General features: G+C 51.1%; 110 protein-coding genes, 1 other RNA gene, 1 pseudogene and 1 riboswitch (1 of these 113 running past the window's edge). Of the genes and pseudogenes, 75 read left to right on the top strand and 37 right to left on the bottom strand.

The window, feature by feature from the left end; all coding sequences use genetic code 11:
- Together HMPREF1250_RS12305 and HMPREF1250_RS07325 are read left to right on the top strand one after the other, a co-directional pair.
- Positions 1 to 206: the final stretch of an FAD-binding protein gene (locus HMPREF1250_RS12305; RefSeq protein WP_268802363.1), read on the top strand. The gene continues 460 nt to the left of window position 1, outside the view; the window shows 206 of its 666 coding nt (coding positions 461-666); its start codon lies off the left edge, out of view; its stop codon occupies positions 204 to 206.
- 14 nt (positions 207 to 220) lie between these two features.
- On the top strand, positions 221 to 1,444 hold the full coding sequence (locus HMPREF1250_RS07325) for an FprA family A-type flavoprotein (RefSeq protein WP_023054007.1): 1,224 nt from the start codon (positions 221 to 223) through the stop codon (positions 1,442 to 1,444).
- Between the two features lie 428 nt (positions 1,445 to 1,872).
- On the opposite strand, the gene HMPREF1250_RS07320 is transcribed toward HMPREF1250_RS07325, so the two are convergent.
- Complete coding sequence (locus tag HMPREF1250_RS07320) at positions 1,873 to 3,147, bottom strand: OFA family MFS transporter (RefSeq protein WP_036242940.1); 1,275 nt, start codon at positions 3,145 to 3,147, stop codon at positions 1,873 to 1,875.
- A 78-nt stretch (positions 3,148 to 3,225) separates the two neighbouring features.
- Positions 3,226 to 3,310, bottom strand: a riboswitch (ZMP/ZTP riboswitch).
- 97 nt (positions 3,311 to 3,407) lie between these two features.
- On the opposite strand from HMPREF1250_RS07320, the gene HMPREF1250_RS07315 reads away from it, so the two are divergent.
- Entirely contained in the window at positions 3,408 to 4,484 is a 1,077-nt protein-coding gene (locus HMPREF1250_RS07315; RefSeq protein ID WP_023053947.1) for an FAD-dependent oxidoreductase, read from the top strand.
- Between the two features lie 88 nt (positions 4,485 to 4,572).
- Here the strand turns inward: HMPREF1250_RS07315 and HMPREF1250_RS07310 are convergent, their stop codons facing one another.
- The 9 genes from HMPREF1250_RS07310 to rpmH form a co-directional block, all read right to left on the bottom strand.
- Entirely contained in the window at positions 4,573 to 5,556 is a 984-nt protein-coding gene (locus HMPREF1250_RS07310) for a D-alanyl-D-alanine carboxypeptidase family protein (protein WP_051356085.1), read from the bottom strand.
- 25 nt (positions 5,557 to 5,581) lie between these two features.
- Positions 5,582 to 6,295, bottom strand: coding sequence for a 16S rRNA (guanine(527)-N(7))-methyltransferase RsmG (gene rsmG / locus HMPREF1250_RS07305; RefSeq protein ID WP_023054051.1), 714 nt, complete (start codon positions 6,293 to 6,295; stop codon positions 5,582 to 5,584).
- Positions 6,282 to 8,171, bottom strand: a complete 1,890-nt coding sequence (gene mnmG / locus HMPREF1250_RS07300) for a tRNA uridine-5-carboxymethylaminomethyl(34) synthesis enzyme MnmG (protein ID WP_023053945.1) — start codon at positions 8,169 to 8,171, stop codon at positions 6,282 to 6,284. The genes rsmG and mnmG overlap by 14 nt, the downstream gene beginning before the upstream one ends.
- Before the next feature lie 12 nt (positions 8,172 to 8,183).
- Entirely contained in the window at positions 8,184 to 9,563 is a 1,380-nt protein-coding gene (gene mnmE / locus HMPREF1250_RS07295; RefSeq protein ID WP_023053940.1) for a tRNA uridine-5-carboxymethylaminomethyl(34) synthesis GTPase MnmE, read from the bottom strand.
- A gap of 54 nt (positions 9,564 to 9,617) precedes the next feature.
- Positions 9,618 to 10,349 carry an RNA-binding cell elongation regulator Jag/EloR gene (gene jag, locus HMPREF1250_RS07290; protein ID WP_023054014.1) on the bottom strand — a complete coding sequence of 244 codons (732 nt, stop codon included), beginning with the start codon at positions 10,347 to 10,349 and terminating at the stop codon, positions 9,618 to 9,620.
- Positions 10,346 to 10,987: a YidC/Oxa1 family membrane protein insertase gene (locus HMPREF1250_RS07285; RefSeq protein ID WP_051356091.1), complete on the bottom strand. Its 642-nt coding sequence runs from the start codon at positions 10,985 to 10,987 to the stop codon at positions 10,346 to 10,348. The genes jag and HMPREF1250_RS07285 overlap by 4 nt, the downstream gene beginning before the upstream one ends.
- A 110-nt stretch (positions 10,988 to 11,097) precedes the next feature.
- Positions 11,098 to 11,307, bottom strand: coding sequence for a membrane protein insertion efficiency factor YidD (gene yidD / locus HMPREF1250_RS07280; protein ID WP_023054011.1), 210 nt, complete (start codon positions 11,305 to 11,307; stop codon positions 11,098 to 11,100).
- The gene (gene rnpA, locus HMPREF1250_RS07275; RefSeq protein ID WP_023053950.1) at positions 11,304 to 11,666 is read right to left on the bottom strand and encodes a ribonuclease P protein component; all 363 of its coding nucleotides are present in this window, start codon (positions 11,664 to 11,666) and stop codon (positions 11,304 to 11,306) included. The genes yidD and rnpA overlap by 4 nt, the downstream gene beginning before the upstream one ends.
- 77 nt (positions 11,667 to 11,743) lie before the next feature.
- Positions 11,744 to 11,878, bottom strand: a complete 135-nt coding sequence (gene rpmH, locus HMPREF1250_RS07270; RefSeq protein WP_023053961.1) for a 50S ribosomal protein L34 — start codon at positions 11,876 to 11,878, stop codon at positions 11,744 to 11,746.
- Positions 11,879 to 12,294: 416 nt separating this feature from the next.
- Between rpmH and dnaA the strand changes: the two genes are divergently transcribed.
- The 10 genes from dnaA (at position 12,295) to HMPREF1250_RS07220 (ending at position 22,928) form a co-directional block, all read left to right on the top strand.
- The gene (dnaA, locus tag HMPREF1250_RS07265; protein ID WP_023054036.1) at positions 12,295 to 13,758 is read left to right on the top strand and encodes a chromosomal replication initiator protein DnaA; all 1,464 of its coding nucleotides are present in this window, start codon (positions 12,295 to 12,297) and stop codon (positions 13,756 to 13,758) included.
- A 214-nt stretch (positions 13,759 to 13,972) separates the two neighbouring features.
- A complete protein-coding gene (gene dnaN, locus HMPREF1250_RS07260) occupies positions 13,973 to 15,088 on the top strand; it encodes a DNA polymerase III subunit beta (protein ID WP_023053924.1) in 1,116 nt (371 codons plus the stop codon).
- A gap of 17 nt (positions 15,089 to 15,105) precedes the next feature.
- Positions 15,106 to 15,330: an RNA-binding S4 domain-containing protein gene (locus tag HMPREF1250_RS07255; protein ID WP_023054039.1), complete on the top strand. Its 225-nt coding sequence runs from the start codon at positions 15,106 to 15,108 to the stop codon at positions 15,328 to 15,330.
- A gap of 3 nt (positions 15,331 to 15,333) precedes the next feature.
- On the top strand, positions 15,334 to 16,443 hold the full coding sequence (gene recF / locus HMPREF1250_RS07250) for a DNA replication/repair protein RecF (RefSeq protein WP_023053925.1): 1,110 nt from the start codon (positions 15,334 to 15,336) through the stop codon (positions 16,441 to 16,443).
- Positions 16,436 to 17,344 (top strand): DUF721 domain-containing protein, encoded by a 909-nt coding sequence (locus HMPREF1250_RS07245; protein ID WP_023054024.1) that lies wholly within the window; start codon positions 16,436 to 16,438, stop codon positions 17,342 to 17,344. Before recF ends, HMPREF1250_RS07245 begins: the two co-directional genes overlap by 8 nt.
- A complete protein-coding gene (locus tag HMPREF1250_RS07240) occupies positions 17,310 to 17,579 on the top strand; it encodes a hypothetical protein (protein WP_023053957.1) in 270 nt (89 codons plus the stop codon). The genes HMPREF1250_RS07245 and HMPREF1250_RS07240 overlap by 35 nt, the downstream gene beginning before the upstream one ends.
- Positions 17,580 to 17,636: 57 nt before the next feature.
- Positions 17,637 to 19,550, top strand: a complete 1,914-nt coding sequence (gyrB, locus tag HMPREF1250_RS07235; RefSeq protein ID WP_023054041.1) for a DNA topoisomerase (ATP-hydrolyzing) subunit B — start codon at positions 17,637 to 17,639, stop codon at positions 19,548 to 19,550.
- Between the two features lie 17 nt (positions 19,551 to 19,567).
- Positions 19,568 to 20,731 carry a pyridoxal phosphate-dependent aminotransferase gene (locus HMPREF1250_RS07230; protein WP_023053956.1) on the top strand — a complete coding sequence of 388 codons (1,164 nt, stop codon included), beginning with the start codon at positions 19,568 to 19,570 and terminating at the stop codon, positions 20,729 to 20,731.
- 29 nt (positions 20,732 to 20,760) lie between these two features.
- Positions 20,761 to 21,549, top strand: a complete 789-nt coding sequence (locus HMPREF1250_RS07225) for a hypothetical protein (RefSeq protein WP_023053921.1) — start codon at positions 20,761 to 20,763, stop codon at positions 21,547 to 21,549.
- A 29-nt stretch (positions 21,550 to 21,578) separates the two neighbouring features.
- Positions 21,579 to 22,928: a hemolysin family protein gene (locus tag HMPREF1250_RS07220; RefSeq protein WP_023053974.1), complete on the top strand. Its 1,350-nt coding sequence runs from the start codon at positions 21,579 to 21,581 to the stop codon at positions 22,926 to 22,928.
- 82 nt (positions 22,929 to 23,010) lie between these two features.
- Here HMPREF1250_RS07220 and HMPREF1250_RS07215 read toward each other — a convergent pair whose 3' ends face one another.
- From HMPREF1250_RS07215 to HMPREF1250_RS10960, 3 genes are all read right to left on the bottom strand, one after another.
- Positions 23,011 to 24,423 carry an FAD-binding oxidoreductase gene (locus HMPREF1250_RS07215; RefSeq protein ID WP_023054029.1) on the bottom strand — a complete coding sequence of 471 codons (1,413 nt, stop codon included), beginning with the start codon at positions 24,421 to 24,423 and terminating at the stop codon, positions 23,011 to 23,013.
- A 39-nt stretch (positions 24,424 to 24,462) separates the two neighbouring features.
- Positions 24,463 to 25,419: a bile acid:sodium symporter family protein gene (locus HMPREF1250_RS07210; RefSeq protein ID WP_023053931.1), complete on the bottom strand. Its 957-nt coding sequence runs from the start codon at positions 25,417 to 25,419 to the stop codon at positions 24,463 to 24,465.
- A 240-nt stretch (positions 25,420 to 25,659) separates the two neighbouring features.
- Entirely contained in the window at positions 25,660 to 26,373 is a 714-nt protein-coding gene (locus HMPREF1250_RS10960) for a GntR family transcriptional regulator (RefSeq protein ID WP_023054038.1), read from the bottom strand.
- Positions 26,374 to 26,585: 212 nt separating this feature from the next.
- Between HMPREF1250_RS10960 and HMPREF1250_RS07200 the strand changes: the two genes are divergently transcribed.
- Positions 26,586 to 28,154 (top strand): nitrite/sulfite reductase, encoded by a 1,569-nt coding sequence (locus HMPREF1250_RS07200; RefSeq protein ID WP_023054006.1) that lies wholly within the window; start codon positions 26,586 to 26,588, stop codon positions 28,152 to 28,154.
- Between the two features lie 234 nt (positions 28,155 to 28,388).
- On the opposite strand, the gene HMPREF1250_RS07195 is transcribed toward HMPREF1250_RS07200, so the two are convergent.
- The 4 genes from HMPREF1250_RS07195 to HMPREF1250_RS07180 form a co-directional block, all read right to left on the bottom strand.
- A complete protein-coding gene (locus tag HMPREF1250_RS07195) occupies positions 28,389 to 29,933 on the bottom strand; it encodes a nitrite/sulfite reductase (RefSeq protein ID WP_023053912.1) in 1,545 nt (514 codons plus the stop codon).
- A gap of 36 nt (positions 29,934 to 29,969) precedes the next feature.
- Complete coding sequence (locus HMPREF1250_RS07190) at positions 29,970 to 30,929, bottom strand: NAD(P)H-dependent glycerol-3-phosphate dehydrogenase (protein ID WP_023053996.1); 960 nt, start codon at positions 30,927 to 30,929, stop codon at positions 29,970 to 29,972.
- Positions 30,930 to 31,063: 134 nt separating this feature from the next.
- On the bottom strand, positions 31,064 to 32,062 hold the full coding sequence (locus HMPREF1250_RS07185; RefSeq protein WP_023053986.1) for an isocitrate/isopropylmalate dehydrogenase family protein: 999 nt from the start codon (positions 32,060 to 32,062) through the stop codon (positions 31,064 to 31,066).
- A gap of 2 nt (positions 32,063 to 32,064) precedes the next feature.
- On the bottom strand, positions 32,065 to 33,405 hold the full coding sequence (locus HMPREF1250_RS07180; RefSeq protein WP_036242935.1) for a citrate synthase: 1,341 nt from the start codon (positions 33,403 to 33,405) through the stop codon (positions 32,065 to 32,067).
- 328 nt (positions 33,406 to 33,733) lie between these two features.
- Here HMPREF1250_RS07180 and HMPREF1250_RS07175 point away from each other — a divergent pair, with 328 nt between their 5' ends.
- Together HMPREF1250_RS07175 and HMPREF1250_RS11635 are read left to right on the top strand one after the other, a co-directional pair.
- A complete protein-coding gene (locus HMPREF1250_RS07175; RefSeq protein ID WP_023053934.1) occupies positions 33,734 to 36,007 on the top strand; it encodes a hydratase in 2,274 nt (757 codons plus the stop codon).
- A gap of 77 nt (positions 36,008 to 36,084) precedes the next feature.
- Positions 36,085 to 36,372, top strand: a complete 288-nt coding sequence (locus HMPREF1250_RS11635; RefSeq protein WP_023053916.1) for a hypothetical protein — start codon at positions 36,085 to 36,087, stop codon at positions 36,370 to 36,372.
- On the opposite strand, the gene HMPREF1250_RS07170 is transcribed toward HMPREF1250_RS11635, so the two are convergent.
- Complete coding sequence (locus tag HMPREF1250_RS07170) at positions 36,330 to 37,175, bottom strand: AraC family transcriptional regulator (protein ID WP_023054017.1); 846 nt, start codon at positions 37,173 to 37,175, stop codon at positions 36,330 to 36,332. The two genes, HMPREF1250_RS11635 and HMPREF1250_RS07170, sit on opposite strands and share 43 nt — an antisense overlap.
- A gap of 130 nt (positions 37,176 to 37,305) precedes the next feature.
- On the opposite strand from HMPREF1250_RS07170, the gene dapF reads away from it, so the two are divergent.
- The 23 genes and pseudogenes from dapF (at position 37,306) to HMPREF1250_RS12045 (ending at position 56,558) form a co-directional block, all read left to right on the top strand.
- Positions 37,306 to 38,142, top strand: coding sequence for a diaminopimelate epimerase (dapF, locus tag HMPREF1250_RS07165; protein ID WP_023054047.1), 837 nt, complete (start codon positions 37,306 to 37,308; stop codon positions 38,140 to 38,142).
- A gap of 119 nt (positions 38,143 to 38,261) precedes the next feature.
- The gene (locus HMPREF1250_RS11845) at positions 38,262 to 38,483 is read left to right on the top strand and encodes an ROK family protein (RefSeq protein ID WP_196806859.1); all 222 of its coding nucleotides are present in this window, start codon (positions 38,262 to 38,264) and stop codon (positions 38,481 to 38,483) included.
- Positions 38,390 to 39,106: an ROK family protein gene (locus tag HMPREF1250_RS07160; protein ID WP_051356084.1), complete on the top strand. Its 717-nt coding sequence runs from the start codon at positions 38,390 to 38,392 to the stop codon at positions 39,104 to 39,106. Before HMPREF1250_RS11845 ends, HMPREF1250_RS07160 begins: the two co-directional genes overlap by 94 nt.
- The gene (sfsA, locus tag HMPREF1250_RS07155; protein WP_023054035.1) at positions 39,093 to 40,238 is read left to right on the top strand and encodes a DNA/RNA nuclease SfsA; all 1,146 of its coding nucleotides are present in this window, start codon (positions 39,093 to 39,095) and stop codon (positions 40,236 to 40,238) included. Before HMPREF1250_RS07160 ends, sfsA begins: the two co-directional genes overlap by 14 nt.
- A 31-nt stretch (positions 40,239 to 40,269) precedes the next feature.
- Positions 40,270 to 40,857 carry a hypothetical protein gene (locus HMPREF1250_RS07150; protein WP_023053948.1) on the top strand — a complete coding sequence of 196 codons (588 nt, stop codon included), beginning with the start codon at positions 40,270 to 40,272 and terminating at the stop codon, positions 40,855 to 40,857.
- Positions 40,858 to 40,979: 122 nt separating this feature from the next.
- Positions 40,980 to 42,314, top strand: a complete 1,335-nt coding sequence (locus tag HMPREF1250_RS07145; RefSeq protein WP_036242933.1) for a replication-associated recombination protein A — start codon at positions 40,980 to 40,982, stop codon at positions 42,312 to 42,314.
- On the top strand, positions 42,311 to 42,760 hold the full coding sequence (locus HMPREF1250_RS07140; RefSeq protein WP_023053979.1) for a GtrA family protein: 450 nt from the start codon (positions 42,311 to 42,313) through the stop codon (positions 42,758 to 42,760). Before HMPREF1250_RS07145 ends, HMPREF1250_RS07140 begins: the two co-directional genes overlap by 4 nt.
- Before the next feature lie 133 nt (positions 42,761 to 42,893).
- On the top strand, positions 42,894 to 43,994 hold the full coding sequence (locus HMPREF1250_RS07135) for an OmpA family protein (protein ID WP_036242965.1): 1,101 nt from the start codon (positions 42,894 to 42,896) through the stop codon (positions 43,992 to 43,994).
- A 171-nt stretch (positions 43,995 to 44,165) separates the two neighbouring features.
- Positions 44,166 to 44,361, top strand: an RNA gene (gene ffs / locus HMPREF1250_RS11215) — signal recognition particle sRNA large type.
- A 41-nt stretch (positions 44,362 to 44,402) separates the two neighbouring features.
- Complete coding sequence (gene dnaX, locus HMPREF1250_RS07130) at positions 44,403 to 46,067, top strand: DNA polymerase III subunit gamma/tau (protein ID WP_023054031.1); 1,665 nt, start codon at positions 44,403 to 44,405, stop codon at positions 46,065 to 46,067.
- 17 nt (positions 46,068 to 46,084) lie between these two features.
- Positions 46,085 to 46,216: a hypothetical protein gene (locus tag HMPREF1250_RS12185; RefSeq protein ID WP_023053990.1), complete on the top strand. Its 132-nt coding sequence runs from the start codon at positions 46,085 to 46,087 to the stop codon at positions 46,214 to 46,216.
- 33 nt (positions 46,217 to 46,249) lie between these two features.
- Complete coding sequence (locus tag HMPREF1250_RS07125; RefSeq protein ID WP_023053942.1) at positions 46,250 to 46,570, top strand: YbaB/EbfC family nucleoid-associated protein; 321 nt, start codon at positions 46,250 to 46,252, stop codon at positions 46,568 to 46,570.
- Positions 46,570 to 47,160, top strand: a complete 591-nt coding sequence (gene recR / locus HMPREF1250_RS07120) for a recombination mediator RecR (protein WP_023053995.1) — start codon at positions 46,570 to 46,572, stop codon at positions 47,158 to 47,160. Before HMPREF1250_RS07125 ends, recR begins: the two co-directional genes overlap by 1 nt.
- A 7-nt stretch (positions 47,161 to 47,167) precedes the next feature.
- Positions 47,168 to 47,413, top strand: a complete 246-nt coding sequence (locus HMPREF1250_RS07115) for a pro-sigmaK processing inhibitor BofA family protein (RefSeq protein WP_023053982.1) — start codon at positions 47,168 to 47,170, stop codon at positions 47,411 to 47,413.
- A 21-nt stretch (positions 47,414 to 47,434) separates the two neighbouring features.
- On the top strand, positions 47,435 to 48,559 hold the full coding sequence (locus tag HMPREF1250_RS07110) for an efflux RND transporter periplasmic adaptor subunit (protein ID WP_023053984.1): 1,125 nt from the start codon (positions 47,435 to 47,437) through the stop codon (positions 48,557 to 48,559).
- A gap of 16 nt (positions 48,560 to 48,575) precedes the next feature.
- On the top strand, positions 48,576 to 49,337 hold the full coding sequence (locus HMPREF1250_RS07105) for an IclR family transcriptional regulator (protein ID WP_023054048.1): 762 nt from the start codon (positions 48,576 to 48,578) through the stop codon (positions 49,335 to 49,337).
- Entirely contained in the window at positions 49,334 to 49,939 is a 606-nt protein-coding gene (locus HMPREF1250_RS07100) for a DNA-3-methyladenine glycosylase (protein ID WP_023053970.1), read from the top strand. Before HMPREF1250_RS07105 ends, HMPREF1250_RS07100 begins: the two co-directional genes overlap by 4 nt.
- 43 nt (positions 49,940 to 49,982) lie before the next feature.
- Entirely contained in the window at positions 49,983 to 50,873 is an 891-nt protein-coding gene (locus HMPREF1250_RS07095; protein WP_051356083.1) for a DUF2156 domain-containing protein, read from the top strand.
- Between the two features lie 83 nt (positions 50,874 to 50,956).
- On the top strand, positions 50,957 to 52,123 hold the full coding sequence (locus HMPREF1250_RS07090) for a GNAT family N-acetyltransferase (protein WP_036242959.1): 1,167 nt from the start codon (positions 50,957 to 50,959) through the stop codon (positions 52,121 to 52,123).
- Positions 52,124 to 52,706: 583 nt separating this feature from the next.
- Entirely contained in the window at positions 52,707 to 53,522 is an 816-nt protein-coding gene (gene menB / locus HMPREF1250_RS07085; RefSeq protein ID WP_023053963.1) for a 1,4-dihydroxy-2-naphthoyl-CoA synthase, read from the top strand.
- Positions 53,523 to 53,533: 11 nt separating this feature from the next.
- Positions 53,534 to 55,024 carry an o-succinylbenzoate--CoA ligase gene (gene menE, locus HMPREF1250_RS07080; protein WP_023054049.1) on the top strand — a complete coding sequence of 497 codons (1,491 nt, stop codon included), beginning with the start codon at positions 53,534 to 53,536 and terminating at the stop codon, positions 55,022 to 55,024.
- A gap of 117 nt (positions 55,025 to 55,141) precedes the next feature.
- A pseudogene (locus tag HMPREF1250_RS12300) lies at positions 55,142 to 55,639 on the top strand (SLC13 family permease); the annotation flags it as partial.
- Positions 55,563 to 56,558, top strand: coding sequence for an anion permease (locus tag HMPREF1250_RS12045; RefSeq protein ID WP_269208553.1), 996 nt, complete (start codon positions 55,563 to 55,565; stop codon positions 56,556 to 56,558). The pseudogene HMPREF1250_RS12300 and the gene HMPREF1250_RS12045, both read left to right, overlap by 77 nt.
- Positions 56,559 to 56,826: 268 nt before the next feature.
- Here the strand turns inward: HMPREF1250_RS12045 and HMPREF1250_RS07070 are convergent, their stop codons facing one another.
- The 5 genes from HMPREF1250_RS07070 to HMPREF1250_RS07050 form a co-directional block, all read right to left on the bottom strand.
- Positions 56,827 to 57,552 carry a glycerophosphodiester phosphodiesterase gene (locus HMPREF1250_RS07070; protein ID WP_023054023.1) on the bottom strand — a complete coding sequence of 242 codons (726 nt, stop codon included), beginning with the start codon at positions 57,550 to 57,552 and terminating at the stop codon, positions 56,827 to 56,829.
- Positions 57,545 to 58,693, bottom strand: a complete 1,149-nt coding sequence (locus HMPREF1250_RS07065; RefSeq protein ID WP_023053968.1) for an ABC transporter ATP-binding protein — start codon at positions 58,691 to 58,693, stop codon at positions 57,545 to 57,547. The genes HMPREF1250_RS07070 and HMPREF1250_RS07065 overlap by 8 nt, the downstream gene beginning before the upstream one ends.
- Before the next feature lie 58 nt (positions 58,694 to 58,751).
- On the bottom strand, positions 58,752 to 59,573 hold the full coding sequence (locus tag HMPREF1250_RS07060; RefSeq protein WP_023054057.1) for a carbohydrate ABC transporter permease: 822 nt from the start codon (positions 59,571 to 59,573) through the stop codon (positions 58,752 to 58,754).
- Positions 59,560 to 60,444 carry a carbohydrate ABC transporter permease gene (locus HMPREF1250_RS07055; protein ID WP_023053917.1) on the bottom strand — a complete coding sequence of 295 codons (885 nt, stop codon included), beginning with the start codon at positions 60,442 to 60,444 and terminating at the stop codon, positions 59,560 to 59,562. Before HMPREF1250_RS07055 ends, HMPREF1250_RS07060 begins: the two co-directional genes overlap by 14 nt.
- Positions 60,445 to 60,562: 118 nt before the next feature.
- Positions 60,563 to 61,900: an ABC transporter substrate-binding protein gene (locus tag HMPREF1250_RS07050; RefSeq protein WP_023054016.1), complete on the bottom strand. Its 1,338-nt coding sequence runs from the start codon at positions 61,898 to 61,900 to the stop codon at positions 60,563 to 60,565.
- A 371-nt stretch (positions 61,901 to 62,271) separates the two neighbouring features.
- Here HMPREF1250_RS07050 and HMPREF1250_RS07045 point away from each other — a divergent pair, with 371 nt between their 5' ends.
- The 5 genes from HMPREF1250_RS07045 (at position 62,272) to ptsP (ending at position 67,557) form a co-directional block, all read left to right on the top strand.
- The gene (locus HMPREF1250_RS07045; RefSeq protein WP_023053946.1) at positions 62,272 to 63,033 is read left to right on the top strand and encodes a DeoR/GlpR family DNA-binding transcription regulator; all 762 of its coding nucleotides are present in this window, start codon (positions 62,272 to 62,274) and stop codon (positions 63,031 to 63,033) included.
- Complete coding sequence (pfkB, locus tag HMPREF1250_RS07040) at positions 63,030 to 63,953, top strand: 1-phosphofructokinase (protein WP_023054054.1); 924 nt, start codon at positions 63,030 to 63,032, stop codon at positions 63,951 to 63,953. Before HMPREF1250_RS07045 ends, pfkB begins: the two co-directional genes overlap by 4 nt.
- Before the next feature lie 3 nt (positions 63,954 to 63,956).
- A complete protein-coding gene (locus tag HMPREF1250_RS07035) occupies positions 63,957 to 65,561 on the top strand; it encodes a PTS fructose transporter subunit IIABC (protein ID WP_023054022.1) in 1,605 nt (534 codons plus the stop codon).
- An 82-nt stretch (positions 65,562 to 65,643) separates the two neighbouring features.
- Complete coding sequence (locus tag HMPREF1250_RS07030; protein WP_023053932.1) at positions 65,644 to 65,901, top strand: HPr family phosphocarrier protein; 258 nt, start codon at positions 65,644 to 65,646, stop codon at positions 65,899 to 65,901.
- A 15-nt stretch (positions 65,902 to 65,916) separates the two neighbouring features.
- Positions 65,917 to 67,557 carry a phosphoenolpyruvate--protein phosphotransferase gene (gene ptsP, locus HMPREF1250_RS07025; RefSeq protein ID WP_023054005.1) on the top strand — a complete coding sequence of 547 codons (1,641 nt, stop codon included), beginning with the start codon at positions 65,917 to 65,919 and terminating at the stop codon, positions 67,555 to 67,557.
- 165 nt (positions 67,558 to 67,722) lie between these two features.
- Here ptsP and HMPREF1250_RS07020 read toward each other — a convergent pair whose 3' ends face one another.
- Positions 67,723 to 69,138 carry a sodium:solute symporter family protein gene (locus HMPREF1250_RS07020; protein ID WP_023053964.1) on the bottom strand — a complete coding sequence of 472 codons (1,416 nt, stop codon included), beginning with the start codon at positions 69,136 to 69,138 and terminating at the stop codon, positions 67,723 to 67,725.
- Positions 69,139 to 69,401: 263 nt separating this feature from the next.
- Here HMPREF1250_RS07020 and HMPREF1250_RS07015 point away from each other — a divergent pair, with 263 nt between their 5' ends.
- From HMPREF1250_RS07015 to HMPREF1250_RS07005, 3 genes are all read left to right on the top strand, one after another.
- On the top strand, positions 69,402 to 70,118 hold the full coding sequence (locus HMPREF1250_RS07015) for a DUF6803 family protein (protein ID WP_023054030.1): 717 nt from the start codon (positions 69,402 to 69,404) through the stop codon (positions 70,116 to 70,118).
- A 112-nt stretch (positions 70,119 to 70,230) separates the two neighbouring features.
- Positions 70,231 to 70,932: a response regulator transcription factor gene (locus tag HMPREF1250_RS07010; RefSeq protein WP_023053971.1), complete on the top strand. Its 702-nt coding sequence runs from the start codon at positions 70,231 to 70,233 to the stop codon at positions 70,930 to 70,932.
- Complete coding sequence (locus HMPREF1250_RS07005) at positions 70,925 to 72,025, top strand: sensor histidine kinase (protein WP_023054027.1); 1,101 nt, start codon at positions 70,925 to 70,927, stop codon at positions 72,023 to 72,025. The genes HMPREF1250_RS07010 and HMPREF1250_RS07005 overlap by 8 nt, the downstream gene beginning before the upstream one ends.
- 193 nt (positions 72,026 to 72,218) lie before the next feature.
- Here HMPREF1250_RS07005 and HMPREF1250_RS07000 read toward each other — a convergent pair whose 3' ends face one another.
- The 6 genes from HMPREF1250_RS07000 to HMPREF1250_RS06975 form a co-directional block, all read right to left on the bottom strand.
- Positions 72,219 to 75,020 carry a heavy metal translocating P-type ATPase gene (locus HMPREF1250_RS07000; protein WP_023053933.1) on the bottom strand — a complete coding sequence of 934 codons (2,802 nt, stop codon included), beginning with the start codon at positions 75,018 to 75,020 and terminating at the stop codon, positions 72,219 to 72,221.
- Positions 75,021 to 75,029: 9 nt separating this feature from the next.
- Positions 75,030 to 75,308 (bottom strand): metal-sensing transcriptional repressor, encoded by a 279-nt coding sequence (locus tag HMPREF1250_RS06995; RefSeq protein WP_101912903.1) that lies wholly within the window; start codon positions 75,306 to 75,308, stop codon positions 75,030 to 75,032.
- 354 nt (positions 75,309 to 75,662) lie between these two features.
- Positions 75,663 to 76,091: an OmpH family outer membrane protein gene (locus tag HMPREF1250_RS06990; RefSeq protein WP_023053952.1), complete on the bottom strand. Its 429-nt coding sequence runs from the start codon at positions 76,089 to 76,091 to the stop codon at positions 75,663 to 75,665.
- Between the two features lie 119 nt (positions 76,092 to 76,210).
- On the bottom strand, positions 76,211 to 76,624 hold the full coding sequence (locus tag HMPREF1250_RS06985) for a GerW family sporulation protein (RefSeq protein WP_023054053.1): 414 nt from the start codon (positions 76,622 to 76,624) through the stop codon (positions 76,211 to 76,213).
- Entirely contained in the window at positions 76,617 to 77,321 is a 705-nt protein-coding gene (locus HMPREF1250_RS06980) for a hypothetical protein (protein WP_023054000.1), read from the bottom strand. Before HMPREF1250_RS06980 ends, HMPREF1250_RS06985 begins: the two co-directional genes overlap by 8 nt.
- 84 nt (positions 77,322 to 77,405) lie before the next feature.
- Positions 77,406 to 78,509, bottom strand: coding sequence for an NADH:flavin oxidoreductase (locus HMPREF1250_RS06975; protein ID WP_023053936.1), 1,104 nt, complete (start codon positions 78,507 to 78,509; stop codon positions 77,406 to 77,408).
- Between the two features lie 251 nt (positions 78,510 to 78,760).
- Between HMPREF1250_RS06975 and HMPREF1250_RS06970 the strand changes: the two genes are divergently transcribed.
- Positions 78,761 to 80,044, top strand: a complete 1,284-nt coding sequence (locus HMPREF1250_RS06970; RefSeq protein WP_023053981.1) for an adenylosuccinate synthase — start codon at positions 78,761 to 78,763, stop codon at positions 80,042 to 80,044.
- Positions 80,045 to 80,108: 64 nt separating this feature from the next.
- Here the strand turns inward: HMPREF1250_RS06970 and HMPREF1250_RS06965 are convergent, their stop codons facing one another.
- Positions 80,109 to 80,789 carry a vitamin B12-dependent methionine synthase activation domain protein gene (locus HMPREF1250_RS06965; protein WP_023054045.1) on the bottom strand — a complete coding sequence of 227 codons (681 nt, stop codon included), beginning with the start codon at positions 80,787 to 80,789 and terminating at the stop codon, positions 80,109 to 80,111.
- A gap of 236 nt (positions 80,790 to 81,025) precedes the next feature.
- Here HMPREF1250_RS06965 and HMPREF1250_RS06960 point away from each other — a divergent pair, with 236 nt between their 5' ends.
- From HMPREF1250_RS06960 to HMPREF1250_RS06930, 7 genes are all read left to right on the top strand, one after another.
- Positions 81,026 to 81,802, top strand: a complete 777-nt coding sequence (locus HMPREF1250_RS06960) for a ParA family protein (RefSeq protein WP_036242952.1) — start codon at positions 81,026 to 81,028, stop codon at positions 81,800 to 81,802.
- Positions 81,792 to 82,721: a ParB/RepB/Spo0J family partition protein gene (locus HMPREF1250_RS06955; RefSeq protein WP_023054021.1), complete on the top strand. Its 930-nt coding sequence runs from the start codon at positions 81,792 to 81,794 to the stop codon at positions 82,719 to 82,721. Before HMPREF1250_RS06960 ends, HMPREF1250_RS06955 begins: the two co-directional genes overlap by 11 nt.
- A gap of 69 nt (positions 82,722 to 82,790) precedes the next feature.
- On the top strand, positions 82,791 to 83,315 hold the full coding sequence (locus tag HMPREF1250_RS06950; protein WP_023054032.1) for a DUF4446 family protein: 525 nt from the start codon (positions 82,791 to 82,793) through the stop codon (positions 83,313 to 83,315).
- 12 nt (positions 83,316 to 83,327) lie between these two features.
- Entirely contained in the window at positions 83,328 to 84,290 is a 963-nt protein-coding gene (locus HMPREF1250_RS06945; RefSeq protein ID WP_023053976.1) for a M23 family metallopeptidase, read from the top strand.
- A gap of 128 nt (positions 84,291 to 84,418) precedes the next feature.
- A complete protein-coding gene (locus HMPREF1250_RS06940; RefSeq protein ID WP_023054004.1) occupies positions 84,419 to 84,892 on the top strand; it encodes a peptidylprolyl isomerase in 474 nt (157 codons plus the stop codon).
- Positions 84,892 to 85,155 (top strand): GIY-YIG nuclease family protein, encoded by a 264-nt coding sequence (locus HMPREF1250_RS06935; protein WP_023054040.1) that lies wholly within the window; start codon positions 84,892 to 84,894, stop codon positions 85,153 to 85,155. Before HMPREF1250_RS06940 ends, HMPREF1250_RS06935 begins: the two co-directional genes overlap by 1 nt.
- A 91-nt stretch (positions 85,156 to 85,246) precedes the next feature.
- Positions 85,247 to 86,635 (top strand): SGNH/GDSL hydrolase family protein, encoded by a 1,389-nt coding sequence (locus tag HMPREF1250_RS06930; protein ID WP_023054019.1) that lies wholly within the window; start codon positions 85,247 to 85,249, stop codon positions 86,633 to 86,635.
- A gap of 49 nt (positions 86,636 to 86,684) precedes the next feature.
- Here HMPREF1250_RS06930 and HMPREF1250_RS06925 read toward each other — a convergent pair whose 3' ends face one another.
- Positions 86,685 to 87,626, bottom strand: a complete 942-nt coding sequence (locus HMPREF1250_RS06925; protein WP_023053944.1) for a sugar-binding transcriptional regulator — start codon at positions 87,624 to 87,626, stop codon at positions 86,685 to 86,687.
- Between the two features lie 294 nt (positions 87,627 to 87,920).
- Here HMPREF1250_RS06925 and glpK point away from each other — a divergent pair, with 294 nt between their 5' ends.
- The 5 genes from glpK (at position 87,921) to HMPREF1250_RS06900 (ending at position 93,501) form a co-directional block, all read left to right on the top strand.
- Entirely contained in the window at positions 87,921 to 89,420 is a 1,500-nt protein-coding gene (glpK, locus tag HMPREF1250_RS06920; protein WP_036242949.1) for a glycerol kinase GlpK, read from the top strand.
- 35 nt (positions 89,421 to 89,455) lie between these two features.
- Positions 89,456 to 90,181: an MIP/aquaporin family protein gene (locus HMPREF1250_RS06915; RefSeq protein WP_023053985.1), complete on the top strand. Its 726-nt coding sequence runs from the start codon at positions 89,456 to 89,458 to the stop codon at positions 90,179 to 90,181.
- A gap of 214 nt (positions 90,182 to 90,395) precedes the next feature.
- The gene (locus HMPREF1250_RS06910; protein ID WP_023053967.1) at positions 90,396 to 91,862 is read left to right on the top strand and encodes an NAD(P)/FAD-dependent oxidoreductase; all 1,467 of its coding nucleotides are present in this window, start codon (positions 90,396 to 90,398) and stop codon (positions 91,860 to 91,862) included.
- On the top strand, positions 91,862 to 93,130 hold the full coding sequence (locus HMPREF1250_RS06905) for an NAD(P)/FAD-dependent oxidoreductase (protein ID WP_023053983.1): 1,269 nt from the start codon (positions 91,862 to 91,864) through the stop codon (positions 93,128 to 93,130). The genes HMPREF1250_RS06910 and HMPREF1250_RS06905 overlap by 1 nt, the downstream gene beginning before the upstream one ends.
- Entirely contained in the window at positions 93,127 to 93,501 is a 375-nt protein-coding gene (locus HMPREF1250_RS06900; RefSeq protein ID WP_023053922.1) for a DUF1667 domain-containing protein, read from the top strand. The genes HMPREF1250_RS06905 and HMPREF1250_RS06900 overlap by 4 nt, the downstream gene beginning before the upstream one ends.
- A 246-nt stretch (positions 93,502 to 93,747) precedes the next feature.
- On the opposite strand, the gene cysK is transcribed toward HMPREF1250_RS06900, so the two are convergent.
- Both cysK and cysE read right to left on the bottom strand, forming a co-directional pair.
- On the bottom strand, positions 93,748 to 94,686 hold the full coding sequence (gene cysK / locus HMPREF1250_RS06895) for a cysteine synthase A (protein ID WP_023053991.1): 939 nt from the start codon (positions 94,684 to 94,686) through the stop codon (positions 93,748 to 93,750).
- Positions 94,687 to 94,885: 199 nt separating this feature from the next.
- Positions 94,886 to 95,581, bottom strand: a complete 696-nt coding sequence (cysE, locus tag HMPREF1250_RS06890; protein WP_023053929.1) for a serine O-acetyltransferase — start codon at positions 95,579 to 95,581, stop codon at positions 94,886 to 94,888.
- A gap of 435 nt (positions 95,582 to 96,016) precedes the next feature.
- Here cysE and HMPREF1250_RS06885 point away from each other — a divergent pair, with 435 nt between their 5' ends.
- The 5 genes from HMPREF1250_RS06885 (at position 96,017) to HMPREF1250_RS06865 (ending at position 100,481) form a co-directional block, all read left to right on the top strand.
- Entirely contained in the window at positions 96,017 to 96,718 is a 702-nt protein-coding gene (locus tag HMPREF1250_RS06885; protein ID WP_023053980.1) for an AzlC family ABC transporter permease, read from the top strand.
- Positions 96,711 to 97,040: a branched-chain amino acid transporter permease gene (locus HMPREF1250_RS06880; RefSeq protein WP_023053926.1), complete on the top strand. Its 330-nt coding sequence runs from the start codon at positions 96,711 to 96,713 to the stop codon at positions 97,038 to 97,040. Before HMPREF1250_RS06885 ends, HMPREF1250_RS06880 begins: the two co-directional genes overlap by 8 nt.
- Positions 97,041 to 97,192: 152 nt before the next feature.
- The gene (locus HMPREF1250_RS06875; RefSeq protein WP_023054015.1) at positions 97,193 to 97,891 is read left to right on the top strand and encodes an MBL fold metallo-hydrolase; all 699 of its coding nucleotides are present in this window, start codon (positions 97,193 to 97,195) and stop codon (positions 97,889 to 97,891) included.
- 45 nt (positions 97,892 to 97,936) lie between these two features.
- The gene (locus HMPREF1250_RS06870; RefSeq protein ID WP_036242928.1) at positions 97,937 to 99,196 is read left to right on the top strand and encodes a DUF445 domain-containing protein; all 1,260 of its coding nucleotides are present in this window, start codon (positions 97,937 to 97,939) and stop codon (positions 99,194 to 99,196) included.
- A 1-nt stretch (position 99,197) separates the two neighbouring features.
- Positions 99,198 to 100,481 (top strand): DUF445 domain-containing protein, encoded by a 1,284-nt coding sequence (locus HMPREF1250_RS06865; RefSeq protein ID WP_023053913.1) that lies wholly within the window; start codon positions 99,198 to 99,200, stop codon positions 100,479 to 100,481.
- A 179-nt stretch (positions 100,482 to 100,660) separates the two neighbouring features.
- Here HMPREF1250_RS06865 and HMPREF1250_RS06860 read toward each other — a convergent pair whose 3' ends face one another.
- Positions 100,661 to 101,398, bottom strand: coding sequence for a gamma-glutamyl-gamma-aminobutyrate hydrolase family protein (locus tag HMPREF1250_RS06860; protein WP_036242945.1), 738 nt, complete (start codon positions 101,396 to 101,398; stop codon positions 100,661 to 100,663).
- Positions 101,399 to 101,529: 131 nt separating this feature from the next.
- Between HMPREF1250_RS06860 and HMPREF1250_RS06855 the strand changes: the two genes are divergently transcribed.
- Entirely contained in the window at positions 101,530 to 102,933 is a 1,404-nt protein-coding gene (locus HMPREF1250_RS06855) for an FAD-binding oxidoreductase (protein WP_023054025.1), read from the top strand.
- A gap of 61 nt (positions 102,934 to 102,994) precedes the next feature.
- Here the strand turns inward: HMPREF1250_RS06855 and HMPREF1250_RS06850 are convergent, their stop codons facing one another.
- Complete coding sequence (locus tag HMPREF1250_RS06850; RefSeq protein ID WP_036242927.1) at positions 102,995 to 103,921, bottom strand: 4Fe-4S cluster-binding domain-containing protein; 927 nt, start codon at positions 103,919 to 103,921, stop codon at positions 102,995 to 102,997.
- Between the two features lie 104 nt (positions 103,922 to 104,025).
- Entirely contained in the window at positions 104,026 to 105,903 is a 1,878-nt protein-coding gene (locus HMPREF1250_RS06845) for a carbon starvation protein A (protein ID WP_023053918.1), read from the bottom strand.
- Positions 105,904 to 106,554: 651 nt separating this feature from the next.
- On the opposite strand from HMPREF1250_RS06845, the gene HMPREF1250_RS06840 reads away from it, so the two are divergent.
- The 9 genes from HMPREF1250_RS06840 to HMPREF1250_RS06800 all read left to right on the top strand — a co-directional run bounded on the left by HMPREF1250_RS06840 (position 106,555) and on the right by HMPREF1250_RS06800 (position 115,044).
- Entirely contained in the window at positions 106,555 to 106,881 is a 327-nt protein-coding gene (locus HMPREF1250_RS06840) for a thioredoxin family protein (protein ID WP_023054034.1), read from the top strand.
- A gap of 86 nt (positions 106,882 to 106,967) precedes the next feature.
- Positions 106,968 to 107,954 (top strand): nicotinate-nucleotide--dimethylbenzimidazole phosphoribosyltransferase, encoded by a 987-nt coding sequence (locus HMPREF1250_RS06835; protein ID WP_023054033.1) that lies wholly within the window; start codon positions 106,968 to 106,970, stop codon positions 107,952 to 107,954.
- A gap of 20 nt (positions 107,955 to 107,974) precedes the next feature.
- Positions 107,975 to 108,796 carry a LarC family nickel insertion protein gene (locus HMPREF1250_RS06830; RefSeq protein WP_023054043.1) on the top strand — a complete coding sequence of 274 codons (822 nt, stop codon included), beginning with the start codon at positions 107,975 to 107,977 and terminating at the stop codon, positions 108,794 to 108,796.
- A gap of 100 nt (positions 108,797 to 108,896) precedes the next feature.
- Positions 108,897 to 109,883 (top strand): ATP-binding protein, encoded by a 987-nt coding sequence (locus HMPREF1250_RS06825; RefSeq protein ID WP_023054050.1) that lies wholly within the window; start codon positions 108,897 to 108,899, stop codon positions 109,881 to 109,883.
- Positions 109,884 to 110,726, top strand: a complete 843-nt coding sequence (locus HMPREF1250_RS06820) for a PSP1 domain-containing protein (protein ID WP_023054046.1) — start codon at positions 109,884 to 109,886, stop codon at positions 110,724 to 110,726.
- The gene (locus HMPREF1250_RS06815; RefSeq protein ID WP_023053955.1) at positions 110,716 to 111,450 is read left to right on the top strand and encodes a tRNA1(Val) (adenine(37)-N6)-methyltransferase; all 735 of its coding nucleotides are present in this window, start codon (positions 110,716 to 110,718) and stop codon (positions 111,448 to 111,450) included. The genes HMPREF1250_RS06820 and HMPREF1250_RS06815 overlap by 11 nt, the downstream gene beginning before the upstream one ends.
- A gap of 17 nt (positions 111,451 to 111,467) precedes the next feature.
- Complete coding sequence (gene rsmI, locus HMPREF1250_RS06810) at positions 111,468 to 112,304, top strand: 16S rRNA (cytidine(1402)-2'-O)-methyltransferase (protein WP_023053935.1); 837 nt, start codon at positions 111,468 to 111,470, stop codon at positions 112,302 to 112,304.
- A gap of 38 nt (positions 112,305 to 112,342) precedes the next feature.
- On the top strand, positions 112,343 to 114,277 hold the full coding sequence (gene metG, locus HMPREF1250_RS06805; RefSeq protein ID WP_023053958.1) for a methionine--tRNA ligase: 1,935 nt from the start codon (positions 112,343 to 112,345) through the stop codon (positions 114,275 to 114,277).
- Positions 114,277 to 115,044, top strand: coding sequence for a TatD family hydrolase (locus HMPREF1250_RS06800; RefSeq protein WP_023054020.1), 768 nt, complete (start codon positions 114,277 to 114,279; stop codon positions 115,042 to 115,044). The genes metG and HMPREF1250_RS06800 overlap by 1 nt, the downstream gene beginning before the upstream one ends.
- Positions 115,045 to 115,343 lie beyond the last annotated feature (299 nt).

The raw sequence follows: 115,343 nt of genomic DNA, 5'->3' as shown, positions 1-115,343 counted from the left end.
CTATGGTCAAGATGAAAAGACCGCTGCCGCCGAAACCGGAACCGATCGGCCCCCGTTATGTCTGCAGCGGCTGCGGTTATGAATATGTTCCTGAACTCGGCGACGAAGATGCCGATATTGCACCGGGCACGTTATTCGATAAACTTCCGGAAGATTGGGTTTGCCCGGAATGTGCTGAAGGAAAAGATCATTTCATTAAAGAATAGAAAGGAGTCTGCTCATGTATTGCGTACGAAACATCACAGATGATTTATATTGGGTCGGCGCCAATGACCATCGCACCCATTTATTTGAAAATATCCATCCCATCCCCTTAGGTGTATCTTACAATGCCTATCTGCTGATAGATAAAAGCACCGTTCTCTTCGATACCGTCGACTGGTCCGTATGCCGGCAGTTGTTGGAAAATATCGAACATGTTCTGAACGGCCGCAATTTAGATTATTTAGTCATCAATCATATGGAACCGGATCACGGCGCCTCCATTGAAGAAATCATTTTGCGTTACCCGAAGGTAAAAATCATCAGCACGGAAAAATCCTTCATGATCATGCGTCAATTCGGTTTCTCCATTGATAATCAGGAGTTGATCCAAGTTAAAGAAGGCGACGTCCAATCGTTCGGCAAACACCAGGTAACGTTTGTAGAAGCCCCGATGGTACACTGGCCTGAAGCCATGATCACGCTTGATCTCACCAACGGCGCATTGTTCTCGGCTGATGCATTCGGCTCCTTTATCGCCTTGGACGGCAAACTCTTTGCCGACGAAGTCAATTTCGACCGCGACTGGATTGACGAAGCGCGCCGTTATTATACGAATATTGTCGGCAAATACGGCCCCCACGTCCAGCATCTCCTGGGCAAAGCCGCTACGGTCCTGGATAAGATAAAAGTTATCTGCCCGCTCCACGGTCCCGTTTGGCGTCAGGATTTCGGTTATCTCCTCGATAAATATACGCATTGGAGCACCTATGAACCGGAAGAAAAAGGCGTCATGATCGTTTATGCTTCCATGTACGGCAACACGGAAGCCGCGGCACAGGCTTTGGCCTCGGAATTGTGTCAAAAAGGGATGTCCAACGTTCACGTCTATGACGTTTCCACGACACACGTCTCCACGTTGATTTCCGAAACCTTCAAGTATTCCCACATCGTACTGGCCTCCGTCACTTACAATTTGGGCATCTATCCGGTCATGCTCGATTATCTGGAACACATGAAAGCCCTTAATTTGCAAAAACGGACTGTCGCCATCTTGGAAAACGGCTCTTGGGCCGTCAAATCCGGTGATTTGATGCAGCAATTCATTGACGACAATCTGAAAAACATGACCGTTCTCAACGAACGCATCTCCATGGCCTCGACGTTAAAGGCGGACAAGAAAATCGAAGTCGTTAACACGGCCCAGGCTATTATCGATTCCATGCAGGAAGCCGCACAATAAAGGTCGAGCAAGACCCATTCATCCCCTAACAACGTGCAATTCCGGCAAAACGTGATAGCCTCCAGGTTAAATAAAGAGAGTCCCTGCCAATCGGCAGGGGCTCTCTTTGCATGGACAATCAGTTCAACCTGCGGCGCCGTACAAAAAGGCCCGCGAAAAGACGCCCGCTTTTCCATCGTCTGCAACGATGACAGCAGAACGCCGTCTCTGTTTTTCCTACTCTCTGCGGCCTGTGGAAATGCGATTAACGGCCTCAAAAAATATTGACGCCGTCAATCGGCGAATCTTTTTGTCGAAAAGTTCAGCCTTCACGCATTCTTTTAAAGCCGCGCCACGACCGTATGTAAAGACAGGCTGCAGTCTTCAAAAAGAGGTACCGCAGACCGACGGTCCACGATACCTCAACAACGCGCCTATTCCGTTTTTATTCAGGCATGCTTTACTTCCTGTTCCGTCCATGCCGTTTCCGTACCGATGATGCCGTGACGTGTCTTGTATTTAAGATAAGCCATGACTAAAAAAACGACGACAAGGCAGCCGGAAAAGAACTGCAAGGTTACGGCGTAGCTGTTGGTCGTTTCTCTGATCCAGGAAAGAAGCAGGGGCCCGGCAACTCCGGCAGCGCCCCAAGCCGTCAGGACCCGGCCGTGAATAGCGCTCAGTTCCAAGGTGCCGAAGAGATCGCTGAGATAGGCCGGCATACAGGAAAAGCCGCCGCCATAACAGGTTATGATCAGGAGTACGAGGATCTGAAAACTGAAGGAATTAGTAACGGTTGAAAGCTTATAAAAGGCTGCCACTTCCAAGGCAAAGAACAACAGATACGTATTGGCTCGCCCGATATAGTCGGAAACCGTCGCCCACGCAATGCGGCCGGCGCCGTTCATGAAGCCGATGATCCCGACCATGGACGCTGCCGCCAGCGGTGTCATATGGACGACTTCCTGCGCCATTGGCGACGCAACGGCAAGCAGGGCAATACCACAGGTAATGTTGGTGAAGAAGAGGAACCAAATCGTGTAAAGCTGCCATGTTTTCATCGCTTTTTTGACGGTGAACTGCGGTAGTGCCGCCGCATAGACAGGCCGTTTCCTGCCGCTTTCTTCCAGCACTTTATCCCGAGGTACGATATCACCGGCTGCAGGCGGCGCCAGATAAAGGGACGATGCCGTCATGACGATAAAATAAACGCCGCCGAGAATAACGAAGTTCGTCACCAGCCCGAAAGATTCAACAAGAAGTTGCATCACCGGTCCGGCAATCATGCTGGCAAACCCGAATCCCATAATAACCAGACCCGTGGCAAAACCGCGATTATGCGGAAACCATTTGACCAACGTCGACACCGGCGTTATATACCCCGTACCGAGGCCGATACCGCCGATAACGCCATAGGCCAGGTAAAGCAGCGGCAGACTGTGCAAATGTAATGCCAACGCCGTGCCGAACATACCGCCGCAAAAAAAGAATGCCGCCAAAAGTCCTGATTTGCGGGGCCCGATCTTCTGAACGAAAGCGCCCAGACAGCCGGCTGAAAGGCCCAAGAACAAAATAGCCAGAGAAAATGTCCACGTCGTTTCTTTCAACGTAAATCCCATGCTCTGCATGATCGGTTTGGTCAGCACACTCCACGCATATACACTGCCGATACAAATGTGAAGTCCCATAGCGGATAAAGCGATAAGCCACCGATTTCTCTTCATACAATACCCCTCTCTCGTACGAAAACGTAAAAAGAGATATAAAAAATACCGACCCTTTCCGGCCAAAGTATACATTCATATCTCTGCCCAGACGGTCGGCTCATACTTTATGCGATACGGTTCATGTGGTTAATTCCACTATCCGTCAGTTCCATATCGGTTTTGTTGTTCTTTTATTATAGGCAGTGACATATACTTTGTCAACTCTTATGATAAGATATAATAAATAATAATTATTTATTGATAAAAAGGAGCGAATCATGATGTATAATACACTTATCATCGGCTTCGGTAAAGCCGGCAAAACATTGGCAGGAAAGTTGGCAGCTAAAGGAGAAAAGGTTGCCCTCATTGAAAAAAGCTCACATATGTACGGCGGTACCTGCATCAATACGGGCGCCGGCCCCTTTATTCCCCCGATCAAAGGCATAAAAGATAACGCCTTCGTCTATGTCAGTGAAACCATCATGGATCTTGACGTCTTGCCTGAAAAGCTGACGATCATCGGCGGCGGTTATATCGGTCTCGAATTTGCTTCCATGTTTGCCGAATACGGCAGTGAAGTGACTATTCTGCAAGACGCCGACGTATTTCTCGGTCGTGAAGACAGTGATATGGCGCAAGCCATTCTCGCAGTCCTGACCGGACAGGGAATCCGTGTCGAAACCGGCGTTAACGTGACGGAAATAAACGACGGCACGACCCTATATGAAAAGGGCGGACAGATGCATACGCTGGCGGGAGACGCCGTTCTCGTCGCTACCGGCCGCCGCGTCGATACGACGGAACTGCAGCTGTCCAAAGCCGGGATCCGCACCGACGACGGCGGAATGATCGTTGTCGACGATCATCTGCGCACAACAGCGCCATCAGTTTGGGCGGCAGGTGACGTCTGCAACAAATTGCAATTTACGTACATGTCACTTGATGACAGCCGCATTATTTGGGACGATATATACGGCCAAAAAGTCCGAACTGTCGACAATCGCGGCGCGTTCGCCTACTCCGTCTTCATTAACCCCACATTCTCCCGCGTCGGCCTGAGTGAAGCCGAAGCCAAGCGTCAAGGACTTGCCTATACCGTCGTTTCCATGCCTGCAGCGGCTATTCCCAAAGCAAAGGTTTTGAGACAGGCCGACGGCTTGCTGAAAGCCTTAGTGGATCCGGAAACGGATCTGATTCTCGGTGCGCAGCTCTTCTGTGCCGATTCACATGAATTGATCAACATCATCCGCTTAGCGATGACACAAAATATCAAGTATACGGTTATTCGTGACTTTATTTTTACTCATCCGACACTGGCTGAAGGATTGAACGATCTTTTCGCCCTCGTTTGATCGCACTTGTTTGACGACAAACAGCCGCCATTACCGATGTAAAATCGGTAATGGCGGCTGTTTTATAACACTTGTTGTGTTTTTCATGCTATAACGCCGACTGTTGCGTATGCTGCGCCGCTGCAGCCTGTTCCGCCGCAAGTTGACTCAATGTCTGCCCTGCCGGCGCATCGCGGAGAACGTACGGATTTTCATCGCTCTTTCCCGCCGTCGCCGTAGCGAAATCGCTTCCAGATGCTCCTTTTTCTTTCAAAACGGCAAAGCCATAATCCAATAACGCCGCGGCATCGCCGAAACGATCAGAAGAATTCATTACAGCGGCGACGAGCGTCTTCCCTTCCCGCGTTGCCGAAGCAATCAGACAGGGACCACCATTATCGGTACTTCCTGTACGCACGCCGTTAGCACCCTCGTATTGGCCGGCAAGTAATTCGTTGAGCGACGTCAGCGTCTCCGTATCGCCGTCGGAATAGGTCATTTCATATGATGAACGGCTCACCAACGTACGAAAATCGCTGTTTTTCATTCCGTATGCGGCAATTTTCGCCAAATCGGCGGCAGTCGAATAATGACCGCTTTCCGGCAATCCGGAGGGATTGGTAAAATGCGTGTGCACGGCGCCGATAGCCAGCGCTTTATCATTCATTTTATCAACGAAATCACGCTGCGACGACGCCACGGTAGCGGCAATGTCCATGGCAGCATCACAGCCGCTGTACGTCATCATTCCGGCCAGCGCATTGCCGAGCGTAGCCGTTCTGTCGGCGCGAAGGCCCAGTACGGCTACGTCGCTGTCAAGTTGCGTCGATTCAGGGGCGATCGTTACGTTCCGGTCCATCTTTCCCTGTCCCAGTTCAAGGCCCAAAATGGCCGTCATCATCATGGTTGTACCGCCGGGGGATACTTGGGCATCGGCATTTTTGGCATAAAGGGCCGCACCTGTATCACAATCTGTGACATAAGCGGCAGCCGCACGGATTTCTGGCCTTTCCGGCATCGCCGCAACAGCCGTAAGAGAAGAGACAGTAAGGCAAATTACGGATAACGTGAACATTCTTTTTTTCAAAAACATTTTCTTCACATTCCTTCCTATATGATTACAACGGATTTTTGTTCGCCATTTTGGGCTTACGGGGATATTTTTTCGGACTTTCCTTTTCTTTGCGGATATAAAACACCGCCCGCTTGTCACTGATTCCGTAAAGAGAGACTGCCCTGACCACGGCGGCGGCGCCGCCGAGAACGGTCAGCGCCTTTGCCGCTTCCGCAAGTTCTTCTTCATAACGAGCTCCTTTCAGCGCAATGAAGGCGCCGCCGCACCGAACATACGGCAAGGCCCATTCGCTGAGGATGTTCAACCTGGCGACAGCTCGCGTCGTAACGATGTCGAAGGCCTCCCGGTATTCCGTACGGTGCGCTTCTTCTTCGGCTCTGCCGTGAAGAAAATGTACTCGTTCCAAACCCAACGCCGTCGTGACTTCTGCAACGAAGCGCAGTCGCTTTTGAAGGGAATCGAAAAAAGTGATCTCCAGATCAGGCCGCAAAATCGCCAAGGGAACGCCGGGAAACCCGGCGCCCGTCCCCAAATCGAGAAGCGACGCGTTTTCCGGAAACCAAACTGGTTCATAACAGGAAAGGCTGTCGGCCATATGTTTAACGGCAATCTCTTTCGGTTCCGTAATGGCCGTCAGATTCATTACTTTATTTTTTTCGACAAGCATGGCTGCAAAGGTATCAAATTGTTGCTGTTGTTTTTTTGTAAGCACAATGCCCAGCGGCGCCAATGCCGCCGTGAGTTCACATAGAAACATGTCCTTTTCCCTCCCGCTGCCGCTGTTCCAACCGAATCAGCAGCGCCGTAATGTCCGCCGGCGAAACGCCGGAAATACGGCTCGCCTGCCCGAGAGAACGAGGGCGGATTTCCGCCAGTTTTTGCCGCGCTTCGGCAGAGAGCGTCGCCAGTCCTTCATAGTCAAAATCGGGCGGCAACAGCTTTCGTTCAAAGCGGTTCATCTTTTCCACCTGTTCCAGTTGACGCGTTATATACCCTTCATACTTTATCAGAATTTCGATTTCTTCCCGAACGTCGTCAGCCAACTCGGCTAAAGGAAAATATTGCCGCAGCCGTTCATACGTCAGATCTTGACGGCGCAGCAGATCATATGCCGTCAAGCCCGTACGGATCGGCGCCGTACCTGCCGCCGCCAGTTTTTTCTGATTCTCCGCCGTCGGTGTGACGGCCAGTGATCGAAGTTCCTTCAGCGACGCCTCAACTGCCGCTTTTTTTCGACAAAAAAGATCATACCGTTCTGCCGATACCAGGCCGAGATCACGACCTTTTTGAGTCAACCGCAAGTCGGCATTGTCTTGCCGCAGAATCAGCCGATATTCGCTGCGGCTCGTCATCATGCGATAAGGCTCTTCCGTCCCTTTCGTCACCAGATCATCGATGAGAACGCCGATATAGGCTTCGGCGCGGGTCAGGATGAACGGCTCCTGTCCGGCAACCTTGCGGGCGGCATTGATACCCGCTATCAGTCCCTGTGCCGCCGCCTCTTCGTATCCGCTTGTCCCGTTCGACTGCCCGGCAGAAAACAGGCCGCTGATCTTTTTCGTTTCCAGCGACGGCGTCAATTGCAGCGGATCGAGACAATCGTATTCGATGGCGTACCCGGGACGCATGATCTTGACATCTTCCAGTCCCGGTATGGTCTGCAAAAACGCTTGCTGCACATCGACAGGCAGACTCGTACTCATTCCCTGTACGTACATTTCTTCCGTCATCAGTCCTTCCGGCTCAACGAAGAGCTGGTGTCTTCGCTTGTCGGCAAAACGGACGATCTTCGATTCGATGGACGGACAGTACCGCGGTCCTATCCCCTCTATGACACCGTTGCACATCGGCGCCCTGTCCAGATTGCGGCGAATGATCTCATGTGTCTCTTCATTCGTGAAAGTAAGCCAGCAACAGGCTTTATTCCGATTTTTCCGTTCCGAAAGAAACGAAAAGGCATGGCCTGCACTGTCTCCGTCTTGCCGGCTCATCTCGGCAGTCCGCAAGGTTCGTCTGTCGACGCGGGCCGGCGTCCCCGTCTTAAAGCGCATCAGTTTCAATCCGGCGGCGAGAAGAGACGCCGAAAGATCTTCGGCGGAACGCTGTCCCATAGGACCGCCGGAATAGACGCAGTCGCCGATGATGATCTTTCCTTTCAAATACGTCCCCGTCGCCAGTATCACGCACTTGGCGCGATATTCTTCTCCCAATTCCGTGCGCACGCCGCAAACACTGCCGCCGTCGATGACCAACTCCGTAATCATCAGTTGCCTGACATCCAGATTTTCCTGATTTTCCAACGTTTTCGTCATCACCTGCTGATACAGTTTTTTATCGGACTGCGCCCGCAAGGAATAAACGGCGGGCCCCTTTCCCGTATTCAGCATCCGCATCTGAATGCACGTTTCATCCGTATTGATTCCCATTTGTCCGCCGAGGGCGTCGATCTCTTTTACCAAGTGACTCTTGCCCGGGCCGCCGACGGCAGGATTGCACGGCATGAGAGCAATATTATCCAAGTTGAGCGTCGCCAACAACGTTGCGGCGCCCAGCCGGGCACTGGCTAAAGCCGCTTCACAGCCGGCATGGCCGGCACCGACGACGATAACATCATACGAACCTGCAATGAACATGCTTTATCCCCCTTATTTTCCCAAACAGAACCGACTGAAAATTTCCGCTGCAATATCATCGGCAACGGTATCCCCCGTAATCGACCCGAGCCGTTCCCAGGCTTCCCGAATGTCGACAATGGCGCAATCGACAGGCATGGATGAATCTATCGTCTGCCGCGCCCGCCGCAGCGCTTCTCTGCTCTGTCGAACCAGTTCAATGTGACGCGTATTGGTCAACAAGGCGCTGGTCCCTTCATGGAGCCCTTCTTCCCGGACAATACCGGTCAGATGCGCTGCCAACGCCTCCAATCCCGTGCCGTCTTTAGCGGAAACAGCAATAACGGGATACGGAAATGCCGCAAGATCCGCCGCCGTTACCTGCGCTGCCAGATCCGCTTTATTCAAGGCGATCACTGCCCGCTTTTTGCCGGCGGCAATCAGAATCTCCCGATCCGCCGCCGATAAAGGTCGCGCACTGTCAATAACGACAAGGTTGATATCGGCCTTGTCCAGATACTGCCGCGCCCTGTCGATGCCGATCCGTTCAACCTTATCGTCCGTTTCATGTATGCCTGCCGTATCGACGAGGCGGAGCGGAATACCGTTCAAGGTCGCCCATTCTTCCAAACTGTCCCGCGTCGTTCCCGGCACATCGGTGACGATCGCCCGTTCCTCGGCAAGAAGGCGATTGAGCAGACTCGACTTACCCGCATTCGGCACGCCGGCAATGGCGACAGTAATACCGTCGCGAATCATACGTCCACTTTCCGACTTTTGCAACATGACCTCTATCTTTTCTTCCATTTCCCGCAAGCCTGCTCCTATATCGGTTATGGCAACTTCTTCCAGATCTTCTTCAGGATAGTCGATCATGACCTCAATACGCGTCATAAAGTCGGCCAGTTCTTTTCGCAATTCGCCGATTAAGCCGGAAAGACGGCCTTCCAGCTGTGTCACGGCGCAATTCAAACCGGCAGCGCTCTTCGATTGAATGACGTCCATAACAGCTTCCGCCTGCGCCAAATCAATACGGCCGTTTATGAACGCGCGTTGTGTGAATTCACCTGGCGCCGCAAGCCGGACACCGCTGCGTAGCAAAAGCCCCATAATCGCCTGCAACGATTGCCCGCCGCCGTGGCATTGTATTTCAACGACATCTTCAGCCGTATATGAATGCGGCCCGTGCATCAATAACAATAACACTTCATCGATAACCGTCCCCGTTTCATCAACAATCGTGCCGTACTGAACGGAACGGTCACGCCTTTTTTCGAGCGGTATTGATGAAGCACTGTGAAACACGCCGTCAGTCAACGCAAACGAACGGCTACCGCTGACGCGGATTACACCGATACCGCTTTGTCCCGGCGGCGTCGCAATGGCTGCAATCGTATCATCCGGATCATACATAAAGGGGGCCTCCTTTCTGCAAAAAACCCGGTGCTTTGCACCGGGTTTATCTGCTCACTCTTGATAGTAAATAACGACATGACGATACGGGTCCTGTCCTTCACTTTCAGTACGAATATGCGCTTTATCTTGAAGCGCGATATGGATAATCTTTCGTTCATATCCGTTCATCGGCTCCAATACGACTTTATCGTTCTTCCGTCTTACCCGTCCTGAAAGGCGCAAAGCCAGCTGCTTCAACGTTTCTTCACGGCGACGGCGGTAATTCTCCACGTCGAGCATGACGAAATGGCGGCTGCCATGTCCCTGATTCGTTTTCAGATTCGTCAAATACTGCAGTGCATCCAGTGTCTGTCCATGTTTGCCGATAAGAACCCCCAGGTTTTCACCGTGCAGATGAAGGATAATTCGATCCTCTTTAACCATCTTTTCAATAATGACGGGAATCTTCATCTTATCCAGCACTTCCTGAAGAAAAGCTTTGGCTTCCAACGCCGCCTCTTCTGCAGGATAATCTTCCGTCGCCTCCACAGCTGTTTCCGCTGTATCTTCCGTTTCCTTTATTTCATTTTCTGCCCTATCCGTATCCGCCGCTGTTTCCGGAATTACTGCCTCTTCCTTCACCGTCAGATGAACTTTTCCCGGCTTACTGCCGAAACCCAAAAAGCCGCTGCTCGGCGCCGTTATGATTTCGACATCGACTTCGTCTTCCGTCTTACCGAGCTGAAGCAATCCGGAGCGAATGGCAGCTTCAATCGTTTTTCCTGTAGCTTCAATCGTTTTCATGCTTTTGCTCCTTTATTTTTGCCGCGAAACATAATTACCTGCTGTACCCACTGGAACACGTTGGAAATGATCCAGTAAATAATCAGACCGCTGGGAAAACTCAAACTGATCCAGCCGATAAAGCACGGCATAGCAATCTGCATAATTTTCTGCTGTTTGGCCTGCGCTTCCGACATCGCCGCCTGGCCGCCGGTCATCTGTTTTTGAATGGCAAACGTGGAAAGGGCCGATACGATAGGCAGCACATAGGTCGGATCCGACTCGCCCAGACTCGGCAACCACAGGAAACTTTGATACATCGGATCGTAAGGATATTCGCGCAATGCATAAAAAACAGCGATCAAAAACGGCATCTGAATCAATATCGGCAAACATCCGGACAAAGGATTGACACCCATCTGTCGGTAAAGCTTGCCCATTTCTTCCTGCAATTTCTTCTGATTTCCCTTATACTTCTGCTGCAATTCCTTAATTTTCGGTTGCAGCTGCTGCATACCTTCCATCGATTTGATTTGCTTCGCCGTCAACGGCGACAAAATCAATTTGATAATCAACGTCAGCATAATGATGGCAATACCGTAACTCGGATACCCCAGCGTATGCGTAAAGGCATAGCAATAATCGAGAAAGGTAGACATAATCCCGCTGAAAAAACCCAATACTCTCAACTCCTGTCCAATGAAGTAAAATTTTCGAAGTAAATCGACACAGCCTTTATTTCATCCGGCCGATTCTTGTATTGATTTCGTTACGGCACCGGATCGTAACCGCCCTTATGAAAAGGATGGCATTTCAGAATCCGTTTCACTGCTAAAAAACCGCCTTTCCATACGCCGTATTTCTGCAATGCTTCCACGGCGTAGGCGCTGCACGTCGGATAAAAACGACAGCAAGGCAGACCTAACGGGGAAATACAAAGTTGATAAAAGCGAATGAGAGCAATGCATAAGCGTTTCATTGTATCCGCTTCTTTCTCCAAACCTTGGCAAGACGCAATAAATGAAGTATATTTTTTTCCGCTTCGCCATACGATAAATGTTTTAACCTGCTGCGGCCAATCAATACCAGATCATATCCGTCGCCAATTTCAAACTGATGCAGGCGATAAACTTCTTTCATCAAACGCCGGCAGCGATTTCTTTCCACGGCACAGCCGATCTTTTTTCCCGTTACAAAACCGATGCGCGTTTTGTGCTTCGGCGAACGTGGCAGCACATAGAGAACGGCGTACCGGTTAACGACAGATTTTCCTCGCCTATATACGAGCTGATATTCTTTATTTTTACATATCTTTTTTTCTTTTTTCAACTCATACATAGACTTCTGATCCCGGCAAATAGTAGAAAAACAGAAAAATCCCTGGCGGAACTTTTCTGTTTATCGGCGAACAAAATTTACGCAGAAAGCTTCTTTCTGCCCTTCATGCGGCGTTTTTTCAAAACCATACGGCCACCTTTGGTCTTCATTCTTTCACGAAAACCGTGGGTTCTCTTTTTCCACAATGTATTCGGCTGATATGTCTGTTTCAAGTAAGACACCTCCTTCTGTCCGTAGTTATTACCATTACTTACACCATAACAGTGTAATTATACTCAATAGATAGGTTACTGTCAATTATTTCCCTTGCCGGTCCTTTACCGTCTTGCGCCATTGATTCATTAAAATTAAAAATTATGATAAAATATATTATTACTACTCATGTTCGTATACGGACTGCAAGTATTCTTCATTACAATCGTTTCCGGCCAATTCTATTCATTTATTGACAACTTTAGTGTAAAATGTGGATAGAACGAACCGGTTATCAACAACTTATCAACAAATTGTGGATAAGTTTCAACGATCACATTGCGCATATTTCAGTAACGGCCAACGCTTCTTACCAAAATTTTCCACCTTATCCACAAACACGGATTACAACATATCCCCAAGAAAGGATGCTTCCATGGAAACGACAGATCTGATAGAAATTTGGGAAGGAATATTAAGAGAATTACAAAAAAAGGTAGACCCGAAAATATATACGACGTGGTTCGAAACCTCTATTATTCCTTATATGTATCAAAACGATACGCTTATCTTGGATACGACAAATAAATTTATCTGCCTGTACATAACCAGAAAATACGGACAGTTGCTGAAAGAAACGGCAACACTCGTTATCGGCAGCGAAACGAACGTAGAGTTGATCAACAGTGAAGACAAGACGATCATTCCCGAAGAACCGGTAGCCGAAACGATTCATCACGTTAAACCGCAACAACAGCAGCCTGCCGATACGGAACCGACAGTGCAGGAAGAGCTGACACAAATCTCCTCCGTTCCATCTGCAACAACGGAACAAAGAAATACGGACACCATCAAACCGACAGGCTATACCGAATTGAACGATATGTATACTTTCGACAACTTCATTGTGGGCAACAGTAATCGTATCGCCTATTCAGCGGCTTTATCCATTGCCGAAGCGCCGGCTAAAAAGTATAATCCATTCTTTATTTACGGCGGCAGCGGACTTGGAAAAACGCACTTAATGCAGGCCATCGGTCACAGTCTGTTGGAAAAATTTCCGACATTACGACTTCATTGCATTACTAGCGAAGATTTCACCAATGACATGATCCACTCGCTACGTGATAAAAATCCTGAAAGTTTTCGTCAAAAGTATCGGAATATCGACGTCCTTTTAGTCGATGATATTCAATTTCTCGAAGACAAGGAACGGACACAGGAAGAATTTTTTCATACATTCAATACACTCTTCCGTGATCGTAAACAAATGGTTTTTACCAGCGACAGACCGCCGCAGGATATAAAAAAACTGGAAGACAGACTTCGTTCCCGTTTTCAAGGCGGTATGGTCGTCAATATCGATCCGCCAGACCTGGAAACGAGAATGGCCATTCTTTTGAGCCTGGCGCAAAAAGAACATATCGCCGTCGATAAAAAAGCTATTGACTATATCGCTTCATATATGAGTACTAACGTACGTGAACTGGAAGGAGCCTTTTTTAGAGCGCAAATGCAGGCGTCGGCGGAAAATTCACCGATTACCTTGGAAATTACACAAAAAGCGTTAAAAGAACTCGTTTCCGTCAATAATGACAAAAAATATATTACAATCGATGAAATTACTGCAACAGTCTGCCGTTTCTATAAAGTAAAATATGAAGACCTGATGAGTAAAAAAAAGACTAAAAACATTGCTTTGCCGCGACAGATCGCCATGTATCTATGCCGTGAACTGACGGAAAACACTTATCCTCATATCGGCACAGCCTTCAACGGCCGCGATCACACGACAGTCATGCACGCCTGCACTAAGATCATGAAAACGATGGAAACAGATGAACATTTCCGTGCCATGATTGAAGAACTGAAAAACAAGATAAAAAATGTGAATGCATAAGTGCATGCGTTGTCCATAGTTTGGGGACAAATATAAAAAAGTTGAAATGTGGAAAAAAGATTTTCAGTTATCCACTATTTATACACACTTGTGCATAGCCTGATAAAAGGAATAAGCAACCTTTTTCACAAATCCACAGTTCCTATTACTATTACTACTATTTTTTAACTTTCATCATTCAACTATCCATAACCGAAAAAGGGGAATCAAGAACATGAAATTACTGGTTAAAAAAGATGACTTCAATAAAGGACTCCAATCTGTACAGAAAGTAGCGCAAAACAAAAGCAACAATCTCACCTCTGAAAACGGCCTTCTCATTAAAGCGTTGAACGGCGTTATTGAAATTCAAGCCAATGACTATGACATGAGCATTAAAACGATCATTCCCGGTATAATTGAAGAAAAAGGAGAAGCTTTTTTGGCAGATCCGCATATTTTGGAACTGACACGACGTATTAACAGCGAAGAAATTACCGTATCCAAACAAGACGCCGATACGCAAATGATGATTCAAGGCGGCAACCTAAAATATCAATACCTGACAATGGATCCTGACGATTTTAATGAGGTGGAAGTCGTTGAACAGGGTTATTCGCAATTTATGACAGACAGTATTACTTTAAAAGATATGATCGAACATACCGCTTACGCTTGTGCAGCCGATTTGGCCAGGCCTATATTCACCGGCACTTTTCTGGATGTTGACGGCGCGACGATTTCCATGGTCGCCACCGATACGCATCGGTTGGCATTAAAAACAGCTGAACTTGACGCACCCGTCTCGGAAAGACTGCAGGCCGTGATTCCCAGCAGGCTTTTGAGCGAAATATCCCGACAGTTGCCGACCGATATGCCCGTACCCGTACAGATTACGGCAATCCGCAATTATCTGGCTGTCAAGTTCAGCAACGTATATATTAAGACGCGGTTGATTGAAGGCCAATTCCCCGATTACCAGCGCGTTATTCCGACTTCTTTTTCCTGCGCCGTAACCGTCAACAGAACCGAATTTACAGGCGCGGTGGAACGGGCCTCCATTGTCGCCAAAGACGCGCAGTACAATGTGATCAATTTCGTCATGGCCGACGGTCAGATCAAATTGACCAGCCAGGATCCGGATCACGGGACAGTCGAAGATTTTGTTCCTTGCAAAATGGAAGGAGAAGAATTGAGTATTTCCTTCAACGGAAAATATATCCTTGATATTTTAAAACATTGCCACGGCGATGAAATTTCGCTGCAATGTAAAGAAAACAGCCCCCTTTTGGTCAAAGATCTGGAAGAAGATCGTTGTGTCTTCGTCGTAACGCCTATGCGTACACGTTGAATGAGGAGAAGAGAGCTATGAAACAACAGGAAATAATCAGCATCAAAACGGAAACGATTCAGTTGGATCAGTTATTAAAATTGGCGAATGTTGTCGTCAGTGGCGGGCAAGTTCGTTTTCTTCTGGAAGAGCAAGCCGTTTTTGTCAATGATGAGGTTTGCACGGCCAAACGAAAACAGCTGCGTCATGGTGATATCGTTACGGTTAAAGGTGCCGGCACATATAAAATAGTCGGAGTATAGATAATGATCATTACGTCTTTGCGCCTTCATCAATTTCGAAATTACAGGGACGCCTGTTTTTCCTTTCCGCAATCTGTCGTCGTGCTGCACGGTTCTAACGGACAAGGCAAAACAAATTTGCTGGAAGCGCTGTATATGGGCAGTATCGGCAAATCATACAGGAACGGCAGCGACAATGATTGTCTTCACTGGGAAGCCGGCGAAGGCAGCATTATCATCGGTTTTCAACGGGGCGGCGTCGAAGAAGAAGTGAAAATCGTTCTTTCCAGGGAGGATAAAAAAGCAATTTTCGTTAATGGGACCAACGTCAAACATCGGGAATTGATCGGTACTTTGCAGGCAGTCATTTTTTCTCCCGATGACTTGCAGTTGATTAAGGGAAGCCCTTCGTTACGGCGCCGCTTTCTGGATATGGAAATATCTCAGGTCAGTCCGGCGTATTATAAAACGCTGCTGCAATATAATCGCTCTCTGGCACAGCGAAATTTTTTATTGAAACAGATGAAATATACCGGCAGACGGTCATTGACGGAATGGGACCGGCAGATTGCCCGGTTTGCGGCGCAGATTACGGCAAAAAGGCTGGATTCTTTGCATAAGATTGCGTTTTTGTCCGGCGTTATTCACCGTCGACTGACCGGGAGCAGTGAAAATTTATCGCTTTCTTATATGCAGCCGTATGTTGAAGACAGCAGACGGCATGAAGGACAGAGAAGAGATGAAGAATGGTATTTTTCCCTGCTTCAACATAACCTGGATGCCGATATTCAGCGCATGTCTACATCTGTCGGCCCGCATCGTGACGACCTGGTGTTTGCTGTCGACGGCGCCGAATTGAAACGATACGGCTCGCAGGGACAGCAGCGTACGGCTGTCTTGGCGTTGAAAATGTCGGAATTGGAATATATCAAGTCGGAAAGCGGTGAATATCCTGTACTGTTATTGGATGATGTCATGAGCGAGCTTGATCAGAAGCGGCGGCAAGGATTGTTGGATTTTGTGCGCAGTCGGATACAGACGTTTATTACAACGACGGAGCCGGGAATGTTTCAAACCGTAAAGGATTGCCGTTTTATCGGTATCGAACGGGGAAAGGCGGTGCAGCGTGACTGAAAAAAAGAATGTCTTGAAACCGGCAGGCCTTTCGATTCCTGCCGTTTTGTCCGCGCACCATCTGTTGTTGCCGTATCGTTTACAGCAGGCAAAGGCGAACTGGGCTGAAATCATGGGAGAACCAATCGCCAAATATTCCTACATATGCGGTTTTCAGGATACGACGGTTACCGTTGCCGTTTTAAATTCCGTTTGGATGAATCAGCTTTTCATGTTCAAAGAGAGTATCCTTATCAAATTGAATGAGTTTATCGGTGAAGCGTATTTACAAGACGTCAGTTTCAGAAAAAGCGGAAAAAAGCCGAAAAAAATCGTTTATGAATGGAAAGACGGTGAAGCAGAAGCGTATATTCCGAAGGGAACGCTCAAAAATATCGCTTTAGATGCAACGCTGTTTGACAAGATCGAAAAAGAAACTGCCGTTGCGGAAAGAGGAATCAGAGATAAAATCATTCGATTGCGCTGTTTGCAGGAAAGAAGAAAAATTCTTTATGGCAATGCCGGCTTCAAAAAGTGCCGTTCATGTGGTCGCTGGATCGAAAACGGTGAGGAAAGATGTCGTTTTTGTAAAGCTGAAGAGAAGAGAAAGCAGCAAGTCGCCATACGGTCTCTGTTGGAAGATATGCCTTGGCTCAAATGGGACGATATAAAAAAAGGCGATTTTTTTTCCCCGTGCAAAGTATTTGAAGAAAACTATAATACCGTACGCCGGAATATGATTTATCAGTTGATCGATAAGGTGTATCATGGTTATGACAGAGAAGATGAAGATCTGGTTCTGGCCTTATTGATCACACAAAAAGAGCCGGCAGCGTTATCGGTATCGTTTATTCAAAATTTAGTTGCCAAATACAGGAGAAAAGAAGATGTATCTTCATATCGGCGGCAATCAAATGATTAGTGTCGTGTCTATTATTGCCTTATTCAAAAATCACCCGACGAAGTCCATTAAATCCAATCCGCTTTTGCAACATGCGAGGCCTTTCGTATTGGCAGGTAATTGCCGGCGCGAAGATGTTCGTTCCTATGTGCTTACGGAATATTGCCTTTACGGTTCGCCCATTTCTTTGGAAACCCTTGTCAAACGCTATTGTCATATATTTGAGAAGCATGTTGATGCTAATGGACGGAATTAGTCATGACCGCATAAATAGAGTATAATAATATAATTAAGGTAGAGGAGGAATCCATTCATGTCGGAAGACAAAAAAATAGATTACGGTGCAGAACAGATACAAGTGTTGGAAGGGTTGGAAGCCGTTCGCAAGCGACCCGGTATGTATATCGGCAGTACCAGCCTGCGCGGTCTTCATCATCTGGTTTATGAAGTTGTCGATAACAGTATTGATGAAGCGCTGGCAGGATACTGTACCCATATTGAAGTGGTTATTGAAGAGGATAACAGCATTACCGTCGTGGATAACGGCCGTGGCATACCGGTGGCCATGCATAAAGTCGGCAGACCTGCCGTTGAAGTCGTTTTGACGGTGCTCCATGCAGGCGGTAAGTTCGGCGGCGACGGGTATCCTATTTCAGGCGGCCTGCACGGCGTCGGTATTTCCGTTGTCAATGCGCTCAGCATCTGGACTAAAGTGGAAGTGAAGCGTGACGGCTATTTATGGCAAATATCTTTTGCCCGCGGCCTTACGGACAGTGAGCTGAAAGCGGTACGCCCTCTGGAGAAAGGGGAAGAAACGGGAACGCGTGTATCTTTTAAACCGGATCATGCCATTTTCCCCGATATCGTCTACGATTTTGATACGCTGAAAATTCGTCTCCGCGAGTTGGCCTTTTTGAATAAAGGACTTCATATTACGCTTTCCGATAAACGCTCCGGCAAGACCGAAGTATATTGTTATGAAGGCGGTCTCGTTTCTTTCGTTCGTTTTCTAAATGAAAATAAAGAGGCCGTTAATCAGACGGTGGTCAGTCTGGAAGGAAATAAAAACGACGTTATTGTTGATTTGGCAATGCAATATAATGACGGTTACAGCGAAAATATATTGACCTTCGTCAATGATATTTTTACGGAAGAAGGCGGCACACATTTGAGCGGTTTCCGTTCCGGCTTAACGCGTACTGTCAACGATTACGGACGTTCTGCAGGCATTATTAAAGAAAATGAGGAAAATCTTTCCGGTGAAGACGTTCGGGAAGGGTTGACAGCTATTGTCAGCGTTAAAGTAAGGGAGCCCCAATTCGAAGGGCAGACGAAGACGAAACTCGGTAACAGCGAAGTTAAGGGAATCGTCGACACCGTTATTTCCGACGGATTGAAGGAATTTTTTGAAGAGCATCCGGGTGAAGCAAAAAACATTATTAACAAGACGATTTCTGCTGCCAGAGCCCGTCAGGCTGCTCGTCGCGCCAGGGAATTAACGCGCCGTAAAAATGCCTTGGAAATCAGCAGTCTTCCCGGAAAATTGGCCGATTGTTCCGAAAAAAATCCGGAACAGACGGAAATTTATCTCGTCGAAGGCGATTCTGCCGGCGGTTCTGCAAAACAGGGACGGGATCGGCGTTTTCAGGCTATTTTACCGCTTCGCGGTAAAATTATCAATGTCGAAAAAGCCCGTCTTGATAAAATTTTGGCCAATGAAGAAATCCGTTCCATGATTACGGCATTCGGCACCGGTATCGGGGAAGAATTCGATATAACGAAACGCCGTTATGATAAAATCATCATCATGACCGATGCCGACGTTGACGGCGCTCATATTCGCACGCTCCTTCTGACGTTTTTTTACCGCTTCATGAAACCGCTGATTACGGAAGGTCACGTATATATTGCACAGCCTCCGTTGTATCAGGTTCGTAAGGGCAAATCGTTCTGGTATCTTTATACGGATGAGGAACTGAAGGACAAATTACATGAAACTGGCAATGATAACGTAGTTGTACAGCGTTATAAAGGTCTCGGCGAAATGAACCCGGAACAGCTTTGGGAGACGACGATGGATCCGGCATATCGGACGATGCTCAAAGTGCACTTGGAAGACGCTATTGAAGCGGATCGTATTTTTTCCGTTTTAATGGGTGATAAAGTGGAGCCGCGCCGGCAGTTTATCCAGGAAAATGCAAAAAAAGTCCGCAATCTTGATTTATAGTATAAAGGAGACGCTGTATGCCGAATATATCTGAAAAAATAAGACTTTTTTCCCCTTCTGTCATTGCTCATATGTCTCATCTTTCGGAACAGTTCGACGCTGTTAATCTTTCCGAAGGATTTCCTGATTTTCCGCCGCCACAGGCTATTACGGACAAACTGGCAATGATTGCCGCCGCAGGTCCGCACCAATACAGTCCGGACAGCGGCGCTGCCAATTTCCGACAAGCGTTGGTTGCTTGTCGGAAGCAGTTTACGGGACAGGAAATTGACGCTGAAAAAGAGATCGTCGTTACCTGCGGCGGTACGGAAGCGATCATGACAGCGGTGATGACGGTAGCCGATAAGGGAGATAAGATTATTATCTTTTCCCCTTTTTACGAAGCTTACGGCACCGATATTCTCTTAGCAGGGGCAGAACCGCTCTATGTCCATTTGAAACGACCTGATTTTTCCTTTGATCCTGACGAATTGGAAAATGCTTTTAAGCAGCATCCGAAGGCGATCATTCTTTGTAATCCGTCCAATCCTTGCGGTAAAGTATTTACTGCAGAAGAATTGACGTTTATTGCCGATTTGACAAAAAAATATGATACCTTTGCCATTGTCGATGAAGTTTATTCCCATATCGTATATGAGCCTGCTGTTTATACGTATTTATCGGCGCTGCCGGGAATGTATGAACGGACGATTCAATGCAGTTCTCTTTCGAAAACGTATTCCATCACGGGTTGGCGCATCGGGTATATTATTGCGTCGCCTGACGTCATTGTAGCGGCTAAGCAGATTCACGTCTATTTGACGATCAGCGCGCCGAGTCCGCTTCAGGAAGCGGCTATTGCGGGGCTGCAGTTCGGTCAGGAGTATTATGACGAGCTGCTGTCTTTTTATACCAGAAAGCGGCAGATACTGATAGATGGTTTGGATCGTTTGCAAATTCCGCATAATATTCCGCAAGGCGCTTTTTATTTGCTTCTGGATATTCAAGATTACGGCTACGAAAGCGACGTGAAGTTCGCCGAAGACTTAGTTGAAAAAATAGGCGTCGGCGCCGTGCCGTGTTCTTCTTTTTTTGACGATCATGTGCAAGATTATGTACGGCTCCATTTCGCCGTAAAGGATGAAACGCTTTATGCGGCATTGAATCGTTTTGAAGACATGAAGAAAAAATTACACCTGTAAAGGAAAAGTGTAGGAAAGGAGCGTTCCCCGTGAAATTGAAAATACTCTCTGTTACCGTTGTTTTTTTCATCGCCTTCGGCACGGCTGCGGCTATGGCTATGGCTGATGATCAGGCCGCTTCGGAAAAGAATGGCGAAAATACCGTATCTGTCGTACAGACCGATCCGGCCATGTATTTGGATCAGCCGGAAAAGTATTATCTCATGAAGGGGAAAACCTTTGACACGATTACCTCTCTGTTGGACAAGTTGCCTGCAGCCGATACGGGGCTCATTCCCGGTCAGCAATATTATCGCATTAATAAAGATCTGATCGACGATTTTTTCTATGCCGTTCACGCCTATGATACGGTACGGCATCAGCAGACGGGCAGTTTTTTAGCGGCGAAAGACGGCAGCTGTGTTTGGCGCACCGGCAAGACATCTGCTGAAAGCAAACTGCTATGGGGAACGGCGGAAACGTTGATGCGAAAAGTCGATTTTTCCGTTTCTCCGAAAAAAATACCTCTCGGCTCCATCGGTACCGTCCATGTTTCTGTACCGGGAGCTCTTCCTTATGACGTTTCGCTGACAAGTTTGAACACGACTGTTGCCGAAGTTACGGAACAAAATCTGATTCGGCCGAAGTCTGCGGGGAAAACGACGATTGTTGCCGCCATTACCGTAGGCGGCCTGCAAAAGAACGTTGCCAAGGATATTCGCGTTGTCAATGACGTTGATGACAGCAATGGCGGCGCTTATTTCCCCAGTATCGGCATCGGCATTGGTATCGGCCACCATCATCACGGCGGTATCAGCATCGGTATCGGCGGTTGGTAATACGGATGTAAAAGGAGACGTGATTTGCAGTGGAGTTTTCACTGGGCAAACAATTTTTGGTTATCGTTTTGCTGACAGTCGGCAACGGCATTTTTTCCATGCTGGAAATGTCCATCGTCAGTTGTCATCAAAGCCGTCTGGAAGCTTTGTCGGAAGAGGGGAACAAATCGGCCGACATCGTTTTGAAGCTGCGGGAAAATCCGAATAAAATGTTTTCTACCGTTCAGTTCGGCATGACCTTGGTGAGTTTGCTTACCGGTGTTTACGGCGGTACGGAGATGGCCGGCCCTATGTCCGAATACGTAGCCATGGTACCTGCTTTTGAACCGTATGCCTACACGATCAGCTTGACGACGATCATCGTTATCATCACGTATCTGACCTTGATTCTCGGCGAGCTCGTACCGAAGCGGATCGCCATTGACAGTCCCGAGAGGATCGCCTGTTTTTTGGCGCGTATTATGCTGTATTTTTCTTATGTCTGCACGCCTCTGGTTTGGTTTCTTTCCGCTTCGACGGCTGCCGTGACAAAGCTCATCGGCGCTTCCGATCCGGAGATTTTGCCGGTAACGGAAGATGAGATCCGTCTCCTGCTGAAACAGGGAGCCGAACTTGGTGCTTTTGAAAAGGAAGAACCGAAGCTTGTGGAACGCGTTTTCCGGCTGACCGACATGAATGTCGGCGATATTATGACCAACCGCGCCCAAGTAGATTGGATCGACTTGGAAGATACGGAAGAAACGATTATGAAAGAACTCGGTTATTATCACCATTTGAACCTTCCCGTCGGCAAAGGGTCGCTCGATCATTTTCTCGGCATGGTGTCTCTTAATGATGTTTTCCATCAATACTACGTCTGTATCGCGAGAGGAAGGAAAACGCCGCTGACGACTATTTTAGAACGGAATATTCGCCGGCCCGTTTATGTTCCCGAGTCGATGGATATCATGAAGATCGTTCACATCTTTCAGGATAAAGGCGTACACGAAGCGGCAGTTCTTGACGAATACGGGAATTTCAGCGGTATCCTTACGGTTCATGATATTTTGGAAGAGCTTGTCGGTATCATGCCTGTCGGTGAAGAAGAAAAGGCGGAAGAAGCGAACCGCATCATTCGCCGTAAAGAGAATGAATGGCTTATGGACGGACTGCTGACGATTGAAGAATTTAAGGACCACTTTGAACTGGAAGAAGAAATGCCCGGTGAAGAGGAAGCGCTTTATAAGACCTTGGCAGGATTTGTTACTTACGGCATCGGTCGTATTCCGAAAGAGACGGATATATACGAATGGGAAAATTTCCGCTTTGAAGTCGTCGATATGGATAATCTCCGTGTCGACAAAGTATTGGTGACGAAGATCCCGATGAAAGAAGAATAGCGTGTATAACAACAAGAACCCCATTCCGAAAAGAATGAGGTTCTTGTTGTTTAGAAGTGATTGTAATGAACAAGGAGATGAGTTATTCATCATCCAAGTCGATGATTTTGGAAGGATTTAAAATATTGTTCGGATCGAGCGCGCGTTTGATGGCTTTAATCAGCTGTAATTCTCCCGGAGGCGTGCAGCGTTTGAAATCATGAAGCTTTTTATATCCTATGCCGTGTTCTCCCGACATTTTTCCGCCTAAGGCGTATACTTCGGCAAATAAGTCTTTATGGAAGTCCTGTAATTTGTGAAGCCAGTCTTCCGGTGAAATACCGTCTTTATTCAGCGGCAGGACATGAATGTTGCCATCGCCTATATGCGCCGAAGTTACGGCGAAAATGTTGTGCTTTTCTTCGAGAGCCGGTAATTTTCCTGTGATTTCCGGAATTTTTTCCAAAGGCACGACGAAGTCTTCGGCGGCGTACATGATATCGATATCGCGGGCCGCTTCGGCAAATTGACGGCGGCAGCCCCAGATGCGGTCATCTGCCTGAATGACGTCGACAGCGCCCATGGCGTCGCAAAGATCGCTGATTTTTTCCATCTTTTTATCCAATTCGTCGGGGTCGAAGGTTTCGACAGTGATGATGACATAACAGCAGCCTTCTTCAATGTGAGGCAGCGTGACTTTGCAGAATTTGCTGCACATGGTCAGTGCTTTGTTGTCCATATATTCGATACTCGTCGGTTCGATGCCGGCTTTCAGAATCTTATTCGGCAGAGCAAAGCCCTGGTCATCGTTCTTGAAAATAGCAACGAGGTCGAATTTATGGGGCGGCAGAGGACGCAGCTTCAACGTTGCTTCCGTTACGATGCCGAGGGTTCCTTCACTGCCGCAGATAAGCTGCTCCAAGCAATAACCTGTAGAACATTTCTGCAATCTTGCGCCGACGTCGACGATTTCTCCTGTCGGCGTGACGATCTTCATCCCGTAGATTTGATTGCGCGTAGTACCGTATTTAACGGCTTTATTGCCGCCGGCGTTAGTCGCAATATTACCGCCTATTTGGCAACTGTCGGCGCTGCACGGGTCACCGGCATAAAGCAGACCGTGCTGTTTGACTTCCTGCTGAATGACGCTGGTGCGGACGCCGGTCTGTACGACGGCATACATGTTGTCGGGATCGATTGTAATGATTTTGTCCATGCGATCCAGTTCCATGACGATGCCGTGATGAACGGGGATCGCACCGCAGGCGACGCCGGATCCGGCTGCGCGGGGCGTAATCGGAACGAGGTACTTATTGGCTAATTTGACAACTGCCGCCACTTCTTCCGTCGTCTTAGGAAAAACGACGACTTCCGGCGTCGTAAACCAATAGGGATTGCCTTCTTCGTCCGTTTTGTAAGTATCCAGTTTTTCCGGATCGGTCGTCACGCCTTTTTCCCCTACTATACGGCGTAATTCATCAAGTAATTCCTGTGATACTGCATTAAATTTTGTCATGATACGTCACTCCTTTGTGTACGATAAACGATGATGTTTTTATGATAGTTCCGGCGCCGGTTGGTCTTGATTCGGCGTTTTATTACCCCAAAGAGAAGCGATGAAAGAACAGAATACTGTTGTCCAAACGACGCCGATGGCGCCGGGAATTGCCGACATGGGATCAAAATAGGTGATGCCTAATGTGACGGCGAGTGCCGTGTTTTGTACGCCGACGTCGAAGGTCAGGGCTTTTCTTTTAGCGATGGGCATGCGCAGTAATTTTGATATGATAAAGCCGATCGACAGGCCTACGGCGGTATATAAAACGAGACTCAGCGCGGCGACGCCGGCGACGGTCTGCAATCGTTCGACGTTGAGGGAAACACAAATCATGATGATCGTCACGATGGCGGCGACAGTAACGAGAGGAACGCCTTTGGAAATGACGGGCATCTGCTTGGAAAATACCTTGTTAATCATGATCCCCAGAACGATGGGGACAATGACGATCTTGATGATACTCAAAAAAAGGCCGACAGCGTCGATGGACATGTATTTGCCGACGTAAAACAGAAGCAGCGACGGCATGATGACCGGCGCCAGCATGGTGCTCAGGCTGGTGATCGTAACGGACAGTGCTTTATCTCCTTTAGCCAGGAAAGTCATAACATTGGAAGAGGTTCCAGTCGGTGTGCAGCCGAGGAGCACCATGCCGACAGCCAGCATCGGTGACAGACCCAACAGTTTACTGATCGCCAGGCCGACCAGAGGCATGCAGACATACAGTGTAACGACACCGATAATGACGTCTTTCGGCCGCGTGAAGACGAGCTTGAAATCGTTCGGCGTCATGGAAAGGCCCATGCTCAACATGATGATGCCCAAGAGAAATGAAATCATGCCGCCGAACGGTTTGAACGGCGCCGGGTTGAGATACGCAAGCACAGCGGCAATAATAACCCAGAGCGTCACGTACTTCGTAATAAACTTGACGAATTTTTCGAATGAAGACATATCTTCTCCCTCCTTAGGATTTTGGAAAACCGTAGATGACGGTAAATTATAAGCATAATTTTTCCGAACACTTCGTATGCATAAATCGTAAGATAAAATAATGTTTGCGTCAAAAAAAGTGCAATTGTAAGAAATTGAAAAGAAACTAAGCGTTTAAGTGTATAAAATATAATGCAAAACACCGATACTATACGTATTTTTCAGTATAGTATCGGTGTTTATTAAAAAACACAGGAAATATTAGAATAAATTTTCTATTTTAAAAACTCGTTGGAATTTACTTTGTGAAATGGCGATGTGGCGGCGCATGACGGCTTCGGCAATAATCTTATCGCCTATTTTCAGGTTATTGCAGACGATCATATGCTCATTGCCGATAATATCGTAAAAATCGTGGGGCGGATCGTAGAGCAAATAACTGCGATAACGGAACAGTTTGTATTTAAGCGCTTCGTAAATTTGTTGCAGTAAAAGATTATTGGAATATTCGATTATCTTACTGTGAAAAGCATATTCCAGTCTCATAATATCGCTATAATAAGCGTGCGATACGCCGGATAATTTAGCTTTTTTGGCAACAGATTTTTCTTCGCTGGCAAGAGCGTAGAGGATATTCAACCGTTCTTCCGTCAAGTTGGATACGGCCTGTCCGGCTGCATAGGGTTCAATAAGATAAGAGATATCCATCGCATCGTCATATTCTTTGCGAGTAAAAGAAGCGACGTGATATCCTTTATTTTTTTCGATAAAATTGTTTTCCGCCAGTTTTTCCAACGCCGATTTAACAGGTGAACGACTGACGGCCAATTCCTGGGCGATAGTACTTTCCGTCAGCCGTGAACCGGGGCAGATGTGAAAGCTGAGTATTTCCTGGAGCAAGATATCGTATACGATATCGTTCAGCGATTTAAAGGGGTTTTGATTTCTCATGGTTTCGATTTCTTGTGGATTCATTAAGAGAACCTCCTTTCCGAGATGGTTGCTTGACAGCTATTGCCGGTCGGGAAAAACATTAATGATATAAAACAGCGGAGATTGGGGCTGCGAAAACAAGTTATGATATTCACAAGGAAAATAAAGCGTGGTATTCTGTAAACGGTACGGAAAACAATTGTTGTCGCAGGAAACATGCTTACATACATAAAATGAACAAAGGAGCGTTTATTATGGCAGGAATATCGGAAGCGTTGAAACGGGATCTGATCGCAGATTTGCCTGTTTTCAAAGAAAATACAAGAAAATTTTATGCAAAGGAAATCGCCGTTAATCAGTACAAAGGCCTGTCCGGTCCATTCGGTAGTTACGCTGAACGCGGCGCCGCTACGGGCATGTCGCGGTGGCGTTTTCCGGCCGGTATTATCAATCATGGGCAACTGTCTTTTCTGGCTGCAGCTATTCGGCGGTATCATTTAACGGATATTCATTTTACGACAGGTGAATCGATACAGTTCCATCACTTGGACGGAGATACGATTGTCCGTCTTTTTCAGGAATGTTATGACCACGGTATTTATAACCGCGGCGGCGGCGGAGACCATCCGCGAAATGTTGTCGCGCCTCCGTTGCGCGGCATTGATCCGACGGAAACCTGGGATATTTCTCCTTACGTAACGGCGGCTTCCGAATACAGTTTGACCTTAGTCAAAGGGATAAGGCTTCCCAGAAAATTAAAAAATGCTTTTTCCAGCGGCGCAGATAACCGGGCTCATGTGACCTATAAAGATATGGGCTTTAAAGGACTGGACGACGGTACGTTCGATATTTTTGCCGCCGGCGGCTTGGGACCGAATCCCAAAATGGGCGTTCAAGTTGGCAGTCACGTAGATCCGGAAGAAATTTTGTACTACATCAAGGCGATGGCCATGCTGTTTTCTACGTACGGAGATTACAACAAAAGAAGTCATGCCCGTACGCGGTATTTGCAGGAGATTCTCGGCGGCGCAGACGCATTCAGAGAAAAATTTTTGACATTCTTGCAAAAAACAAAAGAGACGGAGAAGTTGACGATTGATCCGGCGTTGTATTGCCATGCCGTCCATAAAACGGGCGTGCCTGACGATACGCTTAGCGGGTACCGGGTGGGAAGACAGAAACAGGAAGGACTGTATTATGTCCTGTACCATCCGACCGGCGGCAATCCGGCGCAGGCCGATTTCCTGTCTTTGTTGGATTACCTCAGCACGCTGGCGGAAACGGAAATACGATTGTCTCCCGATGAGGGCGCGTACATTGTCAATCTGACGGCCGATGAAGCTCGGCAGGTCCTCGCGCTGACAGAAGACGGTGCGAAAAATTCCTTTGAAGCATCCGTGTCCTGTATTGGCGCGGCCGTTTGCCAGGTGGGCCTGCAAGACTCGCAGGGCCTTTTGGGAAAGATAGTTGCGGCTGTTAAGGCTTCCGGCATCGACTCATCCGTCTTACCGCAACTGCGCATTTCCGGCTGCCCTTCGTCGTGCGGCGCACATCAGGCCGGCACGATCGGGTTTTACGGTTTCGTGAAGAAAACGGTTGACGGCATGGTGCCGGCCTTTGTCCTGACGACGGGCGGATCGGAACGATTCGGCAGCGAAAAATTTGGAGAAAAAGCGGCTGTCATTGCGGCAACAGAGATTCCCGCATTTATCGTCAACCTTGCCGGCCGATTGAAAAGAGACGGCGCTGTTGATTTTTCCTCCTGGCTGCAGGCGCACGAAGACGACTTTTTATTGCTGGCGAAAGAATTTGAAGCAAAGTAACGTTGACGTCTTCTGCCGATATTAAGTATACGATAGACAAAATTCAAAAATTTTTCAATATAAACTATCGATAAATTTGATAAGTATTATTCAACAATGGATCCGCTTTTTGACGGATCCATTGTTTTTATATGGAAACGATCGGGAGACAGCGTTGCATCGGAATATGAAAAACGCTGCTCCGTCGAACGATTGTCAGCGTGTCGGCGAGGAGCAGCGTACAAGGCGGTATCTCTACGCGAAAGTCATGACGAGATCAGCGAATGCGGTCTCGTGGTCAGCGTACCAAGCGGCAAAGGGTTTGTTTTCTTTATTCAGAAGACAGGCCAGCGCTTCCAAAAAAAGAGGCAGATTTTTTTCCGTCATAATGCCGATTTCTTGAGAAAACCGTTCTTCCCCTTGTTCATAAGAGCCGTTGACGAGGACGGCAAACGCCGGCTGCGGACTGTCGTCAATACGTTTTACGGCGCCGCGCAGGCCGATGGCGCCGATCTGTTGCGTGCCACAGGAAAAGTGGCAGCCCGACAAATGCATTTTCGGCAAAAATTTCGTGTCGATCTTTCTGTCACGAAGGGTGGTGATGAGCGTATGCAGCAGCGTTTGGGAATCGCGTATACCCATTTGACAGATAGCGGCTCCGATGCAGGAGACGGAGCTTTCAAAATCGTCGTTTGCGTTGTCCGCGGCTGTCAGCGCCGCGACGTGTTTCGCTTCCGCAGCGGTCAGATTGACGATATACAGGGATTGGTCCGAATTGATTCGGATTTCCGCGTCCTGTATTGCGGCGAGGTAATCGCAGAGGGAAAGCAACGTTTCCCGCTGCGGTTCGCCGCATAAGGGCTTGTAATTGATATAATAGAGCCCTTTTTGCTTTTGGGCTTTTATCCGCCTGTTTTTCGGCGCCTGTCCGTCAGCTCCTTCTTTAGCAAGGGGAACCGCTTTTTCGGCATGAGGAAAGGTCTTCTTTTGGGAAAGGGCCAGGAAGGTTTGGAAAAGAGCGATAAATTTGTCCTGACCGAGGCTGGCGGGGAGATAGCGACTTCTGGCTCTGGAATGGATCTTTCGCTCGCCGTAACGACTGTAAAGAGCGAGCATGGCATCCAGGTAGCGGAGGCAGTCGTCGCCGTCTATGTGCGTACCGACGCGGATGCCGCGTTGCGGATTGGGGCCGAGACCGCCGGCGGCATATACGTCGAAAGTGCCGTCACGATTGGCTGTAAATCCCAGATCCCGCAGGGTGGCGTGACTTTCATTGTCCGCGCCATTGGTGAAGGCGATCTTGAACTTGCGCGGCAAGTCCAGTTCAAAAAAGTGATCATATTGATATTGCTGCGCCAAATCGACGTAGGGGCTGATGTCCAGATATTCATTTTTGTCGACGCCGCGGAGCGGACTCGCCGTAATACTGCTGAAGTGATCGCCGCCGCTGCCGAGACAGTACACGCCGTGAGCCGGACTTTCCTGGAAAATCGACAAAATTGATTTTCCCGAAAGGTGATGGAACTGTATCGATTGTCCCGTCGTCAAATGAATTTTTTCGATGGCATATTTTCTGATAGCAGACGCCACATAGAGAATCTGTTCTTTCGCGAGTTTGCCTGACAAAAAGCGAAGCCGCACCATTGCCCGTTCTCCGCCGCGCTCGGCATAACTGCCGAAGGACCCGGAAATGCCTTTGTATTGGATCGGCGCCATTTCTTTATGGAAAAAAGCGTCACAATTTTCTTTAAAAAAGGGAAATGCTTTTTGACTGATTTCTGCAACATACGTATTTTTCATAAAAATACTCCTTATCGACCATCATGAAACCGGCGGTCATTCTTTTTTTATGGAACGCAGGAAGAGCTGATTCAGTTCGTCAAAGGGATTTTTTTTGTCGTGGACGATTTCATATACAGTACGGCTGATCGGCAGTTCTATGTCGTATTGACGCGACAGGTCCATAAGCGCTTCCGCCGTATAAACGCCTTCTGCCAACTTGCCGAAAGGCTTGCCGCTGATAAAGTCTTCGCCGAAACGGCGGTTATTGCTGTGCCTGGAAAAAAGAGTCGCTTCATAGTCGCCCAGATGACTGAGACCGTAAACGCTCATGGCGTTGCCGCCCATGGCCTTGATCAAACAGGCCAGTTCATGTGTTCCTCTGGCCATGAGCGCTCCTTTGAGACTGCTGTAACCGACACCGTCAAGCATGCCGGCAGCGATTCCCATGACATTTTTCGCAGCGGCGCCGATCTCGACGCCCAACAAGTCGGAGCCGTAATAAAAGCGGATGAGGGATCCTGAAAAGATGTTGACCAACATTTTCGTCAGCTCTTTATTTTTAGAGGCCATGAGCATGCAGTTCGGCATGCCGTTAATAAAATCTTCCACATGGCCGGGACCGACCCAGACGGAACAGGGAACCTGGGGTCCCAATTCCTCTTCAAATACCGTTGAAAGCCGTTTACCGCTGCCCGTTTCCAAACCTTTCATAGCCAGAATAAAGGGCATTCGCAGCGCGTTGCCGCTCCCTTTTAACTGACTTGTGAAGGCGCGCAGCTGCTGTGCGCTGATCGAAATGATGCAGATATCGGCGCCTTGCAATGCTGTCGCCAGGTCGGATGTCAGCCTGATATCGGGCGGCAGCTGTAAATAATCATTTTTTCGCGTTGCTATCAGCTCCTGCAGGCGAGCGGAACCGCAGCGTCCCCACAGGGTGACATGATGTCCGAGGGAATGGGCGTACCAAGCGTGAAAAGAACCCCAGCGGCCGCAGCCCAGGACGGTAATATTCATAGTCGGACCTCCTTTTCTTGTTTTATTTATTATAGCATAGTGAAAAAAACGACAACGATCAAAGTAATGAATATAAAAAATGACGTGACGGTCAAAAAAATCCCTCAGTTGAGGGATTTTTAATAGATATACGCTTACTGCAATACGTCGATAATGGATCGGCAATATTCTTCTGTCGTTGCTTTTCCGCCCAGATCCGGTGTCAGCGTCATACCGGCAGAGAGAACGGTATCGACGGCACGGCGTATTCTGGCCGCCGTTTCCGTATCGCCGATATGGTCGAGGAGCATACATGCCGACCAGAGCAGTGCTGTCGGGTTGGCAATATGTTTTCCCGCAATATCGGGGGCGCTGCCGTGAACGGCTTCAAACATGGCGTAGTCTTTGCCGAGGTTCATGGAAGGCAAGAGGCCGAGACCGCCGATGAGGCCGCTCGTCAAATCGGAGATGATGTCGCCGTATAGGTTCGGCGTCACGATGATGTCGAAGGTTTCCGGGCGCATGACAAGCTGCATGCAGACGTTGTCGACGATCTTGTCGTCACTTTCGACGGCAGGGAATTCTTTGGCGATATCATGGAAAACGGAAAGGAAGAGCCCGTCGCTCATTTTCAGTATATTGGCCTTATGGACGCAGGTCACCTTTTTACGGCCGTTTTTTACGGCGTAAGCGAAGGCGTCGCGGATGATCCGTTCGCTGGCTTTGCGGGTAATGATTTTCGTCGCGTGGATCGTATCGGCGTCAATCGCCTGTTCTACGCCGACGTAGAGATCTTCCGTGTTTTCACGGAAGGTGACGATGTCAACGTTTGGGAACGGCGTTTTGACGGCTGCGTTGGCCTTGGCAGGACGGATATTCGCATAAAGATCGTATTTGTTGCGCAAGGTGACATTAAGAGAACGGAATCCTTTACCGATAGGCGTCGTGATCGGCGATTTCAGGAGAAGGCGCGTTTTTTCAAAAGAGGCGAAAGCGGCGTCGGGGATCAAGGCGCCGTTTCGTTCGTATTCGGCAGCACCGACGTTAAAAAACTCGTAGTCCAAATCGGCATGGGCCTGCTGTAAGATCGCAATGACGGCGTCCGTAATTTCCGGTCCGATGCCGTCGCCTTTAAATACGGTGATGGTTTTCATTTTTATCTATCCTCCAAAGGGGTAAAAGCAACTATATCGCCGACATATTTCGTAGCCGGACGGATGATACGGCCGTCGTACAATTTATTTTCAATATTGTGCGCCAACCAGCCGACGAGACGGCTGACGACGAAGAGCGGCGTAAAGAGATCCTGCGGAATGCCGAGCATTTTATAGGCGAAGCCGCTGTAATAATCGACGTTGCTGCAAATATTCGTTCCCTTTAGTTCGCTCAGCGTCTTGATGGCGACGCTTTCGAAACGCCGATAGAATTCAAATTCCTGTTCCATTCCTTTTTCTTTTGCCAGTTTACCGCAGAAGTGGCGCATGATTTCGGCGCGAGGATCGGACAAGGTATAAACGGCGTGACCGAAGCCGTAGACCAGGCCGCTCTGGTTCTGGAATTGTTTGTTCAGAATTTTGTTGATGACGTCTCGCATCTGCGCTTCCGTGCCGTCCGGGCCGATGGCTTCCATGATACGGTGCATCATGATGGAAACTTTGATGTTGGCGCCGCCGTGCCGCGGTCCTTTCAGCGCGCCGATGGAACTGGCCATGGCGGAGTAAATGTCCGTATCCGTCGAAGCGACGACGACGTTGGTAAAGGTAGAGTTCGTACCGCCGCCGTGGTCGGCGTGAAGGAAGAGCAGGAGATCGAGAAGGTGAGCTTCCTGTTCCGTAAATTTTTCATCAGGGCGGAGAAGGGAAAGAATATTTTGTGCCGCCGAATAATTTTTGCGCGGATAATGGATGATCAAACTGCGTCGCTCATAATAATGGACTTTGGACATATAAGCATAACAGGCGATGGAAGGCATTTTGCCCATAATGTTGAGACCTTTGCGCAGCGTTTGGTAAATATCGGTATTATCCGGATCGGGATCGTAATTATATAATGTCAATAACGCGTGCTGCAATTTGTTCATCAAATTCTTGCCGGGCAGCCGCAGTAAGTTCATTTCTAAAAATTCGTCAGGCAGATCATAACTGTTCTGCAGGATATGGCAGAAGGAAGCGAGCTCTTTCCGGTTCGGCAGATAGCCGAAAAGCAGGAGAAAACAGGCTTCTTCGTAGAGATAGCCGTGATAAATTTCTTTTTTGACGAGATCACGGATATCGATGCCACGGTAATACAGAATACCGTCGCAATTGACTTTGTTGTTGTCACCGTCGCGTTTGTAGCCGACGACATCGGCAATTCGCGTCAGGCCGACGAGGACGCCGGTGTGATCTTCATTACGCAGGCCGCGCTTGACACCGTATTTGGAATACCACGTGCGGGGGATCTGCGTAAAATTCTGAGATTTTCCATAAAATTGAGCTAAATAAATATTTTGGTCCATACTGAAAGACGCTCCTTCCTGCGCTTTTACAGCAGAATTTTTATGTTTATAGATATTCGCTAATACACATAAAAATACATTAAGATACAGGGCCTTCAACAAGTAGTTGAGATATAAGTTATTATAGCATAAATAGTGGTAATGTAAAATAAAAAACAATGAAAAATAGGCTTGATAAAGCTGGTAATGGAGAAATAGATTATGATATAATATTTACGTAATATATAAAAATTTCTCATTGTGAAAATTAATTACGATAATTTTACAATTAGAAACTTCAATATCGACATAGGGGACTGATTTATGTATAGAAGGGAGATTTTTATCAATGATTCGATTATATAACGGCGGCGTTTATTTAGTGAACGGAAATGAAATCATTCCCGAAGGAGAAGCTGTTCGGGTGGAAGCCGTGACGGGAAAACCGGCTTGCCGTGAGGCGGCTCGCAAGGGAACGATTTCTTACGGCATTTTAAAGGAACATAATACGGCAGATACGATGGGTCATTTAAAAATAAGATTCGATGCCATGGCTTCGCATGATATTACCTTTGTCGGCATTATTCAAACGGCTAGAGCGTCGGGAATGGAGACGTTTCCGCTTCCTTACGTATTGACTAATTGCCATAATTCGCTTTGTGCCGTCGGCGGGACGATCAATGAAGACGATCACGTGTTCGGCTTGTCGGCAGCTCGAAAATATGGCGGTATTTATGTACCGCCTCATCTTGCCGTCATTCACCAGTATATGCGTGAAAAGATGGCGGGCTGCGGGAAAATGATTCTTGGCTCCGACAGTCACACGCGTTACGGCGCTCTCGGCACGATGGCTGTCGGCGAAGGTGGCGGCGAACTGGTTAAACAGCTGTTATGCGATACGTACGATGTGGCCTGTCCGGCTATCGTCGGCGTCTATCTTGACGGTACGCCGGCGCCGTCTGTCGGTCCTCATGACATTGCAACGGCTATTGTCGGCGCCGTTTTCAAAAACGGGTACGTGAAGAATAAGGTCATGGAATTCGTCGGTCCCGGCATTACGGCACTGTCGACAGATTACCGCAACAGTATTGACGTCATGACGACGGAAACGACCTGCCTTTCTTCCGTATGGCGGACGGATGACGATACGAAAGCCTATTTGACGCAGCATGGCCGCGGCGATGATTACAGAGAATTAAATCCTGCCGCCGTCGCCTACTATGATGGCATGATTTACGTCGATCTGTGTAAAATCAAACCGATGATCGCCATGCCGATGCACCCAAGCAATGCGTTTACGATTGATGAAGTAGTCGCCAATGCGGCGGATATTCTTCATGACGTTGAAACGGCCATCAAAGAGCGGATAACCAACGAGGCCGTTACGTTTACGTTAAGCGATAAAATTAAAGACGGCAAGTTTTATGTTCAGCAAGGCGTGATTGCCGGTTGTTCCGGCGGCAATTATACGAATGTTCTGGCAGCTGCGCATGTGTTGAAGAACAGATCTTGCGGCAACGGCGTTTTTACGCTTGACGTTTATCCGTCGTCGCAACCGGTCTATATGGATCTCCTGCGCAAAGGAGCCGTAACGGATTTGATGGCTGCCGGCGCCGTCGTGAAAACGGCTTTTTGCGGCCCCTGTTTCGGCGCCGGAGATACGCCGGCCAATAATGCCTTCAGTATTCGTCATACGACGCGTAACTTCCCAAACCGGGAAGGCAGCAAGCCCGGCAGCGGTCAATTCTCGGCCGTCGCCTTGATGGACGCCAGGTCTATTGCGGCAACGGCTGTCAACGGCGGCGTTTTAACGTCGGCAGACGGGTATTTTGACGACTATCGGGAAGCGCCGTATACGTATGACGATGCGGCATACGCCGCCAGGGTTTATCAGGGGTTCGGCCGGCCGGCAGCCGATACGCCTCTCGTTTACGGACCGAATATCAAGGATTGGCCGGAACAGGAGGCCCTGACGGATTCGATTCTCGTCAAGGTATGTTCGAAAATACTGGATCCCGTTACGACAACTGATGAACTCATTCCGTCAGGCGAGACGTCTTCTTATCGGTCGAACCCGCTCGGGTTGGCCGAATTCACCCTGTCCCGCCGTGATCCGGCGTACGTCGGTCGCTCCAAGGCGGTTCGCGCCTTGGAAGCGCAACGGCGCGGCGGTACCGTTCCGGCGGAAATACATGCCGTTTACGATGTCTTGGAAAAAACTGTCGGTAAAATCGAACGGGAAGCGGTCGGTATCGGCAGCGTGATTTACTGTATCAAACCGGGCGACGGTTCGGCCCGGGAACAAGCGGCCAGTTGTCAGCGCGTTCTCGGCGGTTTGGCCAATATTTGCCGTGAATATGCGACGAAGCGGTACCGTTCCAATGTCATCAATTGGGGCATGGTGCCTTTCCAAATGAAGGAGGAGCCGTCCTTTGCCGTCGGAGACTACATTTATGTTCCTCAGATCGCGGCGATTCTCCAAGGTGATATGAAAAATGTGAAGGCCTACGTTGTCAGCGGCGCGAATGTTCATGAAATTACGCTGTATATCGATGAGCTTACGGCGGAAGAACGGCAGATCATCCAAGCAGGCTGTCTCATTAATTACAACAGAAAACGGTAAGTTTTGCTATGAAATCCCCGGCGTCTTCTTTTTCTGCGCCGGGGATTTCGTGTTTGTGAACAGGAGCAGCCGTAAAAATGCCGCCGTCACCGATGGAAAACTTTCAGGCTATGCACAGTGTCGGAACGGGCCGGTCAGGAAAAGGGAGGTCAACGATGGCGGCGCAGTCCCGTTTTGCAGAAAGTATGATCAAGGTATACACAATATATCCACAACAGATACAGCTGATACTACTATATCTTTGGGTACGAGTGGAAATAAGGGACTTTGCAGCCGGCTCCGATATCATTGGAAAAGCCGGCTGTAAAGGGAGCGGTTTTCGTCAGTCGACGGGACCTTCTTTTTCCTGTGGCGGCAGCCCTTGACGCGGCGATTGGCGGAAGGTTTCCTTCCAGGCCCTGTAAAAGGTGGAATAGTTGCGGAAACCGCTGTCGTAGCAGACTGTTGTCAGCGGCAGTCCTTCCGCCATCAATCGTTTGGCCAGCAAAAGGCGTTTCAGCGTAATGTACTTATTCAGCGTATAGCCTGTCGTTTCTTTAAAGAGGTGCATCAAGTAGTCGTTGCTGATGTAAAAAGCGGCGGCAACGGCAGAAACGGAGAGCGTATCCGTCAAGTGCGAGTGAATGTAAGTGATGATTTCCCGGATCTTTTCATTTTCTTTTCCCGTCTTGATGAAGCCTATTTTTTTATCTTTCACGGCGCGTGCCAAATGAATGAGGAATTCGAGAAAAACCGTCTGCTGCAGCAAGGGGGAATATTCTCTGGTGTCCGTCCACGCTTGGCGCAGTCGACACGAAGCGCCGTACAGACTGCCGATTTCCGGTCCCTGCCGCAAGACGGGCGCCGCCGCTTCCGTAAACACTGCGTTCAGGTCGTAGCCGGCAGCGGTGTATCCGGTGAAAAAGTGGGGCGACATGTAGGCGATGACGCGTTCATACGGCGCTGCGCCGCTGACGAGGGGACGATGAAGCTGACCGGTTCTGACGAGGACGATATCAAAAGGCTGAAGCGCATATTGTTTGCCTTCGATTTCGTAGGCTGCTTCGCCTTGAAGAAAAAGCGTTATCTTGTCGAAGTCATGATAGTGGCAGGGGAAGTGCCGTTCCGCCTTGTCGCAAAGATGGAAGAGCCGCAGATCTTCCGTCAAATATCCCGTTTTTTTGTACATGCATGCCTCCTGAAACAGAATTTGCAATAAGTATAGCATTATTTTCATATATTTGCTATTTTCCGCTGTTATAATAAACGTATACGTACAGTTGCATAGAAACCTTTGGTCTGTAATAGAGGAGGAACGTATGAAATTTGTTAAAATGCATGGGTTAGGCAATGATTTTGTGTTTTTTGAAGATGCGGCAGGCGCGGCAAAAGATTTTACGGATCTCGCCGTTGCCGTGTGTGACCGCCATACCGGCATCGGCGCCGACGGGATCATCGTCATTGTTCCCAGCGATAAAGCCGACGTGCGCATGCGCATTATTAATGCCGACGGCAGCGAAGCGGAAATGTGCGGCAACGGTATTCGCTGTTTTGCCAAATATGTATATGATAACGGCATCATGAAGAAAGATACTTTTACGGTGGAAACGCTGGCCGGTATCATGACGCCGCAAGTCACTGTCGGCGCCGACGGTAAAGTGTCTTTGGTTACGATTAACATGGGCAAGCCTTTTACGGATCGCAGTCAGATTCCCATGGAAGGTCCGGCAGGCCCCGTCGTCAATGAAGACCTTGTCGTCGACGGTACGACGTATAAGATTACGAGCCTGCTCATGGGCGTGCCTCATACGATGACGTATGTGACCGATGTGGACGCCGTCGCGCTTCATCAGTTGGGCCCGAAATTCGAAACGCACAGCGCTTTCCCGCGCAAGACGAATATGAATTTCGTCCAAGTCGTCGATGATCATACGATTAAAGTTCATACTTGGGAACGCGGCGCCGGGGCCACGTTGGCTTGCGGCACCGGTTCCTGCGCCTGCGCCGTCGGTTCTTTCCTGAACGGATTTACCGGTCGCAGCGTTGATGTGCAGCTTTATCTGGGGACACTCCATGTTGAATACAGCGAAGCTGACGGCAACGTTTACATGACCGGACCGGCCGCCGTTTCGTTCAGCGGCGATTGGCCGGCTTGAGTACGGAGCGGTATGCGTTGAAGATACGTCGTCCTTGCAGGCGGCGTATCTTTTTTTTCGCTTCCGTGATACGATAGAAGCGATAATTGCGGAAAGCAGGATCATTCGGGAGGAGAGTCATGAAATACGTAGTCGTTGATATTGGCGGAACGGATATAAAATACGGTCTTGCCGAGCGGAGCGGCGTGCTTTTGCACAGCGGCAAGATGCCTTCTTGCCTGACGACGGGAGGAGCGGCGTCGCTGGCGTGGCGCTGGCGACGACAGGCGTCGTCAATACGGACAGCGGTGTTATTGCGTGGGCAGGAAGTCATCTGCCCGGTTATGCCGGGTTGCCTCTGACCGACGAAGTTTCTCGGAGATGCGGCGTGCCCTGCAGTGCGGAAAATGATGTTAATGCCGCCGCTTACGGTGAATATTGGCGTGGCGCCGCGCAAGGCGCCGCTTCGCTTTTTTGTATGGCTGTCGGTACCGGTATTGGCGGCGCCCTGTTGCAGTACGGGCAGCTTTGGCGCGGCGCCGCCGGCAGTGCCGGTGAGATCGGCCTGCTGCGGCACGGCAGCAGGGAAACCTTTGAGGAACGTGCCGCAGTACCGGCGCTGTTGCGCCGCGCGACGGCTGCCGGCTGTGCGGTGCGCGACGGTAAAGCGCTCTTTGCCGCCGCCGCTGCCGGTGATGAAAGAGCCGCTGCCGTTATCCGTGGCGGGATCGATTGTTGGGCTGAGGAGATCGCCAATATCTGCTGGCTTCTCAATCCGGCGGTCATCGTTCTCGGCGGCGCCGTCATGGCGCAGCGTGACTATCTTGAGCCGAGATTGGTGCGGCAGCTGCAGCGGCTGGTAGATCCCTATATCTTGGCGCGGACGTCGCTGCGATTTGCCGCATTGGGCAATACGGCGGCCATGATCGGAGCGCTGTATCATTTCTTACAGACGGAGGAAGGCGGTGCGAATGGAAAAACGTGATCTTATCAAGGCTTCGTTTATCGACAGGCCGAATCGATTTATCGTTCACGCCGCTGCAGATGCTGGCGTTGTCACGTGTCATCTGCCGAATCCGGGCCGTCTTTGGGAACTGCTTTTTCCGGGGGTTACGCTCTGGCTGCGCCGCGCGGCCGCGCAGGGTAAGGTCAGGCGCAAAACGGCTTATGACGTCGTCGGTATCGAACGTGACGGCGTCCCCGTTTTGATGGATACGCAGTATACGAATGACGTTGCCGCCAGTCTGATTGAGCGGCAGGCTGTGCCGGGCTGGGAAGGATGGCATGTCTTTCGCCGTGAAGTCACGATCGGCGAAAGCCGTTTTGACCTGCTGCTGAAAAAGGGCGAAGAACTGTTCTTTGTCGAAGTAAAGTCGTGTTCTCTTTTCGGCAGCGATGGCGGCGCCATGTTTCCCGATGCCGTAACGGAACGGGGACGGAAACATCTTCTTCATCTGGTTGCCTTGAAACGGCAAGGATTTCGTACAGGGCTGCTCTTTCTCGTTCAATGGCCGCGGGCGCGCTGGTTTTTGCCGGATTACCATACCGATCCCGCTTTTGCCGCCGCTTTTTATGAGGCGGCGCCGTATCTTGACTGGAAAGCGTTGGCCGTGGCCTGGGATGAGACTTTTACGCTGCCCGAGCCGCGCGGTCTCCTCGCCTATCCGGAAGATGTGTTGCGCAGAGAGAATCGTGATGGCGGCGACTACCTGATCGTCGTCGAAATGCCGGCGGACGCGACCGTTGCGATCGGTTCGCTGGGCCCCGTTTTTTTTGCCAAAGGGTTTTACGTTTACGTCGGTTCGGCGAAGCGAAATTTGTCTGCCCGGTTGGCCCGTCACGGCAGGCGGCGAAAAAAATTGCGTTGGCATTTTGATTATCTCCGCGCCGTTGCCGAGATAGTCGCGCCGATTCCGATTCGTACGGCCGATGATCTGGAATGCGAGCTTGCCCGCGCTGTCGGCGCCGTTGCCGATCGGACAGTGCCCCGTTTCGGCTGCAGTGATTGCTCGTGCGACTCTCATTTGTTCGCCTTCAATGAAAATCCGATGAATAATCGAACGTTCATGAGAATTATTGAAGATTTCCGCATTAACCGTTTGGGTAATATGCTATAATAGATATTATTTATTAAGGGGGATGTTGTCTATGGAACGTAGCGATGCACTGCAACTGTTGCGAAAATATAATCAGGAGCCTTTTCACATTTTGCACGGCTTGACCGTTGAAGGAGTAATGCGGTGGTATGCCGAAGAACTCGGTTATGGCGCGGAAAAGGACTATTGGGGATTAGTCGGCCTGCTGCACGATGTCGATTTTGAAAAGTACCCGGAACAGCATTGCCGGAAAGCGCCGGAGCTCCTCGCCGAAATCGGCGCCGATGACAAATTCATTTATTCCGTTTGTTGTCACGGTTACGGTATTTGCACCGATTGGGAGCCGAAGGAAAAAATGGAGAAAGTTCTTTTTGCTGCCGACGAATTAACGGGGCTGATCGGCGCCGCCGCAAAGATGCGTCCATCAAAGAGCACGCAGGATATGGAAGTAAAAAGCCTGAAAAAGAAGTTTAAAGATAAACGATTCGCCGCCGGCTGTTCCCGTGACGTTATCGAACAAGGCGCACAATTGCTGGGCTGGGATCTTTCTGAATTAATGGAAAAGACGATTCTTGCCATGCGCGCTTGTGAAGATTCCGTTCGCGCGGAATACAAGAAATTGACCGGTTTGGACGAATAACTTTTCGCTTACGGCCGAACGGCCGAATTGCCGTCTTGCTGCGAAAGGATATACTGACCGTTCGTACTCAGGCAGTGCTGCCGTTGCGGTGCACTGCCTTTTCTGCGAAGAAAGGCGCCGTTATGGAACAAACTACTCTTTTCGCCGGAACTGTGCCGCAGCCTCTGGCAGCTCGTTTACGGCCGCAGACATTGGCTGAATTTATCGGACAGGGGCATCTTTTGGGCTGCGGCAGGATATTGCGCCGCCTCATTGAAAACGACAGCATTACTTCCATGATTTTTTGGGGGCCGCCCGGCGTCGGCAAGACAACGCTGGCGCGGATTATTGCCAAACATACGCAAGCGGCTTTTATCGACTTTTCCGCTGTTACGAGCGGGATCAAAGAAATTCGAACCGTCATGCAGGAAGCTGACAGCAATACGCAATTCGGTGAAAAGACGATCGTTTTCGTCGATGAAATTCACCGGTTTAATAAGGCGCAGCAAGATGCTTTTCTGCCGTTCGTCGAAAAGGGCAGCATTATCCTGATCGGCGCGACAACGGAGAATCCGTCTTTTGAAATCAACGGCGCCTTATTGTCCCGTTGTAAGGTCTTTGTTCTACAGGCCTTGTCGGAAGATGAGCTCGTTCTCCTGTTGAAGCGGGCGTTGACGAATCCCGCCGGTTTCGGAACGCAGACTGTCGTCATTGACGATGAACTGCTTCGCTGGATCGCGGCTTTTGCCAACGGAGACGGGCGTACAGCGCTTTCGACGTTGGAAATGGCCGTTCTGAACGGAGAGCTGTCAGGCGATACCGTCACGGTCACGAAGGAACTGCTGGAACAATGTATTTCCAAAAAATCACTTCTGTACGACAAGCATGGAGAAGAGCATTATAATCTTATTTCCGCGCTTCATAAATCCATGCGTAATTCCGATCCCGACGCGGCAGTCTATTGGCTGGCGCGGATGCTGGAAGCCGGTGAAGATCCGCTTTACGTTGCCAGGCGCGTCACGCGATTTGCCAGTGAAGATGTGGGGCTTGCCGATCCCCGCGCCTTGGAACTGGCTGTGGCCGCTTATCAGGCCTGCCATTTTATCGGCATGCCGGAATGTTCCGTTCATTTGACGGAGGCTGTCGTCTATCTTTCGCTGGCGCCGAAATCAAATGCCATGGAAGCGGCGTATATGAAAGCTCGTAAAGACGCGTTGACGCAGCTCGCCGAGCCGGTCCCTCTCGTCATTCGCAATGCGCCGACAACGTTGATGAAGGATCTGTCTTACGGCAAGGGGTACCAATACGCGCACGATTATGCGGAGGGCCTGACGGCTATGCAATGTCTGCCCGATTCGCTCGCAGGGCGCGAATATTATGTGCCGACGGAAAGAGGGATGGAGGCCCGGCTGAAAGAACGGTTGCGGCAGATTAAGGATTGGAAGAAACAACAGCGCGAAAGGCAGCGAAAAACATGAGAGAAAAACGGATTTTCGGCCGTGATTATACGAATAATGAATATATGAAGGTTTTTCTCTATCTCGTTATCGGCGGTTCGGCAGCTATCTTGGAATGGATCCTTTTTTACGTTATCCTTCGCTGCATTGACGGTTTTTACGGCACGGTGTTTCCGACATACCATGTTTTGGCGGCGACGACGGCGGCTTTTACGCTGTCGACGTGTTATCATTATGTCATGGGGAATATCTTTGTCTTTGACAGCGGCAGCCGCTATCGGAAAAAAGCGGAAATATCTCTCGTCTTTCTCGTCAGTACAATCGGCTTGCTCTGGAACCTCCTTCTCATGTGGATTTTTACGGCGCCGGCCTTGTTGGGACTGCCGCCTGTGCCGTCCAAAATACTGGCCAGCGCAATCGTAACGGTCTGGAATTACTTGTCACGGAAGAAATGGGTATTTAAATAAAACTGTAGTTTACTGAATAGGGATTGTTGAAAAACTGTAACAATTAAGTCGTACTATAAATGGGGAAGTATCCAAATAAATAGGGAATTTGGGGATATGGAATTATTCTAATAATGAAAGTGTGGGGTTAATGATGAAAAAGAAATCTTTCGCATTGGCTGCCGTAGCCGCTGCATGTGCAACGTCATTCGCATTTGCTACGCCGCAGACACAATTTGAACAAGGCCAGTGGCAGCTCGATCTCGGCGCTTGGAATCCGAAGGCCGAAGCTGATGCCAGCAATTGGGTCGCCGGCGGCAGTAATGTCAGCACCGACGCCAAATGGAATTTCCAGGGCGGCCTGACGTACGGTCTCAGTGACAAATGGGGCTTGGAATACGCCTATCACGGCTTGAAGACGAAGGGGACCGCCGAAACGACTGGCGTCGGCACTAATGGCGATGAACACGAAGTCAATCTCGTATATTCGCTGAATAAAAACTTCGCTCTCTACGGCGGTTGGAATCGCATTAAAAACTCTTTTGAAAATACCAACTACAGCCAGGCGAACAATGTGGCCCAGTTGGGCTTGATTGCCAAAGCGCCGTTGTCGGAAAACTTCGACATTTACGGCAAGGCGGCAGTCGGCACACAGCGTACGACGCTTTGGGAAGCAGGTCTCGGCTACACGATGAGCAAGGATTTCGATCTCAGCGCCGGTTATCGCTATGTCAACACGAAGCTGGCCGATAAAGGCGAAGCCGGCCTTATCGACGATGCCAATATTTCGTACAAAGGGCCGTTTGTAACCTTGTCCTACCGCTTCGGCGGCGGCCATGAAGTTGCGCCGGAACCGGTTTATGTCGCACCGGAACCGACACCGGCACCGGTTGTAACGGAAACGCCGCATGTATACAATGACTACTATCTGGACAGCATCCACTTCGATTTCGACCAGGATCAGCCGATGGCGTCGGAACAGGCTAAACTCGATAACTTCGTAGCTGTAGCCAAGAGCCATCCGAACGATACGTTCAAACTCGTCGGCAATACGGACTCGAAAGGGACGGACGGCTATAATGACGATCTCTCGAAACGCCGCGTGACCAACGTCGCACAATATGCCGTAAACAACGGTGTAAACAGCGCGCAGTTGCAGCTTAATTACAAGGGCGAAAATGATCCCGTAAGCACGAACAATACGGATCAGGGTCGCGCCGACAACCGTCGTGTTGATATTTGGCAGCATAAATAAGCCGGAATGGTTTACAACAAGACTCTATGCAATCGTGTAGAGTCTTGTTTTTGTTTCGGCGCCGGCAAAAAGACGGCGTTTCTGGCAATGAGGTCCGAAAAAGGGATTGCTTCTATGCTTCATCGGCAAAGGCACAGCAGGGGTCTGAACGCATTTTTTCTTGCTATTTCCCTGTTTTTAAGCTATAATTATATAGCTAATTGAATAAAAGTGCTGGTGCGTGGTAGCCTGTCGGGGCTTGTGCAATGAAACCCTATGAACCTCGTCAGGTCCGAGAGGAAGCAGCGATAAGTAGACCGTTCCATGTGCCACGAGGTAACCTGTCAGGCTATCATACACGAGTACTTTTACGCAGATAGTAAAGCAGCGATTAGCTGCTTTTTTTGGTATATGGAGTAGTGATTCTAAATGGCGTATGTGGCTTTGTATCGTAAATGGCGTCCTAAGATATTTGAAGATGTCGTCGGGCAGCGGCATATTACGGAAACCTTGCAGAAAGCGATAGAGACGGATAAGGTGGCGCACGCCTATCTTTTTTCCGGACCGCGCGGCACGGGCAAGACGAGTACGGCGAAGATCTTCGCCAGAGCGATGAATTGCCGGCGCGGACCGACGGCGCATCCCTGTAATGAGTGTGACGTTTGTCGCCATATTGCGGCCGGAGAATCATTGGACGTCGTTGAGATCGACGCCGCTTCCAACCGCAGCGTCGACGATATTCGGACGTTGCGGGAAACGGTCAAGTTCATGCCGGCTGAGGGACAGAAAAAGGTTTATATCATTGATGAAGTGCATATGCTGACGACGGAAGCGTTCAACGCGCTATTAAAGACGTTGGAAGAGCCGCCGGGACACGTGATTTTTATCCTGGCTACGACCGAGCCGGAGCGGATTCCCGTTACGATTCTGTCGCGCTGTCAGCGGTATGAATTTCGCCGTATCACGAGCGGTGATATTGCCGAACGCCTGTTGTACATCGCGGCACAGGAACAGATCGACATCACGGCGGCGGCGGCCCGGATCATTGCTCTTCAGGCCGATGGCGGCATGCGGGACGCCTTGAGTCTGTTGGATCAATGCGCCGGCAATTCGGCATCAACGATTGATGAAGACGTCGTGCGCAGTCTGCTGGGACTCGTCGGCAGGGAGTGGCTTTTTCGCATCGGTGAGGCGCTGCGCCGCGGCGACGGGCGCACGCTGATCGAAGCCGTCGATACCGTTGTCGCCATGGGCAAGGAGCCGCGGACCGTTTTGACCGAAGTTATTGCTCATTTGCGTGCCGTCATGCTTTGCCAGGCCGCGCCGCAATCGGATTTGCTGGCAGCGTATGCCGATGCTTCGGACAGGCTCGCGGCGGCAGCGGCGGCCCTTGACGGCGACCGTGTTTTTGCCATGATCGAAGTGTTGCAGGACGCTTTGCTTCGGGCCAAGACGTCACCGTTGCCGCGCATTGCCGTGGAAATGGGGCTGCTGATGGCCAGCCGCGTTCGCGGGACGGAGCAAGGTGACTTGGGAGGCAGGGTGAAACGGCTGGAAGAGCGGAACGATACAGTGCCGCCGTCGGTTCTGGAACGCATCGGCCGGATTGAAGCCGCTCTTGCAGACGGCCGGCCGTTGCCGCACTCGGATCCTGCGGCAGCGGCGCCTGTCCGATCGCGGCCGGCTGACGTGGCTGCGGCGACGACTGTTGCCGCGAAGGAAATGCCGGAAGAGGAGCCTGCCGAAACACGGGCCGCTGCGTCTGCATCGCCGTTGCCGCAACCTGCAGCCGTCAGCAGTGAGCGGTATGACGCCATTTGGCAAGACGTCTGCCGGATTCTCGACAAGGAACGAAAGAAGGTTATTCTCGCCTGCGTCCGCGGCGGTCGTATCGTCCATATCGGTGATACGGACGTCATCGTCTCCTTGAAAGGCGATTTTATGGTCAAACGGGCGAACGGCAAGGATTACTATACGCATATTGATGCGGCGCTGGCGAAGCTGTTGGGCAAGGGGTATCATATGGTCTGTTATGAGGAAAAGGACCCGGCGCTGGCGGCGTACGAAAAAAAAACGCTGAAAACACAGTTGTAGGTGTAACACGGGCATCCGTGCCGCAGACGCCTTTAGGGCGGCAGCGCATTGGCGTTGCCGACATACCGGAGGCGGAACGAAAGATGCTCGATCCGCTGTTGAAAACGGTGGGAGAATGTACCATTTATCTGGAAGATGAAAACGTATGAAGATCTGGTTAGCCATAATAGGAGGTAGTTGCAATGTTTGGTGGAAATAATATGCAGGGTATGATGAAGAAAGTACAGAAGATGCAAAAAGACATGCAGAAGCTTCAAGATGAATTGAAGCAGCGCACCGTTGACGCCACTGTCGGCGGCGGTGTCCTGACTCTTACGATGAACGGCGAAAAAGTGGTCGAACGCGTTCATATCGATCCCAGTGTCGTTGATCCCGAAGATACGGAAATGCTTGAAGATCTGATCGTTGCCGCCGTCAATGAAGCAAATAAGAAAGTGGATGAAATGATGGCGCAGGAAATGAGCAAGATCACAGGCGGCATGAAGCTGCCGGGAATGTTCTGATGGATACGCCTCTCGATCGGTTGGCAGAAGAATTTCGCCGTTTGCCCGGCATCGGCATCAAGACGGCCCGTAAGCTGGCGTATTTTCTGGTGCAGGAGCCGGATGACAAGGTGCGGGCATTTATTGAGGCCGTTGCTACTGCGAAAAAAGAGATGCGTCTTTGCTCCGTCTGCTTCAATCTTTCCGCGCAGGACCCGTGCCCGATCTGCGACGACGACAGGCGGGATCGTTCCGTCATCTGCGTCGTCGAAACGCCGCAGGATGTCCTGGCCATTGAACGGAGCGGTGATTACCGCGGTCTCTATCACGTCCTGCACGGAGCTTTGTCGCCGTTAGACGGTATTGGCGCCGATGATTTGCGGATCAGAGAATTGCTGCAGCGCCTCGGCGACACGGAGGTGCAGGAAGTCATCATCGCTACCGATCCCGATGTCGAAGGCGAGGCGACGGCTCTTTACCTGGCCCGGCTGCTGAAGGCGACAGGCATTCGCGTGACCCGCATTGCCCGCGGTTTGCCGGCGGGCGGGGATATCGAGTTTGCCGACGAGGCGACGCTGGCCGGCGCCGTGGCGAACAGACAAGAAATGTGAGGTCACTATGGAATATACGAGTATTCTCATCGGTATCGTCGTCCTGTTCATCTTGAATCGCCTCTTGCTGGCGCCGCTGCGGCACCTGATTGTTAACGTCGTCAGCGGCCTGGTCGTATTTTGGCTGATCAATACTTTCGGCGCCGCCTTCGGGTTGCACACGGTACCGGTCACCTGGGTAACGGGGCTCCTGGTCGGCATCTTCGGCTTGCCTGGCGTTCTCGCGGTGACGGCATTTTACACCTTTTTTTAAGAAAGAACGGGAAGGGATAGCGTGAATTGGAAAAAATGGGCACTCCTTGCAGGGACTGCCGTTGTGACGGCGGCTCTTTTAGCGGGTTGCGGCAATACCGTTTCCACGAAAACGGAAACGGTTATGAAATCGGAGCATCCCGTTGCCTTGACACTGGATGCCAACATTACGGCGCTTCACATGACAAATATTATTCCTAAATTATCGGGAAAATTGGTATCCGCACCGCTTACGGTCGGACAGGAAGTAAAGGCCGGAGACGTTGTCGTTCAAGTCGATGCGGCGCCTTATCAGCAGAGCGTCGTCGCCGCCGAAGCGCAATTAGCGGCGGCGACAGCGACAGCTGCCGCTTATGTGCCGTCCCAACCGGAAGAAGCTTCCGGCGGCGATGGAAGTCAGCGTGCCAAGCTTGATGTCTGGTATCAAATGGGGGCCATTTCCAAGGTCGAATATAATCAAATGATGGCGCGCAGCGGCGCCTCGGCGCCGTCTGCGGCGGCGCAGCCGGCTGCGGACAGCGGACAGATCGCGCAGCTGCAGCAATCCGTTCAGGCTGCTCGCGATATGCTCGGCAATGCGACGATCTACTCGCCTATCGACGGTCGTGTTACGGCTGTCAATGATAATCCGTCCATTGCCGTAGCCGGCAACGTGTTGGCAACGATTCAGCAGATAACGCCTCTCGTCGCGACCTTTGCCGTACCGGAAGACTATATCCGGGCGTTGACGGATGCCAAGGGGAAAGGCTCAATCACTGTCACCGTGTTGGCTGCTTCCGGAGAAACGGAAATCGGTGAGCTGACCTATTTGGCAACGGAAAAAGACAATGCTACGGGAGCGTATATGGCGAAAGTTACGTTCAACAATACGAAGAATCTCTTTGTTCCCGGAGAGTTTTATCACGTTCGCCTTTCGACGCCGCAAGTCGTGGAACAGATCACCGTGCCGAAAACGGCTATCCGTACAAAAGACAGCGGCGATTTTGTGTATATTGTCAAAGATGACGGTCTCGTCGATGCCAAGGCCGTTCTTACAGGCGATGAGGAAAACGGCAGGGTTATTATCCTCGACGGTTTGCGTGAAGGCGACCGCATCGTTGCCGATCCGCCTGATTCATTGGAAATAGGCATGAAGATCAACGGGTAAAGAGAAGGTGAATGGAGTGAAAGAAGCAGATCAACACATGAACCGGCAGAACAGCTTGCTGAAATCCCTGGAAAAAAGCCTTGATGTATTGGATCTTTTCGTCGACAATAATACGGGCATGGCACTAAAGGAGATTGCCGAACGGACAGACTTGAACACGTCAACGGCATTTCGGATTGTCAATACGCTGGAGCGGCGTCAATACTTGACGCGCAGCGATTCGTCCAAGCAATATCGCCTCGGTCCCCGCGCCTTGGCGTTGGGGTATTCATCACATTGGACGGAAAATGTCATTACGCTGGCCAAGCCTTATTTACGGCAGCTTCAGCAGGAATTTAACGAGACCGTCAGCATTTATATTGCCGAAGGCGATCATCGTATCTGCCTGGATCATGTTGAGAGCAGCCATTCTTTGCGCCGCGTTATCCCTCTCGGAGAGGTTCTGCCCATCTATAAAGGCGCAGCCGGCAAGGTGCTGATCGCCTGGGCGTCTGCGGAAGAGCGGGAACGCATCATTGCGGCGTACGGGACGCTGACGGAAAGCGAATTGACGATGATCCGGCACAACGGATACGCCATTACGCAAGATGAAAGCGAACACGGTCTTTTTGCCCTGGCTGTGCCTGTTTTCAGTTTTGAAGAGCGTGTTGTCGCCTCCTTGACCATTGCCGGTCCGTCGATGCGTTTTTACGACTCCATTCGCCAGAAAATGCTCTTCATGATGAGTCAGTTCGCGTCGGAAATATCTTATTCTCTCGGCTGTCGTAAGCGGACATGATACAGTCCAGATGGCAGCGGGAAGAATTTGCCGAAGGCGCCGTCGTTCTGGCACGGGCGCTTTTGGGGTCCTATCTCGTGCGGCATACGGCGCAAGCGCATTTTGTCGGCCGTATTGTGGAAACGGAGGCCTACGGCGGCACTTACGACGGCAAGATAGATGACGGCTCCCACGCCAGCCGCGGCAGGACCAAGCGGACGGCGCCGATGTTTGAAGCAGGCGGCATTGCCTACGTTTACCTGATTTACGGCATGTACCACTGCTTTAATATCGTCACGGGCCCGCGGGATACGGCGGAAGCCGTTTTGATCCGCGCCGTTGAGCCCGTCGACGGAATTTCCGCCATGTTGACGAATCGCAAGGCGGAAAAATTTTCCGTCAATCTTACGAACGGGCCGGGCAAGCTGTGCCGGGCGATGGATATCACACTGGCACAAAACGGCGTCGGCCTGTGCGGCGACGGTCTGTATCTTCTGCACGATGACGGGAGCGAATCCGTCGATATCGCCGTGTCCCGGCGCCGTAATATCGAGTACGCCGCAGCGGGAAAACAATTTCCGTGGCGGTTTTATCTCAGAGACAATCCGTTTGTTTCCAAATAGTTGTAAGGGGGAGATTTTTATCATAAGTTTCAGAGAATTTCGATTGGAAGATAAACCGATCATTGATGATTACTTTCAACAAAAGCGATATGAACAGGCCGATACGTCATTTATGACGCTTTTTTCCTGGCAACGGCCTTATGAAATACAATGGGCTGAAGAGGACAACGTCCTATTTATTCGCTCCGGCCGCGGCAAGAAGCAGTTTTGGCTGCCGCCCTTTGCCCGTAAGGACGGCAGCTTTGTCAAAGGGCTCGAACATATGAAAGAATGGTTTGCCGCCCAAGGATACCCTTTTCTCATGAAGGGCGTCGTGCCCGAAGTTGTCGAACGCATTACGGCGCTTTGTCCGGACTGTTATACGATTACGCCGGATCGGGATAACTATGAATACGTGTACTTGACGCAGGATCTGATCAACTTGTCGGGCAAAAAATTCCGGCAGAAGAAAAATAATCTCAATCATTTTCGTAATCAGTATATGGGCTATGAATACGTGCCGATTACGCCGGATATTTTTACGGAATGTCTGGAAGCGGAAAAACGCTGGTTTGACGGACGGCTTGACCGCGATGAAGAAAATGACGAAGAACTGTATGGTGAACGGCAGGCCATTGAAACGGTCTTTGCCAATTGGGACGTTCTCGGTGCGACAGGCGGCGCTATCCGCATTTTCAATAAAATCGCGGCCTTTTCTATCGGGGAAATGCTGAACGACGATACGGCCATCATCCACTACGAAAAGAGCGATCCCGCCATTCGCGGCCTTTATCAGGCGATCAACCACGAATTTGTCGTTCATGCCTGGAGCCATACGACGTATATAAACAGAGAAGAAGATATGGGGATTCCCGGTCTGCGCCAATCGAAGGAGTCATACAATCCGCATCACTATGTTGAAAAATTTGATGTGACGTTAAGAGAACAAGTCTGACGCTCAGTCCTACAGGAGTGGTCAGACATGAGCAGTACGGCTGCTTTGCCGCGTTTTTTCCGACAGGAAAGGAAGGGGATACGATGGAATTCCGCATCGCCGAAAAGCAGGACAGAGGATTGATCGAAGCGTTATGGGCTTACTGTTTTGAGCCGAAGGAGGATCCTTTTTTTCAATGGTATTTCAGACACGTCTATCGCCCTGAAAACGTTTTGCTCGGGTTTAAAAACGAGGCGCTCGCCTGTCTTACCCATTTGAATCCGTATACGTTGAGGCTGCGCGGCCGTTTTGTCGAAACTTCTTATATCGTCGGCCTAGCGACGCATCCGGCGGCACGGCACGGCGGCGTCGGCGGCAAGCTTCTGTTGGCGGCGCTGGAAGAAATGAAAAGGCGTCACCATTTCGTCAATATCCTCATGCCGTCAAAGGCCGGATTTTATCAGCCTTACGGTTATGAGCTATATTGTCATCAATGGCAGGAAACGATGCCCCTTGAAGCGCTGCGGCCTTTCGTCGTCAAGGATGTCCGTTTCGCTTTTCTCAGCGATCCGGACCAATGGCATTATTTGGCGGATATTTATGCCCGGTATACGGCGGACCTGTCGGGCTATGCCGTGCGCAATGAAGAATCGTGGCGCAGCCATATCGCCGGTCAGCTTGCCGAAGGACAGATCGCCGTCGTGTTTGACGGAGAACAGCCTATTGCGTACATGTTCTATAAATTGGGCGAGCCGACGATTAACTGCGGTGAATTCGTCTACGCCACGGCCAAGGGAAAGGGCGGCCTTCTTTCTTATCTTTACAACCATCGTTCGCAGGGGACGGCAGTTCGCTGGAACGAAGGCCTGCACGATGAGTCGTACCGTTTTTATCCGGACGGTAAAGAAGGACATCAGACGATTCCCTTTATGGCAGGCCGCATTGTCGATGTCAAAGGAGCCTTGGAAAGCGTTGCCTACGCGCCGTCACTGGCGACTTCGCTGACCGTCGCCGTCGCCGACCCGCTGGCTTCATGGAACACGGGTACGTTCACGTTGACGGTGCAGGGAGGTGCGGCAACGGTTGAATATACGCCGCAGGCGGAACCGGCCGTTTCCCTGTCCGTGGGAGCTTTGGCCCTTCTTCTCTTTGGCGCTGTAGATGCCGCTGCGCTGGCCTTCAACGGAAGGCTTGACGGTACGCCGAAAGCGGTCGAGGCGCTGCAAAATATTTTTCCGAAGACGAAGTGCTATATCAACGAATGGTATTGATAAGAACGATCGGCAGCACGACCCTGTCGGATCTTTGTTGGCAAAACGAAAAGCAGATATTTCCTGTACAAACGGGGAATATCTGCTTTTTATGGTAAATGCGGCATTTGACCGTAGCCGCGCCGGATACGGTCGGCGCTGGTATTTATTGTAGATACGTACTGCAAAGCTGTAAAGCAGGCAGAGATAGTCGATTGCGGCGGGACATGCCGTCTTACCGCGTTGAAGACGGCAGAAAGAAATGAAGCGGCGCCAAGACGACGGCAGTTCCGTCTTCTTTCTTCTCATTTAAAACAATTATTGATATAATGGACACAATAGTTGCTTGCACGGCGACATCGGTTGAAGAAAATATATGGGCAGAATCTCAGGGTACGATAGATTCATCATCACAATATCGCAGATGGTTCTGCCCTTGATTTGCGTTTGCGCGTCCTTGCCGAAACCGGCGCGAAAGGCGGCGCTGTCCGCTGTATAGCAGGCTCGTTAACGGCCAAAAGGGATGGGTAAATGCAGGGACGAGATTCGCTTGACGGCAACAACGGAGAAAGCAGATAAACGTAATTGGAGAGGAGAAGGCAACATGACAGATTGGCAGTCGGTGAAGACATATGAGGAGATTTTATTTGAACGGAACGGGGCCATCGCTAAAATCACGATTAACCGTCCTCAGGTACACAACGCGTTTACGCCGTTAACGGTAAAGGAATTGATGGAGGCGTTTTCCCTTTGCCGTGACGACGCCCGCATTGGGATTATTATCTTAACCGGAGCCGGTGATAAGGCGTTCTGCTCCGGCGGCGATCAAGGTGTACGCGGCCATGGAGGTTATGTAGGACAAGACGGCATTCCGCGCTTGAATGTCCTTGATTTGCAACGGCTAATCCGCGTGATTCCCAAGCCGGTCATCGCCATGGTAAAGGGTTGGTCTATCGGCGGCGGGAACGTGCTTCAGCTGGTATGCGATTTGACGATTGCAGCAGATAACGCCCGTTTCGGACAAACCGGACCCAAGGTAGGTTCCTTTGACGCCGGATACGGTTCCGGATATTTGGCGAGAGTCATTGGACACAAGCGGGCTAAAGAGGTATGGTTCCTGTGCCGGCAATATACGGCGCAGGAAGCGTATGAAATGGGTTGGGTCAATACGGTGGTTCCTTTGGCGGACGTGGAAACGGTGACGCTGCAATGGTGCGAGAAGATTTTGGAAATGTCGCCGACGGCACTGCGGTTCATTAAGGCGGCGATGAATGCCGATACGGACGGTCTCGCCGGTTTGCAGCAATTTGCCGGCGATGCGACCCTTCTTTACTATACGACGGATGAAGCCAAAGAAGGAAAAAATGCGTTTTTGGAAAAACGGTCTCCCGATTTTGATTCTTATCCGAAATTTCCGTAAGGCTGTTTTCTATGACACTGGAAAACTGGATTTTTAAACGGGCGCGGCTTTCGCCGCACAAGTTGGCGTTCATCTTTGAAGAAGAGCAGTGGACGTTTGAGGAGCTGTACCGAACGGCACAGGAAATGAGCGATCTGTTCGCCACCGTGTTGGATGCCTGCGGCGGAATCAACCGTGTCGGCATTTTTTCGAATAATTCCGCAGAAATGTACGTCGCCATATTAGCCTGCATGAACGCCGGCATAGAAATGGTGCTTTTGAATACGCGACTGAGTGCGGAAGAATTGACTGTGCAGATTAACGATGCAAGCCTCTCTCTGATTTTTTGCGCAAATGAATGGTTGACGCGCCTTTCGGAAGTGAACGACGCGGCAACGGATGTTGCCATAACGTGCCTTTCGTTGGAATGGTGTTACGCCAACCGAAAAAAGGCGTCCCGGCGGCGCGTCATGCAGGAGTTGTTTCCGGACGATCAGGTCATGAGTGTTCTATATACTTCCGGAACGACGGGAAAGCCTAAGGGCGTAATGCAAAGTTACGGCAATCATTACGCATCGGCGATGGCCAGCGTTACGAACCTCGGTTTCCATGAAGCGGATATGTGGGTGGCGATTACGCCGTTATATCATGTCAGCGGCCTTTCCGTGCTTGTCAGGGGGCTGGTTTACGGCATGCCGGTTCATCTTTTCCGGCGCTTTGACGCCGCTTTGGTCAATCAGGCGCTGCTGCGGGGGAAGGGGAGCATCATTTCCGTAGTAAGCTATACGCTCTCGGCATTATTAAAAGATCTTGGCGATGCCGTGTATCCGGACTCGTTCCGCCTTATGCTTTTAGGAGGAGGCTTTGTTGACCGCTCATTATTGGCGGCCTGTCAGGAAAAGCGGATTGCCGTGGTACAGTCCTTCGGCATGACGGAAACTTGCTCGCAAATCGCCGCTCTGCCGCCTCGCGATATTTCAAGAAAAATGGGTTCGGCAGGATTGCCGCTTTTTTCGAACCGCCTGCGCATTGGCGGGACCGGAGCGGGCGAAGGCGGCGTAGGCGAGATCCAGATTCAGTCGCCGGCGTTATGTGTCGGGTATTTAGGCCAGAACGAGCGATATCAAAGGTCCTTCACCGCCGACGGATGGTATCAAACCGGCGATATGGGATATCTTGACGAAGAGGGGTACTTATATGTCAAGTGCCGACTGGCAGATTGTATCATTTCGGGGGGAGAAAATATTTATCCCGTTGAAATAGAGACTTGCTTAAAAAACAGCCGCCATGTCCGTGAAGCGGCTGTCGTCGGTAAAATCGATGCGACGTGGGGAATGGTTCCCTGGGCGTTTTTGGTTGCCGGCGGGACCGGCAAACCGACGGATGAAGAACTGAAATCCTTCTGTTTGCGTCATTTAGCGGCGTTTAAAGTACCGAAACGGTTTGTATGGGTAGACGAATTGCCTAAAACCGCCGTAGGAAAAATACAAAAATATAAGCTGTTGGCCGCGTTTGCGGAATAAGAAGGAGGCGACCGCGACGGGGCGAAAGGTGCGGCGCAGCAGCGCGCGTACTTTTCGGCCGCCAGGTGCGGCAATGCAAAAAAAACGTAACGCTATTTGTGTGGGAATAGAGGAGAAATGAAAGATATAAACGGTTTTATGCGGTTCTTGCCGGCCCTTGCCGTTGCCGGTGTTTTATACTTGACCGAGGCGCCAACCGGTATTTCTGTACCTGTATGGCATGCTTTTGCGCTTTTTTCCGGATTTATTCTGGCCTGCTTTTTTTCGGCGGCGTCGCTGGGAGTCCTGGTGCTCGTGTTGTTATGCAGTCTCCTGCTGACGAAGTCCGTGCCCTTGGAGGTATTGTTGGGCGGATACGGGAATCCTGCGGTTTGGCTGGTGTTATTCGCTTTTTTCACGTCCGTCGGATTTCGGAAAACCTGTTTCGGACAACGCGTCGCGTATCACTTCATTGCTGTCATGGGGCATCATCCGATCCTGCTCGTCTATGCGATCAGTTTTTGCGACTTTTTGATTGCCCCTTTTTTGCCGAATACGAATGCCAGGGGAGCGGGAATCATATTTCCGATCACGAAGGCTCTCGCCGAAGCGCTGGATTCCGGACCGGCGGCAAGCAGTCGGAAAAAAAATCGGCAGTTACCTGTTTATGGCAAGTTTTCAGCTCAATTTAATTATCGGCGCCGTGTTTTTAACGGCCATGTCGACGAATCCGCTGGCTGTTGCGATGCTGCAGGCATCGTTCGGCATAGAAATCTCGTGGCTGACCTGGTTTGTATATGCCAGTGTGCCGATGCTTCTCGTCTCAGTCGCCGTTCCCTGGGTTATTTATGGGTTGAACAAACCGACGATGACGGCGGAAGAGATGAAATTGGCGCCCCGTTTCGCGCGGGAACAGCTAAAAAAAATGGGCCCAATGGCAAAAAGAGAGAAGGTTTTGCTTGCTATTTTCTTGGGGATGATTACGCTTTGGACGTTGGGGCCTGCATTGCAGATCCATGCGGCTGTCGTTGCTTTAACCGGTGTAGTGTTGATGCTTTACACGAAGATTATAGCGTATGCCGATTTGTTGGAAGAAAAAATGGCTTGGGATATCTTGCTCTGGCTTGCTCCGTTGCTCGCCCTTACCGGATTTTTAGCCGGCCACGGCGTTATTCATTGGCTCGTAACTTGTATACAGGCTCCTTTTTTAGGATGCGCGTTCATATTCGTTTACGCGGCATTGGTATTGCTCTACTTTTATATTCACTATTTTTTGACCAGTCTCTTTATCCATCTGCAGGCTTTCTTTCTGCCCTTCGTTACGGTTTTGGCGGCATTGGGCGGAGATTTATACGTTATCGGGATGGTGTTTGCTTTATTGACCTGTGTGTCTCCGGGCACGACGCATTACGGCACGGGAACGGCGGCCATTTACTACGCTTCAGGATATGTGACACAAAAAGAATGGTGGCTGACGGGCGCGGCCGTGTCGGTGGTGGAGGTGTTCTTCATCGCCGGCGTCGGCTATCTTTGGATGAGTTTGCTGCGGGCATGATTTTATGAGCGGTACCGTACCGACATACGAATCGCTGTAAGCGGCACGCGAAGCCGCTTTGCGCCGGAGCGGAGATATCCGGGCGGACTGCGGCGGATAGCGCACAACGGTAAAATAATAGATCAAAACGGCGGGAAAACGCCCCCATGTCGAATGCAGCGGTCGGCATGGGGGCGTTTGGGTGTCAGGATGAAAGACGTTGCCGTTTCGTTTTATTGCATAATGGACAGGCGCGGTCCCGTTCCTGCCGGCGTCGGAAATGATCGGCTCAGCCGTATTGTTTTATTTTGCAGCTTAGCGCCAACGCCGGGTTGTTTGTAATGATGCCGTCCGTCTGCCAGGACAGGAAGCGTTGAATGTCTTCCGGCTTGTCTATCGTATACGGATTTACGGCGATGTTGCAGGCATGGCAGGCCTGAACCGTTTCATACGTGACGTGCAGATAGTTGGGATGATAGCATTCGACATGGCGCTGCCGACAATAGTCTTCCGGCTGCAGCAGGCGACAGTCGGTCAGAAAGCCGCAGGGGATTTCCGGCTGACGGCGCTTGATTTCCCGGATCGTTTCATGATTGAAGGAGGAATAGATGGTCCTGCTTTCCAGGCCGTGTCGGGAAATAATCTCGCTTACGCGGGGCACTAATCCGTCGTAAGTGAAGATATTCGTTTTTAATTCGATATTGGTTATTAACGCCGTCTCCTTTACCCAAGTCGCGTATTCTTCGAGTGTCGGGATTTTTTCCCAGATGCCTTTAAAGGTATGCGCGAAATTTAATCGGCACAGTTCCGCATACGTGTAATCTTTGAGATAACCGACGCCGTTGCTGGTTCTGGAGATGTCTTCGTCGTGACAGATGACAGGGACGCCGTCCTTCGTCATCTGTACATCCAGTTCGATGCCGTCGGCACCGCAGGCGAGAGCTTTTTGAAACGCCAACATCGTATTTTCAGGATATTTGGCGGCAAACCCTCTGTGAGCAATGATGCTAGTCATGGCCGGTCTCCTTTGCAGCGACGCCGGAAACAGGGGTTAATAAAGACTGTTCCGTTTCCCCGTCGAAGAGATAGACGTGGTCCATGTCGATGACAAATGAGATATCGGCGTCATAGGGGATGTTTTCATTGCCTGTCAGGCGGGCGACGAGTTGGTGACGGCTGCCGGGCATATGGAAGTAGACGAACGTATCATAGCCCATGTCTTCCACGTTTTGAACATGAACGCAGAGGGTGTTTTTTTCGTCTTTCCGGGCCAGCCGGATATGCTCCGGCCGAAAGCCGAGGTAGATTTTCGGATTAAGGGCAGTTTTTTTTAACCGGCCGACGACCGCATCGGGCAGTTTCAGGTCGGCTCCAGACGGCAGCCGGACATAAACGGCGCCTTCTTTATGGAACAGCGTCGCCGCCACCGTGTTCATTTGGGGGCTGCCGATAAATTCGGCGACAAACAGATTGGCCGGATTCCAGTACAATTCTTTCGGCGCTGCGAACTGTTCCAGCTTGCCTCTGTTCATGACGGCAATGCGGTCCGCCATGGTCAGGGCTTCCGTCTGATCGTGGGTGACATAAATGAAGGTCGTGCGCAGTTTGCGATGGAGCTCTACGATTTCGGCCCGCATCGTCACCCGCAGTTTGGCGTCGAGATTGGAAAGCGGTTCATCCAACAGGAAGACTTTGGGCTGCCGTACCATGGCCCGGCCGAGGGCGACGCGCTGTCGTTGGCCGCCGGAGAGAGCCGCCGGTTTGCGGTCGAGATATGGTTCCAATTGCAGGATGCCGGCGACTTCGCGTACTTTTTTGTCGATCTCCTTTTTGGACACGCGGTGCATTTTCAGGGCGAAACCCATATTGTCGCGCACGGTCATTGTCGGATAAAGCGCGTAATTTTGAAAAACCATGGCAATGTTTCGGTCTTTGGCGTCTTTTGTATTGACAAGTTCATCGTCAATGTAGAGTTTGCCTTCGCTGATCGTTTCAAGTCCGGCGATCATGCGCAAAGTGGTGGATTTACCACAGCCTGAAGGCCCGACGATGACGACGAATTCGCCGTCCCGTATGGTGAGGTTCAACTTGCTGACGGAGGTCTGTTTAGAATGGTCGTATAGTTTGCTGATGTTTTCCAAGGTGACGTTAGACATAAAAACTCCTTTATCGATATGATTGGCAATGCGTGCCGTCGTTTATGCGAAGACGGCACTATCCTTTTACGGCGCCGGCGGCCAGTCCTTTGATCATATTTTTTTGCGATACGATGAAGATGATCAGCGACGGGATCATGCAGCTTACGACGCCGGCGATGATCAGAACGATGGACTGCGAATCGACGGCATTCAACATGCTCAGCCCGATCTGAACGGTGCGGCTGTTGTCGGCACTGGTAGTCAACAGCGGCCACATGTACATGTTCCAGCCGCTTAAAAAGGAATTTACCGCTAAAGCTCCCAGCGTCGGCCGCATTAAGGGAATCAGAATATAAAAGACGAAGTAGATATTTGAGCAGCCGTCCATTCGGGCCGATTCGTAAATTTCATAGGGAAAATTTTCCAACGCCTGTTTGAATAAAAAAATGCCGATAGTGGAAATGGCGAAGGGAATGATTAATACATACAGCGTGTCGAGCCAACCCCAGTCCCGGACCATCAAATATTGCGCGATAATGATCGCTTCGCCGGGAACCATCATGGTGGCCATGACCAGGGCGAACAGCAAGTTTTTGCCTTTGAACTTCAGGAAACGGAAGGCGAAGGCGGCTAAACAGGAAGTGAGCGACTGTGCCAACGTAATGGAGACCGCCACGATGAAAGTATTTAAGAGATAGGTTCCCAATGGCGCCGTTTCAAAGGCGTCGATAATATTCTGAACGGTAGGATTTGTTGGAAAAAAGTTGGCTTCAAATACTTCGCTTGGCGGTTTGAAGGTGATGCAGACGGCGTAGATGATCGGGAACATGACAAATATGGCCATCAGTATGTTTAAAAGCAGTATACCCGCTGTTTTACAATCGTTAATTTTTTTCATGTTGTTGCCCACCTTTGGCGCGGAGTCTGAAGATAGCAAATGTCAGTATCATGACAATAATAAACAAGGTTACCGATTCGGCAGAGGCGTACCCGTAGCGGAAGGTGATGAAGGCGTTTTTGTAAATGTCGTACACCAGCACATTGGTAGCTTCTCCCGGTCCTCCCATAGTAAGGATTTTGATTTGTCCGAAGGCCTGAAAGGCCTGAATGATGTTGGTGACGATAACGAAGAAGGTTATGGGGCGGAGATTCGGCAAGGTAATGTATAGGAATTTTCTGATACTGTCGGCGCCGTCAATAGAGGCGCTTTCATATAAGCTGTTGTCAATGCTGGCCAGGCCGGCGCAGAAGTAAAGGAAATTGACGCCGCTGTTGAGCCAACCCGTAATAAAGCTGACGCACAGCAGTGCATAGGTCGGGGTAGTGAGCCAGCCGATATGGGCGCCTGACAGCATGTTGATAATCCCGTTTGTCTGATTCAGCATGATCTGGAAGATCAGCGCGATTCCGGAAGAGGCGATCGCCATTGGCATCGCGTAGGTGGCGGAGAATACGCGGATGCCGGGAAAGTCTTTCTGGCAAAGCAGCGCACTGGTCAAGCCGATGAAAACACCGACACAGACGGTGATCACGACAAATACGACGGTGATCATGATACTGTGATAAAATACGGGATTGGAAAACAGATCGATGTAGTTGCCAAGGCCTTTAAAATGTATCATCAGGCCCTTTACATTCGTTTGGTGAAGCGAGAGGATGATGGTCTGCACGAAGGGATAGATGATGAATATGACCATAATAAGTATGGCCGGTAATAGGTACAGATAGCCTTCCCAGGCCATTATTTTTGACAAAAGGTCTTTGTTCATGAGAGTACCTCGTCTGCCGTCTGGCTGTATTATTTTTGCAAAAAACACAGAAAAACGACAAGGAAAAAATTGTCGTTTTTCTGTCAGCAATGTCCGTTAATGAAATTGTTCCAGTTTGTTATTTTGTGCCGTTCGCGTCATTGTAAATCTTTATGGCTGCATTGGCCTGTTCGGCAATGGCGGCGGCTGCCTGCGCCGGTGTCTTGGCACCGTTCAGCATATTTTCGATTTCCTTTTCCGTAATCTGACGAATTTCGGCGAAGGACGCGCTTAATCCGCCTTGCGATTGAGGATTGGAAGCATGCAGCTGATCGATGGCCGTCTGGAACTGCGGGAACTTGGACATGTTATCCTTGAAGACCGATTCTTTTGCTGCATCTACCGTGATGGGGAAGTAGCCGGTCATGGAATTCCAATAAGCTTGTGATTCGGGGCTGATCATGAACTTGATGAATTCCCAGGTAGCGTCCATACGGGCTTTGTCTTCACTGTTGATCATCCAAAGGGAAGCGCCGCCAATGGACACGCCGCCTTTATCACCGGCTTTTACGCTGGGATAAAACGCCGTGCCGACTTCGAATTTACCGCCGACCTGGTTCAGCGTATCACGGAGATTGGCGCTTGAAGCGACCGTCATGGCCGCCTTACCGGAATTGAATTCATCAGGGCCGCCTTTCCGTCCGATATTGGGGGCGATGCCGGCTTTGGCCAATTCGTTCCAAACAGTCAATTGTTGTTCCAATTCTTTATTGTTATTGGCAATATAGTTGCCTGGCGCTTTTTCACGTCCGTTATTGTTATCGAAGATAGGAATGCCGGATTTGCAGAAGAACTGCTCGCTGTACCAGCCGTATATCGTCAGGGCCAACGGCATTTGCGCGCCGCCGTCTTGAACTAATTTGGGTCCCATCGCTTTCAGTTCTTCCAGCGATGTCGGCGGCTTTTCGATGCCGGCTTTTTTGAAGATGTCTTTGTTGTAATACAAAAGCGGCGTTGACGAATTGAACGGCATGGAGTACAGCTTGTTGTTTATCGTATAATACGCCGCAATATTTGGTTCTATCTTGGAGATATCGTACTTGTCCTTGTCCAGATAATCCTGGACCGGTACGGTCAGGCCCGAATCAATCATGTACCGCGTGCCGAGATCAAAAACCTGTACTACGTCGGCGCCCAGGTTTTTGCCGTTCCCGGCGTTGCGCAGTTTCGTGATCGTATCGTCATAGGAACCCTGGAATTCAGCCGTTACGTGGATATTGGGATGTGAGTCGTTAAACCGCTTGACGAGTTCATCAATTCCCTTGGCACCGCTGCCGCCCATGGCATGCCAGAATTTAAGCTCGATTTTTTTGTCCGAGTTGCCGGAAGATGCGGTGGTGCCGGTATTGCCGCAGCCGATCAGGCCGACAATACTGAATGCCGTCAAGGCACATAAAGCTAGCGTTTTTAATCTCATTTACTATTCTCCTTTTTCGATAAAATATCACTCTATCAGTTATGATACAGAAGGATATTCAGTAACGTGAAAAGAAACTGTATAAATTGTGTAAAATTACATTGTCCGAAACGAAGCGGCCGGTAGCCGCGAAAAAACGGCGGCCGTCCCGGCAGGGCGCTTAACATGGGCTGAGAAAGATGGCGGGATAGCAGGTTTTTGCACCGTAACCGGCCGGAGAGGGCACAATTGTTTGGTATCGGTATGTTTTTATCTTATAAGCGATCGATTTTGATTGCTTAATTTATATATTGATTGAATATGATTGATTTAGAATGAATGTGACGATATACTGAATACATAATCAACGACAAGAGCAAGGATGTGATCACATGTTGGCGGAAGAGCGGCAGCAGGAAATTTTAAAGTACATTCGCCGGCAAAAGGCCCTTACGGTACAGGAAATCGTTTCTCTGTTTTCCGTTTCCGAAGCGACGGCACGGCGTGATTTGCTGTCTCTGCAGGCGTCGGGTTTTGTAAATCGCGTTCACGGTGGAGCGACGTGGCGTGAGGGCTGCGGAGCTTACGATGCCGACTGGGAGGATTTACAGCAAAAATACGCGTACCACATGGAGGCGAAACGACGGATTGCCCGCTTTGCGGCGGCACAGATCGGCGATGCTGATTTTGTTTATTTAGATGCCGGTTCCACTGTTGAACAGATGGCCGACTTTTTGAGCGGTTCCAAGGCTTCTTTCGTGACCAACAGTTTGCCGCTGGCACAGAAATTGGCTCATTTCGGTCGAGACGTACTGATCCTGCCCGGCCGCATCAAGGAGAAAACGGCGGCCATCGTCGGCAGTGAGATGCGGGATATGCTGCGGCGGTATCATTTCACGAAAGGGTTTTTCGGTGCGAACGGCATTTCTCTCCAAGCCGGCTGTACGACGCCGGATGCGGAAGAAGGCGATTGCAAAATGGCGGCCCTGCAGCATTGCCGGTATAAATCGGTTTTGGCGGACTGCAGTAAGTTCGGTTTGGCTTCACACATTACGTTTGCCGATTTGGCGGAAGTTTCCATTATTACGGCGCAGGAAGCGGAGCATTTTGATTTTACGCCGTTTCAGCAGATTACAGAGGTGCATATCGTATGATTTATACAGTAACGTTTAATCCGTCTCTTGATTATGTCGTGCGCGTGAAGCGGTTTGTCAGCGGCGATATCAACAGGGCTGAAGAAAAGCGGATCTATCCCGGCGGCAAGGGGATCAACGTCGCCTTAATGCTCGGCAACCTGGGGATCCCGGCCAAGATGCTCGGCTTTGTCGCCGGATTTACGGGGCAGGAGATTGAGCGTCTTTGCCGGGTCAACGGCGGCGACTGCGACTTTATCCGCCTGACGGAAGGGAATTCCCGTATTAATGTAAAGATCAGCGCTGCCTCGGAAACCGCCGTTAACGGGATGGGGCCTCATCTTCCCGCTTCTGCCCTGGACGCTTTAACGGAGCGGCTGCAGCGCCTTCAAGACGGGGATACGCTGGTTTTGGCCGGCAGTATTCCCGCAGATATTCCCGTCGACATATACGAGCAAATTTTAAAAGGACTCAGCGGCAGGCCGATTCGCACCGTTGTCGACGCTACGGGCGACTTGTTGAAAAAAGTCCTGAACTATCACCCGTTCCTGATCAAACCGAATCAGGCTGAACTGGGAGAACTGTTCGCCTTGGAGCTCCATCGCGATGAAGAGGTCGTTCTCTGTGCCAGGCGGCTTCAGGCTATGGGAGCCTGTAATGTATTGGTTTCGCTCGGCAGTAAAGGCGCGCTGCTGCTGGGGGAAGATAAAAAGGTTTACCGCCTGTCGGCGGCTGCCGGCACGCTGGTCAATTCCGTCGGTTCCGGCGACAGTATGGTGGCCGGTTTTCTTGCCGGGTATGAACGGTACGACGGCGATCTGCAAAAGGCGCTGCAGTTGGGAATCAGTGCCGGCAGCGCTTCCGCCTTTCGCCCTTGGTTGGCTGAAAAAGAGGATGTTATGCGGCTGTTTAGTCTGCAACTGAATAAAGAGAGGAGATAGATCATGAGGATTCGCGATTTGTTACAGCTTTGCAGCATTGATTTACAGGCTGTGGCGGCCGATAAGCGCGCCGCCATTGCTCATGCCGTTTCGCTGATGGAAAAAAGTGGTAATCTGATTGATGTGCAGGCGTATGAAGACGCCGTTCTGCGGCGTGAAGCGGAAGGCAGTACCGGTATCGGCGAAGGGGTAGCCATCCCGCATGCCAAGACGGCTGCCGTTGCTGAACCGGGACTGGCGGCGATGGTCGTTCGCGGCGGCGTCGATTACGAAAGTCTTGACGATGAACCGGCTTTTCTGTTTTTTCTCATCGCCGCTCCCGAAGATGGCGCCGACGTTCATCTCGATGTTCTGAGCCGGTTAAGCCGTATGCTTATGGATGATGATTTTCGTGCCCGTTTGCTGGCGGCGCCGACGCAAGAAGCCTTTTTGACCTGCATTGATGCCAAGGAGACGGCTATCCTTGGCGAAGAAGAGCATTTCCCGGAAGTTGCCGATACGGCGACGCAACCTTTTATCGTCGCCGTGACGGCCTGCCCGACCGGCATTACCCACACGTACATGGCGGCAGAAGCGTTGGAAAACAAGGCGGCGGCCATGGGAATCGTGATCAAGGTGGAAACGAACGGTTCCGGCGGCGTAAAGAACAGCTTAAGCGCGCACGATATTGAACGAGCTGCCGGCGTCATCGTGGCGGCTGACAAGAACGTGCCGACACAGCGGTTTGCCGGTAAAAGAGTACTGTTCGTGCGTGTGGCTGCCGGGATCAAGGAGCCGGAACGATTGATCCGGACTATCGTGGACGGTACGGCTCCTGTTTTCGACGGCGGCGGCAGCAGTGACGAAACGGCCGGCGATACGGGGCGGGAGAGTGTGGGGCGTCAGGTTTATAAGCATCTCATGAACGGTGTTTCCCACATGTTGCCGTTTGTTATCGGCGGCGGCATTCTCATTGCCCTGGCATTTCTCGTCGATATGGAACATGCCGGTACGGCCGCTTTCGGAAGCGGTACGGCAACGGCGGCTTTCCTGAAACAGACCGGCGGCCTTGCCTTCAGTATGATGCTGCCGATCTTGGCCGGGTTTATTGCCGGGTATTTGGTGCTTGCGCTGAAACGATTATGCCGGAACATGCCGAAGGCGCTGGAAGGAACGAAGCCGATCCTTATTTATCCCGTCGGCGGGTTGATCCTTATCGGTGTCGTCATGACGTATCTGATCAATCCGCCGACGGCCGTGTTCAATCAATGGCTGGCGAACGCCTTGTTGTCGATGACGACGTCGAGCAAGGTGATCCTCGGCCTCGTTCTTGGCGGCATGATGTCGATTGATTTCGGCGGCCCCATCAATAAAGCAGCTTACGTGTTCGGGACGGCGTCGCTTCTGAACGCGTCCGGAGCTGCTGTCAGTTCCGGCATTATGGCTTCCGTCATGATCGGCGGCATGGTACCACCGATTGCCATCTCCCTGGCGATGCTCCTTTTCCGCAAAAAATTCACGGCCAAGGAAAGGCAGGTTACGCATTGGCCCATGTATGCGTTGTCGCTGCTTGCCGGTGCCGCCGTCGGAGCGGTCATCATGGGAATAATCCGTGACGACGCGGCATAGATTTCGCATCTGTTAACGGTTGAAATAGATTGTTTGTCAATATTTTTCCGATTACGTGTTTCGTATAAAGGAGTTTTTTTCAATGAAAGAATTTACTTACGTTATTACCGACCCTCAAGGAGTCCACGCTCGTCCTGCCGGCATTCTCGTGAAGGAAGCGAAGAAATTTACCTCAGCCGTTACCGTTGTTAAAGGCGGCAAAACCGGTGATTTGAAAAAGATATTCGCCGTCATGGCGCTGGGAATCAAGCAAGGCGAGACCATTACCGTACAAGTTGACGGTGCCGATGAAGAAGCGGCGGCTGCCGCCGTGACAGCGGCGTTGCAAGCCAATTTATAGCAAGGAGGGACGCCGATGTTAGTGATACGGGGGAAAAGCGTGTTTGCCGGCATTGCGATCGGACCGCTAGCATTGTTTCACCGGCAGTCCGCTTCTGCGGCGCAGCGGCCTGCTGCCGGCATAGAAGCGGAGCTGCAGCGTTTCCGTCAGGCCCGGCAAACGGCTGTCGCGCAGTTGCAGGCGCTGTACGAACGCGCCGTTGAAAAAGTGGGGGAAGACGAAGCCGCCGTTTTTGAGGTGCATCAGATGATGCTTGCCGACGATGACTATCTGGAAACGGTAGAAACCTTGATCGGCAGCGGCAATATGAGTGCGGAAGCCGCAGTAGAACGGACAGCGCAGCAGTTTGCCCAGATGTTTCGCGCTATGGATGATACGTATATGCAAGCCCGCGCCGCCGATGTCATCGACATTTCACGCCGCGTCGAAGCGGCGCTTTGCGGCTGCCAGGATACCGATTTGAGCGCTTATGACGGTGTCATTATCGGCGCCGATGACTTGGGACCGAGTGAAACGCTGCAGCTCGATACGGATAAGATCCTCGGTTTTGTTACATCCGGCGGCAGCACCAATTCGCATACCGCTATTTTGGCGCGGACGTTGGGGATAGCCGCCGTTGTCGGCACCGATACGCCGTTCCACGATGACGTTGAAGGGTTGACAGTCATTATTGACGGGTATACGGGTACGGTCTATCTCGATCCCGATCCGGAGACGTTGGCGGCGATGGAGCGCAAAGCGGAGACGGCGGCGGCTCATCAGGCCGCATTGGAGCGGCTGCGCGGACTGCCGACACAAACGAAGGACGGGAAAAGAATTGATTTGTATGCCAATATCGGCAATACGGGAGATTTGGCCCAAGTAGCGGAACATGACGCGGAAGGGATCGGCCTGTTCCGCAGTGAATTTCTGTATTTGGAAAATACGACATATCCGACGGAAGAGCAGCAGTTTGCGGCGTATAAAAAAACGGCGCAGGCACTGGGCGGTAAACGTGTCGTCATTCGCACCCTTGATATCGGCGCCGACAAGAAAGTAGACTATTTCAACTTGGAGACGGAAGAAAATCCGGCCATGGGCATGCGGGCCATCCGCATTTGCCTCAGCCGCCCCGCCTTGTTCAGGATCCAACTTCGCGCGTTGTGTCGGGCTTCCGCCTTCGGCAAAGTCGCCGTCATGTTTCCGATGATTATTTCCCTTGATGAAATCAGGCGGAGCAAAGCGATGCTTCGCGATGTACAAGAAGAATTGACGGCACAAGGGATCGCTTACGACAAAGAAATGGAAGTAGGGATTATGATCGAGACGCCTGCGGCGGCGATTATCAGTGATGAACTGGCGAAAGAAGTCGATTTTTTCAGTATCGGCTCGAATGATCTGACGCAATATACGCTGGCCATCGATCGTCAGCAGACACGGCTTGACGATTTCTTCGACGCCCATCACCCGGCGATCTTGCGGCTGATTGAAATGACGGTTCGGAACGGACACGCCGCCGGTATCTGGGTCGGCATTTGCGGCGAACTTGGCGCCGATTTGTCCTTGACGGAAACGTTTCTGCGCATGGGGATTGATGAATTGTCTGTCAGTCCGGCGGCGATCTTGCCTGTACGCGAAAAAGTTCGTTCTTTGGATTTGCGGGATGTAGACGTTTGACAATATCATCTACTGGTGTTTCACGTGAAACATGGCAAAAGGGTCTGCAGCGGAAGGCGTTGAATATGCCTTTCGCTGCAGACCCTTTCTGTTTAGCCATTTGACGAATTGGAGAACACCGGGGGTTCTCGCGCTTCTGTCAATGCCGTCTGCATGTGCCGCATTTTACAGGTCGTCTTCCCGGCGTGTCGGCGGCGTAATCGGCGTTTTGTCGATAACACGGACGAGAAGAAGGGTAACCGTACAGATGATCCATTCAAAATAAATGACATGAGGCAAGATGCGTATTGCCGGGAAAAGCTGCCAGAGGATCAGTCCTGCAATTCCGACGAGTGTCGTCCAGAAGGCCGTGTTCCTGCGGCATAGGGAAGGACAGAAAAGCGTGCAGAGGAAGACGAGCGTAAAGGCGGTCGTCAGACTCAGGCCGATCAGCATGATCTTGACGATGCCGACGGCGTTAAAGGCCATCCATAAGGTGCCGATGCCGATCAGGAGCGTAATCATTCGGTTGGCGCGCAAATACGTTTTTTGTGTCATTTTCGGTGAGAAGAAGCGGCGGTAAATATCTTGGGCAACGAGAGTGCTGGCACCGAGAAGGATCGTGCAGGCCGTTGAAACGTCGGCGGCCCAGAGACCGGCCAAGGTCAGGCCCGACGAAAAGGGATCGAGACTCATAATAATTTGCGGTAATGCCAATGTCGGGTTCAAGTCGGGATATTGCGCTTTGGCGGCCAATCCCAAGATGGCGCAGAGGAAACCGATGGGAAAGATCAATATGCCGCCTAAAATGAACCCTCGTCTGGCGGCGCCTGCGTCTTTTGCGCCGCAGGCGATTTGGACCGGTCCCTGTGCGGTAATTGCCTGCGTCACCATGACGATGATCCAGCCGAGAAGCGTCGCCGCCGAAATGCCGGCAAAGGGACTGAACCAATCTACGGAGGAAACGGGAAGACTGGCAGCGATGCCGCTGATACCGCCGTCGCGGAGCAGGATGCGGACGAGAGAATAAATAATGCCCAAGTAAATGACGGTGACGCTGAGGATATTTGACAATCCTGAAGACCAGAGTCCGCCGATAGCCGTAATGCCGATGAATACAACGGCGCTTACGATCATGCCCGATTCCATCGTGAAGATATCGGGCATAAGCGTTGATAAGATGGAGCCGCCGGCAACGTATTGCAGCGACGTAATGCAGATCATAATCAGGGAAAGACCGATAACGCTGATGACACGAGCTTTCTTATCGTAGCTCCGCTCAAAGAGTTCCGGAATAGTTGTACAATTCAGCGAGCGGTAGCGGCCTGCCGCAAGAATCCCCATGACGATGGCGCCAATAGACCAAGCGCCGTTGTACCAGCCGGCGGCAAGCCCGATCTTTGTGGCGCTTTCTGCGACGCCGACCGTAGAAGCGGCACCGACGGCCATGCCGGTGATACTGACGGCAACCAGTGTCGTTGAAAGCTTTCGGCCGGCAAATAAGTATTCTGTCGGATTTTGGGCTGCACGATGTTTGACATAGAGAGAGATCGCAAAAAGCAGGAAGATATATAAAATGACGATACTTAATTGAATGGACATAAATAAGACCCCTCTCCTTGTAGAGCAACTTAAGTTCCCTACAATGCAACTAAAATTACGGACGTTGATGATATTATAGTATGTTGTAAAAGAAAAATCAAGGTCTTCAGGCAATACATACGGTCATCGCATGTTGAGATGCAGCGATGCTCTTTCGGTGGCGGGGGTTGGGTGAAGGTGATCTTCATTATATCTTCACATTTTCTTCATAAATTCTCTATAGGGAACAGGTATACTGTAGACACTACAAAAAGGAGTGATTTATGATGATGAATATGGCAATGACACACTATATGGAACTTTTGTCGTTGCACCAACCGTGGTTTCTGATTTTATTCATGTTGGTGCCGATGACTTTGGCGGAAACAATTTTGGCTTCCGAGATTTTCAGTTTGTATTATCAGGAAGAGGGAAAAGGTACTTGGAGCTCATTGCGACACGGGGCGTCGATTGTCTTAGCGATTTTCTTTATCGCCGTGGCGATCTTCATCGCCGTCTGGTATGTTCCGACTATTCAGTGGCGCGGTCCGCTTGATGTAATTGCTGTTTACAGTTATTTACTTGCCGTCATACCTGCTGTCGTTATTTTACTTATGGAATTCAATCTTATCAGTAAAAATAGTGATACGAGAACGAAATTGAAAAAACACGTTATTTGGGTCTTTGCTTTTGTTGCTTTAACGCATATTGCCATGGTTTTCGGCATGGCTGATCCGCAGCTTGCCGGCTGGACAGCGCCGCAGCAGAGCATGCCCGGCGGGCAGATGATGAATCATGACGGCATGTCAAACGATATGATGAATCACGGCGGTATGTCACATGATACGATGAATCATGGTGACATGCATCAACATATGATGAATCAGCAGCAATCGATGCATATGAACCAAGGCGGACAGGGCGGCATGAACGGGAATAACGCGGACTCCTGCCCGATGAATCAAGCTGATCAGGATCAGAACCAACACAAGAATAGCTAGAGATGTCAGTACGTTTTATACAAAACACGGAAACAGAGCGCTTCTGTTTCCGTGTTTTGTATAAATGGTGTACAATGTAAGCACAATACTGATGCGTAAGGAGATATGCCGTATGAGTCCGTATTCTATTCTTATTGTCGATGATGATGACAAACTGATCAAATTGCTGCGTTCCTATTTTGAGCAGAATCAATTTATTGTTTATATTGCCAAAAACGGAGAAGAAGCATTGGCCATGATGGAACGACATGAGCCGCAAATTATGCTTCTCGATATAATGATGCCCAAGCTGGACAGGTATGAGGTTTGTAATCGTGTGCGACAGATCAGCGATATTCCGATTATTTTTCTGACCGCCCGCGACAGTGAAGAGGATCGGCTGAAGGGCCTTGATATCGGTGCCGACGATTATGTCACAAAACCGTTCAATATGCAGGAACTCGTCGCTAGGGTTCATGCTCGCTTGCGGCGCAGCCTGGGTGAAGTCATTCACCGTCCGGCGTCTTACCGTGCAGCCGACCTTCTTATCGACAGAGAGCGTTTTCTCGTCTATCGCGGCAATCAAGCGTTGACTTTGACGCCGACGGAATTTAAGCTGCTGGAGATACTGTCATTATCTCCGGGACGGGTATTCAGCCGCATGCAGCTGATGGAAAAAGTACAGGGCGGGTATGCCTTTGAAGGGTTTGAGCGGACGATTGATACACATATTCGCAACTTACGGAAGAAGGTGGAAGTCGATCCGGCAAATCCCGCTTATATTTTGACTGTTTACGGGATAGGGTATAAGTTTGGCGGTGAACATCTTGGGTAACAACGAACGACTTTCTTTTCGGTTGGCAGTTATGATCTTTTTTCTCTTTGCGGCGGTGATTGCGTTGCTTGTTATGATTGTCAACTTGCAAATGGAAGCCCATTTTTCGGAATATGTCTATACGGAGGCTGACGGGTTGACCGTTGCTGTCAAGGGAATTGATGAAGAAGCATATATTGCTTCCGTGCATAAATTCCTCTTCTGGATCGGATTCGTCATGGTTATTTTAGGCAGTACGGTCAGTTATTTTGTCATTCGTCATCTGACGCGGCCGGTATCGGAACTGACGGCGGCCGTGCGGGAATTGCAGGAAGGGCATTTGGGCAAGACCGTACCGGTGCGGCGTCATGATGAAATCGGCGTACTGGCAGCCGCTTTTAACGATATGTCCCGCCGGCTTTACGAAAACGATCAGCAAAGGCGGCGGCTCTTTGCCGGAATGGCTCATGAACTACGTACGCCCATGGCGATATTACAGGGCAATTTGGAAGGTATGCTGGACGATGTCGTACCGCTTGACAAAGAGACGGTCCTGTCGCTTGAAGATGAAGTGGTCCGCATGCGCCGCCTGGTTCAGGATTTGCGCGATTTGTCCCTGGCGGAAAATCATGAATTACTGCTGCACAAAGAAGAAACGGATATCAACAATCTGTTATCGCGGGCTGTCAATATGCTCCAGCCCATGCTTGACGAGAAGCGGCTCAGGATCGAAGTGCATTTGGCGGCCGATCTGCCTCCTGTCAACGTTGATGCGGATCGTTTCAATCAAGTTGTGTATAATTTGTTGAACAATGCCGTTCGCTATACGGAAACGGGCAAGACCATTTCCGTTACGACTGCGCTAAATAACCAGAACTATCTCGTGTTGACCATCGCCGATGAAGGGAAGGGAATTGCGGAGACTGATCTGCCCCATATATTTGAATATTTTTACCGTGGCGAAAAATCGCGGAATCGAGGCAGCGGCGGCAGCGGTATCGGGTTGGCTCTGGCGAAGCAATATGTTCTTTGCCACGACGGAACGATCGATGTTGCAAGTCGTGTAAGCGAGGGAACGACAGTTACCGTTCGCATACCGATAGGTGAATCCTAATCTTCCTATACAGTCGGGCGATGATGTGGGTACCCTTCTATAGAGGAAGCCATAGCGGTCATCGTTACCGACAACGGTATCCATCGCAGAATGGCACGGCCTGGCCTAAGGCCATTGGCGACAATCTCGAAGCAACGCTTGTATCTAAAAAAAAGAGCCACCATGTTTCACGTGAAACATGGTGGCTCTTTCTTCATTTGACGAGTTCATATCCGGCGTCGGCAATGACTTTGGCCAATTCATCTGTCGGAATATCACGATCAGCTTTTATATCGGCCTTTTTGCCTTCCAAATCAACGGTTACGGCAGTGACGCCGTCTATTTTTGAAAGCGCGTCGTGTACGTGTTGTTGACAATGTTGGCACATCATTCCTTCAATCTTAATTGTTTTTTCCATTTCTTGTTCCTCCTTTGGAAGTTGTAATGTATATCCTGCAGCAGTAAGGGTTTCTGAAAATACTGCCGTCGGGATGGCGATTGTACTGGAGACGTCGGCTTCGCCTCTTTCTAACGATACGTTGACAGCAGTGACACCGGCTATTTCGGAAAGCGCGGCGGTGACCTGCTTTACGCAATGTTGGCACATCATTCCTCTTACGGTAAGCGTTGTGTGTACAGGGCTTGCAGGTATTTCTGAAGGAGCGGATGTGACGACGGACTGAGCCGGCAATGTTTCACGTGAAACATGATGAGGCGCTCTTTCCGCTTTAAAGAACCGGAGCCGCAAGGCATTCATGCAGACACAGAAACTGCTCAAACTCATGGCGGCGGCGCCGATAACGGGACTGAGCTTGATTCCGAAGGCCGGATAGAGCAGTCCGGCTGCCAGGGGAATTCCGATGATATTGTAAATAAAGGCCCAGAAGAGGTTTTCTTTGATGTTTTTAATAACCGCTTTACTGAGGCGAACGGCACTGACCGCATCGAGGAGATCACTGCGCATCAGCACCGCATCGGCGCTTTCGATGGCAACGTCTGTTCCGGCACCGATGGCTATGCCCAGATCGGCTTTCATCAATGCCGGGGCATCGTTAATACCGTCACCGATCATGGCCACGCAATGGCCCTGTTTTTGCAGGTCGGCAATATGCTTTTCTTTATCCTGCGGTAAGACCCCGGCAATGACCTGGGGAATATGCAGGCGTTTGCGGACCGCTTCGGCTGTCCTTTTGTTGTCTCCAGTCAGCATGACAACCTTGATGCCGAGTTCTTTGAAACGGGAAATAGCGGCTGCGCTCGTTTCTTTTTCCGTATCTGCAGCGGCAATGACTCCGATGATCTTATCGCCGGCGGCAAAGATAAGCGGTGTTTTACCCTGATCGGATAACCGATCCAGCGTCTCTTTCAGCGCCGTCGTGTCGATCTTGTGCTCGCTCATCAGCTCCCGGTTGCCGGCATAATACGTGACGCCGTTGCTGGTTCCGCAGACGCCGCGCCCGAAGATGGCGCGGAAATCGCTGATCGCCGTCGGCGTGATTCCCTGCTCACGGCTATAGGCGATGACGGCTTCTGCCAAAGGATGTTCGCTGCCTTTTTCCAAACCGGCAGCCAAAGAGAGAAGTGTTTCTTTTGTGACGCCGTAAGGCAGGATATCGGTTACAGATGGTTTCCCGATCGTAATCGTGCCGGTCTTGTCCATTACTACCGTATCAATCCGATGCGCTATTTCCAACGCTTCGCCGGATTTGATGAGGATTCCGTTTTCCGCGCCTTTGCCGGTGCCGACCATGATGGCGACGGGCGTTGCCAGTCCGAGAGCACAGGGGCAGGAAATGACGAGGACGGCGATGCCGACAGAAAAGGCAAATTCCGGATCGGTGCCGACAAAGAAATACCAGATTGCCGTCGTTACCAGGGCAATCGCGATAACGGCCGGCACAAAAATACCGGCAATCGTATCGGCCGTTTTGGCAATAGGCGCCTTGCTGGCGCTGGCTTCATCGACGAGTTTAATAATTTGGCTGATCGTCGTGTCTTCGCCGATACGCTTTGCTATAACGTGAATATATCCCGCCTTGTTGATCGTAGCGGCTGTTACGGCGTCACCGACTTGCTTTTCGACAGGAATGCTTTCGCCGGTAATAGCCGATTCGTCAATGCTCGTCGTCCCTTGCGAGATAATCCCGTCTGCCGGAATGCTTTCGCCGGGGCGGATGACGATTTCATCGCCGATGAGAAGCTCTTCGACGGCAATGGATACTTCTTTGCCGTCACGCAGGACCGTCGCTTCTTTCGGCGCCAGGTCCATCAGCTTCTCAATGGCCGCGCTCGTTTTTCCCTTTGCTCTGGCTTCCAAATACTTGCCGACTGTAATCAAGGTCACGATCATGCCTGCCGATTCAAAGTAAAGGTTGGTGCTGTATGTTTCTACTAGTCCCAAATCACCGTAACCAAGTCCCCAGCCCATACGGAAAATGGCAAAGATACCGAAGACGGCAGAAGCTGATGAGCCGATGGCAACGAGACTGTCCATATTCGGAGCCCCTTGAAAGAGACTGTGGAAACCGTTAATATAATATTTTTTGTTCAGGTACATAATGGGCAGGAACAGGAGAAATTGGGCGAACGCAAAGGCGATGGCATTTCTCGGCCCGTCGAATACAGCCTCGACCAGATGGGGGACAGGAAGACCGAAAAGGTGTTGGAAGAGTCCGTGGGAGGCGATATACATCGTCGGGAGCAGAAAAAGAACAGAGCCGATGAGACGGTTTTTCAGCTCCTGAATGGCGCTTGCAGCTGCCGATGCGGCGCTTTCGTCGGCAACGGAGCTTTCTTTTCCCGCGCCTGCCGGCGCGGCGCCGTAACCGGCGTTTGTGACGGCAGTAATGATATCCTGAGAGGATAACAGTGCTTCGTCATAGTCGACTTGCATACTGTTTGTCAACAAATTGACGCTTGCCTTTTTCATACCCGGCAGACGGGCGGCCGCTTTTTCCACCCGCGCGGAGCAAGCTGAACAGCTCATGCCGCTGATTGCATACTTTTCATGTTTCACGATGATCACCTACTTCATCAGTTTTTGTAAAAGACAGACAAGTTCGTCGATTACTTCATCATTGCCATTACGGATATCGGTTACGACACAGCTTTTGATGTGCTGCGCCAACAGCTCCTTATTAAAGGCGTTCAATGCCGATTGAACGGCGCTGACCTGCGTCAGGATATCGACACAATAGCGGTCATTTTCGACCATGTTTTTTATGCCGCGAACTTGTCCCTCAATTCGATTTAAGCGTGAAATAAGACATTTATATTCGGTACCGGTTTTATCACGATATTTCATTTTCAGGCAACAATCGTCGGCACCGGAACAGTTGGTTTCTTTCATAGAATAACCTCCCTTTTTGATACCCCTATAGGGTATTTATCTACTTGTATCATATACCCTATAGGGGTATATGTCAAGGATATGATCAATAAAATTTACCGATAAGGTGTAATTTATGAAAAACACCCGTAAAAGGGGATAAGACGAGATATAATAAAAATAGGTAAAAGTATATGCAGATAAAAATAACAAGGCCTTAAAATCGAAAATTTGAAACCTGATAAGGGAGAGATTAAACATATGTTTGCTTATTTTGCATAGAAAAAAACGCAACCTCTTCAAGAGAAGTTGCGTTTTTTTACAGCTGAATTATTTTAAAAGCTGTGCTACTGTTTGTGTTTCGTCCGTTGCATTTTCCGAACCGGCAATAATCGCGCCTTGTGCTACAATCGCGTCATATCCTTTGTTCTGGCGAACTTGTTCCACCTTGGCGACAACATCTTTTTCGATGGGAACGATCAGGCTGTTTTCCAATTTGCTGAGATTTTGCGCCAACTCTTTGCCGAGGTTCTGTTTTTCCTGATCCGTTTTCATGTCCTTTGAACGTTTTGCAAACTGTTCATTGGCATCTTTAATGGCTGATTGCATCTGAGCGCTTACTTTCGGAAAATCTTTATGAGCTTGAACTAACGTATCAAAATTTACATAGCCTACTCCCGATGCGAATGCCGACGCTGCTGCCGCAACGCTTAACATGCCTACTGCCGCAAGGGATGCCAACTGTTTTTTTAATTTCATAGGTGTACCTCCTGAAATGAACGAATTGATTTGCTCTTGTACTTGCTAATTATAGCAGACTTGTTTTGAAACTACAACTATTGTAACAGAAATGTGACTATACCTATACATTACCTACGTTATACGGTAGCGTCCGTCGACTTTGGCGCCGTCTCCGTCGCGTCTTCGTCTTTGATGTAAATGTATTTGTCCTTTTTCATTTTATCGATGATTTCCGGCGCCATTGTCAGCAGTTTTTCAAAAGCGGAGGCCTGATAGCCGCCTTTCTTGATGGAGAACAGTTCGACGCGTTCACCTTTGATTACTAAAATTGCCGTCGGTTCGAGTTTCGCGCCGCCGCCACCGCCTGCTCCCTGATGCGCCATATCGCCGCCGCCGCTACCGCTGCCGAAACCGAAAGAGACGTCGACGAAGGGAACCAGAATGGCATCGCCGATGTGGACCGCTTCGCCGACGACTGTTTCCACTTTGATCATATTTCGGAAGTTTTCAAAAATTGTTTCCAAATTGTTTTTTACATCGTTTTTATCCATGGTGATCTTCCCTTCTCTCTTTGAACCAAGTAAAAGCCAGGGTCCGCACGGGTCTGGTAAGGACCAGTGAGACCGCATAGGCGATGAGAACTGCCGGATGGATTCGACCGGACAGCGCAGTCAGGCAATCGTACTCGGTTTCTACATAATTAAATTGCAGTCCGCCGATATTTGCCGGTATCGTACTGTATAAGAGGGCCGCGACGAGCCCTGTCCGATCCGGTGAACCGAGGCCTAAACTGCCGCATATTGTAAAACGGCGGATACGGGAGTGATGAAGCAGCTGCCGCAGGAACCGAAGGACGGCAATGAAGAAATCAAGGCGGAGCACATACGTTTTCCAAGGAAATGCATGTTTCGGGCTTTTTTCCAACTGTTCTTTTGGGGCGCGAGCCAGTTCTTCGTATGTCGTTTGCGCTTGCTCCGTTGCAAGAGACGCTGCGATATCGTCGGGATTTAAGGACTTGCTGTCGTCCGCCTTCTGCCAGGGGCGCCAACGGAAAAACATTTTTTTCTCCAGAGGCCGGCCGTATTCATACTTCCATTCAACGGCAAGGGCCTTGTTGAACCATGCGGCGCGACCGTGGCAGCGGAACGGTGACGCAGTAGATATTTCGATTGTATACAGCAGCGGCAGACAAAGGATTGCGACTGCTGTCATCAACAGGAGCGCCGGGAAAATGAAGAATCCGCTCATCGCCTCTCCTCCTTTCGGGGCCGAGGGGTATTACGAAACAATATATACATATAGTATAGCACGGGAAGGGAAGGAGATTATAGTTTATTTATCTTTTTCATTAAAAATACAGGCCACGTCATCGGCTCGAAAACAGCGTGAACAGGAGATGCACAACGCCGGTTCCGTGCTGCCGCCGCGCCATAGGTTCGGCAGAGCGGGCTGGCGAAGCAAGGGACGGCTCATGGAAATGAAAGCGATATCCGTTTTTTGCAAGCAGTCTTCCATTTCTGCAGCCGTACGGAAGCCGCCGACAACGCCGATAGCAATACGTCCTTTCAGCGCCGCCGCCGCCGCTGCTGCGGCGCCGGCAAAGTACATTGGTTCTTTCGTGCGGCGGATGGCGCGGATAGGGCCTTGACGCGGCAATGAAGAAGTATTGCCGCCGCTGATCTCTATCGCGTTGGCGCCGGCATCGGCAAGCCAGGCCATGACTTGCATGCTTTCGTCAAAGGTCAGCCCTTCCGTTTCCATGTAGTCGGAACTGTTCAGCTTTACCCAAATCGGATAAGCAGGGCCGACGGCTTTTCGAATAGCGGCAATCGTTTCTGTGAGAAAGCGGGCTCTGTTTTTCAACGATCCGCCGTATTCGTCTGTGCGCTTGTTGAAGAATGGCGTCAGGAATTTACTGGCCAGATAGCCGTGAGCGCCGTGAAATTGAATGCCGTCATAACCGGCTTCTTGTGCGCGGAGAGCGGCGTGGACGGCATCGTCGATGAGACTTTTGATCTCGTCGACGGTCAACGCCCGTGACTCTTGGGTTTTGACAACGACCTTATCGGGAATGCCGCTGGGGCTGATAATCGCCTTGCCTGCGCCTTCAGGCAAAGCGATGGCGGAACCCATGATGACCAACTGCGCCATAATCTTGCCGCCGTGGGCGTGAACCCGGTCCGTCAATATTCGCAACGGCGCGATGAAGCGATCGTCGTCGATCCTGATTTGGCGATGCTGGTGGAATTCTTTGGGGCTGACGGCCATCATGCCTGTAATGATCAGGCCTACGCCGCCGTCGGCAAGCGTTTCATACAGTTCGATCAGCTTTTCTTTCGGACAGCCGTGTCCGTCATCCATTCCTTCAAAGGTTGCCGAACGGATAATGCGGCACGATACATCGATGCCGCCGACAGTGGATTTTTCAAATAACATAACCGTCTCCTTGCTATATACAAATAGTTACTTAAGTTCTTCCATATATTTTTTCATTATATCGTAAAATCGGTTAAATTGCTAATACAAAATAGTTTTTAAACCGTATTTTGGTTTTGTATGGGAAGAATGTCGGGTGAAAGATGGAAGAAGATTCTGTTTTCTCGTTCATTAAGGATATCAATTTGCGTGTCTTTCGTGTATAATAAAAGGTGTTTGTGAATTGGACTTAATGAAGGGATGTTGAATATATGGCTACAGCAATGGTAATGGGGACGCAATGGGGCGATGAAGGTAAAGGCAAGATCGTAGATTATTTGGCGCAGAAGGCGGATGTCGTCATTCGTTCGCAAGGCGGCAATAATGCGGGGCATACTGTTGTCGTCGAAGACGCTTCCTTTGCGCTGCGTCTTTTGCCGTCCGGTATTTTATATTCTGAAAAGACGTGTATTATCGGCAGCGGCGTCGTCGTCAATCCCGGCGTTCTTTTGGAAGAACTGGACGGAATGAGGGCGCGCGGCGTTCGGATCAGCGCCTTGGAAATTTCCACACGGGCCCACGTTATCATGCCCTACCATATTCGCATCGATGAAGAAGATGAAAAGCTTAAGGGCGATGCGAAAATCGGTACGACAAAGAACGGCATCGGCCCCTGCTATGCCGATAAGATCAACCGCGTCGGTATTCGTATCGGCGATTTGATGGATGAAACCGTGTTCAGCCGCAAGCTGAAACAAAATCTGCTCTTGAAGAACCGGCTGTTTACACAATATTATGGTTGTGAAGGATTTGATTACGAAACGATTTTGAAAGAATATCTGGCTTATGCCGAACGGATTCGCCCGTTTGTCAAGGATACGAATTACTCGGCCAACCAATACATCAAGGAAGGCAGAAAGGTTCTGTTTGAAGGGGCTCAGGCCGCTATGTTGGATCTTGATCACGGCACCTATCCGTTTGTCACGAGTTCCAACCCGACTGCCGGCGGCGCGTGTGTCGGCGCCGGTGTCGGACCGCGTCGGATGGCGAATATTGTCGGCGTCGTCAAGGCGTATACGACCCGTGTCGGCGCCGGTCCGTTCCCGGCTGAACAGGATAATGAAATCGGCGACTATCTGCGCCGGACAGGACATGAATTCGGAACCGTTACCGGCCGTCCGCGCCGTTGCGGCTGGCTGGATACGGCAGTCGTTGCGTATGCGGCTATGCTGAACAGCCTGGACTACCTGGCGATTACGCGCCTCGATATCTTGGACGGACTGGATACGATCAGAATCTGTAAAGGCTATATGTACAACGGAGAAGTCTTGAAAGAATATCCTGCCAGTCTCGACGTCTTGGAAAAGGCTGAACCGATTTATGAAGAGATGGCCGGCTGGAAGGAAGACATTTCGCATTGCAAGACCTATGCGGAACTGCCGGAAAATGCGCGCTACTATGTGGAACGTATTGCCCAACTCGTCGACGTTCCCCTCGGCATCGTTTCCGTCGGTCCGAACCGATCGCAGACGATCGTCCTTCACGATATTTTTTAATCTTTGACGATTCGAACAAAAGGGAGATTTCCGCTGACGGAATCTCCCTTTTTACTGTTTCCGGTTACCAATCGTTATCTTCCTCTTCGGCGTGACAATTTCCCGCCATGGCACATGCGGCGCAACCGCCGCTGCAGGCGGCGTCTCCAGTATATCGGAGAGCGGTTATGGCCGTGATCGTTTTGCGCGGTATCAGCATGCGGCTTGCCGTTACGGTGATGCCGATCTGTGCGCCGCCGGCAGCAATGGCGAGGTCGGCTTGTTGTCCCTGCGGCCAGTCACCGCAGCCGGGACTGCTTTGCCACGCGACGGCATAGCCTTTTTTCGCGGCAAAAGAAGCGATTTCGCTGGTCAGCATGCCGAGCAGCTGATCGGCGGCGGCGCTGGCGGCGGCGTCAAGGAGCAGGCCGTCTTGAAAGTCTTTGGCCAGAAAGAGCCGGTCAATGGCTTCGTCGACGGCCGGCCCGAGCGTGGCCGCCAGGAGCAAGACGATATCTCCGGTGTGCTCCAGGCGAGTGCGGAGTTGCTGACTGCTCAGCGTAAAGGGGCTGTCACAAAGGATAGCGTGACTGGCATCGTCATAAAATACCTGCTGGTAAAGCCCTTGCGGTACGGCTGCTGCGATGACGCTGTCAGCCGCTTTTTTTAACGCATCATCGCCGGTATCCGCCAAATTGCGGAGCGCCGCATAGTGTTTGATTGCGTCTATATTGATTTCCTGTAAAGACAAGTTGGCCTTTGCCATACGTATCATCCTTTCTTCTTTCTTTGCTCATTATACCATAGTTGATATGGCGGAGAACGGGTTCGGCCGTTTTTTGCTGCAAGAAAACATGGCGTTGCAGTTACGTGTCAAAAATATGTATTTACAGAGGAATCTTCCGAAAAGCACCTATCGTTTCCGCCTGCCTTTATGCTATACTATACAATAGGCTCCGAAAGTAATCGGATAGGGTAATGGAACGGAATGAGGTGAATGTGTTGGCTCATATTATTGCTGTGACGAACCAAAAGGGAGGCGTCGGCAAGACGACGACGGCGATCAATCTCAGCGCCTGTCTCGCAGAATGCGGCAAACGAACGTTGTTGGTCGATCTTGATCCGCAGGGAAATGCCACGAGCGGTTTAGGCATTGATAAGGAGCAGCTTTCAGGCAACCTTTATGATTGTCTGATTGAACATACGCCGTTGAAAGATGTTGTGTTAAAAACGAGTATTAAAAAATTGTTCATCGTACCGACGACAATCGATCTGGCCGGTGCGGCTGTCGAATTGGTCGCTATGGAGGAACGGGAGTTTATCTTGCGCAACGTGTTGCGCGCCTTTTTGGATACGGCCAAAAAGCCGTTTGATTATGTCGTTATCGACAGTCCGCCGTCGTTGGGGTTGCTGACGATAAACGCCTTGAATGCAGCTGATTCCGTTTTGATTCCCGTACAGTGTGAATTTTATGCTCTGGAAGGGTTGACGCAGCTGATGCAGACGATCAATATGGTAACAAACGGCATGAATGAAGAACTGCGTATTCTGGGCATGCTGCTGACCATGTATGACGGCCGGACGAATCTTTCCATTCAGGTCATGGAACGGGTCAAAAAATATTTCAGCGATTACGTGTTTCGTACGATCATTCCGCGCAACGTCCGGCTCGGCGAAGCGCCTAGCCACGGAGAACCGATTACGGCGTATGATCCGCGCTCGCGCGGTGCGGAAGTATATCAGCAATTGGCAAAAGAGGTGATTCGCCGTGTCGGCTAAGAAAACGGGACTTGGCGATAGCGGCAATATGGATGAACGGCTGGCCGTGCTGGGGTTGAACCGCAAGAACAGTGACGGTAAACCTGTAAGAGGCGGTATCAGGGAAATCCCGCTTGCCGCCATTACGGCCAATCCGCAGCAGGCCAGGCGGGTCTTTCGCGAAGAGGCGCTGCAGTCGTTGGCGGCGTCGATCAAGGCGTACGGTATTGTTCAGCCCCTCGTCGTTCGCGAAAAAGGCGGCGGCCGGTATGAACTCATCGCCGGTGAGCGGCGGCTGCGGGCGGCTGCGTTGTGCGGGCTGAAGACGGTACCGGCCCTGGTTCGTACCGACGGCGACGACGTTTCGGCGATCGTTTCACTGGTAGAAAACGTGCAGCGCGAAAACCTCGACGCCATAGAAGAAGGTGCGGCTTATCGGATGCTGATCGACACCTGCGGTCTGACACAGGCCGAAGTTTCCGAAAAAGTAGGAAAGAGTCGTTCTCACGTGGCCAATCTGATGCGTCTTTTGAAACTCGCAGTGCCGGTGCAGCAACACGTTTCCGAAGGACGGCTGACGATGGGGCAAGTTCGCCCGCTGTTGCAGATCAACGATGAAGAAAAACAATGCGAAATTGCAGGACAGATCATCGCTCTCGGCCTGTCGGCGCGGCAGGCCGAAGCGTTGGTTCGAAGACTGTTAGAAAAAAAAGAGACGGTACCGGAAAAAGAGGATCCCGATCCCTATGTGGAAGCACTGCAGGACAGGCTCAAAATGCATTTGGGAACGGCAGTGGCCATCCGTTTTCCGAAGGGAAAAGGGAAAGGGAAGATCGAGATATCTTTTGCATCTGAAGACGAATTTGAACGTCTCCTCTCCGTTTTGACCGATACGGAAAAACGCCGTGAAGATGTGCAGAAAGTCTCTTTTCATATATAACATGGATGTCGTCGCTTTTTCACCTTACATCTTAATTTTGGTTATCGTCACGGTAGCAGGAGGCAGGACATGTTATACGGGTTGGACCTGACGTGGATTTATTTGGGCGCTGCCGGTATTGTCGGCGCCGTCTTAATACTTCTGCTGATATATATTTTGGTACTCAATTACCGCGTTCATAAATTGAATAAGAAATATGAATTTTTCATGCAAGATGAAGTCGGGCAAAGCATGGAGGCGAAACTGCGTGAAGATGTGCGGCAGTTGCAGGAGATCCAGCAGACGCTGAACGCCATGCATGACACGCAGAAAGATATTCTGGCGGTGCAGGATCAGGCGTTTCGCAAGATCGGCTTCGTGAAATATAATGCCTTTGAAAACATAGGGAATAATTTAAGCTTCGCGTTTACTGTTCTTGACGGTAAAAATGACGGGTTTTGCCTGTCCAGCGTATACGGGAGAAATGAGTCCCGTATTTTTGCCAAGCCGATTATCGGCGGCAAGTGCCTTTACGGAATGAGTGCGGAAGAGACGGAAAGTCTGGAGAATGCGCTCCGTTATCAGGGCGAAGTAAATGTTGTGCAAAAAGGATAAGAAGGTAATCATTTGAATTTTCAAAGAAAATGGCAGTCTTTGCGAAAAGAAATGCAACAGTTATCTCTGCGGCAGCTGCCGTCATTTGAGGCGCTGCGCAGGGAGCCGACGGAATCTGTCGTCGTGACGCCGGAAGAATATCGGAAATATCGCCGCATGGCTCTTGTCGGCCTTGCCGTTCTCGTCGTGGCGATCCTCATAGGAATCTATCAATTCATCGCTCTGCAAGGCTTGCGCGAACAGGAAATGCTTCACGAGCAGCAACTGGAAATCATGCGTGACAAGACGGAAACGTTGCAGCAGAAAATGGATAAAATGGATGCGCTGGATCAGGAATTGCGCCAAATGGTGAAAGGAGCTGGTTCCGGCGACGCCCCAAAAGGTGAAGGCAGCGCTGTAGTACAGCAGAAGAAGTCGCCCGATCTTTCTTCTGCAGGGTACAATGATGTACTGCACGCTGCATCTCGCTTGGAAACGAAGACGAATGCCAGAATTATCAGCTTTATCACGCTAAAGACCGTATTGGGCGATACGGCGGGGCAGCAGGTTATCCAGATGCAGCAGTCGGCAAGGCAATATCAGGCGTCGACATACCCGTCGATTTGGCCTGTCAGCGGGCCGATCACGTCGCCCTTCGGCTATCGCGGTAATCCGACGGGCGGCGGTACCGTCTTCCACGAAGGCGTCGATATTGCCGTTGACTACGGTACGCCCGTTCATGTTACGGCAGTCGGCAAGGTTACGATCGCCGGCTGGGTCAGCGGCTACGGCAATCTCGTCGAAGTCGATCACGGCGGCGGCTTGGTTACCAGATACGGTCATAATTCCATGCTTCTTGTCGTAGAAGGGCAGGAGGTAAAGACCGGTGATATCATTGCCCTTGCCGGCAGTACCGGTCACAGCACGGGGCCGCATGTCCATTACGAAGTCCGCGTCAACGGCACGCCGACGGATCCGATGATATTTTTGCCGTAATTAAGTATAAAAGGGGAGAAACGGTTTCGGTTCTTCCCTTTTTCGTTGCCGAAATGGGGACAGACATTGCATAATTACATAAACTACGATAATATAATACAGTAGATCGGCAAAAGGAGGCGCATTGCATGTACGCAGAATTTAAAACGAATCACGGTGAATTTACAGTTGAGTTATTTGCAGAACAGGCACCGATTACAGTAGAAAACTTTAAAAAATTGGCAGAAAGCCATTTTTATGACGGGACGATTTTCCATCGTATTATTGCCGGCTTTATGATTCAAGGCGGGGATCCGACCGGAACGGGTCGGGGCGGTTCCAAAGACATGATTCCCGACGAGTTCGGCGCCGGCCTGAACTTCTTGGAACCGGGTATCCTGGCGATGGCCAATGCCGGTCCGAATACGGGCAGTTCGCAGTTCTTTGTTACTGTTGTCCCGACGCCGTGGTTGCAGAACCATCACTCTATTTTCGGCAAGGTCGTCAGAAATTACGATGTCGTTGAAGAAATCAGTAACGTGAAAACGCATCGGGCAGACCGGCCTGTCGATGATGTTGTCTTGGAAGCCGTCACGATTACCGATGCGCTTGATGAAGTGTGATGTACTATACGTATATGGTTCGTTGTGCAGATGATACGCTTTACACGGGGTGGGCGCTGGATCCGGTGAAGCGGGTCGCGGCGCATAACAGCGGTTGCGGCGCGAAGTATACGCGCTCGCGCCGGCCTGTCCGGTTGGTCTGGCGTGAAGCCTTTTCGACGCAGCACGAAGCGATGCACCGCGAATGGGAGATCAAGCAGTGGCCGCGGTTCCGCAAGGAAGAGCTGTGCCGGAAGCAGCAAGCTATGCATCGGGACGCGTGATGAACGACAAAGAGATACCGGCAAAAAGTTGAGCATATCTTTTTGCCGGTATTTTTGTCGAACCGTTTCTGCAGAAAGGAGGCGCGACGCCGTGGATAAACGTTTTTTAACCTTTTTTGCCGTTGGTATTACCCTCGGCTTCGGCGTGTTGGTGACTTCGCGGCAAGATACCGGTACCGGCACTGTCGTCCATTTGCCGATGGAAGAGGCGGGGCGGATCTGCCTTCAGCCGGACAGAGCCGATCGCATACGCCCGCAGGTGCTGCGCCATTATACGACTGCGGCGCCGGCGAACGCGCATCCGATTTTGACCTGGTCCCGAATCGACGGCGCCGTCATGTATACGTTGCAGATCTTAGAAAAGCATGAAGACCCCGAGGGCGGCGTCTATTATGAACGAATCATGCCTTTGCAGACGGCGTATACCAATGCGTATGAGTTGGCCTTGCCGGCTGATTTTTCGGAGCGCGAATTTTATTGGCGCGTGCGCGGCGCCGACTTGGAAGGCAGGCCTGTCAGCAGTTATTCGGAACCGGAAGAAACGCCGGTCGATTTGTTCGGTCCTTTTCTGGAAAAACCGCAGCCCCTATCCTTTTATAACAGCGGTAACGGCACGGTTTTGCTTTACCCCGTATATGATTGGATAGCCGTGCCTGCCGCTGTCGAATATGAAGTGGAAATTCTCGACGAAGCGCCGGAAAATCCGAACGGGATAGAACCGTCCGTGCATCGCATCGATGCCTATTACCCGCGGGCGGCGGAACAGTACGATCAGCGGCCGCGCTTTGGGCCGAAGCCCTTTTACTGGCGCGTGCGGGCCTTGGATAAGGACGGTAATCCCTTGGGTGTTTATTCCGATGCCGTTCCGTTTGTGACCGATCCGGGAGCCCATTACGTCGTGGCAACCTTGGGAGACAGTATCAGTCACGGCGGCGGCAGCGTTTCTTATTCGCCGACGGATTGGGAATTCAGCTATCAGCATTATTTGAACTTTCCGACGTTAAACGTCTCGGAAAGCGGCGATACGAGCGCCATGACCGTGGCTCGATTTGATCGGGACGTCTTGCCTTTCGCACCGCAGTACGTGCTGATCATGATGGGCTCCAACAGCTTGCGCGGCGGCGTTGCGGCAGAAACGGTTATTGCCGATATGGAAGCCGTGAAAGCGAAATGCCTGGATAACGGGATCCGTCCCGTATTTTTGACGCTGCCGCCTTTCAATCCGGTCAATATCGATAAGGCCTTTCAGCAGCCGACGGTCTCTGACTGGCAATACCAGGTTGATAAGGTAAACGACTACATACGCGGTCAGGTCCATATCGATATCACACCGGGATTGGCCGATGAAGAAGGCGTGCTGCGCGGTGATTTGGCTGTCGACGGACTCCATTTGGATCCGCCGGGAAAAAAGCTGATTGCGCAAGCGATCAACCGGCAATGGCCGGAGATTTTGGCATTACCTGCCGAAGCGTGGCAGTAAAAAGAGAAGCCTCCATGGGAGGACTTCTCTTTTTTTGTGTTCCTTGTTTTCACATGGACAATAAGGCCTCCGCCGTAAATTGATCCGTAATCAGGACATTGGCATAGCCGTATTGCAGGGCGGCGCAGATGGGATTCAGCTTGGCGCTGCCGCCGGAGAGGAGGATGCTGTATTTTTTTCGGCGAAGTTGCTCCAAATCGATGCCGACAGTTCGATCGTTCAATTCCTGACTGGTAATTTTCCCGTCCTTGCAAAAAAAACGGGAACAAATATCTCCGACGGCGTGTTGCTGCAGGAATTTCCGCTCCTTTTCGTCAGCATAGCCGAGACGGAAAAAGAGCGCGCTGTCGCGAACCGTGCCGACGCTGAAGAGGGTGATATCCGCGCTGTTTCCCAGTTCCAGGACGCGTTTAATGTGTCGGTCCTGATAGACGAGATCTTTTACTGCCGGGGAATCGAATAAGACCGGCAACGGCAGGTATTTGGCGATAGTGTCGTAATTTTTAGCGAATAAATCCAGAATTTCATTGGCATACGTATCACCGGAAGACAGTGTGATGCCTCCTTCGAGCTGGACGATTTGCGTGCCGCGCAGAGATTTCGGCAGCAGCGAGCGGGCCAGGCTGTACATCGTCGTACCCCAGCCGACGCCGATAATATCACCATCCTTGACGATTTCATCGAGATACAGCGCGGCGCGTTGTCCGATGTATTTTTTGACTTCTTCTTCGTCGGCGAGCGGCGCGTTGGCGACGCAGGCGTCGCGTAGCGAAAACTTGCGGACCAGTTGCTGCTCCAAATTACTCTGATCGGCGACAGGATCGTAAATTTCGATGCGAACGAATCCCATTTCCCGCGCATATTGCAGCAGGCGGGATACGGAGGGGCGGGAAATTTTCATTTCGCCGGCAATGTCATGTTGACTGTAATTGCTGACATAGTAGAGCTTTGCAGCAGTGATCGCAGCTTTGTCTCTTTTATCTTTGGTCATGGAAGGTCTCCTCGGTAAGCATAAAGGCTTGTTTTTATTATCCCATAGAAAAATGAGGGAAACAAGAAATAAATTTCTCTTGCCAGTGTAAAAGCAATGAACATATGCTCGAATAGCATATGTTAAGAAATAATAAGGGTATTATTGTGTTTTTGATATAGGACACATAGCGTCTATATTATAAATGAAATTATGTAATATTTATATTGCAACTATGTTCATAAATAGGTATCATAAAGCTGTAGGGGATTTTCGTGAGACAAGGAGAGTTATTGTGTGCGAAAGGAGATCATTATGGAAAAAAGATATGTCATGGCTTTAGATGCCGGGACAACGAGCAACAGAGCGATTATTTTCGATGAAAATTCACAGATCATGGGCGTCAGCCAGAAGGAATTTACCCAGTATTTTCCACAGCCCGGCTGGGTAGAGCATGATGCCAATGAAATTTTGAAGACCATGATGGATGTCATGCAGGCCGTTTTGGAGCAGACGGGGCTGACGGCCGCCGAAATCGCGGCTATCGGCATTACGAATCAGCGCGAAACGACGGTGGTTTGGGATAAACGGACGGGATGCCCGGTCTATAACGCGATTGTGTGGCAGTCTCGGCAGACGGCGGAAATTTGCGAAGAATTGAAGGCCAACGGGCTGGTCGATGAATTCAGGGAAAAGACGGGATTGGTCATTGACGCGTATTTTTCAGGAACGAAGATCAAATGGATTCTCGATCATGTGGAAGGCGCGAGAGAACGGGCCGAACGAGGCGAGCTTCTCTTCGGTACCGTTGATTCGTGGCTGATTTGGAAGTTGTCAGGCGGAAAGGTGCATGTTACAGATTATTCCAACGCATCCCGCACGCTTCTCTATAATATTAAAGAGCTCAAATGGGATGATCAGCTCCTTTCGTATTTAGGCGTTCCTAAGAGCATGTTGCCGGAAGTGCGTCCGTCAAGTGAAGTGTACGGGCACACAGATGCGGCGCTGTTGGGCGCACCTGTTAAAATTGCCGGCGCAGCAGGGGATCAGCAGGCGGCGCTTTTCGGACAGAACTGCTTTGAACCGGGTATGGCCAAAAACACCTACGGCACCGGCTGCTTCATGCTGATGAATACGGGAACAACGCCGATTATGTCGGAAAACGGCCTGGTCACAACGATCGCCTGGGGCCTTGACGGCAAAGTCGAATATGCCCTGGAAGGTTCTATCTTTGTTGCCGGATCGGCTATTCAATGGCTTCGTGACGGCCTTCGCCTTCTTGATACGGCGCCTGATTCGGAATGGGTCGCCAAACGTGTTCCGGACAGTGACGGCGTGTATGTCGTGCCGGCCTTTGTCGGTCTCGGCGCTCCCTATTGGGATATGAACGCGCGCGGACTCATCATCGGCATTACGCGCGGCACGTCGAAAGCGCATATCGTGCGGGCGACGCTGGATTCCATGGCGTACCAGACGAAAGATGTTCTCAGCGCGATGGAAGCCGATTCGGGCATTACCCTTGCGGCGCTGAAGGTTGACGGCGGCGCCGTCGCCAATAATATGCTCATGCAGTTCCAGGCGGATATTCTCCGTGTCCCCGTCGACAGACCGCAGGTTATTGAAACAACGGCTCTTGGCGCCGCGTATTTGGCCGGTCTCGCTGTCGGCGTTTGGCAGTCGAAGGAAGAATTGAAGAAGAGCTGGAAATTGCAGAACCGCTTTGAACCCCAAATGGAAGCCGCCGCTTCGGCCGCGTATTACAAAGGTTGGCGCAAGGCCGTTAAGCACGCCATGCACTGGCTTGATGAAGAGTGATAGAGTCTGTCTGTAAAAAGAAAGAGGGTATTGCGATGGAAAACTTATTGGGTGAATTTTTCGGAACGCTTGTGCTTATCGTTTTCGGTGCCGGCGTTTGCGCTTGTAATACATTGACAAAATCAAAAGGTCAGAACGGCGGTTGGATTTGCATTACCGTCGGCTGGGGTTTCGCCGTTACCTTAGGCGTCTTTACGGCGACGACGCTGGGCGCGCCGCAAGGGGATTTGAATCCTGCCGTAACGCTGGGAAAAATGATGATCGGCATTTATACGCTGCCGCAGTTTTTGGCCACATCGGCCGTTCAGATCCTGGGCGGTATTTGCGGCGCAGCCGTTGTCTGGCTCGCATACTTGCCGCATTGGCGGGAAACGGAAGACAAGGGGGCCAAGCTGGGAATCTTTTGCACGGCTCCGGCGATTCGCAACTATCCCCTTAACTTCCTGTGCGAGTTTATTGCGTCCTTTTTCCTGATGTTTATTATCTGGATGATTTTCTCCAAACAGGTGGGAGCCATTCCTGCCGGCCTCGGGCCCTATCTCGTCGGCGTATTGATTTGGGCTTTGGGCCTCAGTCTCGGCGGGCCGACGGGATATGCCATGAATCCGGCTCGTGATCTGGGTCCCCGTATCGCACATGCGATTCTTCCCATTGCCGGAAAAGGCGGGAACGATTGGGAGTATGCCTGGATTCCCGTTCTCGCTCCCATGGCAGGCGCTTTATTTGCTTATGTAGTAGCCGCCGTTTTTTCCGTATTTTAAAAATGAGCCTGTAAAAAGAACAAGAGTTAAAAGAGAAATCTTTTGACTCTTTTCTTTTTATCCTATTTGGATACGGAATGGATATTCAAGGGGCAATGCAAAATACGAACGAATAAAAATGAAAATATGTTAATAAAAAATTGCAATTATGTTCAAATTGACGTATACTGATTTTAGTAATTTTTACATTATTTTTAGGAAAGGGTTGTAAACCATGATAAAAAAAGCAGATGTTGTCGTAATCGGCGGCGGAATCACCGGGGCAGCCGTATTGCGGGAATTATCCAAGTATGATCTTCATGCCGTGCTGCTTGAGGCGGAACCGGAATTGGCCGCAGGCACGACCAAGGCAAACAGCGCTATCCTTCATGCCGGGTTCGATGCGCCGACGGGATCGATGAAGGCGCAGATGAATGTCGACGGCAACAGGATTTATCACGAGCTGAAAGAAGAACTCGATCTCGATATTACATGGTGCGGTTCGCTAGTCGCGGCGTTGGATGAAGAGCAGGCCCGGACCGTTCGTGATCTGTATGAACGGGGAGTAGCCAACGGCGTACCCGGTCTTGAAATTTGGGACAGTGAGAAGGTGCATGCTTTCGAACCGAATTTGAGTGACGACGTGTGCTGCGCGCTCTGGGCGCCGACGGCAGGTATCTGTTGGCCTTTCGGGCTTACTGCGGCTTTTGCCGAAAACGCCGTCATCAACGGCGCCGACGTCATTCGTGAATGCAAGGTTGTCGGTTTTGAGATTATCGACGGCGCCGTCAAGGCCGTCAAAACGAACCGGGGCCGTATTGAAACCCGTTTTGTCGTCAATGCGGCCGGCGTTCATGCCGATGATATGAGCAGACTTGCCGGCGATGATTCGTTCCAAATTCATCCGCGCAAAGGGGAGTATATCCTTTTTGATAAATCTGTTCAGCAAGATTTAGTACACAGCGCCGTTTTTCCGACGCCGAGCAAGCTGGGAAAAGGGATTCTCGTTTGTGCCACGACACATGGAAACGTTTTCGTCGGCCCGAATGCGGAGGATTTGCCTGATGAAGCAAAAGACGATACCATGGTCACCCTGAAGGGGATGGATGATATTCTTGAAAAAGCGCGCAGACTGGTGCCGGCGTTGCCGTTAGGGGCCACGATTACGGAATTTGCCGGTACCCGCGCCGTATCCAGTACGGGCGATTTCGTTCTCGGCCCTTCATCCTGCACGCAGGGGTTGATTCAGGCTGCCGGTATTCAGTCGCCGGGCCTGACGTCGGCACCGGCGATTGCCGAATACTTGACAGGGTTTATCGTTGCCGAACTCGGCGCAAAGAGGAAGGCTGATTACCGGCCAGGGCGTCCGCAGCAGCCCTGTTTCCGCGAGCTTTCGACAGCCGGGAAAAAGAAGCTGATTGCCAAAGACCCTCGTTACGGACGTGTCATTTGCCGCTGCGAAACGATTACGGAAGGGGAAATCATCGACGCCATCCATCGCCCTTGCGGCGCGCGTACCGTTGACGGTGTCAAGCGCCGTACACGTGCCGGCATGGGGCGCTGCCAGGGCGGTTTCTGCGGTCCCCGCGTGACGCAGATCCTGGCGCGGGAACTCCGTATTCCCGTAACGGAAGTACGCAAGGAAATGGGCGAATCTTACCTGTTTTATGCGAAAGAGACGACGAGGGGAGGTAAGGAATAATGAACAAGATCTATGACGTTATCATTGTCGGCGGCGGTCCGGCCGGCCTTTCCGCCGCGTATAGCGCCTGGCAGAACGGCGCGGAGAGCATACTCGTTCTCGAACGGGACCGCGAGCCGGGCGGTATTTTGCAGCAATGTATTCACAACGGCTTCGGCCTCCATCATTTCAAGGAGGAATTGACAGGCCCCGGGTATGCACAGCGGTGTTATGATTTGGTAAAAGATAAGCGGGAAATAGAGATCCTGGTTGATACGATGGTGCTTGAAGTGAACAAGGACAAGACTGTAACGGCTGTCAGTCCGGCGCAGGGACTGTTCACGGTACAAGGGCAGACCTTGATTCTGACGATGGGCTGCCGCGAACGGACGCGCGGTGCCATTCGCATTCCCGGCTACCGGCCTGCCGGCGTTTTTACGGCCGGCGCGGCGCAGCGTATGGTCAATATGGAAGGGTATTTGCCGGGGAAAAAGATCGTTATCCTTGGCAGCGGCGATATTGGCCTGATCATGGCGCGCCGTATGTCCCTTGAAGGTTGCAAAGTGCAGGCCGTTCTGGAGATTTGCCCTTTTTCCAACGGGTTGACGCGTAATATGGTACAATGTCTCGACGACTATGACATTCCCCTGTATTTGTCTCATACGATTACCGCTATCCACGGCAAAGATCGCGTTACGGGAATTACAGCCGCCGCCGTTGATGAGAAGATGCGCCCCGTAGCCGGGACGGAATTCGATATTGATTGCGATACGCTGCTGTTGTCCGTTGGCCTGATACCGGAAAATGAATTATCTTTGGGCCTCGGTCTTTCCATGCACTCTCTGACCAACGGGCCCATCGTCGATCAGCACCGTGAGACGAGTATTCCCGGCATCTTTGCCGCCGGCAATGTCGTCCATGTTCATGATCTCGTCGATTTCGTTTCGGAAGAGGCAGAGATAGCCGGTAAATTTGCCGCTTTGAAAGCGCGCCGCGTTCTTGCCGCCGCCGTCGCCGACGTGACAGTCGAGGCGGCAGATGAAGTACGTACCTGTGTGCCGCAGCATCTGCGGGTCACCGAAGAGCATGAAGTGATTCGTCTCTTTATGCGTGTAAGGCGGCCGTTGAAAAAATGCCGTCTCACGATCAGGAGCGGCGAAGATACGTTGTTGACAAAAGTCTTGCCCGTTGCCAAACCGAGTGAAATGATTGCCGTCAATGTACCGGCTGACAAGGCGGCAGGCCATTATACGACATGGTCTGTTTCCGTTATGGAGGAGGAAGCATGATGAGCACGGAAATAAAAAAAATGAACTGCATTAATTGCCCCATGGGATGCACTTTGACTGTGGAGATCAACGACGGAACGATCGGGCAGATTACGGGAAACACGTGTCCCCGCGGCATAACTTATGCGCAGCAGGAACTGACGGCGCCGAAACGGATGCTGACGGCGACTGTACGTACGCAAGACGGTGCTTTGCCGCTTTTGCCGGTTGTTTCCAAAGAAGCGCTGCCGAAGGATAAGGTTCTTGACTGTGCTGCGTTCTTGCGCGGTGTGACGGCAGTCATGCCGGTTCGGACCGGTGATGTCGTTGTCGCCGATATTCTGGGGCTCGGCGTGGATATTGTTGCCAGTCGCGATATGGCAAAAAAATAAAAAGCAGTGGTACTGCTAGGTAAAATAAACGGATTGATTGCAAATAAACAGGAGAAAAACGCCCTCCGCAGCAGGATAAGGGGACTGCGCGGAGGGCGTTTCTGCATTGAGAACGGGTTGCGGACACGAGCACCGGAGGCGGTGTTCTCTTCCGTCCTGCATACTGAAGACTGTGAAACGTTCGTTCAGTATGTCGCTTCGTTAAAAAAGCGTATTTTTTCCCGTTTAGCTATGCTTGGCGAGCTTTTATTTCGCCTTGATAAAGTCCGGTGTCGTCAAATAACGGTCGCCGTTATCGGGCAGAAGAACGACAATCGTCTTGCCGTTATTTTCCGGCAAGGCGGCGGTTCTCGTGGCGGCATAGAGCGCGGCACCGCCGGAGATCCCAATGAGGAGGCCTTCTTTTTGTGTAAACAGGCGGGCCGTATCGTAGGCTTCTTCTGTCGTTACGGTAAAAACGGAATCGTAGATCGTTGTATCCAGCGTTTTCGGCACAAAATTCGCGCCGATTCCCTGCAGTTTGTGCGAACCGGCATGTCCTTCGGAAAGGAGCGGCGAATCCTTCGGTTCTACGGCGATGATCTTGACGGCAGGCTTTTGTTCCTTTAAATATTGACCGACGCCGGAAAGCGTGCCGCCTGTGCCGACGCCGGCAAGGAAGATATCGACGGCGCCGTCTGTGTCCCGATAAATTTCCGGACCTGTCGTTTCCTTATGGATACGGGGATTGACGGGATTGGTAAATTGGCCGGGAATGTATGCGCCGTCGATTTCGCTTGCCAGTTCTTCCGCTTTGGCGACGGAGCCGGTCATTCCTTCTTTTCCCGGTGTGAGAACGATTTCGGCGCCGTAAGCGGCGATCAGGTTGCGACGTTCAACGGACATCGTTTCCGGCATGGTGAAGATTGCCCGATAGCCTTTGGCGGCGGCAACGGCGGCGAGGCCGATGCCCGTATTGCCGCTGGTCGGTTCGATGATGACGGAACCTTTTTTCAGCAGGCCCTGCTTTTCTGCGTCTTCAATCATGGCCTTGGCGATGCGGTCTTTGGCAGAACCGGCCGGATTAAAAGCTTCCAACTTGACGAATAATTTTCCCTTTACCCCTGCCGCCGCATTATAGCGTACAGGTTCCAACAAAGGGGTGTTGCCGATCAGATCCAATGCGCTGGTATAAATAGTACTCATGATATTCATAGCTCCTTTTTTGTTCATAACGAATCATAGTCTACCGTGTATTTCCGACGATTAACGACAACATCGAAAAGGTCGTCCCGTTACGAGATAGTTCAGTTGCATAAGCCATTCCCCCCGACATAGTAAAAACAGATAACCATGTGTTGATATATGTATACGCAGAGACAATAGTTGCCCGGCGTATATCGCATCAGTTACGGCCGCCGCGGATACTGTGGAGAACCGTCTCGGATCGCGTCAGATTTTCTACTGTCCGCTGCAGGAACGCCACTTGCTGCTGCAAGGCGGCGATCTGCTCTTCCAGCGGGTCCGGCAGTGTATGATGATTCAAGTCGACGTCGGCTTCGGACGGGGCCCGACGTACTTTGCGGCCCTTTTGCAGAACGACGTGGCCGGGAATGCCGACGACCGTCGAATGAGGCGGCACTTCTTTCAAGACGACGGAGCCGGCGCCGATTTTGGCGCCTTCGCCGACGGTGAAAGAACCGAGTACTTTGGCGCCGCTGGCGACGACGACGTAGTCGCCGATCGTCGGATGACGTTTGCCTTTTTCTTTTCCCGTGCCGCCCAAAGTCACGCCCTGGTAGAGCGAAACATTTTTGCCGATTATCGTCGTTTCGCCGATAACGATTCCCATGCCGTGATCGATGAAGAGACCTTCGCCGATTTCAGCGCCGGGGTGTATTTCTATACCGGTGCAGAAGCGGCTGATTGTTGAAATGATGCGCGCCGTCACGAACCATTGGCGGCGGTAGAAACGATGTGCCAGCCGGTATGCCCAGATGGCGTGAAGACCGGAATAACACGTGAGAATTTCCAAGGTGTTTTTCGCCGCCGGATCGCGGTCTTTGATAACTTGAATATCCTTGCGAAGTGTCGCGAACATGGGAAGTCCTCCTGAAAATGGCAAAAGAAAAAGGCCGTCGTCTCGACAGAGACGGCGGCCCGCGGTTCCACTCTGATTGCAGCAAAATGCTGCCACTCGATATCGGTAACGTCGACAGACGGGATATCTTACTGTAAGTTCGGATATCCGGCTCCCAAAGGCATTCCGGCGTACTTGGCGGCGGTGCAGGCTTTCAGCCGGTGGCCGGCACTCTCTGTATGGCCTTTATACGCGTACTTGTTTTGGTCATCGCTTTTTCTAATGATGCTTATGATACTATACCTTTATGGTGCATTTGTCAATAGGAAGTTGAGAGTCCTTGGGGAAATAAAAAAATCGTAGGGCATACAATTTAAAGAGACCGTATATGCAGACAAAGTCTTTTATAATCAATTATAATGATAGCGTAAAGTAGTGCATGAAGGAGGAGAGGCGATGTCAATGTTGAAAAGGTCGGCATTTACGTACGCGTTGCCGCTGACGACGCCGATTTGCGCAGGTTTTTTGTTTTTAGGACTTTCTTATGGACTGTACGCTACCAGCAAGGGGTTGCCCGTGTATTATCCGACACTGATGAGCGCGCTGATTTATGCCGGCTCCATGGAATTCGTAACGGTCAGTCTTTTGTTGGCGCCGTTCAATCCTGTCGGCGTTTTTTTTCTGACCCTCATGGTCAATGCGCGCCACATTTTTTACGGACTGGCGATGTTGGAGAAATACAGGCATTTAGGGTGGAAGACATATTATCTTATTTTCGGCATGTGCGACGAAACCTTTGCGATCAACGCCGCTACAGATGTGCCTCCCGATATTGATCGGTCCTGGTTCTATGTTCACGTTACCTGGCTTAATCAGGTGTATTGGGTCGGCGGCGCAACGATTGGCGGACTGGTCGGGAATTATCTCACCTTTTTGCCGACGAAGGGAATAGAATTTATTTTGACCGCCCTCTTTCTCGTCTTGCTGCTGGAATTGACGCATAAGGAAAAAGGCCTTCGCAACGGCCTTATCGGACTGGCGACGACGGCTGCCGCCCTACTGATCTTCGGCGCGGCGCAGTTTATCATTCCCGCCATGATCGGTATTACGAGTATCTTTTTCGTCCTATATAAGAAAGGGGATGTGATCCGTGACTGAGTTGGAAATGGCCCTAACCGTCGCTGTCGTCGTCGCCGGCACGATGACGACGCGATATATATCCTTTGCCGTTTTTGCGGCGCAGAAAGAACCGCCGGCTCTCGTCCGCTACTTGGGAACGGTCTTGCCCGGAGCCGTCATGGGTCTTCTCGTGGTGTACTCTCTTAAAGATACGATCCTGGTCACATGGCCCTATGGTCTGCCGGAGATCATTGCGTCCGTCGTCCTTGTAGCCGTTCATCTTTGGCGTCGCAACGTACTGTTGAGCATGGCTGTCGGTACGATTCTGTATATGTTGCTGGTGCAGCTTGTGTTCCATTGAAAGGCGAAGCGTATTCGCCTTTTTTTGTTGTCGCTGTGGCCGGAGAAGAAGCCCTGCTCGTTGAAAAGTACGAAAATACGGCAAGACATGATATAATATATTGATAAGGCGGCGACGGGTCATCAGTCGTCGCAGATGAAGGAGGAAATTTCATGTCTGAAATAAAGGTAACGTATTTGGACCACAGTGGCTTTGCAGCCGAAACGGCGACGAAAATACTGGTTTTCGATTATTACCGGGACCCGGCCCATGTCGTCGATGCGTATACAAAGAGCCGGAAGGATGTCTACTTTTTTGTAACCCACTCCCACGGTGATCACTTTAATAAGCATATTGCCGATTTCGCTTCCTTTACGAAGGGATACATCGTCAATGATGGCGTTCCGTTTACGAACGGGGCTGCCGATAACGTGTATTCCCTGGCTCTTTATGAAACGCTGCAGCTTCAGGATCTGCAGATTCGTCAATACGGATCGACTGATGAAGGCGGGTCTTTTTATGTTGAAACGGACGGCGTCCGCATCTTTCATGCCGGTGATCTGAATTGGTGGCACTGGCTGGGAGACACGGACGAAAATAATCAGGCCATGAAAGAATTATTTGATAAGGAAATGGAAAGACTTGACGGGCTTACATTCGATCTCGCCTTCTTTCCTGTCGACGCCCGGCTGGAAGGCGCCCGCGAATGGGGCGTCGCTTCTTTTTTGAGTCACGTTCACGTGACGAAATGCCTGGTTCCCATGCATTACTTCGGTGTTCCCTGGGAGCCGTCGGAGGCCTTTAACAAAAACTTTCCCACCGTGCCTGTATGGATACCCCGTACCGGCGGTGATACGACGGTATTGGCGTGATGTGGTGGCGAAGACATAAGCCCTGCAGCAAGGGCGAAGGAGGCAATGATGCAACAATACAAGCGCAGTCATATTGCTGAGTATATCCTGGTGTTGGCGGCAATACTGCTCTTATTGGCATACCCTTTTACCGATTCTTTCGGCGGCTTCCTGGTGACGCATATGGCGGCGGCCGCATTGATCGGCGGCCTGGCCGACTGGTATGCCGTTACGGCACTGTTCCGAAGGCCGTTGGGGATTTCTTTTAAGACGGAACTGGTTCCGCGCAGCAAGGAACGTATTGCGGAAACGGTGCGGCATATGATTGAAAGTGAGATTTTGACGGTGCCGAACATGTACGCCGTCTTAAAGCATCATCCCGTATTGGATGCGGCGCTGACGTATTTGCATACGGAGCGGGGGTTCCAATCGGCGGAACGGATTTTGGGACAGATACTGAATACGTTTCTCTATACAGTCGATATGAAAAAGGCGGTTGCGGCTTTTTCCGACTTCGGTGAAGGAGCGTTGGCCAAACTGCAAATTGCGCCGATGGCCGGCAGAGCGATGAAAACAGGCCTGTCCGGTGAAGCGGGAGAAGACTTCCTCGATTTCATCATTCTTTCGCTGGAAACGATGGTCAGGAGCAACACGGCGAAAAATTATATTGCCGATATTTATAGCGAAGCGTTACGGCAGTACGAACACCGCAATTTTATCTATTCGCTCATCGTCAGGGCGGCTATGGCCAGCGAGCTTTTCGGCGTAGAACACGTATCGGCGAGTTTGCAGCGAAAATTATTGACTATTCTTGATGAGGCCAGAGATCCCGAATCCCAGCGCCGCAAGAAGATGTTTGCCTTTTTCTGGGAACAGGCGACGCGACTGGAAACGGATGAGGTCTGGCAGGAACGGGTGGAATCGTATAAAATGCGTACATACAGGCATCTTGTCGAGCGGCCGGATATGAAAGAAGCCTGGCAGCGCTACGTGCAGGAACCGCAGCGGCAGAACCGCGTCTGCCGCATTGCCGCCTCCTATGCCGTCACGCGGCTGGAAAGCTGGCGCGACAGTGCGACACAAGTGGAACAGATGAATCGCTATGTTCTTACGTTGGCTGCTCGTGAACTAAAACGGCTGCAAACCTGGTTCGGGGAAACGGCGGAAAAAGAAATTCTCCGCTACGATGGGCGCCGATTGGCGGAACAGCTGGAAGGCCGCGTCTGGTACGATTTACAGATGATCCGCGTCAACGGCTCTCTCGTGGGCGCCGTGTTGGGCGCCTTTATTTGTTGTGTTCGCCTGGCGTTGAAAGGGGGCTGGTAACATGACATATCGTCAGCGTGCCGATGGCATTTTGGCCTTGTCTTTCCTCTGCTTTCTTCTCGTCTTCTGGTGGTGGTATACGGCGGCGGAGTCAACAGCGGTAAACTTGGTGTTTTTTGTCGTTCAATCTGCGCTTATCGGCAGCATTGCCGACTGGTTCGCCGTGACGGCGCTTTTTGAAAAGCCCTTGGGCTTTCCCTGGCACACGGAGTTGGTACATCGTCATCGCAATCAGATCATCGACGGCATGACGACCATCGTTTCCGAGAAGCTGTTGCAGCCGCAAATGTGGCAGGATAAGCTATATTCGATTTCTTTTGTCGACCGCATCATCGCTTGGCTGGAAACACCTTCAGGCCGTGAAAAATTCCGCGCCCTGCTGTATGAAGCGGCACAAAAAGTGTATTTGTACGCGAAAGAAGATACTTCAAAGCGCATGATGGCGGATAATATCCGGCGATATCTGAAACGGCAGCCGCTGGTCAGCCTCCTGCAGGACCGCATCATTGCCATGCTGGAGAATCCGGAGAGCGAACTGCTCGGCGATACGATCGGCTTGCTGAAAGAATGCGTGCAGTCGAAAGAGTTCGAAAATATTCTGATGCAGATGCTGAACGAATGGATCGATGAATCGAAGAGTGCGCCGCAGTTACTGGTTTCTCTTCACCGCTTTACGGGTATGATTGATACGCGGAAAATGGCGATTGACATCAAAAAAGGGCTGGTTACGTGGCTGGATCGTTGGGAACATGCAGGTAGCAAAGAACGGCAGTGGCTTTGCCGCAAATTGGAAATCCAGATGTACTCCATGAACGGCCAGCTGACTTATACGGTTGAAAAATGGCAGGACCAGTTTGTCGACTCGCTGCCCATTGAAGCATGGGTAACGGCGACGCAGCGTTCGGGACAGGCTTACTTTACGACTGGCGTAGAAGGCAAAGAGAAGCTGCAGAATGTGCTGGAAGCGCAATTTAAACATTATCTGGCATATTGCCGCGACTATCCGGAAATCAAGCAATGGCTGAATGAACAGATACGCCGCGCCTGTGAGATCATCCTGGCACATGAGCACGCGCTGATCGGGGTGGCTGTCCGTGACGTTCTTTCCGGCTTCGATAAAAAGAAATTCAATCAATTCCTGGAAAGCAAGGTCGGAGAAGACCTCGCCTGGATCCGCATTAACGGCGCGTTGGTCGGCGGCACGATCGGTCTTTTCGTGTTTCTTTTCTTTACGTTTATGTATACTCCCGTGGCGGTACCGTTATTGCGCAGTCTCTTTTTGTAAAGAAAAAGCTGTTATGGCGGCTTACGGATAAAAACTTTCCCGGAAAAGATAAAAAAGAAGGAAAATGCAGTGTATCTGCATTTTCCTCTTTTGATAGAAGGCGGAGAAATAAGAACCGTAATGCGGCGGCCCTGCTGACAAATTCCGCTTTTGGCAGTTATTTTTGCCGGGGCGCGCTTTTACTGCTGATAAATGCCGCCGCTGCAGGCATTTATAAAGTCCCGGAAAAGAAGCTTGGCGAAATAATTCTGTTTCGCCATGTCTTCCGGATGGAACTGGTACGCTGCAAGGTAGGGGAAATCGATGCCTTCCAAGGCTTCAATAATGCCGTCTTTTGTTTTGGCAACGGCGCGGAGCCGGTTGCCGACGGTCTTGACTGCCTGATGATGACGAGAGTTTGTGATCCACTCCGTCTTTTTTATTATCTTGGCCAAACGGGAATCGGCTTCAATCGTGATCGTATGGAGCGGCAGCGCCGGATTTTCCTTGTCGTCCTGATCGTGCTTGAGGCAGCAGCTTTCGTCGTAACTCAGATCCTGCCACAGCGTGCCGCCGTAACAGACGTTGATTACTTGCATCCCGCGGCAAATGCCCATTATCGGCAAGGCGTGCTCTTCAGCGGTTCGCAAAAGCAATAAATCGAATTGGTCGCGTTCAGGCCAGAGCGCGCCGATTTTCGGCAGCGGCTCTTCTCCGTAGTTTAAGGGATACAGGTCGTGACCACCGGTGAGGAGCAGGCCGTCAATATGGCTCATTGCGCCGACGGCAGCTTCTCCGTTCATCGTATAGGGCAAGATGATCGGTGTGGCGCCGTTATCGGTAAGCGCTTGCAAGTAAGCTTCATCTGCATAAGAGAGGCGGTTGCCGTAGGTATCGGCCCAACAGCTGCCGGAAACGCCTATTATAGGTCTGGTCATCTCAATATCGGTCCTTTCTGCAAGAAAAATAGCATGATTTTTGAAAGATTCTACCATAGACGGAAGAGGCCTGTCAAACGGCAGTGTATTTTCCGATTTACGGGACAAGCAGGATGAAATGGAGGTTAACAATGGGAACGTATCAACGCCTTACGGCGGAACATATCGAGTGTTTAACGCATATCGTCGGCGCCGGCTATGTCTATGCGACAGCGGAAAAACGGCTGCCTTACGACAGGGACGAAGGTGCGGATGACGGCTTTGCGCGTCTTCCGGACGCCGTCGTTTTGCCCGGAAGCGCCACGGAAATTGCCGCTATCATGCGATGGGCCAATCGGGAACGGATTCCTGTCGTGCCGCGCGGAGCCGGTACGGGTCTTGAAGCGGGGGCCGTTGTCAACAGATATGGCGGTATCGTCTTATCGACGGAGCGGCTGAATCATATGATCGAATTCGACGCCGAGCGGCTGTATGCCGTTGTAGAGCCTGCCGTACGGACGGCGGTGCTGCAAGCGGAAGCAAAGAAGCGCGGCCTCCTTTATGCCGGAGACCCCTGCAGCGGCGACAGCTGCTTTATCGGCGGCAACGGTGCGACTAATGCCGGCGGCAACAGAGCCGTCAAATACGGTACGACGCGCGATCAGATTTACAGCATTGAAGTTGTCACTCCGCAAGGAGACATTACGACCTTAGGCGGCCGCCTGAAAAAAGTAACGACAGGATATCCGTTGGAAAAAATCGTCATCGGTTCGGAAGGTACCTTGGGAATTATTACTAAACTGACCGTAAAGCTCTTGCCGCTGCCGCCGTACAGCGCCCATATTCTCGCCGTTTTTCCTGATGCGGCAACGGCGCTGTCTGTCGTGACCGCATTCTCGGGAGCCGGGATCGAGCCGACTTGTCTGGAGTTTATGGACAATGATTGTGTCCGTATTGTTGAAAAATTTCTTGGCGAAAAACAACCCTATTCCGATGTAGGCAATTATATGATCATGCAAGTTGACAGTAAACAGGAAATACTGTTAGATGAGACTTGTCTGGAAATTGACGCCTGCTGCAGGGAACTTGGCGCTATCGACGTCTTTGTAGCCGATGCCGACAGGATCTGGCGGGCGCGAAAAAACTTTTCCGAGGCGTCGGGCTCGGAGGGACCGGTGGCTATGGAGGATTTTGTCGTGCCGCCGGACTGTTTGGCCGCTTTGCTGACACGGTTGAAGCAAATTGCTGCCGACACGGGACTGTCTTTTCGCGGCGTCAGTCATGCCGGCGACGGCAATCTTCATTTAGACGTGCTGCGCAAAGAACTGGACGATGCGCTGTGGCGGGAACGGCTGTCCGCTTTCGAAACGCAGGCTTGCAACGTCGTATATGAGTTGGGCGGCAAGCTGTCCGGTGAACACGGTATTGGTGAATGCCGTAAGACCCTGATGAAGGCCTATACCGATCCGGTGGAACTCGAATTGATGAAGGCTCTGAAAAAAGCATGGGATCCGAATTTGATCCTCAATCCGGGGAAGATATTTGATGTCGAGTGAGCGTTCGGGGCATGAAGAGCGTGTAGCGGTTGCCGGGCCGGTTATTGAACCGTTTTGTTTCCTACTTTTTTATCACGCCGGTACCGTCAAAGGCGGGGATGAAATCGTTGCTGGCACTGTCTGCTTCTTGTACAAAGCCGTCTTCAATGCCGCTGTCAAAGAGATATTGCTCCGCTTTCCGATACTCTTCCTTCGTCAGGCGACGATTGATTTCCGGGAAAGTCGCAGCGTCGCCGCAGGGGATATATTGCCGCATCAAGCTGAACAGAACCTGTCCTTCCGAGAACGTTTTTGCTACCCAGTCAATGACGCCCTTGGTGTTTTCCAGTTGTCCCGGCAGGATAAGATGGCGAATGACGACGCCTTTTTGTAAGATGCCGTCTGCATCCAGTTCGTAGGGACCGACTTGGTCATACATTGCGCGAATGGCGGCGGTCGCTATTGCCGGATAATCTGCAGCGTTACTGTAGCGCTTTGCCGGTTCGGCGGTGCTGTATTTAAAATCGGGCAGATAGATTTGTACTTTGCCGCGCAATTTTTCAATGGCAGCCAAACTTTCGTAGCCGCCGCAGTTATAGACGACAGGAACCGGCAGCGGCTCCGCTAAACTTTCGCAGACGGCGCGGATAAAGTGGCTTGCCGTGACGAGATTGATATTGTGTGCGCCTTGTGCGATTAATTCCCCGTAGATTTCTTTCAGTCTTTCCGTGGAAACGGCAACGCCGTGACAGTTTTGACTGATCTGGGCGTTTTGACAAAAGACGCAGTGTAGATTGCAGCCCGAAAAAAAGACGGTACCGGAACCGCGGCTGCCGCTGATGCACGGTTCCTCCCAAAAGTGCAACGCCGCTCTGGCTACGACCGGTTGCAGCGGACTGCGGCAAAAGCCGGCACGCGGTGTCGTACAGCCGTCGGTATACGGCCGCGCGCTGTTGCAGCGGCGGGGGCAGTCATTGCAGGGGGTGTTTTGCTGTGACAAAAAAGTCATCTCCTTCCGATAATTCTCTTCATTATAGACGATGAACGGGTTATTGTATAGAAAAAGCCTCTCCTTTAAAGGAGAGGCTTTTTGATGAAGCGCATAGATATAAATTAATGGTTTTGAATCGTCTGTTCTTCGAAACGGCGAGCGATAGGATCTGTCGCTTCCAATTCTTTCAGTCGTTTCAATTCATCCGCTTCTACGTCAGCTGAGGTAAGATAGCTGGCGGGAACCGTTTTGGCGAGTTCAAGGCATTTGCGGAGAGAACCGATGCTGACGATGATGACAAGAATCACCATAATGGCGGAGACACTGAAAAGGAGCCATTCGCCTTTCGGCAAGTAAATGTTGAACATGTTCAGGTAATCGGCCCAGAAAATGACGACCGTTAGGAACGCCCAGGGGAGTCCTGTAACCCAGACGAAACGGGCTTTGCCCATGCTGCAAATGACAACGGACGAAATGGCTAATGTGATGATGGCCAGAAGCTGATTGGATACACCGAAAATAGGCCAGATTGTGGACAAATTACCTTGCAGTACGATGTAACCCCAAGCGCCGGAGATGACAGCCGATGCGATCAAGGCGCCCGGTGTCCAATGCGGATCGGCGAATTTCGGCCATACGCGGCCGACCAGTTCCTGAAGCATGTACCGGCCGACACGTGTACCGGCGTCGAGAATCGTCATGATGAACAGGGCTTCAAACATGATGCAGAAATGATACCAGTAGTTCATCAGGTGATCAAGGCCGGGAATGTTGGAGAAGATGAAGGCCATGCCGACAGCTAACGATACAGCGCCACCCGGACGGTGCGCTACATTTTCACCGACCATTTGGCTCAGTGAAGGCAGATCGACAACGGGAATATTCAGGGCGGCGAAGTTCTGTGCCGTCGAGTTGATCGCAAAGTAATCGTTCGGAACCAGGCTGGTGGCGGCAATCAGGGCCATCATGCCGACGAAGGATTCCGTAATCATAGCGCCGTAACCGACAGGAAGAATGGAGCGTTCGTTCATCAGCATCTTCGGTGTCGTACCGGTGCTGATCATGGCGTGGAAACCGGAGATGGCGCCGCAGGCAATGGTGATGAAGATGTACGGCAGAACCGGACCGGTGATGACCGGGCCGCCGCCGGATACGAATTGGGTTACAGCAGGCATCTGCACCATCGGACCGACAATGATGATGCCGAGTGCCAAAGCCCCGATCGTACCGATTTTCATGTACGTCGATAAATAGTCACGCGGTGCGAGTAAAAGCCAGACCGGAATAGCCGCGGCAACGAAGCCGTAAATGATCAGAGAAATACCGATGCCCTTTGCGCTGATCGTAAAGAGCGGCGCCAAAGTCGGCGAAGCGGCAACGGAAGGACCGAGGACGACGGCAAGAAGGGTCAGGGCAACACCGATGATGGTACCTTCCCGAATTTTGCCGGGACGAAGATACTGCATGTAGATACCGATGAAAATGGCGATAGGAATCGTCATGCCGATCGTAAACGTTCCCCAAGGGCTGTCATGCAGCGCATTGACGATAACGACGGCCATCCCCGCCATAGCGAGGATATTCAGGAACAGGACAGCGAAAGAGGTGGCCAGTCCGACACCGTCGCTGATCTGCGCCTTGGCGATTTCGGCAATGGACTTGCCGTCATAACGCATGGAACAGAAAAGGATGACCATATCATGAACCGCACCGGCGAGGACGCCGCCGATAATGATCCATAACGCGCCCGGCAAATAACCGAATTGGGCGGCAATGACAGGTCCGACGAGGGGACCTGCGCCGGCGATAGCTGCGAAGTGGTGGCCGAAAACGACGTATTTATTCGTCGGTACGTAGTCATGACCGTCTTCAAAGCGGAAGGCCGGCGTGACCTTGTATTGGTTTACCGTCAATACCTTGGCAGCGATGAATGCGCCATAGAAGCGGTATGCCAGCACGAAGATCAAGGCAGAAATAATAACAAGAAACAAACCGTTCATACAAAAACCTCCTTTGTAAATTGATAAATATTTGTTTGGTCACAATAATATAACTATTATGATACAAATATATTTATATAAGTATATTATATAACTTGGAATAAAAAATTCAAGTATATATTGCCGTCATACTGTATAAATTAAGTAAAGCGTTTTATTTAAAGGGAACGAGGTTAAAATAAAATGAAATTTAAAGAAAACTAATGAATTAACTTTATTTCCGGACTGATGATTGAATAATTGGAACAGAAAAAACTTTATGAATTTTCCAAAGGGCAACTGTGAACCCTTGTAGACCTGTATATAGCTATTAATGGTACGGCGTGCTATAATCTGACTAAGAATCAGGCGAGAGGTGTCATGACCTAGGCAACGCATAAATGCCGGACTGCCTTTCAATTCAGCCGTAACGCTGCATGCAGTTGTGGGGTAAGGTTACTGCCGGCGGCGCGGGCTGCGAGCCTGGTTTCCCCTGTCGGCGGTATTTGTGAACTCGCGACAAATGAAGTTAATCGCCTTTTGCCCTTTTTATCGGGAGCGTCCCGCCGTTTCTTTCGGAACCGGATTTTGAAGCGGCGGTGCGGAGATGTTACGGTGCCTTGACGCAGGATTCCCGGCAGGAAGGCGCGTTACTGAGAGGAGGATGTTTCCATGTTATTTACGGTGACAAAAGAAAATTTTGCAGCAAAGGTAGAACAGGCGGAAGGCCCGGTTCTCGTTGAATTTTCGGCAACCTGGTGCTCTCATTGCCAGCAGCTGCGGCCGCTTCTCGACGAGTTGGATAAGAAGTTCGACGGTCGCTTACCGCTCGCGTTAATTGATACCGATCATGATCCGGAACTGGCGCAGCGCCTTCAGGTCGAATTCATTCCGTCCCTGGTCGTCTATAAAAACGGCAACCACGGCGCATTGCTGACGGCGCCGGCTTCGTTGGAAGCGATGGAAGGATGGCTGCAGGAGCAGGGCGTAACGGAGTAACCGGTGCGGAGCCGGGGAACGGGAGTCGTTCTTTCGTTCCCCGGTTTTTCTCGTAACGGGAATAAAACTATTTGCGGAGGACCGAAATGGACAGTGAATTGGCGTATTTGATCGGGGCGATCGAACCGGCTGACGCGGCGGCAGCGGCAGTTTGCAAAAAAAAGATGCGTTCCGTTGACGGCGACAAACGACTTGCGGCGCTGGCGACGCAGTTGGCCGGCATCAGACGAACGGCGGCGCCAGCGCCGCTGCGGAAAGGGGTCGTCATTTTTGCCGCCGATCATGCCGTAGACGGCGGTGAAAATGAAACGAAAGGAAGAAACAGTAAAGCCGACGCGTTGGAGATCGCTTCCGGCAGGGGGGCCGTCAATAAGATCGCCCATCGGATCGGGGCCGGAGTTCTTTTGCTGGACGTCGGTCTGGAAGCGGATCTGCCCGAATCACCGGGATTCCAGGTATTGAAAGTGATGCATGGCAGCCGCTTTTTCGGCAGGCAAGCGGCGATGACGGAAGATGAAATGCTCGATGCTTTGTTCAGCGGCGTTCAGGTGGCGGAAAATCTCGCTGATGAAGGGTATACCGCCATTGCCTTGGGCAATCTCGGTGAGCGCGCTCTGCTTTCGGCTTTTATGGTGACGGCGCCATTTTTGTCCGCCAATCTCGATTTGCTTCGGGCCGATACGCATGCGGCGCGGCAAATGAAAAATTTACAGGGGCTGTGGGAAAAAGCCGGTGTGGACGGGCGGCAACCGTTGCTCATTCTCCAGTACTTCGGCGCTCCTGATATCGCTGCGCTGACAGGTGTTGTTTTGGCGGCGGCAAAGCGTCGTCTGGCCGTTGTTTTCGATAACGCCGTTACCGGTGCGGCTGTGCTGACGGCAGGGGCTCTTTGTCCGCACGCCCTTGACTATGTTCTGCCGTCGGCGGCATATGTGGAACCGGTTCACCGCATGCAGATGCGGAAATTGGGAATGCAGCCGTTTTTGCAGACGGCGGCCCATGCGGATTGCGCTATGGGCTCGGTGTTGGGGCTGTCTCTTTTGGACGCCGCCGTGCAGTTGCTGACGGAATAGATGAAAAAGGAGCGAAGGCGATGAAGTCATTGTATTTGGATTGTTTTTCAGGCATCAGCGGTAATATGTTTGTCGGTATGTTGCTGCAATGCGGCGTGCCTTTCGCGGCGTTTAAGGACGCCATGGCGTCTTTAGGGCTGACCGGCTACGCAATGACCTGTGAGTCCGTCGTGAAGACGGGTATCCAGGCCCTTTATTACGATGTGATTCTTGCCGCGGCGTCGGAACATCGTTCGCACGGTTGCGGCGAACACCACGAGCCGCACACTCTTCCGGATGCTGACGCCGCAGGCGGAGCGCCCCATGGACACCACAGCCATCGCGGGTTGAAAGAGATTGAAGAGATCATTCATGCCGCGCCTTTCTCCGCGACGATCAAGATGAAAAGCACGGCTGTTTTTCGGGAACTGGCCGGCGCGGAAGCCAAGGTGCACGGCACGTCTCCCTATGAAGTGCATTTTCATGAAGTCGGTGCCGTTGACTGTATTCTCGATATTGTCGGCACGATTTGGTGTCTTGATTATCTGGGGATCGAGCAGATCGGCACGTCGCCGCTTCATGTCGGCAGCGGCTTCGTTCGCTGTGCGCACGGCCTTATGCCGGTACCTGCGCCGGCAACGGCGGAACTGCTGACGGGCTTGCCCTATTACAGTACGACGATCAAAGGTGAACTGGTCACGCCGACAGGCGCGGCGCTGGTTCGGACTTTGGCCGTTTACAGCGGGCCGCGGCCGAAAGAGTTTATTCATACCGCTATTGCTTACGGAGCCGGAACGAAGAATCTGGAAATACCGAATGTGCTGCGCGGCTTTGTCGGTGAATGCGGAGCGCTGAAACCGTAGGTCGGAGAAGATGAAATCGGCTGTAAAACTGGACTTTACAGCCGATTTTTTTTATAATAATTAAATTAAGAGTAACCATGATCAGTATGGAGGAAACGATATGGATAGCGCTTTTTTCGCCGGCCTTATCGGGCACGGAGAATTGAAAAAAAGATTGGCCCATCTCCTTTCTTCCGACCGCATGCCGCATGCCGCCGTGTTTGCCGGTCCTGCAGGTTTGGGCAAGAGTGCGTTTGCCCGCGCTGTCGCGTCCGCTATGGTCGGCCGCAGCGTTTTGCAGACATGGGATGAAGCCGGCGGCGCTATGATTCGCGACGGCGCCGATGTCTTCTGTTTGGCGCCTGTCGGGAAGGGGCTGAAAGTGGAGCAGTTTCGACAGCTTCAGGAAGCGCTGATCCTTCAGGGAGATAGCGGCAGCAAGCGGGTTTGCGTCATTCGTCATGCAGAGACGATGAATGCTGAATTTTCCAATAGGATGCTGAAGACGTTGGAAGAGCCGCCGGCAGGCGTTTATTTTATCCTGTTGACGGATCAGCCGGACTTGCTTCTGGCGACGATCCGCTCGCGGTGTACGGTATTTTCGTTTCAGCCCATTGCCGCCGCCGACTTGTTGGACGGACTGGCTCGCTGTTGCGGCGGCAGCCGGGAGCAATATGCGGAAGCCGTTCGCTGGAGCGGCGGCAATTTGCAGGCCGCTCTCGATTTCTTATCAGGCAGAGGAACAAAAGGGGTGACGGCGGCGCTGCAATTTCTGCAGATATTGGCGACGCATCCCAGTCCGTATGCGAAATGGCTTACTCTTGTCGCCGCCGTTGACGAAGCGGAAATGAAGGTTTTCATCCGTGTTCTCATGGCTGTCTTGCGGGATCTGGCGGTGCTTCGCGCCGGTCTGCCGCAGTCGGCGCTGTGTTTACAGGGCTGCTTTGATGAATTAGTGCAATTATTGCCTTATTGGGACGACGCGGCGGTGTTTACACTGCTTCGCGTTCTTGAAGAAAGCTGGGAAGCGATGACGCGGAATGTCAACGGTTCCTTGATCCGGGATCATATTTGTCTCGGCTTCCTGCAGGCAAAAGGAGGAGTTTAGTTGATCGTTGTAGGGATACGGTTCAAGCCGGCCGGGAAGGTATATTATTTTGACCCCAGCGGCATAGACCTTGACATAGACGACGGTGTTATCGTAGAGACGGCGCGGGGAATGGAATTCGGCAAAGTCGCCATTGAGCCCCGTGAGGTGGCGGAGGACGATGTCGTGCAGCCGCTGAAACCGATTTTGCGGCGCGCCGTGCCGAAGGACTATAAACAGCTTGAACGAAATAAAGAGAAAGAAAAAAAAGCCTTTTCCATTTGTCTGGAAAAGATAGAAAAACATAAGTTGCCGATGAAACTGATCGATGTCGATTATACCTTCGATATGGGGAAGATTATCTTTTTCTTTACCGCCGACGGCCGTATTGATTTCCGTGAACTCGTTCGCGATCTGGCTTCTGTCTTTCGGACACGTATCGAACTGCGGCAGATTGGCCTGCGCGATGAAGCGAAAATGATCGGCGGCATCGGTTATTGCGGCCGGCCTCTTTGCTGTGCTTCCTTTTTGGGTGATTTCAAGCCGGTTTCCATTCGGATGGCGAAAAGCCAGGGATTGTCGCTGAATCCGACGAAAATATCCGGTATCTGCGGCCGGCTCATGTGTTGTCTTCGGTATGAAAATCCCCTGTACACGTCGGGGGAATTAAAATGCCAGAATTGTCAGAAGTGCAATCAGCATCAGAAACCGCCGACTGTCGGCAAACGCGTTATTACTGACGAGGGACTGGGCACGATTCTTCGCGTGCATATGAAGGATCGTACCGTTCGGGTGCAGTTGGAGTCCGGCCGCAGTGTCAATGTTGCCTGGTCGGATATGGCGGAGCCGGAAGATGACCATTGATTTGCATGACCACGAGCGGCTTGATGATCTGCTCACCGGCGGTATGAAGATCATTCAACGCGACGATGAGTTCTGTTTTTCTCTCGATACGGTTCTGTTAGCTCATTTCGGAACGGTTCCCAAAGGGCCCGTTCTCGATCTGGGGACGGGGACGGCGGCGATTCCGCTGCTCCTGACGGCCCGCGGCGCTACGGATATTGTGGCGGCGGAATTGAATCCCGTCATGGCCGATATTGCCAGGCGCAATGTCGCGATGAACGGGAAGGCTTCGCAAATTACCGTGATCGAAGAGGATTACCGACATATCGGACAGTGGGCGGAAAGCGGTCAGTTTTCTTTTGTTTATGCCAACCCGCCGTACCGAGAATTGTTCCGCGGCGCATATAGCAAGAGCGACGGCGTTCGCCGGGCCCGCCATGAAGAGACGGCTTCTCTTACGGATGTTATGACCGCTGCAAAATATGCGTTGAAATATCACGGTCGCTTTCGCCTCGTTCATATTACGGAGCGCTTGCCGCAGATTCTGGCGGCGCTGCGCAGCGCCGCCATGGAGCCGAAATTGCTGCGCTTCGTTTACGGCACGACGATTAAAGAGAGCAAGATATTCCTGTTGGAAGCCGTTCGCGGCGGCAGTCCCGGCCTCAGTGTCGCGGCGCCGCTTATCGTGCATGAAGCGGATGGTTCGTACAGTGCGGAAGTACTGCAGCTATATGGCAGGCGTTGAGCGGAGAGGAGGCTTGTATGGCTGAAGTTTTTCAGAAGGGAGCGTTATATCTTTGCGCGACGCCTATCGGCAACTTGGAAGATATTACGTACCGCGCCGTCCGCTGTCTGCGTGAAGCGGATCTGATCGCTGCCGAGGATACGCGGCGTACGAAGCTTCTTTTGCAGGCTTACGGCATTGAAACGCCCCTTTTCAGCTACCACGAACATAATAAGGCGGAAAAAGGGCCGCAGCTTATCGAGCGACTGCGGCAGGGCGAGATGATCGCCCTTGTCAGCGATGCCGGTATGCCGGCCATCTGCGATCCCGGCAGTGATCTGGTTCGCCTGGCGTTGGCGGCGGCCGTTCCGGTTGTGCCGTTGCCGGGGGCCAATGCGGCGTTGACGGGACTGATCGCGTCCGGCATGGATACGACGCGGTTTACTTTCGTCGGCTTTTTGCCGAAGACGAAAAAGCACAGGACTCCTGTTCTGGAGGGACTGAAAGAGACGGCGGGCACGCTTATTTTTTATGAAGCGCCGCACCGTATCGCAGCCGTGCTGGCTGAAATGGCGGCGGTTTTCGGCGACCGCAGCGCCGTACTCTGTCGGGAATTGACGAAAAAATATGAAGAATATCTGCGCGGCACGCTTTTTTCTCTCCACGCCGCGCTGGCTGCAGGCGGCAGCCGCGGGGAGTTTGTTCTGCTCGTCGCCGGTGCGGCGCCGGCGACGGCGGAAGTGGACGCCGATTATCCGGCGCTGGTTCGGGAGCTGATGGACGGCGGCGCAGATAAAAAAGAGGCTATCCGTATCGTCGCCAAGCGCTGCGGCGTGTCCCGGCGCGAGGTCTACCAGGCGGTATTGACTTTATAACAGCCGGCTCATTTGCCGGTACAGGAGGGGATCATCCCATGAGTGAAAAGAAAACGTATTATATTACAACGCCTATTTATTATCCCAGCGCCAAGCTGCATATCGGGCATACCTATTGCACGACGATTGCCGATTCCTTGGCACGTTTTCACCGTCTGCGCGGCGACGACGTTTTTTTCCTGACCGGCTCCGACGAGCATGGACAGAAGATACAGCGCGCCGCCGAGGCCAAGGGGATGACGCCTATCCAATATGTCGATGAAATCGTCGCCCTTTTCCGGCAGTTGTGGCGAGAGTTGAATATCTCCAATGACGACTTCATCAGAACGACGGAAAGACGCCATGAAAAAGTGGTGCAAGCGCTGATGCAGCGTTCTTACGATAACGGCGATATCTACAAATCGCAGTATGAAGGCTGGTACTGCACGCCGTGTGAAACTTTCTGGCCTGAAAATAAGCTGCCTGACGGCAAGCACGTCTGCCCGGACTGCGGCAGAGAGCTCGAATTGGTCAAGGAAGAAAGCTATTTTCTGAAAATGAATAAATACGCCGAAAGATGGCTGCGTTTTATTGAAGAAAATCCTGATTTCATCCAGCCCGAGTCACGGCGAAACGAAATGATCGCCTTCGTTAAGAGCGGCCTTGAAGACCTCTGTGTTTCGCGCACTTCCTTCGACTGGGGAATCAAGGTTCCCTGGGATCCGAAGCATGTCGTGTACGTCTGGTTCGATGCGTTGGCCAACTATTTGACGGCTATAGGATACGGGTCGGATACGGAGCAGTTCGAAAAATTCTGGCCTGCCGATCTGCACTTGGTCGGCAAGGAGATCGTTCGTTTCCATACGATTATTTGGCCGATCATGTTGATGAGTTGCGGCTTGCCGTTGCCGAAGAAGGTTTTCGGTCACGGCTGGCTCATCGTCGACGGCACGAAAATGAGCAAATCGCTGGGGAATGTCGTTGATCCGCTGCCGCTTATCGAACGGTACGGCGCCGATGCGCTCCGGTATTATTTGCTGAAAGAGATCCGTCTCGGGCAGGACGGCAATTTCTCTCTGCCGTCCTTCATTAACCGCATTAATTCGGATCTGGCCAATGATTTGGGCAACCTTTTGCAGCGGACGCTGGCGATGGTCGAAAAATACGAAGGCGGCGTTGTGGCGGCGGCGACTGTCAGAACCGGTGTCGATGATGAATTGGCGGCAGTGGCGGCGAAGACGGCGGAACTCTTTGCGGCTCAGATGGACGAGATGAAGGTTAATGACGCCCTGAATGAGCTTTGGGCTTTCGTGCGCCGCACGAACAAATATATAGACGAAACGACGCCGTGGGTTCTCGCCAAAGAGCCGACACAGGCGGAACGGCTGCAAAGCGTACTGTATAATCTCGTTGAAGCGCTTCGCATGATTGCCGTCATGATCAGTCCGTTCATGCCGCAGAGCGCTGCCAATATGTGGCAACAACTCGGGCTGCATGATTTCGACGCGGTGCGGCTCGACGACGTACAGACCTGGGGCGCTTATCCTGCCGGTACGGCGGTGCAGAAAGGGGCGGCGCTCTTTCCCCGGTACGACTTGAAAGAAGAAATCGCTGAGGATAAGGAAGAAGCGGCGGCACCCGTCTGCCCGGCGGCGAAGGAACCGGTGAAAGCGGAAATTACGATTGATCAGTTCGGTGAGACGGACTTGCGCGTCGCCAAGGTCATTGCCTGTGAAAAAGTGCCGAAAACGGCAAAGCTGATGAAGCTGCAGCTCGATTTGGCGACGGAAAAACGGCAAGTTGTCAGCGGTATTGCCAAGTATTACAAGCCGGAAGAGCTGATCGGGCGCCATGTCATTCTCGTGACGAATTTGAAGCCGACGAAGCTTTGCGGCGTCGATTCGGCCGGAATGATCCTCGCCGCGTCCGACGGCAATGACCATCTTCAGGTTGTCTTTGTCGATGGCATGGCGCCGGGAAGTCGTGTGCGCTGATGCTGTTCGATACGCATTGCCACATCAACGACGCCGCTTTTGACGGCGATCGCGAAGATATGTTGCAGCGGGCCTTTGACGGAGAGGTGTCCTATTTGCTGTGTCCCGGTACGGATCTGGAAACATCGGCCTCAGCGATTACGCTGGCCCGCGCGTATCCGCAGGTTTACGCCGCCGTCGGCATTCATCCCGAAGATGCGGCCAAAGCGACGCCGCAGTCCTTTGCGCAGCTGCGGCAATGGCTGGCAGAGGAACCGAAAGTGGTCGTTGTCGGTGAAGTCGGTCTGGATTACCATTGGCCGGAACCGTCGCGGGAAATTCAGCAGGCCGTTTTTATCGAGCAGGTGAAAATGGCGGTCGCGTTGGATATGCCTATCGATATTCATGACCGTGAAGCGCATGGCGATACGCTGGCCATTTTACGGCAATACGGCAAAGGATGTCGCGGCGTCTTTCACTGCTATTCGGGAAGTTTGGAAATGGCGGAGGAATTGATCGGAATGGGATTTTATATCGGCTTTACGGGGACGACGGTGTTTCCGAATTCGAAGAAAGCCAAGCGTATTGCCGCCGCCTTGCCGCTGGAACGAATGTTGATCGAAACCGATTGCCCCTATTTAACGCCGCCGCCGCATCGCGGTCATCGCAATGAGCCTGCCTATGTCCGTTACGTCGCTGAAGAAATTGCCCGCCTGCGCGGCATTACCGGTGCAGAAGTTATGGCACAGACGGCGGCGAACGGCAAGAAGATATTCGGGATTCCCTGAGCGAAAAGGCGCTGATGAGAAGATCAAGGCTACGAATTACCGTTATTGATACGATCGGCAAGTGTGACTGTCATCGCGAGTAGCATATTACGATACCTTTGATTACGATACCGGGGTGCAGTAAGTTTTATCCGATGAGTTGTACGGGTTGTATTCTCGTACGTCGACATCTTCCGTTATGGAAGCAATACGCCAAGTCAGCGTTTTTTAGACGGAAATTATAAAATGATAGATGTAGCTAACTCGTCACAAGGCGCTTCGCTTTTTGTCGTCTCCACGACGTACATGAATAGGCGAAG

The sequence above is a fragment of the Megasphaera vaginalis (ex Srinivasan et al. 2021) genome, from assembly GCF_000478965.1.
In the GTDB taxonomy this organism is placed as follows: domain Bacteria; phylum Bacillota; class Negativicutes; order Veillonellales; family Megasphaeraceae; genus Megasphaera; species Megasphaera vaginalis.
This window is presented reverse-complemented; position numbering and strand designations above follow the sequence as displayed.

Coding starts and splice junctions, on each gene's coding strand:
- HMPREF1250_RS07325 (WP_023054007.1), top strand. CDS start 221: ATGTATTGCGTACGAAACATCACAGATGATTTATATTGGGTCGGCGCC.
- HMPREF1250_RS07320 (WP_036242940.1), bottom strand. CDS start 3,147: ATGAAGAGAAATCGGTGGCTTATCGCTTTATCCGCTATGGGACTTCAC.
- HMPREF1250_RS07315 (WP_023053947.1), top strand. CDS start 3,408: ATGATGTATAATACACTTATCATCGGCTTCGGTAAAGCCGGCAAAACA.
- HMPREF1250_RS07310 (WP_051356085.1), bottom strand. CDS start 5,556: ATGTTTTTGAAAAAAAGAATGTTCACGTTATCCGTAATTTGCCTTACT.
- rsmG (WP_023054051.1), bottom strand. CDS start 6,295: ATGTTTCTATGTGAACTCACGGCGGCATTGGCGCCGCTGGGCATTGTG.
- mnmG (WP_023053945.1), bottom strand. CDS start 8,171: ATGTTCATTGCAGGTTCGTATGATGTTATCGTCGTCGGTGCCGGCCAT.
- mnmE (WP_023053940.1), bottom strand. CDS start 9,563: ATGTATGATCCGGATGATACGATTGCAGCCATTGCGACGCCGCCGGGA.
- jag (WP_023054014.1), bottom strand. CDS start 10,349: ATGAAAACGATTGAAGCTACAGGAAAAACGATTGAAGCTGCCATTCGC.
- HMPREF1250_RS07285 (WP_051356091.1), bottom strand. CDS start 10,987: ATGTCTACCTTTCTCGATTATTGCTATGCCTTTACGCATACGCTGGGG.
- yidD (WP_023054011.1), bottom strand. CDS start 11,307: ATGAAACGCTTATGCATTGCTCTCATTCGCTTTTATCAACTTTGTATT.
- rnpA (WP_023053950.1), bottom strand. CDS start 11,666: ATGTATGAGTTGAAAAAAGAAAAAAAGATATGTAAAAATAAAGAATAT.
- dnaA (WP_023054036.1), top strand. CDS start 12,295: ATGGAAACGACAGATCTGATAGAAATTTGGGAAGGAATATTAAGAGAA.
- dnaN (WP_023053924.1), top strand. CDS start 13,973: ATGAAATTACTGGTTAAAAAAGATGACTTCAATAAAGGACTCCAATCT.
- HMPREF1250_RS07255 (WP_023054039.1), top strand. CDS start 15,106: ATGAAACAACAGGAAATAATCAGCATCAAAACGGAAACGATTCAGTTG.
- recF (WP_023053925.1), top strand. CDS start 15,334: ATGATCATTACGTCTTTGCGCCTTCATCAATTTCGAAATTACAGGGAC.
- HMPREF1250_RS07240 (WP_023053957.1), top strand. CDS start 17,310: ATGTATCTTCATATCGGCGGCAATCAAATGATTAGTGTCGTGTCTATT.
- gyrB (WP_023054041.1), top strand. CDS start 17,637: ATGTCGGAAGACAAAAAAATAGATTACGGTGCAGAACAGATACAAGTG.
- HMPREF1250_RS07230 (WP_023053956.1), top strand. CDS start 19,568: ATGCCGAATATATCTGAAAAAATAAGACTTTTTTCCCCTTCTGTCATT.
- HMPREF1250_RS07215 (WP_023054029.1), bottom strand. CDS start 24,423: ATGACAAAATTTAATGCAGTATCACAGGAATTACTTGATGAATTACGC.
- HMPREF1250_RS07210 (WP_023053931.1), bottom strand. CDS start 25,419: ATGTCTTCATTCGAAAAATTCGTCAAGTTTATTACGAAGTACGTGACG.
- HMPREF1250_RS10960 (WP_023054038.1), bottom strand. CDS start 26,373: ATGAATCCACAAGAAATCGAAACCATGAGAAATCAAAACCCCTTTAAA.
- HMPREF1250_RS07200 (WP_023054006.1), top strand. CDS start 26,586: ATGGCAGGAATATCGGAAGCGTTGAAACGGGATCTGATCGCAGATTTG.
- HMPREF1250_RS07195 (WP_023053912.1), bottom strand. CDS start 29,933: ATGAAAAATACGTATGTTGCAGAAATCAGTCAAAAAGCATTTCCCTTT.
- HMPREF1250_RS07190 (WP_023053996.1), bottom strand. CDS start 30,929: ATGAATATTACCGTCCTGGGCTGCGGCCGCTGGGGTTCTTTTCACGCT.
- HMPREF1250_RS07185 (WP_023053986.1), bottom strand. CDS start 32,062: ATGAAAACCATCACCGTATTTAAAGGCGACGGCATCGGACCGGAAATT.
- HMPREF1250_RS07180 (WP_036242935.1), bottom strand. CDS start 33,405: ATGGACCAAAATATTTATTTAGCTCAATTTTATGGAAAATCTCAGAAT.
- HMPREF1250_RS07175 (WP_023053934.1), top strand. CDS start 33,734: ATGATTCGATTATATAACGGCGGCGTTTATTTAGTGAACGGAAATGAA.
- HMPREF1250_RS11635 (WP_023053916.1), top strand. CDS start 36,085: ATGCCGCCGTCACCGATGGAAAACTTTCAGGCTATGCACAGTGTCGGA.
- HMPREF1250_RS07170 (WP_023054017.1), bottom strand. CDS start 37,175: ATGTACAAAAAAACGGGATATTTGACGGAAGATCTGCGGCTCTTCCAT.
- dapF (WP_023054047.1), top strand. CDS start 37,306: ATGAAATTTGTTAAAATGCATGGGTTAGGCAATGATTTTGTGTTTTTT.
- HMPREF1250_RS11845 (WP_196806859.1), top strand. CDS start 38,262: ATGAAATACGTAGTCGTTGATATTGGCGGAACGGATATAAAATACGGT.
- sfsA (WP_023054035.1), top strand. CDS start 39,093: ATGGAAAAACGTGATCTTATCAAGGCTTCGTTTATCGACAGGCCGAAT.
- HMPREF1250_RS07150 (WP_023053948.1), top strand. CDS start 40,270: ATGGAACGTAGCGATGCACTGCAACTGTTGCGAAAATATAATCAGGAG.
- HMPREF1250_RS07145 (WP_036242933.1), top strand. CDS start 40,980: ATGGAACAAACTACTCTTTTCGCCGGAACTGTGCCGCAGCCTCTGGCA.
- HMPREF1250_RS07140 (WP_023053979.1), top strand. CDS start 42,311: ATGAGAGAAAAACGGATTTTCGGCCGTGATTATACGAATAATGAATAT.
- HMPREF1250_RS07135 (WP_036242965.1), top strand. CDS start 42,894: ATGAAAAAGAAATCTTTCGCATTGGCTGCCGTAGCCGCTGCATGTGCA.
- dnaX (WP_023054031.1), top strand. CDS start 44,403: ATGGCGTATGTGGCTTTGTATCGTAAATGGCGTCCTAAGATATTTGAA.
- HMPREF1250_RS07125 (WP_023053942.1), top strand. CDS start 46,250: ATGTTTGGTGGAAATAATATGCAGGGTATGATGAAGAAAGTACAGAAG.
- recR (WP_023053995.1), top strand. CDS start 46,570: ATGGATACGCCTCTCGATCGGTTGGCAGAAGAATTTCGCCGTTTGCCC.
- HMPREF1250_RS07115 (WP_023053982.1), top strand. CDS start 47,168: ATGGAATATACGAGTATTCTCATCGGTATCGTCGTCCTGTTCATCTTG.
- HMPREF1250_RS07100 (WP_023053970.1), top strand. CDS start 49,334: ATGATACAGTCCAGATGGCAGCGGGAAGAATTTGCCGAAGGCGCCGTC.
- HMPREF1250_RS07090 (WP_036242959.1), top strand. CDS start 50,957: ATGGAATTCCGCATCGCCGAAAAGCAGGACAGAGGATTGATCGAAGCG.
- menB (WP_023053963.1), top strand. CDS start 52,707: ATGACAGATTGGCAGTCGGTGAAGACATATGAGGAGATTTTATTTGAA.
- menE (WP_023054049.1), top strand. CDS start 53,534: ATGACACTGGAAAACTGGATTTTTAAACGGGCGCGGCTTTCGCCGCAC.
- HMPREF1250_RS12045 (WP_269208553.1), top strand. CDS start 55,563: ATGCCAGGGGAGCGGGAATCATATTTCCGATCACGAAGGCTCTCGCCG.
- HMPREF1250_RS07070 (WP_023054023.1), bottom strand. CDS start 57,552: ATGACTAGCATCATTGCTCACAGAGGGTTTGCCGCCAAATATCCTGAA.
- HMPREF1250_RS07065 (WP_023053968.1), bottom strand. CDS start 58,693: ATGTCTAACGTCACCTTGGAAAACATCAGCAAACTATACGACCATTCT.
- HMPREF1250_RS07060 (WP_023054057.1), bottom strand. CDS start 59,573: ATGAAAAAAATTAACGATTGTAAAACAGCGGGTATACTGCTTTTAAAC.
- HMPREF1250_RS07055 (WP_023053917.1), bottom strand. CDS start 60,444: ATGAACAAAGACCTTTTGTCAAAAATAATGGCCTGGGAAGGCTATCTG.
- HMPREF1250_RS07050 (WP_023054016.1), bottom strand. CDS start 61,900: ATGAGATTAAAAACGCTAGCTTTATGTGCCTTGACGGCATTCAGTATT.
- HMPREF1250_RS07045 (WP_023053946.1), top strand. CDS start 62,272: ATGTTGGCGGAAGAGCGGCAGCAGGAAATTTTAAAGTACATTCGCCGG.
- pfkB (WP_023054054.1), top strand. CDS start 63,030: ATGATTTATACAGTAACGTTTAATCCGTCTCTTGATTATGTCGTGCGC.
- HMPREF1250_RS07035 (WP_023054022.1), top strand. CDS start 63,957: ATGAGGATTCGCGATTTGTTACAGCTTTGCAGCATTGATTTACAGGCT.
- HMPREF1250_RS07030 (WP_023053932.1), top strand. CDS start 65,644: ATGAAAGAATTTACTTACGTTATTACCGACCCTCAAGGAGTCCACGCT.
- ptsP (WP_023054005.1), top strand. CDS start 65,917: ATGTTAGTGATACGGGGGAAAAGCGTGTTTGCCGGCATTGCGATCGGA.
- HMPREF1250_RS07020 (WP_023053964.1), bottom strand. CDS start 69,138: ATGTCCATTCAATTAAGTATCGTCATTTTATATATCTTCCTGCTTTTT.
- HMPREF1250_RS07015 (WP_023054030.1), top strand. CDS start 69,402: ATGATGATGAATATGGCAATGACACACTATATGGAACTTTTGTCGTTG.
- HMPREF1250_RS07010 (WP_023053971.1), top strand. CDS start 70,231: ATGAGTCCGTATTCTATTCTTATTGTCGATGATGATGACAAACTGATC.
- HMPREF1250_RS06995 (WP_101912903.1), bottom strand. CDS start 75,308: ATGAAATATCGTGATAAAACCGGTACCGAATATAAATGTCTTATTTCA.
- HMPREF1250_RS06990 (WP_023053952.1), bottom strand. CDS start 76,091: ATGAAATTAAAAAAACAGTTGGCATCCCTTGCGGCAGTAGGCATGTTA.
- HMPREF1250_RS06985 (WP_023054053.1), bottom strand. CDS start 76,624: ATGGATAAAAACGATGTAAAAAACAATTTGGAAACAATTTTTGAAAAC.
- HMPREF1250_RS06980 (WP_023054000.1), bottom strand. CDS start 77,321: ATGAGCGGATTCTTCATTTTCCCGGCGCTCCTGTTGATGACAGCAGTC.
- HMPREF1250_RS06975 (WP_023053936.1), bottom strand. CDS start 78,509: ATGTTATTTGAAAAATCCACTGTCGGCGGCATCGATGTATCGTGCCGC.
- HMPREF1250_RS06970 (WP_023053981.1), top strand. CDS start 78,761: ATGGCTACAGCAATGGTAATGGGGACGCAATGGGGCGATGAAGGTAAA.
- HMPREF1250_RS06965 (WP_023054045.1), bottom strand. CDS start 80,789: ATGGCAAAGGCCAACTTGTCTTTACAGGAAATCAATATAGACGCAATC.
- HMPREF1250_RS06950 (WP_023054032.1), top strand. CDS start 82,791: ATGTTATACGGGTTGGACCTGACGTGGATTTATTTGGGCGCTGCCGGT.
- HMPREF1250_RS06940 (WP_023054004.1), top strand. CDS start 84,419: ATGTACGCAGAATTTAAAACGAATCACGGTGAATTTACAGTTGAGTTA.
- HMPREF1250_RS06935 (WP_023054040.1), top strand. CDS start 84,892: ATGTACTATACGTATATGGTTCGTTGTGCAGATGATACGCTTTACACG.
- HMPREF1250_RS06925 (WP_023053944.1), bottom strand. CDS start 87,626: ATGACCAAAGATAAAAGAGACAAAGCTGCGATCACTGCTGCAAAGCTC.
- glpK (WP_036242949.1), top strand. CDS start 87,921: ATGGAAAAAAGATATGTCATGGCTTTAGATGCCGGGACAACGAGCAAC.
- HMPREF1250_RS06915 (WP_023053985.1), top strand. CDS start 89,456: ATGGAAAACTTATTGGGTGAATTTTTCGGAACGCTTGTGCTTATCGTT.
- HMPREF1250_RS06910 (WP_023053967.1), top strand. CDS start 90,396: ATGATAAAAAAAGCAGATGTTGTCGTAATCGGCGGCGGAATCACCGGG.
- HMPREF1250_RS06905 (WP_023053983.1), top strand. CDS start 91,862: ATGAACAAGATCTATGACGTTATCATTGTCGGCGGCGGTCCGGCCGGC.
- HMPREF1250_RS06900 (WP_023053922.1), top strand. CDS start 93,127: ATGATGAGCACGGAAATAAAAAAAATGAACTGCATTAATTGCCCCATG.
- cysK (WP_023053991.1), bottom strand. CDS start 94,686: ATGAGTACTATTTATACCAGCGCATTGGATCTGATCGGCAACACCCCT.
- cysE (WP_023053929.1), bottom strand. CDS start 95,581: ATGTTCGCGACACTTCGCAAGGATATTCAAGTTATCAAAGACCGCGAT.
- HMPREF1250_RS06885 (WP_023053980.1), top strand. CDS start 96,017: ATGTCAATGTTGAAAAGGTCGGCATTTACGTACGCGTTGCCGCTGACG.
- HMPREF1250_RS06875 (WP_023054015.1), top strand. CDS start 97,193: ATGTCTGAAATAAAGGTAACGTATTTGGACCACAGTGGCTTTGCAGCC.
- HMPREF1250_RS06870 (WP_036242928.1), top strand. CDS start 97,937: ATGATGCAACAATACAAGCGCAGTCATATTGCTGAGTATATCCTGGTG.
- HMPREF1250_RS06865 (WP_023053913.1), top strand. CDS start 99,198: ATGACATATCGTCAGCGTGCCGATGGCATTTTGGCCTTGTCTTTCCTC.
- HMPREF1250_RS06860 (WP_036242945.1), bottom strand. CDS start 101,398: ATGACCAGACCTATAATAGGCGTTTCCGGCAGCTGTTGGGCCGATACC.
- HMPREF1250_RS06855 (WP_023054025.1), top strand. CDS start 101,530: ATGGGAACGTATCAACGCCTTACGGCGGAACATATCGAGTGTTTAACG.
- HMPREF1250_RS06850 (WP_036242927.1), bottom strand. CDS start 103,921: ATGACTTTTTTGTCACAGCAAAACACCCCCTGCAATGACTGCCCCCGC.
- HMPREF1250_RS06845 (WP_023053918.1), bottom strand. CDS start 105,903: ATGAACGGTTTGTTTCTTGTTATTATTTCTGCCTTGATCTTCGTGCTG.
- HMPREF1250_RS06840 (WP_023054034.1), top strand. CDS start 106,555: ATGTTATTTACGGTGACAAAAGAAAATTTTGCAGCAAAGGTAGAACAG.
- HMPREF1250_RS06835 (WP_023054033.1), top strand. CDS start 106,968: ATGGACAGTGAATTGGCGTATTTGATCGGGGCGATCGAACCGGCTGAC.
- HMPREF1250_RS06830 (WP_023054043.1), top strand. CDS start 107,975: ATGAAGTCATTGTATTTGGATTGTTTTTCAGGCATCAGCGGTAATATG.
- HMPREF1250_RS06825 (WP_023054050.1), top strand. CDS start 108,897: ATGGATAGCGCTTTTTTCGCCGGCCTTATCGGGCACGGAGAATTGAAA.
- HMPREF1250_RS06815 (WP_023053955.1), top strand. CDS start 110,716: ATGACCATTGATTTGCATGACCACGAGCGGCTTGATGATCTGCTCACC.
- rsmI (WP_023053935.1), top strand. CDS start 111,468: ATGGCTGAAGTTTTTCAGAAGGGAGCGTTATATCTTTGCGCGACGCCT.
- metG (WP_023053958.1), top strand. CDS start 112,343: ATGAGTGAAAAGAAAACGTATTATATTACAACGCCTATTTATTATCCC.
- HMPREF1250_RS06800 (WP_023054020.1), top strand. CDS start 114,277: ATGCTGTTCGATACGCATTGCCACATCAACGACGCCGCTTTTGACGGC.